Source organism: Rothia sp. HMSC067H10, from assembly GCF_001810635.1.
Taxonomy (GTDB): Bacteria; Actinomycetota; Actinomycetes; order Actinomycetales; family Micrococcaceae; genus Rothia; species Rothia dentocariosa.
The window spans coordinates 104316-192884 of the sequence record NZ_KV802288.1 but is presented as its reverse complement, the minus strand read 5'-3'; the positions used below and the strand labels follow the sequence as shown (position 1 = coordinate 192884).

General features: G+C 54.2%; 91 protein-coding genes and 2 pseudogenes. 42 read left to right on the top strand and 51 right to left on the bottom strand.

Annotated elements, in window-relative coordinates:
* Positions 1–115: 115 nt before the first annotated feature.
* Positions 116–514: a thiol-disulfide oxidoreductase DCC family protein gene (locus HMPREF2756_RS03390; protein WP_070618295.1), complete on the bottom strand. Its 399-nt coding sequence runs from the start codon at positions 512–514 to the stop codon at positions 116–118.
* 128 nt (positions 515–642) lie between these two features.
* On the opposite strand from HMPREF2756_RS03390, the gene HMPREF2756_RS03385 reads away from it, so the two are divergent.
* On the top strand, positions 643–1359 hold the full coding sequence (locus HMPREF2756_RS03385; RefSeq protein ID WP_070618292.1) for a metal-dependent transcriptional regulator: 717 nt from the start codon (positions 643–645) through the stop codon (positions 1357–1359).
* A gap of 117 nt (positions 1360–1476) precedes the next feature.
* Here the strand turns inward: HMPREF2756_RS03385 and HMPREF2756_RS03380 are convergent, their stop codons facing one another.
* The 6 genes from HMPREF2756_RS03380 to HMPREF2756_RS03355 form a co-directional block, all read right to left on the bottom strand.
* Positions 1477–2346, bottom strand: a complete 870-nt coding sequence (locus tag HMPREF2756_RS03380) for a metal ABC transporter permease (protein WP_070618289.1) — start codon at positions 2344–2346, stop codon at positions 1477–1479.
* A gap of 1 nt (position 2347) precedes the next feature.
* Positions 2348–3124, bottom strand: coding sequence for a metal ABC transporter ATP-binding protein (locus HMPREF2756_RS03375; protein ID WP_070618286.1), 777 nt, complete (start codon positions 3122–3124; stop codon positions 2348–2350).
* Between the two features lie 129 nt (positions 3125–3253).
* Positions 3254–4150 carry a metal ABC transporter substrate-binding protein gene (locus HMPREF2756_RS03370; RefSeq protein WP_004005789.1) on the bottom strand — a complete coding sequence of 299 codons (897 nt, stop codon included), beginning with the start codon at positions 4148–4150 and terminating at the stop codon, positions 3254–3256.
* A gap of 411 nt (positions 4151–4561) precedes the next feature.
* On the bottom strand, positions 4562–4768 hold the full coding sequence (locus tag HMPREF2756_RS03365) for a hypothetical protein (protein WP_004005790.1): 207 nt from the start codon (positions 4766–4768) through the stop codon (positions 4562–4564).
* Positions 4768–5187: a hypothetical protein gene (locus HMPREF2756_RS03360; RefSeq protein WP_048780214.1), complete on the bottom strand. Its 420-nt coding sequence runs from the start codon at positions 5185–5187 to the stop codon at positions 4768–4770. Before HMPREF2756_RS03360 ends, HMPREF2756_RS03365 begins: the two co-directional genes overlap by 1 nt.
* A gap of 224 nt (positions 5188–5411) precedes the next feature.
* Positions 5412–6215, bottom strand: a complete 804-nt coding sequence (locus tag HMPREF2756_RS03355) for an exodeoxyribonuclease III (protein WP_070618329.1) — start codon at positions 6213–6215, stop codon at positions 5412–5414.
* 138 nt (positions 6216–6353) lie between these two features.
* Between HMPREF2756_RS03355 and HMPREF2756_RS03350 the strand changes: the two genes are divergently transcribed.
* On the top strand, positions 6354–7595 hold the full coding sequence (locus HMPREF2756_RS03350; protein WP_070618284.1) for a Fic family protein: 1242 nt from the start codon (positions 6354–6356) through the stop codon (positions 7593–7595).
* Between the two features lie 94 nt (positions 7596–7689).
* Here HMPREF2756_RS03350 and HMPREF2756_RS03345 read toward each other — a convergent pair whose 3' ends face one another.
* The 6 genes and pseudogenes from HMPREF2756_RS03345 to HMPREF2756_RS03325 all read right to left on the bottom strand — a co-directional run bounded on the left by HMPREF2756_RS03345 (position 7690) and on the right by HMPREF2756_RS03325 (position 14845).
* Complete coding sequence (locus tag HMPREF2756_RS03345; protein ID WP_070618281.1) at positions 7690–8676, bottom strand: bile acid:sodium symporter family protein; 987 nt, start codon at positions 8674–8676, stop codon at positions 7690–7692.
* Positions 8677–8774: 98 nt separating this feature from the next.
* Complete coding sequence (locus HMPREF2756_RS03340; protein WP_246825816.1) at positions 8775–10370, bottom strand: M48 family metalloprotease; 1596 nt, start codon at positions 10368–10370, stop codon at positions 8775–8777.
* Between the two features lie 276 nt (positions 10371–10646).
* Positions 10647–10892: pseudogene (locus HMPREF2756_RS10940) on the bottom strand (transposase family protein); the annotation flags it as partial.
* 92 nt (positions 10893–10984) lie between these two features.
* On the bottom strand, positions 10985–11221 hold the full coding sequence (locus HMPREF2756_RS03335; RefSeq protein ID WP_004005799.1) for a hypothetical protein: 237 nt from the start codon (positions 11219–11221) through the stop codon (positions 10985–10987).
* A gap of 1260 nt (positions 11222–12481) precedes the next feature.
* Positions 12482–13615, bottom strand: a complete 1134-nt coding sequence (locus HMPREF2756_RS03330) for an acetate/propionate family kinase (RefSeq protein ID WP_070618323.1) — start codon at positions 13613–13615, stop codon at positions 12482–12484.
* Between the two features lie 138 nt (positions 13616–13753).
* Positions 13754–14845, bottom strand: coding sequence for a diacylglycerol/lipid kinase family protein (locus tag HMPREF2756_RS03325; protein ID WP_070618274.1), 1092 nt, complete (start codon positions 14843–14845; stop codon positions 13754–13756).
* A gap of 190 nt (positions 14846–15035) precedes the next feature.
* On the opposite strand from HMPREF2756_RS03325, the gene HMPREF2756_RS10935 reads away from it, so the two are divergent.
* Complete coding sequence (locus HMPREF2756_RS10935; protein ID WP_080972598.1) at positions 15036–15164, top strand: cell division protein FtsL; 129 nt, start codon at positions 15036–15038, stop codon at positions 15162–15164.
* 169 nt (positions 15165–15333) lie between these two features.
* On the opposite strand, the gene HMPREF2756_RS03320 is transcribed toward HMPREF2756_RS10935, so the two are convergent.
* Both HMPREF2756_RS03320 and HMPREF2756_RS03315 read right to left on the bottom strand, forming a co-directional pair.
* Complete coding sequence (locus tag HMPREF2756_RS03320; protein WP_070618272.1) at positions 15334–16116, bottom strand: ABC transporter permease; 783 nt, start codon at positions 16114–16116, stop codon at positions 15334–15336.
* Entirely contained in the window at positions 16106–17047 is a 942-nt protein-coding gene (locus HMPREF2756_RS03315; protein ID WP_070618269.1) for an ABC transporter ATP-binding protein, read from the bottom strand. Before HMPREF2756_RS03315 ends, HMPREF2756_RS03320 begins: the two co-directional genes overlap by 11 nt.
* A gap of 360 nt (positions 17048–17407) precedes the next feature.
* Between HMPREF2756_RS03315 and HMPREF2756_RS10930 the strand changes: the two genes are divergently transcribed.
* Complete coding sequence (locus tag HMPREF2756_RS10930; RefSeq protein ID WP_083301657.1) at positions 17408–17560, top strand: cell division protein FtsL; 153 nt, start codon at positions 17408–17410, stop codon at positions 17558–17560.
* Here HMPREF2756_RS10930 and serS read toward each other — a convergent pair.
* On the bottom strand, positions 17541–18845 hold the full coding sequence (serS, locus tag HMPREF2756_RS03310) for a serine--tRNA ligase (protein WP_070618266.1): 1305 nt from the start codon (positions 18843–18845) through the stop codon (positions 17541–17543). The genes HMPREF2756_RS10930 and serS overlap by 20 nt on opposite strands.
* Before the next feature lie 115 nt (positions 18846–18960).
* Positions 18961–19926, bottom strand: coding sequence for a prephenate dehydratase (gene pheA / locus HMPREF2756_RS03305; RefSeq protein ID WP_070618320.1), 966 nt, complete (start codon positions 19924–19926; stop codon positions 18961–18963).
* A 140-nt stretch (positions 19927–20066) separates the two neighbouring features.
* Here pheA and HMPREF2756_RS03300 point away from each other — a divergent pair, with 140 nt between their 5' ends.
* A complete protein-coding gene (locus HMPREF2756_RS03300; RefSeq protein ID WP_070618263.1) occupies positions 20067–20996 on the top strand; it encodes a hypothetical protein in 930 nt (309 codons plus the stop codon).
* Between the two features lie 139 nt (positions 20997–21135).
* On the opposite strand, the gene HMPREF2756_RS03295 is transcribed toward HMPREF2756_RS03300, so the two are convergent.
* Together HMPREF2756_RS03295 and HMPREF2756_RS03290 are read right to left on the bottom strand one after the other, a co-directional pair.
* Entirely contained in the window at positions 21136–21999 is an 864-nt protein-coding gene (locus HMPREF2756_RS03295; RefSeq protein ID WP_070618260.1) for a spermidine synthase, read from the bottom strand.
* A gap of 274 nt (positions 22000–22273) precedes the next feature.
* Entirely contained in the window at positions 22274–22594 is a 321-nt protein-coding gene (locus HMPREF2756_RS03290; RefSeq protein ID WP_013398021.1) for a thiamine-binding protein, read from the bottom strand.
* Positions 22595–22999: 405 nt separating this feature from the next.
* On the opposite strand from HMPREF2756_RS03290, the gene pta reads away from it, so the two are divergent.
* Entirely contained in the window at positions 23000–25093 is a 2094-nt protein-coding gene (gene pta / locus HMPREF2756_RS03285; RefSeq protein ID WP_070618257.1) for a phosphate acetyltransferase, read from the top strand.
* Between the two features lie 84 nt (positions 25094–25177).
* Positions 25178–28408, top strand: coding sequence for a DEAD/DEAH box helicase (locus HMPREF2756_RS03280; protein ID WP_070618254.1), 3231 nt, complete (start codon positions 25178–25180; stop codon positions 28406–28408).
* Positions 28409–28494: 86 nt separating this feature from the next.
* On the opposite strand, the gene HMPREF2756_RS03275 is transcribed toward HMPREF2756_RS03280, so the two are convergent.
* Positions 28495–28797 carry a nucleotidyltransferase family protein gene (locus HMPREF2756_RS03275; protein ID WP_048755342.1) on the bottom strand — a complete coding sequence of 101 codons (303 nt, stop codon included), beginning with the start codon at positions 28795–28797 and terminating at the stop codon, positions 28495–28497.
* Between the two features lie 68 nt (positions 28798–28865).
* Here HMPREF2756_RS03275 and HMPREF2756_RS03270 point away from each other — a divergent pair, with 68 nt between their 5' ends.
* The 8 genes from HMPREF2756_RS03270 (at position 28866) to HMPREF2756_RS11150 (ending at position 34790) form a co-directional block, all read left to right on the top strand.
* Positions 28866–29189 carry a metal-sensitive transcriptional regulator gene (locus HMPREF2756_RS03270; protein ID WP_141747812.1) on the top strand — a complete coding sequence of 108 codons (324 nt, stop codon included), beginning with the start codon at positions 28866–28868 and terminating at the stop codon, positions 29187–29189.
* A gap of 57 nt (positions 29190–29246) precedes the next feature.
* Positions 29247–29462, top strand: coding sequence for a heavy-metal-associated domain-containing protein (locus tag HMPREF2756_RS03265; RefSeq protein ID WP_004005811.1), 216 nt, complete (start codon positions 29247–29249; stop codon positions 29460–29462).
* Between the two features lie 2 nt (positions 29463–29464).
* The gene (locus HMPREF2756_RS03260; RefSeq protein WP_070618248.1) at positions 29465–29902 is read left to right on the top strand and encodes a hypothetical protein; all 438 of its coding nucleotides are present in this window, start codon (positions 29465–29467) and stop codon (positions 29900–29902) included.
* A 74-nt stretch (positions 29903–29976) separates the two neighbouring features.
* The gene (locus HMPREF2756_RS03255) at positions 29977–32376 is read left to right on the top strand and encodes a heavy metal translocating P-type ATPase (protein ID WP_070618245.1); all 2400 of its coding nucleotides are present in this window, start codon (positions 29977–29979) and stop codon (positions 32374–32376) included.
* A gap of 171 nt (positions 32377–32547) precedes the next feature.
* The gene (locus HMPREF2756_RS03250; protein ID WP_070618242.1) at positions 32548–33240 is read left to right on the top strand and encodes an O-methyltransferase; all 693 of its coding nucleotides are present in this window, start codon (positions 32548–32550) and stop codon (positions 33238–33240) included.
* A gap of 73 nt (positions 33241–33313) precedes the next feature.
* A complete protein-coding gene (locus HMPREF2756_RS03245; RefSeq protein ID WP_006888341.1) occupies positions 33314–33742 on the top strand; it encodes a DUF2703 domain-containing protein in 429 nt (142 codons plus the stop codon).
* 132 nt (positions 33743–33874) lie between these two features.
* Positions 33875–34534 (top strand): NAD(P)H-dependent oxidoreductase, encoded by a 660-nt coding sequence (locus HMPREF2756_RS03240; RefSeq protein WP_070618241.1) that lies wholly within the window; start codon positions 33875–33877, stop codon positions 34532–34534.
* Positions 34509–34790: a hypothetical protein gene (locus HMPREF2756_RS11150; protein ID WP_141747811.1), complete on the top strand. Its 282-nt coding sequence runs from the start codon at positions 34509–34511 to the stop codon at positions 34788–34790. Before HMPREF2756_RS03240 ends, HMPREF2756_RS11150 begins: the two co-directional genes overlap by 26 nt.
* Before the next feature lie 30 nt (positions 34791–34820).
* Here the strand turns inward: HMPREF2756_RS11150 and HMPREF2756_RS03235 are convergent, their stop codons facing one another.
* Entirely contained in the window at positions 34821–35081 is a 261-nt protein-coding gene (locus tag HMPREF2756_RS03235; protein WP_070618239.1) for a hypothetical protein, read from the bottom strand.
* A 194-nt stretch (positions 35082–35275) separates the two neighbouring features.
* On the opposite strand from HMPREF2756_RS03235, the gene HMPREF2756_RS03230 reads away from it, so the two are divergent.
* The 13 genes from HMPREF2756_RS03230 to HMPREF2756_RS03175 all read left to right on the top strand — a co-directional run bounded on the left by HMPREF2756_RS03230 (position 35276) and on the right by HMPREF2756_RS03175 (position 42297).
* Positions 35276–36004 (top strand): nitroreductase family protein, encoded by a 729-nt coding sequence (locus tag HMPREF2756_RS03230; protein ID WP_070618237.1) that lies wholly within the window; start codon positions 35276–35278, stop codon positions 36002–36004.
* Positions 36005–36036: 32 nt separating this feature from the next.
* Positions 36037–36609: a DJ-1/PfpI family protein gene (locus HMPREF2756_RS03225; protein ID WP_070618235.1), complete on the top strand. Its 573-nt coding sequence runs from the start codon at positions 36037–36039 to the stop codon at positions 36607–36609.
* A 54-nt stretch (positions 36610–36663) separates the two neighbouring features.
* Positions 36664–36813, top strand: coding sequence for a hypothetical protein (locus HMPREF2756_RS03220; protein WP_048778008.1), 150 nt, complete (start codon positions 36664–36666; stop codon positions 36811–36813).
* Between the two features lie 116 nt (positions 36814–36929).
* Entirely contained in the window at positions 36930–37364 is a 435-nt protein-coding gene (locus HMPREF2756_RS03215) for a hypothetical protein (protein ID WP_070618233.1), read from the top strand.
* A 479-nt stretch (positions 37365–37843) separates the two neighbouring features.
* A complete protein-coding gene (locus HMPREF2756_RS03210; RefSeq protein WP_041321620.1) occupies positions 37844–38101 on the top strand; it encodes a GlsB/YeaQ/YmgE family stress response membrane protein in 258 nt (85 codons plus the stop codon).
* A gap of 369 nt (positions 38102–38470) precedes the next feature.
* A complete protein-coding gene (locus HMPREF2756_RS03205) occupies positions 38471–38965 on the top strand; it encodes an Asp23/Gls24 family envelope stress response protein (RefSeq protein ID WP_048778076.1) in 495 nt (164 codons plus the stop codon).
* Between the two features lie 28 nt (positions 38966–38993).
* Positions 38994–39170 (top strand): hypothetical protein, encoded by a 177-nt coding sequence (locus HMPREF2756_RS11145; RefSeq protein WP_048778011.1) that lies wholly within the window; start codon positions 38994–38996, stop codon positions 39168–39170.
* On the top strand, positions 39170–39589 hold the full coding sequence (locus HMPREF2756_RS03200; protein ID WP_048778013.1) for an Asp23/Gls24 family envelope stress response protein: 420 nt from the start codon (positions 39170–39172) through the stop codon (positions 39587–39589). Before HMPREF2756_RS11145 ends, HMPREF2756_RS03200 begins: the two co-directional genes overlap by 1 nt.
* On the top strand, positions 39586–40134 hold the full coding sequence (locus HMPREF2756_RS03195) for a DUF6286 domain-containing protein (RefSeq protein ID WP_070618230.1): 549 nt from the start codon (positions 39586–39588) through the stop codon (positions 40132–40134). The genes HMPREF2756_RS03200 and HMPREF2756_RS03195 overlap by 4 nt, the downstream gene beginning before the upstream one ends.
* A gap of 13 nt (positions 40135–40147) precedes the next feature.
* Positions 40148–40786, top strand: coding sequence for a hypothetical protein (locus HMPREF2756_RS03190; protein ID WP_070618226.1), 639 nt, complete (start codon positions 40148–40150; stop codon positions 40784–40786).
* 2 nt (positions 40787–40788) lie between these two features.
* On the top strand, positions 40789–41436 hold the full coding sequence (locus HMPREF2756_RS03185; RefSeq protein ID WP_070618224.1) for an RNA polymerase sigma factor: 648 nt from the start codon (positions 40789–40791) through the stop codon (positions 41434–41436).
* Complete coding sequence (locus tag HMPREF2756_RS03180) at positions 41433–41969, top strand: hypothetical protein (protein ID WP_070618221.1); 537 nt, start codon at positions 41433–41435, stop codon at positions 41967–41969. The genes HMPREF2756_RS03185 and HMPREF2756_RS03180 overlap by 4 nt, the downstream gene beginning before the upstream one ends.
* Complete coding sequence (locus tag HMPREF2756_RS03175; RefSeq protein ID WP_070618218.1) at positions 41959–42297, top strand: transcriptional regulator; 339 nt, start codon at positions 41959–41961, stop codon at positions 42295–42297. Before HMPREF2756_RS03180 ends, HMPREF2756_RS03175 begins: the two co-directional genes overlap by 11 nt.
* A gap of 176 nt (positions 42298–42473) precedes the next feature.
* Here the strand turns inward: HMPREF2756_RS03175 and HMPREF2756_RS03170 are convergent, their stop codons facing one another.
* The 3 genes from HMPREF2756_RS03170 to HMPREF2756_RS03160 all read right to left on the bottom strand — a co-directional run bounded on the left by HMPREF2756_RS03170 (position 42474) and on the right by HMPREF2756_RS03160 (position 45846).
* Complete coding sequence (locus HMPREF2756_RS03170) at positions 42474–43976, bottom strand: MATE family efflux transporter (protein ID WP_070618215.1); 1503 nt, start codon at positions 43974–43976, stop codon at positions 42474–42476.
* A 190-nt stretch (positions 43977–44166) separates the two neighbouring features.
* Positions 44167–44556, bottom strand: coding sequence for an RNA-binding S4 domain-containing protein (locus tag HMPREF2756_RS03165; protein WP_371440700.1), 390 nt, complete (start codon positions 44554–44556; stop codon positions 44167–44169).
* Between the two features lie 84 nt (positions 44557–44640).
* Positions 44641–45846: an ABC transporter permease gene (locus HMPREF2756_RS03160; protein ID WP_070618212.1), complete on the bottom strand. Its 1206-nt coding sequence runs from the start codon at positions 45844–45846 to the stop codon at positions 44641–44643.
* Positions 45847–46014: 168 nt separating this feature from the next.
* Between HMPREF2756_RS03160 and HMPREF2756_RS03155 the strand changes: the two genes are divergently transcribed.
* Positions 46015–46611 carry a TetR/AcrR family transcriptional regulator gene (locus tag HMPREF2756_RS03155; RefSeq protein WP_013398047.1) on the top strand — a complete coding sequence of 199 codons (597 nt, stop codon included), beginning with the start codon at positions 46015–46017 and terminating at the stop codon, positions 46609–46611.
* Positions 46612–46736: 125 nt separating this feature from the next.
* Here HMPREF2756_RS03155 and HMPREF2756_RS03150 read toward each other — a convergent pair whose 3' ends face one another.
* The 3 genes from HMPREF2756_RS03150 to HMPREF2756_RS03140 all read right to left on the bottom strand — a co-directional run bounded on the left by HMPREF2756_RS03150 (position 46737) and on the right by HMPREF2756_RS03140 (position 50239).
* Positions 46737–47486 carry a DUF6891 domain-containing protein gene (locus HMPREF2756_RS03150; protein WP_070618209.1) on the bottom strand — a complete coding sequence of 250 codons (750 nt, stop codon included), beginning with the start codon at positions 47484–47486 and terminating at the stop codon, positions 46737–46739.
* Between the two features lie 180 nt (positions 47487–47666).
* Positions 47667–49328, bottom strand: coding sequence for a glycerophosphodiester phosphodiesterase (locus HMPREF2756_RS03145; protein WP_070618206.1), 1662 nt, complete (start codon positions 49326–49328; stop codon positions 47667–47669).
* Positions 49329–49726: 398 nt separating this feature from the next.
* Positions 49727–50239, bottom strand: coding sequence for a PTS sugar transporter subunit IIA (locus tag HMPREF2756_RS03140; protein ID WP_041321625.1), 513 nt, complete (start codon positions 50237–50239; stop codon positions 49727–49729).
* Between the two features lie 348 nt (positions 50240–50587).
* Between HMPREF2756_RS03140 and HMPREF2756_RS03135 the strand changes: the two genes are divergently transcribed.
* Positions 50588–51190 carry an arsenic metallochaperone ArsD family protein gene (locus HMPREF2756_RS03135; RefSeq protein WP_070618203.1) on the top strand — a complete coding sequence of 201 codons (603 nt, stop codon included), beginning with the start codon at positions 50588–50590 and terminating at the stop codon, positions 51188–51190.
* 113 nt (positions 51191–51303) lie between these two features.
* On the opposite strand, the gene HMPREF2756_RS03130 is transcribed toward HMPREF2756_RS03135, so the two are convergent.
* Entirely contained in the window at positions 51304–52023 is a 720-nt protein-coding gene (locus tag HMPREF2756_RS03130; RefSeq protein WP_246825818.1) for an alkaline shock response membrane anchor protein AmaP, read from the bottom strand.
* A gap of 15 nt (positions 52024–52038) precedes the next feature.
* The gene (locus HMPREF2756_RS03125) at positions 52039–52758 is read right to left on the bottom strand and encodes a hypothetical protein (RefSeq protein ID WP_246825815.1); all 720 of its coding nucleotides are present in this window, start codon (positions 52756–52758) and stop codon (positions 52039–52041) included.
* A 645-nt stretch (positions 52759–53403) separates the two neighbouring features.
* Here HMPREF2756_RS03125 and HMPREF2756_RS11565 point away from each other — a divergent pair.
* Both HMPREF2756_RS11565 and HMPREF2756_RS03115 read left to right on the top strand, forming a co-directional pair.
* Positions 53404–53529, top strand: coding sequence for a hypothetical protein (locus HMPREF2756_RS11565; protein WP_256370518.1), 126 nt, complete (start codon positions 53404–53406; stop codon positions 53527–53529).
* A gap of 330 nt (positions 53530–53859) precedes the next feature.
* Positions 53860–55083: a phospholipase D family protein gene (locus tag HMPREF2756_RS03115; RefSeq protein WP_070618191.1), complete on the top strand. Its 1224-nt coding sequence runs from the start codon at positions 53860–53862 to the stop codon at positions 55081–55083.
* Between the two features lie 51 nt (positions 55084–55134).
* Here HMPREF2756_RS03115 and HMPREF2756_RS03110 read toward each other — a convergent pair whose 3' ends face one another.
* The 3 genes from HMPREF2756_RS03110 to fbaA all read right to left on the bottom strand — a co-directional run bounded on the left by HMPREF2756_RS03110 (position 55135) and on the right by fbaA (position 58856).
* A complete protein-coding gene (locus tag HMPREF2756_RS03110; RefSeq protein WP_070618188.1) occupies positions 55135–55977 on the bottom strand; it encodes a DNA adenine methylase in 843 nt (280 codons plus the stop codon).
* Positions 55967–57217 carry a type II toxin-antitoxin system RelB/DinJ family antitoxin gene (locus HMPREF2756_RS03105; protein ID WP_083301656.1) on the bottom strand — a complete coding sequence of 417 codons (1251 nt, stop codon included), beginning with the start codon at positions 57215–57217 and terminating at the stop codon, positions 55967–55969. Before HMPREF2756_RS03105 ends, HMPREF2756_RS03110 begins: the two co-directional genes overlap by 11 nt.
* 613 nt (positions 57218–57830) lie before the next feature.
* Positions 57831–58856: a class II fructose-bisphosphate aldolase gene (fbaA, locus tag HMPREF2756_RS03100; RefSeq protein WP_004005841.1), complete on the bottom strand. Its 1026-nt coding sequence runs from the start codon at positions 58854–58856 to the stop codon at positions 57831–57833.
* A 207-nt stretch (positions 58857–59063) separates the two neighbouring features.
* On the opposite strand from fbaA, the gene HMPREF2756_RS03095 reads away from it, so the two are divergent.
* From HMPREF2756_RS03095 to HMPREF2756_RS03085, 3 genes are all read left to right on the top strand, one after another.
* Positions 59064–59369: a hypothetical protein gene (locus tag HMPREF2756_RS03095; RefSeq protein ID WP_070618184.1), complete on the top strand. Its 306-nt coding sequence runs from the start codon at positions 59064–59066 to the stop codon at positions 59367–59369.
* Positions 59370–59739: 370 nt separating this feature from the next.
* Positions 59740–61323: an amino acid permease gene (locus HMPREF2756_RS03090; RefSeq protein ID WP_048778039.1), complete on the top strand. Its 1584-nt coding sequence runs from the start codon at positions 59740–59742 to the stop codon at positions 61321–61323.
* 176 nt (positions 61324–61499) lie between these two features.
* On the top strand, positions 61500–62540 hold the full coding sequence (locus HMPREF2756_RS03085; RefSeq protein WP_070618181.1) for an ornithine cyclodeaminase: 1041 nt from the start codon (positions 61500–61502) through the stop codon (positions 62538–62540).
* A 106-nt stretch (positions 62541–62646) separates the two neighbouring features.
* Here HMPREF2756_RS03085 and HMPREF2756_RS03080 read toward each other — a convergent pair whose 3' ends face one another.
* The 6 genes from HMPREF2756_RS03080 to HMPREF2756_RS03055 form a co-directional block, all read right to left on the bottom strand.
* Positions 62647–63387: a TrmH family RNA methyltransferase gene (locus HMPREF2756_RS03080; protein ID WP_048778042.1), complete on the bottom strand. Its 741-nt coding sequence runs from the start codon at positions 63385–63387 to the stop codon at positions 62647–62649.
* 123 nt (positions 63388–63510) lie between these two features.
* A complete protein-coding gene (gene pyrE / locus HMPREF2756_RS03075; protein ID WP_070618178.1) occupies positions 63511–64092 on the bottom strand; it encodes an orotate phosphoribosyltransferase in 582 nt (193 codons plus the stop codon).
* A gap of 161 nt (positions 64093–64253) precedes the next feature.
* The gene (locus tag HMPREF2756_RS03070) at positions 64254–64964 is read right to left on the bottom strand and encodes a C4-dicarboxylate ABC transporter permease (protein WP_070618175.1); all 711 of its coding nucleotides are present in this window, start codon (positions 64962–64964) and stop codon (positions 64254–64256) included.
* 196 nt (positions 64965–65160) lie between these two features.
* On the bottom strand, positions 65161–65952 hold the full coding sequence (locus tag HMPREF2756_RS03065; protein ID WP_070618172.1) for an HAD hydrolase family protein: 792 nt from the start codon (positions 65950–65952) through the stop codon (positions 65161–65163).
* Positions 65949–67448 carry an anthranilate synthase component I family protein gene (locus tag HMPREF2756_RS03060; protein WP_070618169.1) on the bottom strand — a complete coding sequence of 500 codons (1500 nt, stop codon included), beginning with the start codon at positions 67446–67448 and terminating at the stop codon, positions 65949–65951. Before HMPREF2756_RS03060 ends, HMPREF2756_RS03065 begins: the two co-directional genes overlap by 4 nt.
* 177 nt (positions 67449–67625) lie before the next feature.
* Entirely contained in the window at positions 67626–67958 is a 333-nt protein-coding gene (locus tag HMPREF2756_RS03055) for a rhodanese-like domain-containing protein (protein ID WP_048753545.1), read from the bottom strand.
* 245 nt (positions 67959–68203) lie between these two features.
* Between HMPREF2756_RS03055 and HMPREF2756_RS03050 the strand changes: the two genes are divergently transcribed.
* Together HMPREF2756_RS03050 and HMPREF2756_RS03045 are read left to right on the top strand one after the other, a co-directional pair.
* Positions 68204–69658: a peptide MFS transporter gene (locus HMPREF2756_RS03050; protein WP_070618166.1), complete on the top strand. Its 1455-nt coding sequence runs from the start codon at positions 68204–68206 to the stop codon at positions 69656–69658.
* A gap of 263 nt (positions 69659–69921) precedes the next feature.
* The gene (locus tag HMPREF2756_RS03045; protein ID WP_070618164.1) at positions 69922–71403 is read left to right on the top strand and encodes a peptide MFS transporter; all 1482 of its coding nucleotides are present in this window, start codon (positions 69922–69924) and stop codon (positions 71401–71403) included.
* Positions 71404–71722: 319 nt separating this feature from the next.
* On the opposite strand, the gene HMPREF2756_RS03040 is transcribed toward HMPREF2756_RS03045, so the two are convergent.
* A complete protein-coding gene (locus HMPREF2756_RS03040) occupies positions 71723–71908 on the bottom strand; it encodes a hypothetical protein (RefSeq protein WP_070521488.1) in 186 nt (61 codons plus the stop codon).
* An 819-nt stretch (positions 71909–72727) separates the two neighbouring features.
* On the opposite strand from HMPREF2756_RS03040, the gene HMPREF2756_RS03035 reads away from it, so the two are divergent.
* The 3 genes from HMPREF2756_RS03035 to HMPREF2756_RS03025 all read left to right on the top strand — a co-directional run bounded on the left by HMPREF2756_RS03035 (position 72728) and on the right by HMPREF2756_RS03025 (position 75876).
* Positions 72728–73252, top strand: coding sequence for a DUF4242 domain-containing protein (locus HMPREF2756_RS03035; RefSeq protein ID WP_004005853.1), 525 nt, complete (start codon positions 72728–72730; stop codon positions 73250–73252).
* A gap of 35 nt (positions 73253–73287) precedes the next feature.
* Positions 73288–74370 carry an acyl-CoA dehydrogenase family protein gene (locus HMPREF2756_RS03030; protein ID WP_070618160.1) on the top strand — a complete coding sequence of 361 codons (1083 nt, stop codon included), beginning with the start codon at positions 73288–73290 and terminating at the stop codon, positions 74368–74370.
* A gap of 171 nt (positions 74371–74541) precedes the next feature.
* Entirely contained in the window at positions 74542–75876 is a 1335-nt protein-coding gene (locus HMPREF2756_RS03025; RefSeq protein ID WP_070618156.1) for a uracil-xanthine permease family protein, read from the top strand.
* 113 nt (positions 75877–75989) lie between these two features.
* Here the strand turns inward: HMPREF2756_RS03025 and HMPREF2756_RS03020 are convergent, their stop codons facing one another.
* A complete protein-coding gene (locus HMPREF2756_RS03020) occupies positions 75990–76532 on the bottom strand; it encodes an XRE family transcriptional regulator (RefSeq protein ID WP_070618153.1) in 543 nt (180 codons plus the stop codon).
* Positions 76533–76636: 104 nt separating this feature from the next.
* On the opposite strand from HMPREF2756_RS03020, the gene HMPREF2756_RS03015 reads away from it, so the two are divergent.
* A complete protein-coding gene (locus HMPREF2756_RS03015) occupies positions 76637–76831 on the top strand; it encodes a hypothetical protein (RefSeq protein WP_048778058.1) in 195 nt (64 codons plus the stop codon).
* A 165-nt stretch (positions 76832–76996) separates the two neighbouring features.
* Here the strand turns inward: HMPREF2756_RS03015 and HMPREF2756_RS03010 are convergent, their stop codons facing one another.
* The 7 genes from HMPREF2756_RS03010 to HMPREF2756_RS11320 all read right to left on the bottom strand — a co-directional run bounded on the left by HMPREF2756_RS03010 (position 76997) and on the right by HMPREF2756_RS11320 (position 83234).
* Complete coding sequence (locus HMPREF2756_RS03010) at positions 76997–78199, bottom strand: type II toxin-antitoxin system HipA family toxin (protein ID WP_070618150.1); 1203 nt, start codon at positions 78197–78199, stop codon at positions 76997–76999.
* A gap of 2 nt (positions 78200–78201) precedes the next feature.
* Positions 78202–78516 carry a helix-turn-helix domain-containing protein gene (locus tag HMPREF2756_RS03005; RefSeq protein ID WP_004005858.1) on the bottom strand — a complete coding sequence of 105 codons (315 nt, stop codon included), beginning with the start codon at positions 78514–78516 and terminating at the stop codon, positions 78202–78204.
* A 93-nt stretch (positions 78517–78609) separates the two neighbouring features.
* A complete protein-coding gene (locus HMPREF2756_RS03000; protein WP_070618147.1) occupies positions 78610–80106 on the bottom strand; it encodes an RNA-binding domain-containing protein in 1497 nt (498 codons plus the stop codon).
* A 410-nt stretch (positions 80107–80516) separates the two neighbouring features.
* Positions 80517–81362, bottom strand: coding sequence for an HAD-IIB family hydrolase (locus HMPREF2756_RS02995; RefSeq protein WP_070618144.1), 846 nt, complete (start codon positions 81360–81362; stop codon positions 80517–80519).
* A 14-nt stretch (positions 81363–81376) separates the two neighbouring features.
* Positions 81377–81955: a YbhB/YbcL family Raf kinase inhibitor-like protein gene (locus HMPREF2756_RS02990; RefSeq protein ID WP_080513858.1), complete on the bottom strand. Its 579-nt coding sequence runs from the start codon at positions 81953–81955 to the stop codon at positions 81377–81379.
* A gap of 32 nt (positions 81956–81987) precedes the next feature.
* Positions 81988–82923, bottom strand: a complete 936-nt coding sequence (locus HMPREF2756_RS02985) for a carbohydrate kinase family protein (protein WP_070618141.1) — start codon at positions 82921–82923, stop codon at positions 81988–81990.
* A gap of 131 nt (positions 82924–83054) precedes the next feature.
* Entirely contained in the window at positions 83055–83234 is a 180-nt protein-coding gene (locus HMPREF2756_RS11320) for a hypothetical protein (RefSeq protein ID WP_141747809.1), read from the bottom strand.
* Here HMPREF2756_RS11320 and HMPREF2756_RS02980 point away from each other — a divergent pair.
* A complete protein-coding gene (locus HMPREF2756_RS02980) occupies positions 83215–84657 on the top strand; it encodes a glyceraldehyde-3-phosphate dehydrogenase (protein ID WP_013398081.1) in 1443 nt (480 codons plus the stop codon). The two genes, HMPREF2756_RS11320 and HMPREF2756_RS02980, sit on opposite strands and share 20 nt — an antisense overlap.
* Positions 84658–84820: 163 nt before the next feature.
* Here the strand turns inward: HMPREF2756_RS02980 and HMPREF2756_RS02975 are convergent, their stop codons facing one another.
* From HMPREF2756_RS02975 to HMPREF2756_RS02965, 4 genes and pseudogenes are all read right to left on the bottom strand, one after another.
* Positions 84821–85609: a carboxymuconolactone decarboxylase family protein gene (locus HMPREF2756_RS02975; protein WP_070618137.1), complete on the bottom strand. Its 789-nt coding sequence runs from the start codon at positions 85607–85609 to the stop codon at positions 84821–84823.
* Between the two features lie 126 nt (positions 85610–85735).
* On the bottom strand, positions 85736–86320 hold the full coding sequence (locus HMPREF2756_RS02970) for an NAD(P)H-dependent oxidoreductase (RefSeq protein WP_070618134.1): 585 nt from the start codon (positions 86318–86320) through the stop codon (positions 85736–85738).
* 257 nt (positions 86321–86577) lie between these two features.
* Positions 86578–87000, bottom strand: a pseudogene (locus tag HMPREF2756_RS11595) (arylamine N-acetyltransferase).
* A 23-nt stretch (positions 87001–87023) separates the two neighbouring features.
* The gene (locus tag HMPREF2756_RS02965; RefSeq protein WP_141747807.1) at positions 87024–88136 is read right to left on the bottom strand and encodes an MFS transporter; all 1113 of its coding nucleotides are present in this window, start codon (positions 88134–88136) and stop codon (positions 87024–87026) included.
* Positions 88137–88569: the final 433 nt, after the last annotated feature.

Sequence of the window (88569 nt, the reverse complement as noted above, 5' to 3'; positions counted from 1 at the left end):
GGCACGCCCGGCGGTACTCGACCTGCTCAACCGGCTGGATGCGCCATCGCCTCCCGCCATATAAAAGTACTTCTCAAATGCTGACTACGGGGATACTCCGCGAAGAACTTACGTTTCAGGCCGGTTTTACCGCACACGAAGAGGTACACCCCAAGCGAGAGGTAAGGCGAGAAATCTCCGCCCGGTGCCCCGCAACCAAACGGTACGCTCGGTGCGCGACGGGCCGCATCGGCGGATTCAACAGGAGAACCCCGGCGGCACACAGGCACTTGCCGCGCAGCGTCGCATCCGGGCAGGTGCGCAGGGTCAGGGCGATCGCATCCGAACCGTAGATGATCTGCCCAGCATCGTTAATGAACGGCAAGGCGTGGGCGAAACGGCGCGCATCCACGCGGTACTGCACAAGATTTTCGGGCGTTCCAGGCAAAATACGCGCCCTCGGTTCGAGGCGACGCAGCAGATTCGCGCTCGCGGTGCAGAAACCACAGTCGGGGTCGTACAGAAGAACGCTCATGACCCCATCCTAACCGAGTACCCATCCACCCGCGAGCAGATAGCAATTCGTTATCTTTTCGTCGAAATACTATCTGCTCGCGGTAAGAAAAGGCACACCCGAACCCGAACTTCGGTAAACTTATCCTTATGCCCTTGTCAGAACTATCTGTGAGCACCCAGAACTACCTCAAAGCCATCTGGTCACTTGAAGAGTGGACGGAAGCTCCTGCGACCGCATCCGCCCTAGCCGAACGCATGGGGCTGCGGGTTTCTTCGGTCTCAGACGGGCTTAAACGACTTGCGGCGGCCGATCTGATCGATCATCAGCGCTACGGCGCCATCGAACTCACCCAGCTGGGGCGCACCTATGCGGTCGCCATGATCCGCCGCCACCGCCTGATCGAAACTTTCCTGGTGGAAACTCTGGGCTACACCTGGGACCGTGTGCATGACGAAGCCGAGGTGCTCGAACATGCGGTATCTGATTTCATGATTGAGCGTATCGACGCGATTCTGGACCACCCTACGCGTGATCCGCACGGCGACCCTATCCCGGATGCGTCCGGGCGTATCTCATTCCCACACACCGTTCCGCTTACCCAGTGCGAGCCCGGCGAGCGCGTAATTTTGGAGCGGATCACCGATTCCGACCCGAAGCTGCTGCGCTATCTGCAGGATCACGGTTTTGTTCCCGGCGCGCGTTTACTTCTTGAAGAGGGCGCCCCCTTTTCGGAGGCGGTTAACGTGCGGGTTCTCGCGCACGCCAATAATTCCGATGCGCCTGCCGCTCAAAACCCGAATTCGAGCGCTATACCCTTAGGAACCGCCGCGGCAGCTGGGCTTTTCGTCTCTCGCTCATCATAGCTTTGCCTCGGTAATTTTGCCTTGGGGCTCGGGGGCTCGGATGCCTTAGGCACATCGTGCGCGGCTGCGCCCGAGCCGCCGGGTGAACTCATGATCCCGCGCGAATCTGCCGCAAACCTAGTCTTCTGCCTGCTCTGCTGGGCGGCGTGCCGCGCGCATCCGCCCCAGAATCCCGTAGCGCGGGGCGAATATATACGCGGTCAAGAAAATAATGCCCTGGGTAACGACCACGGCACCGCCGGGGGAAATATCCAGATGGTAGCTACTATAAAGCCCCACGAGCGTACCCAGCACCGACACTCCGACCGAGACCGCGAGCATTGGCGTGAAACGGTCAGTGAGCAGACGCGCAGTTGATCCGGGAATCACAAGCATGGCGACTACGAGCACGACTCCTACGATCTGCAGCGCCACCACGCTCGTGAGCGCCAGCATCACCAGAAGCAGCGCGCCAAGAACCCTGGGGCGCAGCCCGATAGCGTGCGCGAACCCGCGGTCGAAGGCGTACAGAATAAAATCGCGGCGCTTAATAAGCAGGACACCCGCCACGATGACGGCGAGAATAGCTACCTGCCAGACATCCGGCCAGGATACGCCCAGCACGTTCCCGAAAAGAATATGGTTCAGGTCGGTGCTTGAGGGTGTCACTGAAACCAGTACGAGCCCGAGCGCAAAAAGAGTTGTGAAGACAATGCCGATAGCGGCGTCCTCACGCACGCGCCCGCTGCGCTGGACCGCGCCGATCAGGGTGACGGCAACGAGCGCGGCAATCACCGCTCCCACAGCAAAGGGGATGCCCGCAATATAGGCGAGCACCACGCCGGGCAGTACCGCGTGCGAGATCGCATCGCCCATGAGCGACCAGCCGAGCATCACGAGCCAGCAGGAAAGCAGCGCACAGACCACGGCGGCAATCACGGTAACGACCATGGCGCGCGTCATGAAGGGAAGGGTGAACGGTTCCACCAGGTAATCCAGAATGCTCATGCTATTCTCCCTTCTCACGCCGGGTCTGCTCGTCGGATGCGCCGCTATCGGCGCCCGCCTGAACCTGCATACCAAACGCCTGCACCAAATTTTCGGGGGCTAACACCGCCTGCGGGGTGTCGTGCATCAAAATCGTTTGACGCAGCAGCAGAGCATCGTCGGCAAAGGCTCGTAGAGACGCCAAGTCATGGGTTGAAACCAGCACGGTTGCACCCTCGCTGCGCATCTGCTTCAACACCTGAATAAGCATGGATTCTGACCTTTTATCCACTCCGGCGAAGGGCTCATCAAGTAATAGAAGTCGCGCGCCCTGCGCTATCGCCCGCGCCACGAATGCCCGCTTGCGCTGTCCGCCCGAGAGTGCCCCGATTTGACGATGCGCAAGCTCGGTCAGCTCTACGCGCTCTAGGGCGTGCTCGACCGCCTGCTTATCGGTGGCACGCAGCCGACGGGTGATGCCCAGCCCGCGGTACCGCCCCATCGCCACGACCTCACGCACCGAGACGGGAAAGCTCCAGTCTATTTCTTCGCTCTGCGGCACATAGCTGACAATGCCGTTTTTACGAGCAAGGTATGGTTCTTTGCCCGCGATCTCCACGGTTCCGGTATGCGCGGGAATAACACCCATAATGGCTTTGAAGAGGGTCGATTTTCCCGAACCGTTCATGCCGATCAGTCCGCATATACTCCCGGTACCAAGCTCGAAAGTAGTCTCGTACAGGGCGCGCACGGTTCCATAATGGACGCCCAAGTTTTCGACTCTCAGCAGTGTTTCCATAGGTTTTATACCCGACAAATTTCGTTCTCGTACTTCTTCTGAGCCCCGCTCGTCGTCCGTGACGGGGGGGCGTCCTCACTACACACCGGCGGGGCGCGGTATGCGGCAGCCTACTCCCCCGCCAAGCGGCTAGGATTGCTTGCCCGTCAGCCCCGCAACAATGGTGCGCGCATCGTGACGAATCATATCAAGATAGGTAGGGACCGGACCATTCGCCTCAGAGAGCGAATCGACATAAAGCACGCCGCCGAATTTGGCACCGGTCGCATCCACGACCTGACGCATGGGATCATCCGAGACGGTAGACTCACAGAATACGGCGGGCACCTGGTTCTCGCGCACAAAATCAATGGTCGAGCTTAGCTGCGAGGGGGTTGCCTGCTGTTCAGAGTTCACCGCCCAAATGTATTTTTCCTTGAGACCGGCATCCGCCGCCAAGTACGAGAAAGCACCTTCGCAGGTTACGAGCGCCCGCTGATTCTCGGGCAGAACGCTAACATCGCGCACCAGCTCATCCTGAACCTGCTGCAGCTGTTTCTTATAGTTTTCCCCATTGGTGCGGTAATCATCGGCATGGGCGGGGTCAAGCTTACTGAATTCGCGCACCATATTATCCACGTAAACCTGCACGTTCTTGGGGCTCATCCACGAATGCGGGTTGGGTTTGCCGGCATAAGCGTCCTCGGCAATATTGATCGGCTGCACCCCCTCGCTCACGGTGGCGTGCGGGGCGTTAGAATCCTGCACGAACTTGGTAAACCAGCTTTCCAGGTTCAGTCCGTTGTCGAGCACCAAATCAGCATCATGCGCCTTCTTAATATCGCTGGGAGTAGGTTCATACTCGTGAATCTCGGTTCCGGGCTTGGTCAGCGATTCGACATTCAGGTGATCACCCGCAACGTTTTTAGCGATATCCGCCAGCACGGTGAAGGTGGTGAGCACGGTCTTCTTTTCGTCTTGCTTCCCCGCCGAAGTACAGGCGCTGAGCAGAAGCACAAGGATACTGGCCAGAGCTATCCCCAGCATGAGAAAACGGCGCGGATGTGCGGTACTTACAGTGTTAGCGTTCGCACCGTGACGGTGCGCAGTGAATACGGTTGTCATGATTTCGCTTTCTTATGCTGCGGATGCATTACCCTGCTGACCTGTAGGAATCGCCTCCGACTCATTGAGGCTTCGTACCTAGATGTCGATCATCCTCGATAAACCGGTGCGAAACAGGATAATTTAACAATAGTTCGCCATGCCGAACTTTTCAACTGAGGCTATACGTTTTTAATCACACGCCCCGGCGAACCTTAGCTGAAGTATGGGGATTCAGGCTACGATTTAGCGAACCAAGATGCGAGTTTGCTGCCTGAACCTACGCACATAAAAATACCCGCACGATGCGCCCTTGAGCGGGCAATCGTGCGGGTCTACGTGTTCAGGGTTCCGCTAAATATGGAATTTCTGGTAGAACCAGCGGCGTATTGGGTTCATCGCCTGAATGCGCTCCAACTCGGCAATACGAGCCTTCATACCTGCAATGGCTTCTTTGGCTTCATTAATCGTGTGCTGCTTCTTATCCAGGTAATCCTGGTGCTCCTCGGGAGTAAACGACTTAACGTCGCGGCGCTCACCACGATAAAAAACGGTCGTCATTATTCCTCCCCTTCTTCTTGAACGTCCAGTGTATTCTCATTATCCAGATGAGTTACCCTGTTTTCAAGGTGCGCAGGGGTTTCAAATCTGGACGGCTCTTCATTTCCTTGCTCTAATCTCAAAAATTCTTCAGCAACCGCAGTGGCTATTTTGAGGTCATCAATTTCAAGCTCCGAGTCGCTGTAGTATTTCAAAATAACTTGCTGTGCCAGTGTGCGTTCAAGTTCCTTATCGCTATCCACATGCTCAACTGCCCATTGAATACGGTCGCGAAAATGGGTGCGCACCGCCTCCCGAGCACGTGCCTGGTTGGTTCTATAGGCAACCCTAATCGTAAAATATGCGGCACACACCGCGAGTAATCCTGAGGTATTACGGGCTACATCGCCCAGCACACCCCACGTTTCAGGACTTATCATTGTCACTCCCTAAATATCATTGCCTTCACCATAGCAGGGAGCGGTCGATGCATGTCGGCCTCTTCGTCACGGCCTCACAGGAGCATACGGTTCGCCCGTCAAAAAGTTTCGGTGCAGAATCCGGGGGGGGGAGAGACGGGTTACCCGGCCAGTTCTTCCCGCAGGGCGTTCGCCACAAATTCGGGCTGGAATACTTACTGACGGCAGAAAATAAGGTCTCGCCCCTAGTCAGCCAGCTCAATCACCACAGGGGTATGGTCGCTCGCGCCGTCCCCCTCGCGCTCTTCCCTATCGATCCAGGCGTTTTCCACACGGGCGGCGAGCGCCGGGGAGCACAGCTGAAAGTCGATGCGCATCCCCTCATTCTTCGAGAACCGCCCGGCCTGGTAGTCCCAGTAGGTGTACTCGCCCTGGGTGTAAGGGCGCACCGGATCGACGAGCCCTTCATCATTGAGCAGGGCATAGAACGCCTCGCGTTCTGGGGCGGAAACATGGGTGAGGTCGTTCTCCCGGAAAAAGTCGATATCCCACACGTCGGTATCTTCGGGTGCCACATTCCAGTCGCCGACGAGCGCGAACTGTGCGGCGGGGTCGGCGTGCAGCCAGCCGTTGACGTTGGTGCGCAGCTGGCGCATCCACTCCATTTTGTATGCCATGTGCGGGTCGGTGAGCCCGCGCCCATTAGGTACGTATAGGCTCCAGATGCGCACGCCGTTGCAGGTGGCACCGATGGCTCGCGCTTCAACTTCGACGGGGTCACCGGGTTTTCCGAAGGCGGGCTGGTTCGGGAAGGTTCGTTCGACGCTGTCTAGCCCCACTCGGGATGCGATTGCTACCCCATTCCACTGGTTCAGCCCGTAATGCGCCACCTCGTACCCCAGGAATTCAAAGAGCTCGAAGGGGAAGGTTTCGTCCTTAGTTTTGGTTTCCTGCAGGGCGAGCACATCGACTTCGGTTTTATCGAGCCAGTCCTCGATGCGGTCGGCGCGGGCGCGAATGGAGTTCACGTTCCAGGTAGCAATCTTCATGTACACCAGCTTACCGTGTGCGCCCTGCCACACACCTCCCATAGCTTATTGGAAAAATTGGCTATTTTTTCCAATAAGCCCCCGATTGCGTGTACTAAAATGGAAAAAACCGCTATTTTTTCCATTTAGGGACACTCTATGGCCTCGGCTAACGCATCACAACCTGCAAAATATCGCACTCTTAAGAGCATTTTTCACGAACGCGGACAAGCTGCTGCGCGCGCCGAACTCGACCGGCGCCTTGAAGGCTACTCCACCTACACTGCGGACTTTATGGTGGGTGATCATCAGCTCTTCTATGTTGCTACCACTGACATCGTTGATGCCCAGCAACGCATCCTACAACACGAACGTGACATTGACGCTCTTCTGCGTGTGCTCCCCTCCGCCGCATCCCAAAGTTACTTGACAGACCTTGCGATACGCGGCATCATCGCCACCGACGAAATAGAGGGCGTGCGTACCACCCGAAAAATCATTACGGATGCCCTGGCATCTGAGAACGCTGACGGCAAACGAGCTCGGGAGTTCGTGCGCCTGCTCGAAGCATTAGGTACCGCAGATAACATTCCCACCACACCCACAGCGGTTCGCGAAGTCTATGACCGGCTGCTTGAGGGGCAGCTCAGCACACAAGATAAGCCTGACGGCAAACTTTTCAGGGCTGAACCCGTCAGCATTCTGGATGGTTCCCATAAGCCCATACACCGAGGAGTGATGCCGGAAGAAGCCATCAAACATAACATTTCGGTAGCTCTGAAGCATGCCTCAGACCCTCGGGTTCCCGGGCTGTTCTCAGCGATCATCGCTCATTTTATGGTGGAATACACCCACCCCTTCTACGACGGTAACGGCAGGTTGGGGCGGTACCTTCTAAGTGTGCATCTGGCGCAGATTCTTAACCCACAAACGGTGCTTACCCTCTCGGCGATCCTCAACGCCGAAAAGAAGAAGTACTATAAGGCGTTTAGCGATGTTGAAAATCCGCTCAATTATGCCGAAGCAACTCCTTTTCTGCGCACGTTACTCACTATGCTGGAGCATGCGCAACAGGACGTTTTAGCAGAGCTCACCGCCCAGAAAAAAGCTCTGGATAAGCTCCGGCACCGGGTATCCGAACTTGAAGAAACGTACCCCAAAACCCACAAAATTCTCTTTCTGGTGGGACAGATGCACCTTTTCCATGATCCCGTTGGCGCGGATCTCAAAAATATCGCGCAGGTCTTGGAGAGTAGCGAAAAGACAGCACGCAGTTATCTGCGAGAGCTAGAGGAAATGGGTCTTGTGCACTCACGCAGGATACGGCGCGTTCTGCATTGGTCTCTCACGAATCAGGGCGCACAGCTTCTCGAATTACCGGCCCATATGTCGGATGAGTAGTGTCACCCCTCAAAGCGGGAGCAGTTTTTTCATTCGGGAGCACTTTAACTGCTCCCGAATGAAAAAACTGCTCCCGGAACTCCGCGGCTAAGGATCACATTTGTTCCGCACGCGCCCGACCGACCACATCCAAGGCGGCGTAGCGGGCGGAGAGCCACGTGCACATCATGAGCTGCACCTGGTGGAATACCATGAGCGGCAGCATCAGCAGCCCGAGCGAACCCGACCCGAAAATAATGATCGCCATGGGAAGACCCGCCGCCAGCGACTTTTTCGACCCGCAGAACTGAATTGTGATGCGGTCGGCCCTGTTGAACTTCAGCTGCGCCGCCAGCCAGTCGGTCAGCCACAGCATCAGGGCCACCATCAGAATTGTCACCACGATCAGCAGTACGATCTGCCACCAGGCAACGCGAGTCCAAATCCCCTGCACCACGGAGGCTGAAAACGCCGAGTACACAATCATCATGACCGAGAACTTATCGAGCCATTTTGTGGTGGGTTTCTTCGCAAACTCGCCCACCCAACGGCGCGTGAGCTGCCCCAGCACGAACGGCAAAAACAGCTGAATCGCAATGTCGAGAAAGACGCTTCCCGAAATTTCGATGTGGTCGCTGTGCATCAGGAGCATCGCCAGCAGCGGGGTAGCCACCACCCCCACAATGCTTGACAGCGATGCGCTCACAATAGCGCCCGCCACGTTGCCGCCCGCTATAGAAGTAAACGCGATGGATGCCTGCACGGTAGAGGGTACGAGCGTGAGGAAAAGAATCCCCAGGTACAGCCCGTCGCCGAGCACAAACCGCAAGGGAAAAAGCGCCATCCCGAAGAGCGGAAAAATCACGAAAGTACAGGTCAGGATGAGGGCGTGCAGCCGCCAGTGTTTAAGCCCTGCGATCGCTTCGGATGTGGAAAGGCGCGCACCGTAGAGGTAGAACAGAAGCGCAACCGCGAACTTGGTGCCGGTGCTGAACCAATCGGCGAAGGTACCGCGGGCTGGGATGAGGATTGCAAGAATAACCGCGCAGATGAGCATGACAATCAGCGCGTCGGGTCGTTTTTTCGTGAGTTTGGAGAGCACGTTCTTAATTAAAACGCGAGAAGCGGATTTTTGCCGAGAAGGTGAGAAAATACAACCTTTTCGGTAAAAATCTGCTTCTCGCGGTTGAAGGTCAGGGGCTAGTCAGAGGTGTTATTCCCCTGCTGTTCAGGCCGTTTTTGCTCGGGCTGCTGGTCATCAGCGGGCTTTATCGGTTGGTTCAGTGCCACGCCAGGTTCCGTGGCGTCCTCGGGAGGCCCGGAATGCGGCTGCTCAGGCTGCGGGGGTTGAGGCTGTCCCTGATTCGCTTGATCGGGTGCGGGCTGGTCAGCATCAAATTGCCCCGAACCGGACTGCCACGGCGGCGGCTGGTTCGGCATCGGCTGCCCGTATCCCGGCTGGCCAGGCGCTGGCTGCATCGGATAACCGTACCCTGGCGCATATCCCGGCACACCCTGGCTGGCGGCATACTGTTCCCAGCGGGCGGCGTAGGCGGCACGGGCCGCGCGAGCCTGCGCATCCTCCCATCCGGCAAAGAGCGTTCCCTGAATCTTGGGGGCATCCTGCGGGGCCGGATATGTCTTAACGGTGTTAAGGTTGTAGTCCTCCCACGCCGGCTTCTGCTCGTCCATGAACCCGGTTGCCTGAATCGGGTCAGGCCACTGGGCTGGCGGTTCTTGCGAAGGTATCAGGGAAGGAGGCGCACTCGGCGGGTTAAACCGCGGTCGCCAGAACAGACGCCCCGGCTCGTGTCGGTTGCGCAGCGCATGGGCGCGCCAGGTCAGTACCGGGTGGGTTGAGATAAGGTTGATAAGCCAAATCGCGAAGCCCTGGTCGTTCACGGCACGGTCGGCAAATTCGTCGAAATTCACCTGCTGATTCAGGTATTTACCGGCTGTGAGCACCTTGATCGCGCCGGGTCCGCCTTCGGGGCAGTACCGGTACCCAAAGTTATCGGCGGTGTATTCCTGTGCGCGTGAAAGAGCCTGCCCCACCACGGGAATCCGCATGAAGGTTTGCGTGAAGAGAAGGCGGAAGTACCCCACGTGACCGGCAGCGATATGCCCGACCTCATGCCCAATAATAAAGCGAAGCGCCTGAGGGTCACGGCTCTGACCGCCAACCTCGAAAAGGTCAGAGTTGATGGCAATAAACCGGCGGAAACCATGCCCGGAGGCAAAGGCGTTCAGCACACCATTACCGCTCACCACATAGGCATCGGGAACACGGCGCAAACCCGCCGCATAGGCGGCCTCGGCAACCATGGCGTAAGCCTCAGGAAACTGCGTCGGCGAAATACGAATGCCGCGCACGCGCTGCTGTGCGTAGAAGAGGGCACGGGCGATCAGGATAACCAGGGGTGCCAGAATCAGTAGCGTAATCGCTTGTTCCGCATAGTCGTTAAAGACGCGCTCCGCGTAGCTCATCGTCGAGTATCGAGACGATGACGTCCATTCCAGTTCGTTATACCGGTCACGGCTTACGATCGTCTCAATAAAGAAGATGAGCAGCCCCAAGTACACAGCAAGGGTTACCGCATAGGCCGCCACCAGCCAGGGAATCTCGCCGGGGTGGCGCAGGGCGTTGAGCATCTTATGGGGTATTAACGATTGGTATCCCCAAAATTTCGGTTGGGGAAGCGGGCTCTGCGGGGTCTGCCGCTTATCCTCGGGCAGCCACCCCTGGCTCACGTCATTCGGCAGTGGAGGTTCAGCACCGGGCGTATGCTGACTCATGCGGTCTCCAAATCTCTCTAAGTACGTACTAGTTCAACTCTACCGCGTATGCCCTTTGATGCGGTGAATACACGCATACTAAATCCGGGAGCGGAGATTTGCAGCGGGAGCGGGGAACACGCTCCCGCTGCAAATCTCCGCTCCCGGAATCCTCTGTGGTGTTTCTCAAGGGGAATCCAAGCAACTATTTCGTGAGGGTTATTCATTTGGGTGGTTTTGTATCCAGAAAAACAGTGCCCGCACCACCGAGAACACTCTCCGGTACGAGGTGAGGGGTCAGCGGAAGATACTAGAGAGTACCCGCCAACACTTGAAGTGTGCGATCACGCGTTCGATGACGACCCGGTGGTGATTGATGTGCCGGTTCAGGTGTTTCTCATCGTCGGTGAGTTCTCCGCCGGGTAGTGTCTTCACCGGGGTGATCAGGTCTAGTCCTTGGTAGCCCTTATCGGCCAGAGTATCGTGCGGGTCTAAGAATCTGTCCAATCCGTGCCACCGGTACGCAAACGTGTCGTGGTGTGCCCCGGGTACGGGGTCGGTTTTGGTATTTCACCATCATACGTGGACAAGAGGTTAGGCGGTTGGGGTGTTACACCCCTAATGAATAACCCTCCTTAATCCTCCTTTGACCTATTGGCGTTACGTATAGTCTCGTGCGCTCGTGAGCTATCGGAGTTTTTACTGAAGAGAGCCCAGATAAGCGAAATGAGGCCGATTACTGCGAATACGAGACCGACTTTCGCGGGGTCTACTACACCCCATGAAATATTCTGCATGGTTAGCCAGGCTACTCCGCCTACGAGAATTGAGATGATGCTCCAGAAAATTTCTTTCGATTTTTCGGTTTTCATGATGCCTACCTTCCTTATGAAAAAGCTTTCATTCTTAAATATAGGGGTAAGGAAAACATTTGTATATTGTCCGTTTGTAGGAACGTCTACATCCGAACGGAGGAGCTGACCATTCCTATCTCAGAGATAACCTCTTCAGTTAGGGGCTGAATTGCGTTTTGCCATTCAACCACGTTTGCTGTAGTGGGCAGGTCTCCCCGTAGTGGATGTGAACTAGCATGCCCAGCAACCCACCACTTTTTGAATCCGTTAGCTCGTTTGGTCTGGGGGGTCGACTGGAATCTTTTGATCACTACCCTTAACACCGATTGGGCAGGTGAACGGAAGTCCTGGATTTCCGACGAAGGCTCCGTGTATGTCTCTCCCCTAGAATTTACACCTCGTATTCCTTACACAAAATCCTGATAATGTTTTCGCTATAAATAATTTACACACCGCAGGCAAAGAAAATATAAATATTACTGCACCTAGCAAGTATTTACCCGTCCACTATTTTTATCATAAAGAAAAAGGATGCCGTCATGAAAAAATCACGACGGCATCCAAACTATACACATAAAACACCCTATACACATGTGTACAGTTCTAGCACGGATTTAGAAGGCACCAATCCCTATAAGATACCTTCGTGTGCAACGAGTCCCTTCAAGAACCTGAAGGCTTACAGAAAGCTCAAACCCCTGTTATTCCGCGGAATTATACTCATGAAACGTACAAGGTTTCATGGGAGGAACATACCGCGAGGGTTTTTCACACCGGAGGCCGCGAACATACATGCCCAAAGTCCTGCGACCCCAATTTTCTGCACCTCGTTGTATATGTCATCTAAGTGAGTGATAGATGTGATATACCTGTGCCAGCTTTGATACAAAGAATGCCAGCATTTCCCCACACAACCACGAATAGAGAATGCACACTATTCTTTGTATCTATTAGTTCATCCGCACAAAGCATTCTGAACTAAAACAACTATAGCAAATTTTATGATTTTAAGTAATTTAAATAATAAATAAAATAATGCGTCAAATATTATTTAGATATAAAGTTCAACATTTCCTCGCCTTACGCTTACTCTTGATGCCCTGCCCCTAGAGTTTTTGTCGCCCAAAGCCGCGTCTGTGCCTTCGTGCCAGCCTTGTGCCCGGCACCCTCCCGCCCATGCTAAAAGGCTCTTGAGCGTGAATAAAGCACGGAAAATCTCGCTTATTCACAGTCAAGAGCCTTTAGCATCCCCGAAGGGAAGAAACGGAAACTACGGTGCTACGCGACGAGCTCCTCGGTAGCCTCGGCGATCGCCTTCTCCTCGTTGGTGGGGATGACAAACACGGCGATGCTCGAATCCTCGGTCGAGATCAGGCGCGGTTCGGGGGAACGCTTCATATTCTCTTCCTCGTTGTAGCGAATACCCAACGGCGCCAGGCGGTCCAACACCAGCTTGCGGAAGTCACCGGAGTTCTCGCCAATACCCGCGGTGAAAATAAGCGCCTGCGCGCCACCAACCACCAGGTTGTAGCCGCCGATGTACTTCATCAGGCGGTATGCGGTCATATCCAGCGCCAACTGTGCACGCTCATCACCCGACTGCGCAGACTCCACCACCTTACGCATATCGTTGGAACCCGCCAGCGCCAGCAGGCCGGACTCCTTGTTGAGAATGGTATCCAGGCGTTCCGCGTCGATCTCGGGGTCGCGGGTGAGAATCGTGGTCAGCGCAGAGGGGTCAATATCGCCCGAACGGGTACCCATCACTAGGCCAGCCAGCGGGGTGTAGCCCATCGACGTATCCACGGACTTTCCGCCCTTCACGGCAGTCACGGATGCGCCATTGCCCAGGTGCGCCACCACACCGTTAAATTCGTCGCGGTCAATACCGAGCATATCTGCGGCAACATGAGAGACGTATTCGTGGCTGGTGCCGTGGAAGCCGTAGCGGCGAATACTGTACTTATCAGCCAGGTCATAAGGAATAGCGTAACGCCAGGCGTGCTCGGGCATGGTCGAGTGGAATGCGGTATCGAACACGGCAACCTGCGGCAAATCTGGCCACGTGTGGAAGGCAGCACGCATACCCTTCACATGCGCTGGGTTGTGCAGAGGCGCAAGCGGTGAGAGCGCATCGATCTCGTCGATCACCTGCTCGTTGAGCAGCACGGGGTGGGTAAACTTCTCGGCACCCTGCACCACGCGGTGGCCGATAGCCTGCAGCTGACGACCGTGCAGCACGCCTTCGAGCTTCTCAGCCATCATGTGCAGAGCGACTTCGTGGTCGGGAACGTCAGTGCCGATATTTTCGATGAGCCCTGAGGTAATCATTTGCTCGGATTCAGGCGCAGAGGTGTCGCGCACCTGGTATTTGAGGGATGAGGAACCCGCGTTCACAACGAGGATAAGCATGAACTTCTCTTCTTTCTTGAAACAAACTTTCATCTCATTTTCGCACTAAAAAGGTGTTTAAAGCGAGATAACCGGTGAAGACACCACATCAAAGAAGGTTAAGCCACATAAACACAGGCGCTCGGGCGGGTCGAGGTTCTAGGTTGTGAGCGCATCCGGGTGCACATTCACGCTGAGGGCACTCGGCACGATGCGCGCCTGCAGCCTGATCGCCGAGGGTGCTAAATCGCCGTCGACTTCAATAGGCTGGGCACCCGAAAGCATGTCCAGCGAGACCCGATGCCCCACATAATGGCGCATCACCGGCAGCGAGATGCGCGATGAACCGGGCAGAGCGCGGCGAACCACTTTTGCGGTCAGAAGACCCCATTCCAGGATGGTGCGCGGCGATACGATGATCACTTCGAGGTTGCCGTCATTAACCTCGGTAATATCGGTCAGCTGCAGTCCTCCCTGCAGCCGACCGCAATTGGCGATGAGCACCGAACGCGCACGTGCTTCGAAAGGTTCATCGTCGTCGAGCTGTATTCTGACCTTGTGGGAGTGCCCGAAGATATGGTTCAGCCCGCTGTGCACATAGGCTAACCAGCCGATACGCGCTTTAAGGTCCTCGTTGGCGTCGTTCATGACGAGCGCATCGAATCCTGCGCCGCTCATCACGTAGAACATGTGGTTGGTAACGTCGCCTTCCGCTGATTCGGCGCTCATGTCGATAGCATCGACCATCTGGTGTGTTCCGTTGAGCGCAATGTTAATGCAGGCGGCTACATCGGTGATGGGCAAGCGCAGGTTGCGTGCCAGCAGGTTGCCTGTCCCTAGCGGAATAATACCGAGCGTGACATCTTTGCCCCGGCTCCTGGCTTCTTGAATGGCGGCGGCGACCGCGCGCACGGTTCCGTCCCCACCGACCGCAAGCAGGGTATCGACGCCCCGGTCGATCAGGTCAAGAGCAGCCTGGGTGCCGGGTTCGTCGATGAGGGTGGTACTCGCGAGGGCAGGTTTCCAGCCGTTGGCGACCACGGTACGTTCCAGAATATTAACTACTGCATGGGTGCTCGACTTGCTGGGGTTATACACAATACCGACGTGCCGCTCTTGAGCGACGGGCAGGGTACTCCAGATTCCGAGGGGCGTAACGATGCGCTGCGCATGCTTGCGAACACGACGAGCAACCGCCGTGAGAGTCGCTGCCGCGGCGGATGCACCAACAAGGTTCCGAAAAAGGGACATATCTTTAGAGTACCGGATGCAGCGATATTGGGTTCGCCAACACTGACGAAAAGCGCAGGTTTTAGAGAATCACCCAAATACTTGTCGGGCAAAGGTAATACTGCCCTCTTCCCGGCGTACGCACGCGCCACGCATATCAAAGTGAAATCCCTGCGCGTTGATTCTTGGGGCGGAGAGGGGTGGGAAGGTCATGACGTTCTTCGAACTCATGGAAACAGCCCAAGCAATCCTGGTAAGTCTCATCCTTACCGATGGATCAGCTCAGGCTGTTTCATACACCGTTGATGCGCTTAAGGTTATCGTTCGTAACCTGAAGTAACATCACCCCACGGAGGAAACCTAGTCGTGACTGCGTCTAGGTTCCCTCACTTTCGTGAGGATCCTCAACTGTGTTTACCATAATGCAGTTACTGATATGCTAGCACACCGGCTTTGCCACCGTACTTCCGTCGTTGGTGGGTTCCCCCGCACGATTGAGAGGGCAGGAACTAGACCCTGTGTGTATCCTTACTCAAGCACCAGGCTGCACCCGCCACAAAAATCACCAGCCACGCCACCAGGTTCACCAAAGCCCAAGGATCCCATTCCACCCCCACAGGCAAACGAGCCAAAACACCTAACCCGTACGACGGCAGCCAATGCGCAATATCCTGAAGCGCCTGAGGAAAAAAGGACAGCGGAACAAACAACCCACCAAGCATAGAGAACACAGAGATAATAAGATTAATAAGCGTTTGCGCACTATCAGCGGACATAAAATAGCCCACAAAAATACCAAACGCAGCAAAAGCAGAACTGCCAGCAATAATAATGAGCGACGACTGCACCGCCTGCCACGCATCCAAAGGCATACCCGTCACAAACCCCAGAACCATCATCACCACAACAGCGATAGCACCCAGCAACATAGACGAGATCACCTTCGTAATAACGTACCCTAAAGGCCGGAACGGCGTCAGCGCAAGGGCACGAGACCACCCCTGGACACGCTCAATCGGAATAGCAGCACCGGCAGACGAGCTAGAGACAATAGCAGCATAGGCGCTGATCCCGATCATATAGTAGGTCCCAGTATTCACCGACCCTTCCAGGCTGTCGCGCTGCGGGTAGGCGATCATAAAGAAGAACATAACAGGAAGTAAAATGGACAGGAAAAAGACCCGCAAGTTACGGAACTTCCTGCGCAGCTCCAGCAGAACAACAGTGCTATTAATCCACACAGGACGCACTTGAGGAAGACTCGCCGCCTGGGCACTAGTGTTATTTGGCATTCTTGCGCTCTCCTTCAGAATCGGTCTCGGTCAGTAACACAAACGCATCATCTAAGGAAGACGATGTGATCTCCAGGTTCTTAGCGAACCCATCAGCAAGCAGATGCGAAGCAACAACATCCGCATCAGCAGCAGAGATTTCCAAGCGAATACCGTGCAACGATACTGCACTCACACCATCAAGAGCACGAAGCTCCGCAAGACGCTCCTCAACCTGCTCAGACGTCCACGCATCATTGACCGTCGCACGCAAAGTAGAACCCCGCGCATACGACCTGATCTCAGCAGGAGTCCCATCCGCTACCACATGCCCCTGATTAATGACCACCACACGATCAGCAAACTCATCAACCTCAGCCAAATAATGAGTCGCAAACAAAACAGCACGCTGATGATCCCCCGACTGAGTCACCGACGCCCAAAAATCACGGCGACCCTGCACATCCATACCAGCCGTGGGCTCATCAAGAATCAAAAAATCCGGATCAGTCAACAACGCAATAGCAAAACGAAGACGCTGCTTCTGCCCACCAGAACATTTCTGCACAAGCGTCTTAGCATTACCCTCAAGCCCGGCCTGAGCCAGAACAGCAGAAACATTCTTAAGCTTGCCATACAAAGACGCCATATACTGCACAGTCTCTTTAACCGTCAAATCAGGAAGCAAACCACCATCCTGCTGCACAGCAGCAACACGCCCCGCCTTAACAGCACGCTGCGGAGTCGTCCCAAAAACCTCAACCGACCCAGCATACGGTTTAGTCAAACCCAAAATAATATCAACCGCAGTACTTTTCCCCGCACCATTCGGCCCTAAAAGAGCAACAATCTCACCAGGATTAACCGTCAGATCAAGACCATGCAAAACAGTAGTACTACCAAATTTCTGAACAACATCACGCATCACCACCGGAGGCGAAGAATGCACCATCAACAGTTCCTTTCAAGAGTAATTAAAGGCTGAATACATCTGTGTCATCACATATGAATACACACAAAGGTAGTTACACCCATAAAAGAATTATTACTTTTACTGCTGAAGAGGTGAATGAACAGAAATAGAAATAATGTGTAGAAGTCTCAGATGCGTACTTAAACACATACCAACAATACACCCAATATCATTCTATATGAACCCTGTTAAGTGAATGTGCAGACCGTATTTTCGAGCTTCTGCTTATATTTGTTGGGTAAAGTTAATACTGCCCTCTTCCCGGGGTACGCCGCAGCACATCCATTTCAGTAAATCCCTGCGGTCGACTCTTGGGGCAGAGGGGAGGTGAGTAGAGCCATGACGTTCTTCGAACTCATGGAAACAGCCCAAGCAATCCTGGTAAGTCTCATCCTTACCGATGGACCAGCTCAGGCTGTTTTGCATGCTCTTGATGCTCTCAAGGTTGTTATCCGCAACCTGCTACTCAAACCTACGACACGACCGGAATAACCTCAGCGCCACCCATATACGGGCGCAGTGCTTCAGGGATACGCACCGAACCGTCGGGCTGCTGGTGTGTCTCCAGAATCGCCACAACCCAACGGGTAGTCGCCAAGGTGCCGTTGAGGGTTGCGACCGCACGAGTGCGCCCCTTACGCACATTGCCCGCATCGTCCACGGTGTCTGCGGTACGTTCGCGTATGTTCAGGCGGCGTGCCTGGTAGGTGGTGCAGTTCGAGGTCGAGGTCAGCTCGCGGTAGGTGCCCTGAGTGGGAACCCACGCCTCACAGTCGAACTTGCGTGCGGCAGAGGTGCCCAGGTCCCCTGCGGCGGTATCAATCACGCGATACGCAAGGCCGCATTTTTGCAGCATTTCTTCTTCAAGGGCGCGCATCTGCTCGTGTATTTCTTCCGCCTGCTCCACCTGGCAGTAGACGAACATTTCGGCCTTGTTGAACTGGTGCACGCGAATGATACCGCGGGTGTCTTTACCGGCGGCACCGGCTTCACGGCGGTAGCAGGATGACCAGCCCAAGTACTTCTTGGGCCCGTCGCTAAGGTCGAGTATTTCGTCCATATGGTAGCCCGCAAGCGCCACCTCCGAGGTACCGACCAGGTACAGGTCGTCACGTTCGAGGCGGTATATTTCGTCGTCGTGCTTGACGTTGAACCCGGTTCCGTTCATAATTTCGGGGCGCACGAGGGTGGGGGTTGTCATCATGGTGAAGCCGTTGGCTGTTGCCAGATCGAGCGCCATCCACATGAGCGCCTGCTCCAGACGGGCAACCTGCCCTTTGAGGAAGTAGAAGCGCGAACCGGAGACCTTGGCGCCGCGCGCCATGTCGATGCCGCCGACGAGTTCGCCTATTTCCAGGTGGTCGCGCGGTTCAAAACCTTCTGCGGCGAAATCGCGGGGGGTGCCGACTTCTTTGAGCACCACAAAGTCGTCTTCGCCGCCGGTGGGTACACCGTCGATAATCAGGTTTTCGATGGAGCTTAGCAGCTCTTCATATTCGGCGGTTTTCGCCTCAGATGCCGCTTTCGCATTTGCTACGTGGGCGGCGAGCTCTTTCGCCTGCGCTACGAGGGCGGGTTTCTCTTCCTTGGGTGCCTTCGCCACCTGTTTACCGAAGGCGTTCTGTTCGGCGCGCAGGTTCTCGTAGGTGCCGATCGAGGCGCGGCGTGCGGCATCCGCCTCAAGAATACGGTCTACGTGGGCTTCGTCTTTGCCGCGTGCCCGCTGGGAGGCGCGGAAAATCTCGGGGTTTTCGCGGAGGAGGTTAATATCAATCACATATCAATAGTACCCAGTCGCCCCCAGCCGTAAAAAGAGCCTTTATGCGAATAAAGCGGGATTCCCAACGCTTTATTCGCATAAAGGCTCTTTTTATACGGTCGCGGGGGGCGGTTTAGCGTTTCAGATGCGCCGGTCGCCCACCCGGGAAGAGCGATTCCACCCATGCGTGGGCAGCATCGAACGAGTTCTCGGAGTGGATGCGCGGCGCAACGGTGGGCTGCCGGTCGGCACGCGGATATGATCCCAGGTATTTAATGCCGGGCGCTATGCGGTGCAGACCGCGCAGGGCATCGCGCATTCGAGCCTCATAAATATGCCCGTCTGCGTCCACGCTGAACATATAGGATCCCATCTGCCTGCCGGTGGGGCGCGATTCGATGCGGGAAAGGTTAACGCCGCGCGAAGCAAACTGTTCGAGCAGTTCCAGGAGCGCACCCGAACGGTTTTCGGGAGTGCCCTCTCGATTTTCGGGCAGAGGGATCGTGAGCGTCGTCTTATCGGCGCCGGTAGGCTCTGGCATATCCGCGGTGCTGCTGATAAGCACAAACCGGGTGACGGCGTTTTTGTTATCGCCAATGTCCTCGGCAAGCACATGCAGGTCGGGGTGGGTTGCCAAAAGCGCGGGCGAACAAATCGCGGCATCATACGCGCAGGAAGGGTCAAGCAGACCCACGGCTGCTGCCGCAGTAGAGGAACCGGGCAGGTACTCGGCGGTGGGGATGGCCGCATCCGCCCATTGCCGCACCTGGGCCCAGGCGTGCGAGTGGGTTGAAACGGTTTTAATATCTTCCAAAGCGAGTGAACGCGCCGCGACCAGCACGAACCTGATAGGTACCAGAACTTCGCGGATAATGCGCATTCCCTCGGAAGCCGCGATCGCATCAAGAGTAGCGCTCACCCCGCCTTCGACCGAGTTCTCAATGGGCACCATGGCGGCATCCACGTCGCCACTGCGAAGACGTTCGAGCGCGTTGGGCACGCTGGTGGCGGGAATGCGTTCGGCACCGACCGCGCCGGGCACGGAAAGCAGGGCGGATTCGGTGAAGGTGCCTGAGGGTCCAAGGTAGGTGTATCGCATGGGTTCAATCTTAGCGCGAGGTGGGTTCGGCACCGCCACAAGCTCGCAGGATGAGACGTTATTTAACACAAGGTTGAGCTCTATGACGCATATCGTCTTCGTGCGCTGAGTGGTGTTCATGTCGTGCCATACTTGAGGATATGTCACCCAACTTCACGCTTCTTGATCAGCTTTATACCCAGGAAAGGCTGCTTAATTCCGGGTATACCCGCACCACGATGCGGCGTAAACTACGCACAAAAGAGCTGATCAGCGTGCTTCAAGGGGTGTATATTGCCGCATCGGTCTGGGATTCTTTTACGCCTTCTCTTCAGGTTTTGGCGCGCCACACCGCGCTGGCGCTGCGTGATTCTACATGCGTGTTTTGCCTGTCTTCGGCGGCGTTTTTGTACGGTCTGCCGCTTCTGCATGTGCCGCAGAATTTGCATGTGCTTGCCGGATATTCGGCGCGAGGGGCGGAGTCGGACGGCGTTCTGGAGCATACAAGCAATGAAGCCTCAGTACAGGTGACGGTCTTACGCCCGAATTTTCGGGTTACTGAGCTCTCGCAGACCCTCCTGGATTGTGCCCGCACACTTCCCGTTCTTGAAGGATGCGCCCTTGTCGATGCCGCGCTGCATCGCCGAATGCTTGCCCCCGAAGAGATTTTGCCGCGTTTGCAGGCGAGCCAAAATTCGGCGGCCACCCATATTGCCACGCATGCGGATGCGCGCAGCAGCTCACTTCTGGAAAGCGTTGCGCGTCTGCAGCTGGTTGAGATGGGTCTTCCTGCGCCCGTGCATCGGCTGGATTTTGAGGCATATCTGTTGAGGGCTTCGGATGCGCATACTTCGAACCGAGCCTCGGACTATGCGGGTGTGTACCGCATGTTACGCACCCGGCAGGCGAGTTTCGTGTGGCTCGAACAGCGGGTGGGTCTTGCAATGGTGGCTTCCGATGTCGCGATTCCTCACGCGGATGCACCCACCCCCGAAGGTTGGCATATGGTTCAGGTTCGGTGGGAAGATTTTTATCCTTCGTCGCGGGTGCTTCGCGAGAAACTGCATCCTTATTTTCCGCAGCTTGGGTAAGTGCTTTTGGGTACATAAAATATATTCTGATATAGGAATATAAGGTATTTGACTAGTATAAATAAAAAAATTTATCACCAATATATGCCATATTCCCGATCAGGCATATAGCAGGTGCTAGGGGCTAAGTAAACACGGTTTATGCACCCTTCCGGGCGAAGGCTCGAACCTTCTCAGTATCCCAATACTGGGCAGGTACTCCCCCACCCATGAGGACACGAGAAATAGACGCCGCCTCGGCGCTTCCAAGCTGCGGAAGCGGAACATGTGAACCCGCCAGAATAATATTTCCGCGCCGCCTTCCTTTGAGCATTGCGGAATCGGCCACAATACTCACGTATTCAAATACCTCAAGCAAGGCGGCGGCTTCGGCGCGGGCGGCATTAAGCGTGCGGTCATCGCCGCAGTTGAGAATATACAGCCCACCGGGCCCCAGAGAGTTATCAACCGTCCGCACGAAATCCACACCCGTAAGTTCCACCGGAGTTTTATCTACCGCGAACACATCGCGAATAACTACATCGCGCGATGCCGGTGCAAACGAGCGAGTGACGGTGCCTGCATCACCCACCCGAATTTTTACGCGCGGCGACTTAGGAATATCAAACCAGTCACGCACATGTTCGGCCAGCTTGGCATCAAGCTCCACAACGGTATTGCGTGAATTTGGGTATACGTCCGCGCAATAGCGCGCTAGAGAACACGCCCCGCCGCCCAGATGGGTGATACGCAGTTTTTCGGGATTAAGATGAGTCTGAATATGCGAGTCGAGAACCGCAACAATCCAGCGCATGTACTCAAAATCGAGCATGCGCGGCTGCCCCACTATTACATGCGAAGACTGCACACCGTTGATGAGCAGAAGCCAACCATCAGAGTGGTAACCATCGGGCACAAGCTCAGCCTCACCGGTCGAAATGGGGTACACACCGGCAACCGCACCTGTTTTGTGCGGATGCTCGGCACGACGCGAGGCAGCGTTGCGGTTTTTCTTTTTCGCCATGCACATAAGCCTACGCTAGGTTCGGGCAGCAGGCAGGAATTCGAGTCCTAAACTATGAACCTGCCTGTCGCTGCCCAAGCTACCGGGTCAGCCGTATATGCCGCATCTGGAATACAGTTGAGTGTTCCTGCGGCACACGTATTTCAACGGCTAGGAGTACCTTCACAAGGACTGTAAGCACCGCCCGTTACGCACGCATAGAGCATCGCCACGATAGCCGTTAATTCTATATGCCGCATACAACATATAGCCTTGTCAAGCCAGTATTCCGAGCTTATTTACCAGATTCCATCTGATCTATAGCCGCATTGAGACGCTGCACCTTACCCTCAATTTCGCCATGATCGTGACCGGGGCGAATATCGGCCTTGACCACCAGTGAGACGCGCGGGGCACGTTTCGTCACCGCCTCGGTAGCGCGTTTAATAACATCCATGCACTCGTCCCAGTCGCCTTCAATCGTGGTGAACATGGGTCCGGTTTGATGCGGCAGACCGGAAGAACGAACGATAGATACGGCCTCGGCAACCGCATCGTGAACAGAACCGTCGGCGGAACCCCCGCCCGTAGGAGCTACAGAAAATGCAAACAACATATTTCAATCGTAGGTTCTCACACGAAAAATCTACAGAGGGCCGATACACACCCTGGGGACTTTCGCTGACAGTACAAGAATTTTGCATGATCCTGCATGAAAGCGACGTTTGATAGGGCGAGATATTTGATTGTGTGTTTAGTGCATGAAAACATGCTTTTCGCCACAAAATATTTCCCAAACCCCACCTAAAACCATATTAACTGCGAAAATACGCACCAAAACACACCATAGTGCAGTCTTCAATCCCCCTCGCACCGCGACAAAAGGTTTGCCCGACTCTCAACCCCGATAAGATAGAAAGGACAAGACAAACTCGACGAGAGTCGCCGCATCCGGCGCATCCAACGTACGTACCGGATTGTTAGCGCGCCCCCGCCGAACGTTCAACGCCAAAGGAGCACTATGACCACCGGCATTTATCTCTCGGCGATGACCCAGGACTCAGGCAAATCCCTGATCGCCCTGGGCCTCGCAGATTCCCTTGTGAAGCGCGCCGATCGAGTAGGCTTTTTCCGCCCCATTTTCAAGGGCGAAACTGCCGGCGATGACCCCATGATTCGCCTGATGAAAGAGCACTTTAACCTCTCTGATGAACAGGTGGGCGGCGCAGTATCGCTCACCGAGGCACTAGAGTTCATTGCGGAGGGCAACACCGAAGAAATTTCGGCTCGCGCGGTTTCCGCCTATGAAGAAATTGCCGCCCACAGCGATGTTGTGATCGTGGACGGCATATACCTGACCGCCCAGAACGCACTCGCCGTCGAGTTCGATCTCAACGCCCAGGTGTCCCGCGATTTAGGCCTGCCCGTGATCGCTATCGTGGGTGCGAACGAGGCATCCCTCGAAGAGGCAACCAACGCCGTAGAGGTTGCACGTTCCGAGCTTAAGGCAGCCAAGGTTGATCTGTTCTCGATTATCGTCAACCGTGCCGACCCCGAGCTGCGTGAGAGCATTGAGAAGAACGTTAAGCTGGGCGAGCATAAGTTCCCCGTCTACGTTCTGCCCGAAATCGCAGACTTGGGTAAGCCTACCATCGCAGAGGTCGTCTCCGCCCTCAAACTCGACGGTTCGCACCTGTCGCAGGAAGATCTTGGCCGTGACATTAACGAGATCAAGATTGCCGCAATGACCGTCTCAAACTTCCTCAACCAGTTTGCCGACGGCGACTTTGTGATCGTTCCCGGCGACCGCGCCGATGTTGTGGCCGCGACCCTCGCATCCGCGCTTTCGCCCACGTTCCCGGCGCCTTCGGGTATGCTGCTCACAGGCGGACTCAACAGCCTGCCCGGCAATAACACCGCTGTGGGCAGCCTGCTTGAAAGCGCGCCTTTCCCGGTACTATCGACCGACCGCGACACCTTTAAGTCGGCGCGCGCTGTTTCCCGCGTGCACGGCAGCGTGATTAACGGCCAGGCCCGCAAGCTTGCGAGCGCGTTCGGCGGCTGGGATGAATACGTGAACCAGGAAGAGCTGCTTTCACGCCTTGAGCTTGAGCGCCCGGCTTCGATGACCCCGCTGCGGTTCCTGCACAACCTGATTGAGACCGCTCGTGCTAACCGCCGTTCCGTGGTTCTGCCTGAGGGCTATGATGTGCGTATTCTGCGTGCAGCCGAGATGATTGCGCGCCGCGATTTCTGTGACCTGATTCTGCTGGGCAACCCGGATAAGATTTCGGAAATCTGCCAGGCTGAGGGTATTAACCTGCCTGCCTCGATTCGTATTATCGACATTGCGAATAACGAATACAGTGAGGATTTTGCGGCGACTTATGCTGAGCTGCGTGCGCACAAGGGCATGACTATTGAGGGTGCGCGTGAACGCATGAGCGACCCCTCATATTTCGGTACGATGCTGGTTTACAAGGGTCTTGCGGATGGCATGGTCTCGGGCGCTATCAATACGACCGCGAACACGATTCGCCCCTCGCTGGAGTTCATTAAGACCCGCCCGGGCACCAAGATTGTGTCTTCGGTGTTCCTGATGCTCATGGAAGACCGCGTGCTGGTGTACGGCGACTGTGCCGTGAACCCGAACCCGAATGCCGAGCAGCTGGCGGATATTGCGAAGGCTTCCGCCGAGACTGCGCGCCAGTTCGGGGTTGACCCGAAGGTGGCTATGCTCTCGTACTCGACCGGTACCTCCGGCTCTGGTGCGGATGTGGATGTGGTGCGTGAGGCAACCGAGATTGTGCGCGCCTCTAACCCGGATTTCGCGGTGGAGGGCCCGATTCAGTACGATGCGGCCTCGAACATGTCGATTGCTTCAACCAAGATGCCCGACAGCCAGGTGGCGGGCCAGGCGACCGTGTTCATTTTCCCCGACCTGAACACCGGCAACAACACCTACAAGGCTGTGCAGCAGTCTTCGGGTGCCCCCGCCGTTGGCCCTGTGCTGCAGGGTCTGCGCAAGCCCGTGAACGACCTTTCACGCGGTACCACCGTTGAGGACATCATCAACACGGTGGCGATCACCGCCATCCAGGCGCAGGGTATGTAAGGGTGTAAAGCTCTTATGCTGGCTAGGGACGCTCGGTACCGACCGGGCGTCCCTTTTGGCGTTTAAGGCTGCTACGCTACTGCTATGAACACAACTAACGGCATTCTCCCCCTGGGACTTTACGAGCATCTTAAGAGCACCTCCCTCATAAACTCCCCTATCCCTGAGGGCGCGCGATGGCAGGAAGAAACCCTCACGGGGAAGGATCACAACATCCCTGAACTACTAGCTCAGTTCTTTTCTACCCAGCTAATCCCCGCCCTTGAAGGCATCAAAAGCCCGTCAGAGCAGGTTGATCTGGTGAACCGCATGCTGGCGCTACTGCCGCAAGGCACCTCTGCGCAGGATAATTCCCTGCTAACCGATCCTAAAAATAATGTTATTCAGCTTCGTGAACTCACTCTGACGGAAGATACAACCAAGCGTCCAGATATCCCATTGAGCGATGTTGCTCTGATGACTAATACGTCTAAGGATTTGAATCTCAATACTGAAATTCAGAAAGAGCTAGAAAGCGCAGACCGGGTAGACTTGCTCTGCTCTTTCTTGAAAATGTCTGGAGTTAATAGTCTGAGTCAGCAGCTGAGGGCTATTAAAGAACGCGGCATTCCTTTCCGTATCATTACCACCACCTACATGGGTGCAACCGATCGAAAAGCGGTTGATAAGCTGGTCGAGGAATATGGTGCTGATGTGAGAATTAGTTATCAGGGCGACAGCACGCGCCTGCACGCCAAGGCCTGGCTTTTTCACCGTAACACCGGCATGTCTACCGGCTATGTGGGCAGCTCAAACCTGTCGAGTGCCGCCCTCACTGATGGTCTCGAGTGGAATGTGCGCATCTCCAGCCCGATTACCCCCGGACTGATCCGCCAGTTTGAGGGGCTTTTTGAAAGCTACTGGATGAGTGGTGACTTCACCACCTATACGAGCACCGAGGAGGAGAAACAGACCCTCGACACCGCCCTAGCCAAGGCCGACATTACCGGCCGCAAGAGCAAGGGTCTAGAGCACAACATCAATTCCTCCTTGCTGGATGTACACCCCTTCCCCCATCAGGAACGCATGCTTGAAGAGATTGCGAATGCTCGCGCCAACGGGCGGCATTGCAACCTTGCGGTAGCCGCCACCGGTACCGGCAAGACCGTTTTCTCAGCCTTGGATTACAGGCGTCTCTGCGAGCAGGCTGGCGAGAACCTGAAGCTACTTTTTATTGCTCACCGTAAGGAAATTCTCGACCAGGCACGCCGCACCTTTGGCGACGTGATGCATAAGGGTAATTTTGGTGAGCTCCTGACTAGCGGCAAAAAGCCCGAATACAATAAGGCTGTTTTTGCGACGATTCAAACGCTATCGGGTGCCGCACTCGAAAACTATGCACCAGACTATTTTGACGTCATCATTATGGACGAATGCCACCACGTTCATGCTTCAAGTTGGGACAGGGTTTTCAGCTACTTTGAACCCCGCGAGTTTATTGGCCTAACGGCGACTCCTGAGCGAGAAGACGGGGTCAACATCGCGGAGAAGTACTTTAGTGGCTATGTTGCCACCTCCATCCGCCTGTGGGATGCGCTGGAAGATAATCTTCTCGTACCCTTCCAGTACTTTGGCATTGATGACGGAACGGACCTTAGCAACGTCTCTGTGCGAGGCGGCAGGTACGACGATGAAGCTCTCGAAAACCTGTACACCAAGGGGGAGGCTGAACGCCGACTGCGTATCATCATCCGTGAGCTCAAGGAGAAGGTAGACAATCCCTCCCGCATGAAGGCCCTCGGTTTCTGTGTGAGCATTAAGCACGCTGAGTACATGGCCCAGAAATTCAACGAAGTAGACATTCCCGCAGCTCACCTCGTGGGGACTGATTCTTCTGATCACCGCACCGAGATCATGAAGAACCTTATGGATGATAACCACGAACTCACCACCATTTTTACCGTTGACCTGTTCAATGAAGGCATCGACATTCCGAACATCGACACTCTTCTCATGCTGCGCCCTACCCAGTCGCTTACCCTCTTCACACAGCAGCTGGGGCGCGGTCTGCGCCGCTCACCGCAGAAGTCAGTGCTGACCGTGCTCGATTTTGTAGGGCATCAGAATAAGAAGTTCATGATTCACCAGAAGTACCGCGCCTTCGCTCGGAATGGTGTTCTGACGGTGCAGGACGTTGAAAATCCCACACTACCTTCCGGCTGCTATTTCTCTCTGGATGAAATGACTCAGGACCAGGTTATTAAGAAAATTCGTGAATCCCTCGCCCCCACACAGAATGTCCTCGTCGAAAAGGTCAAAGATTACCTGGAAGAGACCCAGCAGTCATCTTCAGATATTGATGCTCGCCCCACCGTCATTGACTTCCTTGACCACTATGGGATGGAGCCTCAGCACATTTACGGACGACCCAAGATAAAGCTCTCCCTTCCGGGTGTCACCGAATCCGTAGTAATAACCTGGACGAGCCTTCAGGCCGCCACTGGACTGCGTTCCGACCTGGAAACGCTCTTCAATGATGCGGTGTCCGTCGAGGTAAATAAACGCATTAGGGCCCTTTCCCATGTGCACGATCCTTTCCGCATCAAGGCTTACATGGAGCTTCTGAACACTGGCATCCTGGAGCAGGACATGAGTGATGAGCAGAAGCGTTACGCGTGGATGCTTCTGTTCTCTATCTGGCCCAAGGCTAAGTGGGAAGGCTCCAAAGAGAAGTTCAGTCTCGATAAGGGTCTGGATGCTCTGCGTGCACGCCGCTGCATGCTCCGTGAGGTAGAGAGCCTTTGGCAGCGCAACTCTGTTCTGGACACCACCTCCCCCCTGCCCCTCTTTGAGGGTGAAGGTATTCCGTTGCGCACCCACGCCTACTACTCCCGCGAGGAACTTTTCGCTGGCCTAGCTGGCCAGGAAGAGAACTTCAAAGTTCCCGGCAGCGTGGTGAGCGGAGTCGTACCCTTTGGCTCCTCGAACACCACCGCGCTACTGGTTACCCTGGAGAAATCCGAGAAGCATTTCTCACCGGCCACTATGTATAAAGATTATGCGATTAGCACTTCCGAGTTCGCGTGGGATTCGCAGAGCGCAACAGCCCCTGAAAGCCCGATGGGTCAGCTCTTCCAGCATCATGAGGAGCAGGGTCGGCGCATTGTGCTCTTTGCACGCCAGGCCAGGGAAAATGCCTTGGGTTCTAGCCCCTACATGTGCTTGGGGACCGTAAAGTACCTTTCTCATGAGGGTTCCAAGCCGATGCATATTCGCTGGTCTTTGGACCGCCCTATGCCCGCAGCGATGTTCCAGATTGCGAAAATTGCCTCGTAGTTTTAGAACCACAGAGTTGGTACGGATTGGGGGCGCAGGCTATTAATTCACATCAAGCGCCATGATGATGTAAGGGTCTGGAACTTTCACAACGGCAGCTCCATCAAGTCGGGTTCGATGTAAGGGCGAAAAACAGGCTTAATAGAGGTCAGTACGTCGACCGGGTACCCTGTAATCTGCTCAAGCTCCTCAGATAACCGCAACAATACGCCGTAATCTGGGGAGTCTTTCATCTCTATCAAAAAATCAAGATCACTGGCGGGGGTAAGCTCGCCGCGTGCCGCGCTGCCGAATAGGTGCGCTTTAACCACCCCATACTTCCGCAGGGTATTGAGCACCGTTTGCTCGTGCGGAAGCGTATAGACCGATTGAGGGTGTGGTGCACGCATAAAGCCAATATATCAAATCACTTTCACCACCTCTTGAGATATACCCCCATAGGGTATACACTGGATCTATGACAAACCGTGATTCCTCAGCACAGCCACACGGGTACACCCCAAACAAGGAGGCGCATTTGAAGCGCCTGCGCCGCATCGAAGGGCAAGTGCGCGGTATCGCCCGCATGGTCGAGGAAGACAAGTACTGTATTGATGTGCTTACTCAGGTCGCGGCGGTTTCCAAAGCGCTTCACGCAGTCTCACTCAACCTGCTCGAAGAACATATGGGTCATTGCGTCACCAACGCCGCAATTGAATCCGAACGTACAGGTGATGCGATGATCGTTGATGAGAAAATCAAAGAGGCAACCGCCGCCATATCCCGCATGATGCGCAGCTGACACGCGGGCGGCGCATCCACAAGTTTTGTAATTCCAAAAATTCTGGAAGGAAACATCATGGCAATCACCACCGTCAAAGCAACCGGCCTCACCTGCAACCACTGCGCCATGAGCGTGAGTGAAGAAGTCGGCGAAGTTCCGGGCGTCACCGGCGTGAACGTAGACGTGGTCAAAGACGGCGTTTCGACCGTCACCATCGAGCACGAAGGCACCCTCAATACGCAAGCCGTAGCGGATGCCATCGTCGAAGCTGGCTTCACTCCCGCCGTCTAATCATGGCGTATTCTCCGCAGTACCAGGCAATGGCGGTCGGGGCAGTGCGCGCACTCGTAGGCACCGAGAACATTCACCTGACCGAGGCGATTTCCCGCGTGGCACGGCAGATGGGGCTCGACCCTGATCTGCTGGATGCGTGGGTGCGCGACTCCACCCCCTATACGGCGCGCGAGGATCAGCGCGGGCTGAAACGGCGGGGCGCATCGCGTATACATTCCTCACAGGATCATGCGGCGAATACCCCCGCAGACGGCACCGGCGATAATCTGCATCCCGGTGTGCACGGCACCGCATACGACGCCCTCGCTCAACGCCGCACATTCAGGCGTGCTGCCGTCACGCGGGTTCGCGGGGTGAACGATCGAGGCCCGAAACTAACCGGGCAGCGACCGCGCAGCAACCGTGCCGATGGACTGCCGGACGAAGGCGAAGTATAGATCAGGGCGGACTGCGGCAGGCAAAGCCCGAAGACAGCACAGCATCGTGAGCATTAAGAACAGAGGCGAAGAACATGGGTAACTCAACTCAAACAGCATCCACCACAACTGAGAACGAGCGTTCTCTTTTCGATTCCTCGGCTAATGGCGGGCAGACGCGCATTATCCACCTGGATGTTCAGGGCATGACGTGCGCATCCTGCGTGGGCCGCGTGGAACGCAAACTCCGCAAAATTCCGGGGGTTGATCCCGCCGTGAACCTGCCGCTGGAGTCTGCGCGCGTGATCGTTCCCGCCGATATTACCGATGAGCAGATCATTGAAACGGTCAATAACGCCGGGTATACGGCATCGCTCAAAACCGAGGTTCGCGATGCAGAGTCCGAAGAGAGGACCAACGCGCGCAGCGGGGGCTTGGGGTGGCGCATCGTTGTGGCGTTGTTGCTGAGTGTGCCGATTTTCTTGATTTCAATGTTCCCCACGTTCCAGTTCCCGCACTGGGGCTGGGTGCTTGCGCTTATCACGCTGCCGGTTGCAGTCTATAGCGCCGAGCCGTTTCACCGCGCCGCTCTCACGAACGCACGCCACTTCAGCAGCACGATGGACACGCTGGTTTCTCTCGGCGTGATTGTCGCCTACCTGTATTCACTCGCGCAGCTGTTCATGAACCCCGGGCTGACCGAGCATGTTCACCCCATGCAGGGGGGCATTCTCGGCATGTTCTTGAGCGGTAACCATGCGCCACTGTATTTTGATTCGGCGTCGATGGTGACTTTATTCCTGCTGATCGGGCGGGCAGTTGAGCACCGCACACGAACCCGCTCTTCCGAGGCTCTGCGCACCCTGCTGAGCTTGGGAGCACGCACCGCGACCCTGCTTCGCACCGACAAGCGGGGAACCACGCGCGAGGTGCAGATTCCGGTCGAGGATCTCCTTCCGGGAGACGAATTTCTGGTGCGCCCGGGTGAAAAAATCGCCACTGACGGCACGGTTATTGCAGGGTCTTCCGCCGTGGACGCCTCCCTGCTGACCGGCGAATCGGTGCCCGTCGAGGTTTCGGCGGGCGATGCGGTCACCGGCGCAACCCTGAACACCTCCGGGTCGCTGACGGTGCGCGCAACCCGCGTGGGGTCTGAGACGACGCTCGCGAAAATGGGTGAGCTGGTTGCCGCCGCCCAAGAAACGAAGGCACCCATCGCGCGCCTTGCCGACCGTGTTTCTGCGATTTTCGTGCCAATAATTCTGGTGATTTCGCTCCTGACCCTTATCGGGTGGCTGGTTGTATCGCACGATGTGCCGCGTGCGTTCAATGCGGCGGTTTCGGTGCTGGTGATCGCCTGTCCCTGCGCGCTCGGTCTGGCAACCCCCACGGCACTGCTGGCGGGCACCGGACGCGGCTCGCAGCTGGGCATACTGATTCGCAACGCGCAGGTGCTGGAAACTACGTATGCGGTGAACCGCATCGTGCTGGATAAAACCGGGACCGTCACCGAGGGCACAATGCGCGTGGCGCGCTTTGGAACCTTCGACGATTTCACCGACGTCACGGCCGACAACGCCTCTTCAAAGAGCGAACGTTCTGTATCTATTCTGAGCGATGCCGCAGCTGTGGAGGCGCTGAGCGAGCATCCAATAGCCCATGCTATTGCGCGTTTTGCGACAGAAAACTATGGAGCATTTCTCGGTACCGTTGAGAATTTTGAGGGTGTGCCCGGAGGTGTGCGCGGCGAGCTCGTGCGCACTCGGGACGAGGGGAAGTCCCGCTGCCTGGTGCTGGTGGGCACCCCCGAATACCTGCTGCAGGCAGGCGTTGCTCTCACCGAGAAGCAGCATCAGATGCTTGAGCAAACGCGCTCGGAAGGGCTGACCACTGTGGTTGTGGCTCGCGCGATCGGCACGAAGGACCCGCAGCCTGTGGGGCTCATCGCGCTGGCAGACTCCCCCAAGCCCGAGTCGGCGCAGGCCATCACCGAGCTTCATGAACTGGGCTTAGAGCCCGTACTGCTGACCGGTGATGCCCCCGAGGTTGCCCAGGCTATCGCATCCAGCGTGGGGATTAATCCGGAGAACGTTTATGCGGGGGTCACGCCCGAACGTAAATCCGAAGTTATCGCGCAGCTTCAGGATGAAGGCTACCGGGTGGCGATGGTTGGCGACGGCGTGAACGATGCGCCCGCCCTGGCCCGCGCGGACCTGGGCATGGCAATGGGCTCGGGCACGGATGTTGCGGTACAGGCGGCGGATATTGTGCTGATGCGCTCGGATATGCGCGCGATCCCCACGTCGCTGCGGCTTTCGCGGGCGACTTTGCGCACCATTAAGTCGAATCTGTTCTGGGCGTTCGCATACAACACTATCGCGGTGCCGGTCGCGGCGGCGGGGCTGCTGAACCCGATGATTGCGGGCGCGGCCATGGCGTTCAGTTCGGTGTTTGTGGTGCTCAATTCGATGCGCCTCACCCGATTTGAGCGGTAGCTCGGTTTGCGGCGGCGAGCTTCGGCTTCTGTGCGTCTTCGCGCAAACCCCTTGTACTCCCCTGCTGACGCTGGCATGATAAGAGGAATCACATGACCGCACTATTTTCAGGGGTATACCTCTGAATTTTGTGGTGCAGGTAATACGCGCCGAAGCATCCGGGAGATTCACATGCCCAAATTAACCCCGCAAATGTTCACATTCCTCAACGACCCACCGGTCGAAGACACACTCTATGACCTCTACGACGCCACGCTCAAGCAGGGCAAGCGCATGTTCATACATTTTCTGCCGAAAATCCACCAGATTTTAGGCAGGGGGATTGATTGGGAGACCGAGAACGAAGATTTTTATACCGATAAATACATCCCCATAACCCCGCAGCAGGGAGAGTTTCTGTATATGCAGGCGCTGGCGAGCGGCGCGCGGAATATCGTTGAGTTTGGTACGTCCTACGGTATCTCGACGCTGTATCTTGCCGCCGCCGCAAAACGCAATGGCGGGCGCGTAATCACCTGCGAATATGTGCCTCATAAGGCTGAGGCCGCGCGGAAAAATTTCGAGCGGGCGGGGCTTGCGGACTATATCGAGCTGCGCGAAGGCGATGCGCTAAAGACCCTGCAAGACCTGGATTTCAGCCCCGATTTTGTACTTCTCGACGGGTGGCCTGACCTGGTGCATCCCGTCTTTCAGCTTTTGGAGCCGCATCTTGCCGACCGCGCCGTGATTGCCGTAGACGATGTTGAAGGATTTGGTCCGTCTATGGAAGATTACCTCGACTATGTGCGCACCCCCGCCAACGGATACGTCTCAGTAACCATGCACCCGAGCAAAGCCCTGGAATACACCGTAAAAGTGGCGTAAACACTGGCGTGCCCACGCCCCATCTCATCACAACCAAATAGATTATAGTTTCAAAAAGGAAAGGTAGTCCCTGATGAAAACTTTACCTATTATCTGGCAGCACCTTGTCAATGCCGAAAAACAAACCTGCTCACGGTGCGGTACAACAGGTGAGGAGCTGCGCAAGGCTTTACAGGTATTGGAAGCTGAGCTCTTGCCTCAGGGTATTCAGCCTCATCTGGAAATCCGTACAATGAGTGAAGAAGAATTCTTGACTCATCCTGAGGAATCCAATCGTATCTGGATTATGGGTGTACCCCTGGAAGATCTAGTGGGTGGGATACAGGGAAGCAGCACCTGCGACGATGTGTGCCACGGTGAACAGTGCCGAACCGTCGAGTCCCAGGGGAAAACATATGATGCAGTTCCAGCCTCTCTGATTGTGCAGGCCGCTCACCGGGCTCTTTCACCCGAAAAACCAGCTGAAGATCGGCGGCGGTTTGTCCAAACGATATGTTGTTAGCCGTAGGAGCACATCTAAAGCACGCTTTGGGCAACGCAGTCAATCACGCTGTGCGAAAAAACCGGCGGGAGGCGCATCCCTGCTCGATATACTAAATTCCGTCATAAAAACCCAGCACAGAAAAGGAAAACCATGATTCTCACTCGTGAACAAGCAATTGAAATTTTCAAGCGTCGCGTTTCTACCCGCTCCTACGACCCCGCCCGTACAATCAGCGACAAAGACTTTAACACAATCCTTGAGTTCGGCCGCCTCTCCCCCAGCTCGGTTGGTTCTGAGCCGTGGAAATTCCTGGTGATACAGAATAAAGAGCTGCGCGAGAAGCTTAAGCCTATCGCCTGGGGTATGGTAAACACGCTCGATGACGCCAGCCATGTGGTGATTATTGTGGCGAAGAAGAACGCCCGCTACGATTCCGATTTCCTGCTGCAAGCGCTAGCGAAGCGCAATCTTCCCGAAGACCAGATGCAGATGGCGCTGGATATGTACAAAAACTTCCAGGTGCACGATATGAAGATCGCCGACGACGAGCGTGCCCTTTTCGAGTGGACTAGGAAGAACACTTATATTGCGCTAGGGAATATGCTCACGGGCGCAGCAATGCTCGGCATCGATTCCTGCCCCGTTGAAGGCATGGACTACGATGCGGTCACCCAGCTCCTCACCGAGGAAGGGCTCCTCGACCCCGAGGATTACGGCGTATCCGTTGCCGCGACCTTCGGCTACCGCTCGCGCGAGATCGACCCGAAGCCGCGCAAACCGCTTGATGAGCTCGTTGTGTGGGCCAAGTAGTCTGCTCTCCCTGAGTTCCCGCGCGGGACTCTTATCTGGGGGTCGGGTTCAGGTACTTAGCAGCCTGCCCGACCCCCTAATTTACCCGGTTTCTGCACTCACTGGGCGTACCTATGCGCTGGCGCTTCACTTGTGGAATGAGTCGGTGCTACGTTCCGTGCCGCTGGTGCCTGAACACGGAATTTCCCCGCTAACCCCACTTTTGGGGCAGGTTTTCGATGCGCACACGGTCACCGAGAACTGGTTCGCCGGGTAGCTTCCCGCCCGATCTCTTCGTACCGGCCAGCTATTCTTCGCGGTGCTCCCGGTATTTATCGTGTGCCGTGCGACCAAGATTCTTTCCGGTTTTTGTGGCGATTTTGCGTTCCGCTTTATGGGCGGCGCGTTGGGAGGCATCGCCCGAATCCCGCATAATACCCTTGAGAATAACGGCACCGATAGCCACGAACGCGATAACAACAACTGCAAGCACAACGGGGAGTATCCAGCCGGGCGCATCAGCCTGTTCGTTGAGGGTATCGTGGGCGAGAATGTTCAGAAGTATCACGGAGCCTCCTCGTTCTTATACTGCGCTTGCTTCTTTCCACTATAAAACCTGTGCTCACAAGGCGCTTTATACGGCATCGCGTTCGCTTAAATATCCAAAATTATGCGTGAATTTCGCGCCCGCGAACGATAGTCTTAAAGGTAAGGACTAGTTTTATATGCCTTCGGAACGCCGCCGTGGAAAGGAGTCGCATAATGTCCCTGCTAGATTTGCTGAACCGCCGCCGTTCGGTGCGCCACTACGACGAGAACCAGCCCATTGATGCCGATGTTGTCAAAGAGTGTTTGCGGGCGGCTCAGCTGGCGCCCACAAGTTCAAATATGCAGCTGTACGAGCTCTACCACGTGACTGATCCCGCCGTCCTGAATAAACTCGCCGCAGCGTGCATGCACCAGCAGGCCGCCAAGACCGCGCAGCAGATGGTGGTATTCGTGACCCGCCAGGATTTGTACCGCCGCCGCGCGAAAGCCGCGCTGGAGTTTGAGCGCGGCAATGTTGAGCGTAACAGTCCGGCTGAGAAGCAGAGAGACCGCATCAAGAATTGGGAAATGTACTACACCAAGGCTATGCCGCTCGTGTACGCGCGCTGCTTTGGTCTGCTGGGCGCATCCCGCGCGGCAATGGCGAATTGTGCGGGCCTATTCGTTCCGATGATGCGTGAGGTTTCGGAGCACGATTATCGCGTGGTTGTGCACAAGAGCTGCGGCCTGGTGGCGCAGACGTTTATGCTCGCGATGACCGAGGCGGGGTACGACACCTGCCCGATGGAGGGCTTCGACAGCCACCGCGTGAAGAAGCTCCTCAACCTGCCGCGCAATGTCGAGATTAACATGGTAGTCGCCTGCGGTATCCGCAAACCCGGCCACGGCATCTGGGGCGAGCGCTTCCGCCTGCCCTTCGACGAGGTTTACCGTAGGGTTTAGGGACTAGTGAGCTGAGGTTACGAGGAGTTCCCATGAAAACACTTGCTGTCGTCATTCTGGATAAATTCGCCGACTGGGAGCCTGCCCTGCTTGCCGCCGGTCTGCAGAGCATCATCGGCGGGTACACAGTGCGGGGGGCGTCCGTCGATCGAGAAGTGAAAACCTCTATGGGAGGGTTGCGTGTGGAACCCGATATGACAACTCCCGAGATTCCCACGGCTGCGGATGCGGTCATCGTCATCGGTGCGGAAGGCTCGTGGCGCACCCTGCCCGCCGAAGATTCCCAGCAGCTCGCCTCAATCCTCGGTGATTTCAAGGATGCGGGCAAACCGGTTGGTGGTATCTGCGACGGCGCATATTTCTTGGCTTCTGCTGGCCTGCTCGATGGACGCAGGCACACCGCCAATGGCTTTGAGGACATCAAGGATTTGCCTGCCTACACGAACCCGCATCAGTACGTGAACACCACGCGCGAGGCGGTGCGCGATAAGAACCTGGTGACCGCCAGCGGGATGGGATTCGTTGATTTCACCTTCGAGGTGCTGCATGCTCTCGGTGATATTCCTGACGCCGCCATTGAGCAGTTTAACCAGATGCTGCGATAACTGCCGGGCTCATCTCAACTAGTATATTCACTCCATACAGAATACGGAGGGCGCATGAAACATTCACACGATTCCGCCCCTGACGACTGGTCTTGGCTTGATGAGTTGGGGGAGCTGGGCCCGAGTTTTATTGAGGCGATCCAGCAGCTACATGCCGCTCCGATCTACTATCAGATCCCGGAACGAGCACACGGTGACATATAGCGGTTCCGATTATTTGCACGCCTTCATTCAGTAAATAATGCGCCTTTGGGTATATTACGTATGTTTCGAGGGTACTTTATAAGGATTTTCATGGTCCCTCATGAAAGGTGAAGAATATGGATTTTCAGTTTGAGGCCCCGCCCCAGCTGGAGCTCGGACAGCCTATCGGTTACTACCGCGAACAATTTAATAAAGAACTTCATGATTCTTCATCCCCCGGGTGCGAGCGCTTTATGGGTCGCGTTACTCTGGGCAACGCCGAACGTGTGGTGGATCTTGGATTGGCTGAGGGGAAGGTTGTTCTGTTCTCCCTGCAAATCCTGGATGGTGACACCCTCGACGGCGTGAGTCTGGGGCTTTCACCGCGTGAATTTCACGAAAAAATGCGCATCGAGAGGCACGACAGTTCTATTTTCTCCGAGCGCCTGATTTTCTTCGAGGATTTCCTCACCCTCGGATACGAAGGTATAAACATCGAATTTATCGAGTGGTGGGATCGCGGATACTGGGATGACTATTCTTTCTTTGAGGAGGCATACCCGGACGAATAATTGACGGGAGCTTTAAGGCTCGCTATGTCTTAATCCACATGTTCGAGGCTGCGCGGCAGTCGAAGGTGGATGCCCGTAGAAGACTCCAAGTTGAAACCTATGTAAGAATGCGGTAAATTCCAAAGCGTGTAACGACGTCAAAGATAATCGGATAAAGTACGCTTTTCCTTTTATCTCCGCACCTCAAGAGCCGGGAATCAAGAACCCGCCAACAGGTATGTGATGTAAAAAACTTACAAAACGTGTGAGGATTTGCGCGCTCATGGCGTCTTCATATCAGCGCCGTAGGCTTGAGAGACGACGGCAGGCGATAAAAGCTCCGTCGAATCACGCAATATGTGACAGTAAAGACAGCTGATATCTCGGCTGCTGCTGAACTTTCGGGCGGAACCTCACCGGTCTGCGCATTTAAGACCCCATATCATAATCCGTTTAGGCGCTTCCGCGCCATGGCGGATATTCACAAAGGAAGAACCATTATGCTTGGACTCATCGGAATGATCATTGCTGGCGCTATCATCGGCGCTCTGGCTCGCCTCATCATGCGAGGTCACCAGAACATCTCGGCACTGTGGACCGTTATCTTAGGTGCTGTCGGCGCATTCGTTGGCGGAGGAATCGCGAGCTTCTTTGGCGTTGCTGATACCGCTGGTATCGACTGGATTCGCTGGATCCTCTCCATTATCGCCGCCATTGTCGCAATCTCCATATACCTAAGCGTAACCAAAAAGAACTAATAGCCTATATTCTCGCGTCGCTTCAGCATCGCAGGAACAAAGCCAAGCGGGGTATGCAGAAACTATTCCCAGCTTCCGCATACCCCGCTTTGGCGCATATAAGGACTATTAGCACAATAGGCAGCTGAGTCGAGCAGACATGGGCAACAGTTGTGTTTGTACACACTCATCAACGCAAAGTGATAAATACCACCATTTTGATGTGTGAGGAATTCAGTGCCTCAAGCGTCTTTATAGTAGCGTCGCAATCGACCGCAAAAACGGATAAAGGGCGTGGTTAGCGCCCGAATTCCTCAGCCGTCGATGCGTGCCGCAAATATCAAACATCATAATCCGCGTAGCGGAGAAAACACACGAAATGAGGCTCCCATGAGCGAAAACTCGATTCCCCAAACCGGTCAGCAGCGTGAGCGCGAAAACAACCGTGAAAACAACAAGGAGACCCAGCATAACAAGGCTAATCGCGGTCCCCTACAGACTTCACACGGTGTAACCACCATTGAAGAGAACGTTGTTGCCAAAATCGCTGGTATAGCAACCCGCGAAGTTCCCGGCGTGTACGATATGGGTAATGCCGTACGCCGCGCCTTCAGTGCCGTGACTGACCGCATCCCCAACGCCCAAACCAATGTTGCTGGCGGTATTAGCGTCCAGAAGGGCGAGACTCAGGCAGCCGTAGATGTTACCATCGTGGTCGAATATGGAGTCTCCATTGTGGAAGTAGCCAATGCTATCCGCCGCAACGTTATCGAGCAGATTGAGGGAACCACGGGTCTAGAGGTAGTAGAGGTTAATATCGACGTCACCGACGTTCACCTGCCCGATGACGATTCCAATTCCGCTGACTCTGCGGATCTCAAGTAATCCAACGCCCCCGATCTGAGGATCTTTTATGAAGACAACACACCTGGCCCTCTTGGTGGGCCTATTCCTGGGAACAATTCTTGCTTTCGGTTCCTTCGCCGACTTCATCCTGGTGGCACTGTGCGGCCTGGCTGGAACGGTGGTGGGTTTTTACCTGGAGGGCCGGGTCGATGTCCAAAGCATCCTTAATCGATGGAGGAAGTAATGACGGAGACCAACACACAGTCCGCTGCTGTCAGTGCTGAGGGCTCTCACAAAGAGAGCCCCTGGCAGGGGCAGCGCGGCGTCACCGTCATTCCCGCCCAGGTTGTTGCGCAGATCGCGGCTCAAGCCGCTTACGAGAGCGCAAATGTGGGCTCGAATGCCGGAGGACTACTCGGGATAGGGGCACGTCGAAATTTCCATTCACGCCCCGAGGCAAAGTGTGATCTCTACGGTCAGGTTGCTGTCCTTCACTTAGATCTCGGCCTTACCTTCCCTACAGCATTGGTTTCAACCCTGCAACAGTTGCGTGAGCATGTGAGCCAGCGCGTCGAGCACCTAACCGGACTGAGGGTTGAGAAGATCAACATTGAGGTCTCCTGGCTCAATCCGAACAACCAGGTAAGGAAGGCTCTGCGATGAAAACTCCCGTACAAAACCTCATCCAGCGCCCGTCACGGAGCTTGCCCGTCATTGCCCTGGCGTTACTACTCCTCATCGTAGGAGGGCTGGGAATCTGGGCGTTGGGAAACCGTCTCCTAAACGGAGTATGGCCGGATGGAACGTCCTCAGCAGTCAGCGGGCTCGGCTCCACTATCATCGGGGCACCAGCGATAATCGCAGTAGCCTGTATTGTGACCGTATGCAGTCTGTTCATGATTATCCTAGCTCTGTGGCCGGGAGTTCCTGAACGCACTGAGGTTCTTGCAGATAACATACCCGGTCAGACAGCTATTTCACGTCGTGACCTAGCAAGGCTCGTGCAAACCCATGTTGAGCGGGTCGATGGTGTTCACAGCACCAGGGTTCGAGTCCGTCGAACTCGCGTGAATGTGATTGTGTTCAGCGTTCTGGACGACCTCGAACCTGTGCGTCAGGCCGCACAGAAAGCAGCTGAACAGGCTATACAGACCTTGAAACCCGTCGGAACCGCACACAGCCGAGTGCGTATCCAGCACACGAGCTGAAAGAGAGAAAACCATGCGTTCGGTATCTGGAATTCTCAATAGGATAGTCCTTGCGGTAAGCGGTTTGCTCATCGCGGTGATAGCCCTCTGGCTTATGGCTTCCGGCATGGGTGTGGGCCAGTCATGGCCCGCGCTTAGCTCGGTTCTCGCCAAAGCTGATACCCGGGTCGATACCTGGGTCGGACCCCAGGCACACTGGCTGTTGCCAGCCGCCGTTATTGGGTCGGTTCTTCTTCTCGCGATTGGCTTAGTCCTGCTCATTAAGCAGGTGCCCCGTAAGGCTGCTGCGTCCCCCTTGCGCCTGACAGGCTCCGACGGCACGCTGCTGGCCACAGTCAGCCCCGATGTCATATCACAAGCACTGTCTGAGCGAGCCGAAGACGTTCCTGGGGTTCAGCGGTGCTCAGTATGGGTCACCGGTTCACCCAGCAACCTGTGGGTGCAGGCAACCGTCACCGTAGCAGAGAACAGCGAGGTTGCATGGACCGTGAGCGAGCTCAGGAACCGACTTGACCAAGACGTTAGTTCCTCTCTGGGAAAGCATGCTCGTCAGATCGACGTACTGCTGCGCCTAGAACAAGCCACCAAACCCCAGAGTGCAACCCACACTGTGACAGGAAAACACTCATTAGAGAGCGGCGGTTCTAATTAACCATGACTGATGAAAAGCGCAGTAATGCGGGGCAGTCCACCGGTCCGCCCACCAAGCATGTTCCTCACCCGAACGCTGCGTCTCAGGGTAAAGACAGGTACTTGGTGCTGCGAGCCCAGGACGGTGACATCGACGCCTTCGGAAAGCTCGTCGAACGTTATCAGGGGCGTCTGTTTCGCACCGCCTACATGATTGTGCGCAACCGCCATGACAGTGAGGACATCGTCCAAGAGACCCTTGTTCAGGCGTGGCGGAGTCTTCATCTGCTTCGGGATCCTGATGCGTTCCGAGGCTGGCTCATGCGTATCTGCACTAATAAGGCCACCAGCACTATTCGTCAACTTCAGCGCCGAGCCACTGACCCTTACGATTCAGAGGGTCTTGAGAGCGCGACCGTCCTACCTAACACCACGTCGACAGCGACCGAGGATCCGGCGCAGTCCAGTGAGGTAAACGCCCAGATAGAAGCATTAGCCAAGCTGTTGGCATCCGCTCCTGAAGAGTTGCGTATCGTCTGGGTGCTTCGAGAGGTTGATGATATGTCCTACGAGGAGATATCTCAAACTCTGAATCTAACCGAATCCACAGTCCGGGGGAGGCTGGCACGCGCCCGCTCCCTCGTCATGCGCCATATGAAGGAGTGGGAATGAGTTCCACCACCCGCATCCCACACGCAGAACCACAGTCCACACAGTCGGCTCAGTCTTATGAGCTTGACGAAGCCTCCACACGGGAGTACCTGCGTCTAATCGCTTCACTCCACAAGACTTGGGACACATTGGAAGCACAGTCGAGCGCATCGGTGATGCCTCAGCGCCATATTATGGATGCTGTCATCGCCGAAACCCGACATGGTGCTCAGGTAGAGATGCCGCCGACCGGCTTAGGACCATATAGCATGTCCGAATTCTCCCTGCGCGCCCTAGTGCGACGCAGTGTAGACTCCGTACCCGGAGCTCATGCACTAAAGTCTTCCTTTAAGCATGACCCAGCACCCGAAGGTCAGCGGGAGTTGGGAATACCGAATACAATTTTCTGCCGTATCTCCGCACAAGCTACAACCAGTAGCCTCTCCCAACTTGCTCAACAGGTCCGTGATGCGGTACGCCAGGCGTGTTATGAGAACCTAGAATTGTCCCCAACCGTCAATATTCACATTGAGGATCTGCACGATGACGACTAACCTCTCAGCAGCCAAATTGACTCATGTGGTCACGGCCGTTCCCGGAGTGCGCGGCATTGAACCGGGAGTCGGCTCCACGCTGAAAGCCATCGGCAGCCATATGAGCGGCGACCCTGCGGCCGCCCGATTCGGAATCATCATTGAGTCGGGCGAGAAGGTCATTATCGAGATTGGAATCGATGGCTCTCGTAAGGTCAAAGAAATTGTCCGAGATGTTCAAGAGGCGGTTCTGCGCTCATCGTCGCAAGCAAATCGAGAGGGCGGTACTTCGGAGTCAGGTTCTAAGTCTCAGCCTCATGTAATGGTGCGAATAAAGTCCCTTTTCTAGCGATGCGTATCGCAGAACCCTATCCGTTTCAGGAGAACACATACCGCTAAGGTATAGTCCTTTCGCACATAGATGCCGTGGAGTTACTAGTCGAGCCTCAACGCGATGCGTGAGCTAGAAGATCGCGAAAAACACTTATCCTCAGCACTTGAAATCTGGTAACCCCGGAAAAAAAATTAAGCTTTAATCCACACGTCCGAGGCGGCGCGGCGGCCAAAGATGAACGCCCGCACGCCCTGGTACCACAGGATGTACGCCGCCCACAGCCCCAGGTACCCCACCGTGGTGCTCAGCAGACCGCCGGAAACCGCCCAGTAGATCCCGAAAATGACGGGCGCATAAACAACCAGCATCACAAATGAGCCAATTGCCAGGTATTTCACGTCCTGAGCACCCATGAGGATACCATCAAGGACGAATACATATGCGGCTATCGGCTGCCCCACGCCAATCACGAGGGTAGCCCACGCGAAGAGGGTGGCGACGGGCGCATCCTGCGTGAAAATCCAGTTTCCGAAGAAACCGATCACGGGTGCAACAACGCCGGTGACAACCCCGTACACCAGACTCATACGCACCAGGCGATTCTTGAGCTCACGCACTTTCGCACGCCCGGATTCAGCCGTCAGATCGCGTTCCCCAAGTTCCTTGCCCAGCAGCGCCTGCGCCGCTATTGCAAGGGAATCCAGAGCGAAGAGCAACAGGTTGAACACGCTCATACCCAGTTGATATGCCGCCGTCTGCTCGTCGCCCAGGCGAGCCACCACAAATACGGTAGACAGCAGCGCCAGGCGCATCGAGAGGGTGCGCAGCATTAGCCAGGACCCGAGGGATAGCACGCCGCGCATCCCCGCAATATCGGGTCGCCAGGTCACGCCCTGCGGGCGCATCTTAAGATGAATAAATATACCGAGTGCGAGCGCCATGCCCCACTGCGTGAGCGATGTGCCCGTCGCCGAACCGGCCACGCCCCAGCCGACCGGGTATATCAGCACCCAGTTCAGCGCCACATTCACCACGGTGCCCACGCCCGCAACTTTGAGCGGGGTCACGGTGTCTTGCAGCCCGCGCAGGGTACCCATGAGCGCCAGAATCATCATCATGGGCGGAATGCCCCACAGCGAATGGTGCAGGTAGTCACGCGCATAACCGATGGTTGCGTCGTTCGCGCCCATGCCGCGCAGCGCAGGGTCGGCAAAGATATAACCCACTCCCATAATGAGCAGGCCGAGCCCAAGCGCAACCCACACGCCGTCCACGCCGATGCGGTAGGCGTGTGTCAACCGATGCGCCCCGAACGCGCGCGCAACCGCCGGGGTCACCGAGTATGCGAGGAAGTTCATGAGTCCCACCACGGTTGTGATGAGGGTTGCCGCAATGCTCATGCCCGCCAGGGTTTCGGTGCCCAGCTGCCCCACGAGTGCGGAATCGGCGAGCACGAACAGCGGCTCGGCGATCAGTGCACCGAAGGCGGGTACGGCGAGCGCCAGAATACGCCTGTTGAGCGATTTTTCGGGTTGGGTTTTCCCGGATTCCGCGCCGCCTTCCCCCAGGTGAAGGGGGATGCTGCCGGTGCGCGGGGTCGCATCCAGCAGGTTTTGGGGTTCGTGCGTGCTGGCGGTGCCGTCGGCTGTGTTCGCGGCGCCTGATGTGTTGGGTTCTGAGGCCTTGTTGCTCATAGGTACAGCCTACTCCCGCAAAGATGGCACGTCAGCGATGCGTTTATCTGTCTCACGCTATGACCGCTTCTTATTCCGCGAGCAGGTGGTTTTGGTACGAACAGATAGGAAAAACTCACCTGTTCGGCCAAATCCTACCTGCTCGCGGGTATTAACGACGCCCGCGGGGTGAGAGAAAGCGGAACTGGGTTTAGCCTTTTCGCCCCCGCAGCTCGTCTAGGGCACGGCGTTCTTTCTTGGTGGGTCGCCCGGTGCCGCGTTCGCGTTTGGCGACCGACGGCATCGACAGGTGCGCGGGGCGCGGTCCCGAGAGGTCTTCGTAACAGGTGACGGCGATCGGCGCGCCCACCCGTTTGGTGATGAGTTTTTCGACCTTAAACACCCGCTCCCAGCCGGGGTAGCGCACCCGCACGATGTCGCCTCGTTTGAGTTTTTGTGAGGGTTTTGCGGATGCATCGTTCACGCGCACGTGCCCGCCTTTGCATTCGTCGGCTGCGAGTGCGCGGGTTTTGAAGATGCGCACCGACCACAGCCAGACGTCGATGCGGGCGCTGGTGATCTCTTCGCTCATACTTCCCATTCTAGGAATCTCCCCCATGCGGCGCGAGCAGATAGTATTTTCAAAATACTATCTGCTCGCGGATCTACTTGGGGGCGGAAGTCGCTATGTGTTTGCCGTTTTCCAGGGAATCTCCACGGTGTCCGGCGAGTCCGCATTCTGCTCGGTCTTCGCGCGAACGCTCGCGGTATCATCCTCTGCGCTCATGTGAGTTGCTCGGCGTTCCTTCCACGCCCATCCGATCGCCCCGGCGAGAAGGCCAAACCCTGCCCAACCCAACAGCACAGCCCATTGCAGGGAGTTTGAGGCATCCGGGAAGTAGGCGATATTCCGCAGCAACGTATTGGATGCACCCGGCACCATCAGCTGTCCGAAAGTGCCCCAGGGTGCGGGGATAAACTGCCACGGCATGTTTGCCCCGGAGAGCGGGTTGCCGATGAACATGGAGATCACGGCGCCAAGACCGATACCGACGGCGTCGGCAAACAACGCGGACATTCCGATCATGAAGGAGGCCGTCGCAAAGACGGTCACGCCGAAGGTCGCCCAAAGCGCCCCGAAATCGCCGGGAACAAACCCGAACCAGGTTCCTAGAATAAGGGTCATGAAGAGTCCGCCGATAACCCCGTAGAGCCCAGCGGTCACGAAGCGGCGCAAGGTTCCTTTGATGAGGGAGATGCTGAGGATCCCACCGAGCATACCGCCCATCACAAGCGGGAATGCGGCAACCGCCAGGCCCATACCGTTGGGATCACCCTCGCCGAGCGGCACAACCGCGGTGGTCTTAACCTGTGCCTGCTGCAGTTTTTCCTGCTCGGTTTTCAGCTGTTCGAGCTGCTGGGCAGCAATAGCCCCCTGTTCACCGCCCGCCTGTACGGCCTGCTGCAGCGCCTGAGTTTTGGCTGCGGTGGCTTTCTGCTGTACCTGAGCGTTCATCTGCTGGGCTACGCCGGTGAGCATCTGGTTTGCGGATGCGTTTGCGGCGGGCGCGGTCATGACCTCGGGCGCCGCACCTTCGGTGAAGACGATCGCGCCGTAGGTTTCACGTTCTTTGATCTGCCGTTCGGCGTCTTCACGCGAGGATGCCTGTTTGAACTCGAAGGTTTCGATTCCTCGATCTTTGAGTCCTTGCTCGAATTGGCTGACGGCTGCTTCCGGTCCCGCGATGGAGACGGGTAGGTTCGTCTCCATGGCTTTAGTGGGCCACGTGAAGGCGAGAATCACGATGCTGACGATGACGGATGCCAGCGTGGCGATGGCGATAACTTTACGCCAGGATGAGGGCGTAATCGCCTCCGGTGTGCGTGCCATGAAACTCTCCAAACAAAATAGATGTTTTGTTTATTAACACCTAAGACTCTACTCTGCATAAAGACCAGATGCAAACACAATAATCATTTTGTTTATAATCTCACAACAGAGAATAAACATTCTATTTTTATCTAGCGCAAACTCCTCGGAAAGGTATAGTCTTAAGGCATGCCACGTCTGACCGAAGCCACTAAACAGGCACGTCGACGCCAAATTATCGACGCCGCCTTCACGTGTTTTACCGCCAAGGGGTACACCCATACCTCCATGACGGACATCATCAGAGAATCCGGACTTTCCTCGGGTTCCATTTACTCGCACTTCAGCGGCAAAGGCGACATTCTTTACGCCACTGTTCAACAGCGTATCGATATGATCGCCGCAGCTTACGGGGAACTCAAAGACCCCTCCCCACGCGATATTATGCGCATGATCTTCGCCACCTCAACCGTCGAAGCGAACTTCACCTCGATGCTGCGCATCCGTTTGGAATCGTTTACCGTTCCCGAGGTGCAAGAATCCACCAACACGCTTTTTACCACTCTGCACGACATCGTTGCCCAATCGCTCATCCCCTGGGGCCAGCGGTATCTTGAGGCAGAGAATAAACGCAAACCTTCTGCTGACGAACTTCAAGCCTTCGTCAGCGACACAGCGGATGCGCTCATCCTCACTTTCCAGGGGTTTATGGTGCGCTCAACCCTGTCCCCCTCGACCGACCGTGAGCACCTTTTCCAGATTGCGCTGAGCCTGCTGCCCGAATAACCTCCCCGCGAGCACCGGTAAGAAAATACAAAAAAGCTAGAGGGGCGCATCCCGTATAACATACAGGATGCGCCCCTCAACTCACGCGCGACTCCTCCGGCGGACCGCACGCACGGTTTTATAGCTTACGGAATCTCGTAGACCTCAACGTTATCGAGGCGCGGGCGGGTATCGTAGCTGCCGTTCCAGGTCACCTTAACGCCGTAACGTTCCAGCGTGGGGATCACGGTATCAAGCATCAACGCGAGTGATAGTTCCTCATGTTTGCGGGTGACGGCCGCGCGCTGTTCATCGCTGAGTTTCTTCCATGCCTCTTCATCGGAGGGGTACGCCTCAAACGAGCCGAAGCCAATGTAGGTGCTCCCGCTTTCCGCCAGGTTCTCGGCATCCTGCTGGTGATAGTAGATATAGCCCTTCCATCGGTCAGAGCCCTCACGCTCATCCCAGATTTCGGCGCTGGCGCAGGTTCCGCAGCACGAAAATTTACCGCGCGCAAGCACGCCGTGCGCCTCCAAATCAGCGAAAGCCGCAGCCAAGTTGCCAGAATCACCCGTAACACCCAAACGCTCGGCGAGCGCACGGCGCTCCCTCACGACTTTCTGCGCGTATTGTTCAATATCGTGGTAGAAGTCGCCTTTGACCTGCGATTCGCCTAGAAATTCTTCGAGGCAGTCGTTGAGGTAATCCGCATATTCGCTGGCGTCCTCGCCGATGAGGAGCAGGAGCATGATTGCATCTTCAAAGTCTTCTCGTGCTTCTTCGGGCAGTTCCCAGGACGTGGGAACGGGTGGAGTGAGTTGCCATTTAAACCATGCGTCCCGAGCTTCGGGGCTCACAGTCGTTACAGCTTTTTTATCGGTGAATGAAGTTGTCATGCCCCTAGAGTAGCACCTAGATCAGCATCGCCTTAACCCCGCCCGAATTGCTACGGTAACCTGTACCTGACGTCAAACAGTTTTTGTGCACTGCCCAACTTCTTCTTGGCGAACCCGCGGCGGCTTATCCACACAATTTTCTCGGGTGGATAAGCCGCCCTGGCAGCCTGGTTCAAAGGCTTATGCCCATGACTCACGGGCAAGTGCGCGGGTGAGCACGAGCGGACCGCCGGTTGCATTGCCGTGATAGCGGCCGAAATGCACGTAGGGACCGCGGTAGGCGGCATCATGAATCTGCGCGGAATACTGGCCGTTAATCACAAAGTAGAAGTACTTGCCCTTCACCACAATTTTGCCTTCGATGCTCTCGTTGGGCTTGATAGGCTTTTTCAAACTCATGGTGTGCAGAACCTTACCTTCGCGAGACGCACCCGGCCCGCCGTCAAGACGAATCAGCTGTGCAAGATCGCCCGTCCGGTATTTGCCGTGCTCGTCCCGAACCTTCGCGCCGGGGCGAAGAGCGAGCACATAGCAGCCGTCCTCGGATGCGCCCCGGAACTTCCCGGCGATACCGAGCGGACCGTCGTGGCTGCGACCGAACGCCATGTACCCGTAATTCCAGGTAGTTGTGGGCAGTTTCTTATCCCAGTGCATAGCGAATTCGAGGGTGTACTGTTCCCTGTCAGTGGCAGCAGCGAGCGGCCCCAGCAGCAAGGATTCGTCGTAATTCTGTTGGTGCACGATTGCCCCGCGGGTGAAGTCGGGGTAATCCTGGGCGTTGGTGATGCTGGAGGGCAGCATGCCGTGCTCCCGACGGCCGCTTTCAACGTTGATCGTGGCCTGTTTTTTCCACCCGCACACCCAGGACGGGTCGGGGCTCATAAACCCGCGCACGCCCAGGCTCTTGTAGTGTTCGTAGGTGCTTCGGCGGTGCACCTCCCAAACAATCACGGGCTTGCCGAAGCCGACAATGGCACGCACCTTATCATCCGCCATGGAACCGTACCCGGGGCCGCGCACGGATTCAAAGTAGGGCACGCCGAGCACATCCACGTTGTTGGATCCCGCCAGCTGACGGATTCCTTCAAGGCTGTCGTTGGCGTCGAAGTAGCACCAGGTCTGGCAGCCCGCAGCTTTCGCTTGGGTCAGATACTTTGAGTTGGGGTTGAAACCGCCGTGGCCGTCGCGGTACATCTTGATCACCACACGATGCGCCAGCCCGCGTTCTTTGATAGCTTTCAGCAGATGGACCTGTGCGCGCCAGTCTTTTGCTTCGATGAAGAGGGGAAGGCGCTTGCCGGTGGGGGCGTTGTTGATTGCATCCACAGCCTCTTCAAAGGTGGGAATCTGCTCCAGCGGTGTACCTTCACCGAGGGTCTTGCGCATATTGACGTAAACGCCGCGCAGTTTTTGCAGGGTAAGATCACGTACTTTGCGATTAAGTCCGGTAACGCGCATCAGCGATTCATCATGAATGCAAACGGGAATATTATCAGCCGTGGTTCGCAAAGAAATTTCGATAGCATCGGCATTTCTTGCAGTTTGAGTATATGCGTATGCGGTATGTTCGGGATTAATATCGCCCGAACCACGGTGTGCTACAAAGAATTCTTTTTGTCTAAGAAAGGTCCAGGCGGCATGTTCCGGGTCAAATTCAATATCTTCGTCGAGGATAGGCTGCTGTTCATCATTGACAGGCTGTTCCTTCTCGCCGGGAAGACTTCCTTGAATTCTCGCCTCTGCTGCGGATGCGCCCACCACGGGCATCATAGCGGCGGCAGCGCCAAGCGTGGTGGCGCCAAGAACGGTACGTCGGTTGAGTTTCTGCGAAGAAAGGCTCATGGGTATGAACTCCCAAATATTATATGTTGCTGAGTGAATGAATAGGCGGACACATCAAAAAATATTTTCTTGACGCGTCACATAAATAGCATAACTATTTTTTACCTGTAAATCACTTTTGCTTGAGCGAGAAAATTTATCTTTGTCAAGTATTTTCCCACGCCTATTTCTTCGAGACAATATCTTTTGCCCGTTAAAAAGTTTTTGTTAAAAAATATGGTTCCACCGAAAATCGGTGAAACCATATGAGAAAGCCTCTTTCGTAAGGTCTGTGCGTCGGCACCTGCGGCACAAGACCTCACATAAAGCGAGGCTGCTAAAGCGGGTATCGTGCCAGACAGAGCGAGAAAACCGGCGCCTTCCGCCCTGTCGAAGCATCACAAGGCTCTACGCGTCTTCTACTTCTTGGTCGCTTCCGCCACGTGATCGCCCGCGTTGACGGTACGGCGCTCCTCGGAGTCCTTCACAATATTGAATTTGGGGGTGTTGGTCACCATCACCATCGTCTCCTTGGAGGGAATACGATCCTTAATGGCCTCCCAATCAACCTCAATAATGGGGGCACCCGCCTCAACCTTATCGCCAACCTTAGCGTGCGAGGTAAAGCCTTCGCCATTGAGATCTACAGTATCGATACCGATATGCACCAGCACCTCGCCGCCGTTATCGGTGCGCAGCATAAAGGCATGCATGGTGTCTTGAATCAAGGCGATCGTACCTGCCGCAGGGGCAACGATCATATTCGATGTAGGGTTAACGGCGTAACCATCCCCCATGACACCCTGCGAAAATACGGGGTCAGAAACTTCAGACAGCGGAAGGTACTCCCCCGTCACCGGTGCCACATAAATATCAGCGGTTGCGGTCGATTCCGTCGGTGCCGCTGCTTTTTTCTTCCCGAAACCAAACATAAGATCTCCTTTGATGTAGTAAACACCCGAAAGATGTCGTTTGTGTAACGACACAGGCAAATACATGTATTTGCCCTATAGAATACCGTACTCGTCAGGTTTTTGTTACTGTGTCCACCACAGGTCGAGGGATTTTGAAAAAATATTCCCAGCCTGCATAATATGCCGAATTTCCAGAGTATATTTCATGATGCAGTCGCTCAATCAGGCGGCAGACACAGCACTAGAGCTCCGGAGGATTTCGCTGATCGCTCAGTATTTTTGTAAGCCCTCCCTGCATCAGGTAAACACGAGTACACTTAGAGCATATTGAAGGCTTGAACCCTAACGACGAGAAAGTGTTCCCGTATGAGTGAGCAAACCGAAGAACTAACCGGCACCATCCTTGAGGTTTTCATTCCGGGTCCGGGCGAGAACCCTGAGGACCCTAACGATATGGAACGAACCCTCTTTTTGGGCGCTGCGCAGGAAGCACTCGATTCGGGGGTAGATATTGAGGTTTACTCAACCGATAGTTACCCTTCAGCATTCGAAGAATGCGAACCCGTCGCCGAGCAGATTGCGATGAGCGGTGCCGACGTTCTACCGATTATGCTCGTCAACGGCGAGGTCAAAGTTTCGTTTATGTACCCGACCGCCGAGCAGATTACGCGCTTCTCTAAAGCCCACAAGGTCAAAAAGCCGAAGGTGAATGCGGCTGCAGCGGCATGCGGTCCGAGCGGTTCTTCCGGCTTCACTCCCATTCCCGATTTAGCGCCCGGTGCTCTGCGCGAACCCGCCGGTTTCGCGGCTACCCTCGCCGGTAAAAAGCCCCAGGTGGTAGGCGGTCCTGATATTGGTAACCGCGTGAACCTCATGGGCGGCGACACCGGTGACGGCATTCCCTCTGAGGGTTCAGTCGCCACCAAATCCGGCGGATGCGGATGTGGTGGCTGCGGGTGCGGCGGCTAAAGCGCGCATTCCCGCACTAGTAGTTCCCTCCCCGAATGTTTATATGCGAGTGCCCCGGACTCCTTGATAAAGAGTCTGGGGCACTCTCATATGTTTTCACAACTGGCTACCGGCTACATTAGAGGATCCGGCGGATTCTGAGTCTGTGCATGCTGAGATTGTGCGGTTTGCGCTTGTGCTCCCTGACTCCAAACCCTACTATTCGTCCGGCGGCGTGAATATTCTTGACTCACCATGACGATAAAGACGATGCAGAGAGCTACGTCTATGAAATATAGGACCCAGTAGAGGTACGCCAAGCCATTGGCGTATTGGAAGAAGTCGTCCATATGGGTGATCACATCAATTAGCGTTGCTATTTCTAGAGTTTGAAGGATCAGACCAATAATATTGATGCTCAGAATAAATCCCAGAGCTTTAGACCTGAGATAGAAGATACCGGCGAGTATTTGAAGGCCATAATATGCCAGAAATGCACATGTCAATGCTAAGTGCAGAAAATCTTCTGCATCCCAATACTCGAATCCATACTTAGCCATAAACTCCACATAGTTATATAGACCCCACACAGACGTCCCCAGGCTCACTATCATGAATGCGATACGCACCCCGTACAGCCAACGGAACGGAAATTTGGGGTCTGCCGTCGTCACGGCTATGGGCGCTTCCGTTGGTTTCGCGGCACCCAGGTATGCATCCTGCCCCGGTACCGTCGAAGCCTGCTCGTCGGAAGACTGCGACGCCGCCCAGGGTTTTACCGCATCCTGCGGGTTCTGTTCGGCAGAGTTTTTTCTCGATGATTGCTCGCTCATAAATTCAAAACTATCATGCATATCGTTCACATCCCACTATTTTTCTGCTTCTTCGTTACTGAGGCTGTTGTTTGAACTTTCCTTACTATCGAGGTTTGTGATATTTAGGGGTCGGGCGGCAGGTTTAGTTTTTGCCGTCTCTGAACCCATCATTTTCACGAAAACAATGCTCATCCCAAGGTCAAAAAGAACCATAAGACACCCAAAGGGGTTATCGTATGCGACGGTAATCAGGGTCATTACGAAAGAGAATACAAGACCATAGTTATTCACCTTTTCAACCCAGGGGTAATCTTTGTGCCGTATAAATTTTGCGCAGGCGCGGGTCTGTACGGCCGTAATATATACTGCATAAGGAATCATCAGAAACCCAAGAATCGCTATATGGGATAATGGCCGTTCAACCGATAACAGATTTACAGAAGTTTCTTCGCGATATGAAGTTGAATACCGCGCCATAAAGTTTATCCACGAATAAGCTATAACTACTATCGGAATATACGCCAGAGCTATACGAAGAACATAGAATATCTTGAGATTCTCAAGCCCTAAGGGTTTTGCCGCAGAGACTTCCACTGAATCGTGCGCCTTCTCTGGCGATTTTGCGGGACTTCCTGAACTTGTGGGTTTTTCCAGCTTTTCGGCATCATTTTCCGGCTCTCCACTAGGGCGGATCACGATTTCCTCATCCCCCAGCTGGCCGTAAAGTGCCGTATACGCAGGAAGTTCATTATCTGCCGAGGCGCTATCGACCATACCCGACCAAGGAACCTTGCGGCTGCTTTGAGCGGCAGGCGCATCGTGAGCGGAATTTTGGGGTGAAAAATCATGATCTGTACTCATATTTTTACCCTATGATTACACCCTGGATATTCTATGAAAACCCCCTGAACATTCTCAATGAATATATTCCTTACATATTTCCTCATACTAAAAATGCTCTTTATTCCAATAAAACGGGTTTGAGTTTTACTTACTTGGAAGTTGTCTCGTAGCCAAAAGATAAGCCCACAGACGACCAAGAACACCCTAAGGATAAGAAGCTCAGGGGTCAGCAACAACACTTCACCCGAGCAATCACACGACGCTCCACCACCGCCCAGTGGTGGTTAATCTGGCGGTTAACCTCTTTCTCATTCTTGGTGAGATTCTCACGCGGTGGTTTCATAGACAAGCTGATCAGTTCTAGTCTTGATATTCCTTATTTACCAAAATATCCTTCGGAGTCACAAACCTATCCAAATCGTGATACTGGTACGCAGACACATCGTGAAGAGCCCTAATAACAGGGTCTGTCATTATGAATGGTTGCCATAACCTGGTGTAGTGTGCCAGTTATAAGTGGTATCAAGGGTATCTCTATGATGACAGTTCCGAAAGAGTTCGCAGGGTTTCTGTTCTGTGGGTATCACCAGGTTGCAGATTTGTCAGTACCACCTTTTCGATCATGGTGATGGTGGCATTGTCAGTGGCTTGGGATACCCCGAAGTATTCGGCGAGGGTTTCTTCGGTATGGTTTTAGCGTAGGTATAACGGGGCGGCTTTTAGCCCCTGGGCGAGAGCAAACCTGTAGGGATTAGTATTCAGGTATCCCAGGTCTAGGATATGACTGAGCAAGATTAAGATGGTAGCGAATTGTGTGGTGGTCAGTCCAGTGGTACGGTGAAAAGGTAGAATGCTCTACCTACGCATGTGATTGGTATTTGGTTCGTTTCTTTCACTATCATACATATACGAGGTATAAGAGCCGTTACTATTTCGTGCGCGTTCAGGAATAAGAGCTACCCCTGATGCGTAATCCCCAATTATGTGTGGGAGCAGAACATCCTTATATGATCTATAGTTTAGGAGACCAAGTTGGAACTTTTCAATCAACCCTTTTCCGGGACGATGGGTGAAAAACTAATATCGTTATTGAATTCAGAAAAATACACTGATTTGACCATTATTGTTGCATTTGCAAAAGAATCCGGTGTGCTCAGAATAAAGGATGCACTCGACGAGTTTCGATTAGCTAAAGGACGTGTGACCGCGTATGTCGGAATTGATTTAGACGGCACATCTTACGAAGCATTAACTACACTAAATCAGTCTGTGGATTCCCTGAATATTATTCACTCAGAAACCTCACAAACTTTCCATCCTAAAATATTCAATTTTGTAAACGACAAAGATATTCTAACTATTGTTGGGTCGCACAACCTTACAGCAGGTGGACTTTGGACTAATTTCGAGAGCTCATTTATTGCTGCAGCGGATTTAACTCAAATGGACGGCAAAAAACTTCAACAAAGCATTGATGACTATGTAAATGAGCTTAAAATTCTTGGTAATTCGTTCAAGCACGTTAAAGACCAGGGTTTCATCGAAGAACTACTAAAAGATGGTTATATATCACAAGAAGTCCTACAAAAAATAAATCGGAAGGAAGCACGGCAGAACCAGCCCAAGCTGCAACCTAAGTTTGGCGCAGGAAAGCATATTGCACTACCCCAGAAGCCATCCACTCGGAATCCGATTCAGACTCCTTCACAACAGGAGAAAAATACAGCGATTTTAACTACACCTACTTTACAGATTAGCGATCATACCCTTTGGTATTCAACACAGAAATTAACTGGTGGGTCGGGTAACCAAATTGATTTATCCATACAATCAAAATTGGTTTCTGGCGATCCGTCGGGAACCCCATATGACAGGAACAAAGCAGGGTATATGTGTGGAACCGTTGAATTTTTTGGAGTAAATCCGTCTCAAATCTCCCAGACAAAAAATATTACAATTCATTATCAAGGTGATGATTATAAAGGGAATACTATAAAATTTCCATCCAACCAACATAGTAATCGCACCTGGAGGTTGCAACTCGAAGGTATTAACGCGTCCGGGAAAAATTTAAAATCTCTCTACGGAAACAACAGTCTAAAATTTAAGATTATTACCTTTACTAAACTTGATACAGATTATTATTCTTTGGCCGTGTTTCCTGGAAGTGAGTTGGATAATTTCAAAAACAATTCCGATTTATGTGGATATAATGGCCTCAACTCAAATTCTCGTTATATCGGTATAATATACTGATGCCCTATAGAAGTATCTATCCTGATCGCCTCAGCCTCTCTGATTCACTGGTTAGAAGAAACGGTTGATCCATTCTTGGTGTTTTCCTACACGACTACCATTGATACCACCTTTAGCTCCACCAAAGACCAAGCGAGTTGCATTTTCGGATAACTGCTTACCTTCAGAAACAAATAGCTTTGTTTTATGAATATTAGTAAAACGCTCCGTAAAATTATCAATATCAAACTCGAAAGCGTAACCAGTGGTGTTGTTATACGGTGGGTCAATATAAACTACCGAGTCATCAGGAATCTCCCAGTCCAAAGTCGTCAGGATATTGGCCTTTTCGCATGTTAGCCCTTTCATCTGTTTTGCTAGCATAATCACTCGCCTTCGCAGTTCATCGGGTGATGGCTGCATCGGATTCGCAGGACTACGACGCACACTAGTAGGTGTAGGTTCCCAATAATCACGGAAGAAAGCATTGACCCATTTGCTTCCGCTTTCTTCTCGCCAAATTTGTTTTCCACCAAATGAGGCCGATTGGAGGATAGGATAAAGTTCAGCCTCATGCGACCCCACAGGTTGAGCAACAAGATCTAGCATATACGATTTTACCCGGCGTTTATCAGAAGGTATTTCTAATAGAAAATTGTCAAAAACCTGTATGTCAAATGTACCAGTACCGATAGCCCTCCAGAAAACTGCCCAAGAGCTTATATCCAGCATGACGATACGAGAAGGATCAATACCTCTATTGACTAGCTCAATAGAGATAGCACCTGAACCACAGCAAAAATCGTAGAACAATGATTTAGCGGAGCCTGCTTCTATAAGCTCTTCTACAATCTGAGGAGCAACACGCTGCTTGCCTCCCTGATAGGCGCAAGGTACTCGAAGTTTATTTTTCATTTTTCCGATTCTGAATAAGAATACGCGCATAAGTTCTACGCCCGTTGAGGATAGTTACTCCACCGCGGTCTTCTGGATGTTGCTCATATCCGACTGTTTGCAGAGTGGAGAATTCAACATTGGTTCGTGCGTTACCGTTGGCGAGCATTAGAATCTCGAACTGGTCAGGACTGTACTTATCAAGAAAAGTGATAGGAACACCCATGATTCCTTTGTAGTTAGCGGGGATATTAGCTGTCCGTCCAACTTCGATAGCATTATAGTTATCATAAGCAGGATTTGCTACCGGATCATACTCTTGAGTGAGTGGCAGCGGTTTGTGCAGTATTCCGCTATCAATGTTTGTGAACCATCGGACTCCTTTGACCCGAATGAAACAGCGCCCTTGTTCATCTACGCCACAACTCGCTGCATTGAGAGGGTAATTGTTAGGGACATAGAACTTCCTGTCACCTGAACGGATGGATCGTCCATACCAGATTTTATTATCGCGGAATAGCGGAAAAATCTCTTTGGTCGTTGCGGCGTTCATATTACCTAACACAATAAAATCCTTGTTGTGGCGGTATAGTTGGCTTATATACTCCCGAAAAAGGCTGAACGGCGGGTTCGTTACTACTATATCTACTTCTTCAAGCAGTTCTTCGCATTCAAAAGATCGGAAGTCTCCGTTACCAGATAAAACTTCCAAAGTATTTCCTTTAGCCTTAAAAATACCATTTAGATCTAGGGAACCATCAGGTCGAACTAGATCAATACCTGGTACCTCAGTTACTGTAGCTTTATATGCTGGGAGAGTGGAAGGTAAAGGATCTTCCTGCTTTCCAAGAGATGACCCCGAATATGAAGTAGAAATAAGCGAAGCAAGCCCCAGCTCATTGAAATTAAGAACGAAGTAGCGGAAAAACGCAGACTCAAAAGAGTCACCGCAATTACAAAGAACGGTTTTCCCCTTGAATTGCTTTACATAGTATTGCATTTCTTTCGCTACGTCTTCGTATTGGGTATAGAACTCGTCTTTTCGTGCTAGAGAAGCGCTGTTTAGAGTGGAATTTCCAGTAGCTGGTACTTCTGGAGATTCAACTTTCATCTCAAAAGGTAGACCTTGTTCACGAATCGTTGCTTTCAGAAAAGTGTTGATAGCCGAAGACATGCTAATCCCAAGAGCCTCAAAGATGCTCGTTGCCTGTTCTTTAAGGTTCGGGTCAAGACGGATCGTCGTGGTAGCAGTTGCGTTCATTTCACAGCCCCTTTATTTATCTCTGAAATACAATGTAACACATTGTATTTCAGAGATAAATAAAGGGGCTCCTTCCATAATCTTGAGAGAGTTCTCTTTCAGCGCACCAGAAGAGTAGAATAATCGATCATGTAGGCACGATCTGAAGAGCCATTCTCAAAGAGCACTGAGTTGTGGAATGGTTCAAAACAGGATACAGTGTGGTATCCATCGCTTTTCGGTTGAGACTACCTGCCCTATAAGTGTGCTTGATTTTTCGCAATTGAGAGGTTCTTTGTGGCAAACTGGTCTTGCTGGAAAACCGACGAAAACGTTCTACAGTTTTGGGGCCAAGAAGGAAATCATCCCCCCCTCCCCCCCCCGTAAAGAAGCTCACCACGCTTGCGGTCAAGTGCAGGTTCTGTTCGACAAAGTTTTCTCTCGATGATTGCTCACTCATAAATATAAAACTACCATGCACACCGTTCACGACGGCGACTATTTTCGCCGGATTCGCCCTGAGAGCCTCTCGAACACATACTAAAAAGGCTCTTTATTCCAATAAAGCGGCGAATAATACGCTTTATTGGAATAAAGAGCCTTTTTACGCCGGGGCAAACCGGCTAAGCATTACCTACTTGTTCAGCGAGTTGCCTGCCGAGCCGAGCTGCTGGCAAGCCTCAACCACGCGAGCTGCCATGCCCTCTTCAGCCTTAGCGCCCCATACGCGGGGGTCGTATGCCTTCTTGTTGCCGACCTCGCCGTCAACCTTGAGCACGCCGTCATAGTTGGTGAACATGTGACCGGCGACCGGGCGGGTGAAGGCGTACTGGGTATCGGTATCGATGTTCATCTTGATCACGCCGTAGGAAACCGCATCCGCGATCTCCTGAGCGGTCGAACCGGAACCACCGTGGAACACGAGCGAGAACGGCTTCTCCTTACCGTACTTAGCGCCGATCTCGTCCTGAATCTGCTTGAGCAGTTCGGGGCGCAGGTGCACGTTACCGGGCTTGTACACGCCGTGCACGTTACCGAAGGTCAGCGCCGCAATGTAGCGGCCCTTCTCGCCCAGACCCAGAGCCTCAACGGTCTTCACCGCGTCATCAACGGTGGTGTACAGGGAGTCGTCAATAGCGCCTTCAACGCCGTCTTCCTCGCCGCCGACGGCACCAATCTCAACCTCAAGCACAATCTTTGCCTTGTTGGTGCGCTCCAGAAGCTCAGCCGCAATCTTGAGGTTCTCATCAAGATCAATAGCGGAACCATCCCACATATGAGAGTTAAAGATGGGGTCTTCGCCGCGCGCCACAGCCTTTTCAGACTCGGCGAGCAGGGGAAGAACAAAGCCATCCAGCTTGTCCTTGGGGCAGTGGTCAGTGTGCAGCGCGATGTTCACGTCGTACTGTTTGGCGATCTCACGAGCGTATGCCGCGAATGCCAGGGAACCAGCGACCATATCCTTCTTCGATGCTCCCGACCAGTACGCTGCGCCACCAGTGGATGCCTGAACAATACCGTCAGAACCAGCCTCAGCGAAACCGCGAAGAGCGGCGTTGAGGGTCTGCGATGAGGTGACGTTTACTGCCGGGTAGGCGAAGCCTTTTGCTTTCGCATTCTCCAGCATCTCTGCGTAGACTTCGGGGGTTGCAATAGCCATGCTGACTCCTTGACTAGGGTGCGGGAAAACGTAAATTCCCGTGGTTTTGTTGGCGCGTCTGAACGCCATCTACAGAGACTATTTTACCAAGGGGGTTAGGGTTTTCTGTAGACTGAAAGTGCCGGTTTTTCGGCTTATTTCGGGCTTTGATGAGGCATTTTAGCCCGTATTTGAGAGTCATTGTCATCATAATGAGGGGAACGCCGAATGGGTGAAAATAACCCTAAGAATGCACGGTTGACACACCTGCAAGAACGCCGCACGGCGATTCAAGCCCGCATGGATGCACACGTCATTGGAGGCGGACCCGTCGCCAAATCCCTCGCCCTCATTGAACGGATGCGCGCCGAAGGTGCCACCGACCTTGAGATCGATACCGCTCTCGCCAAGAAGAAGCTCCCCTCGGTCATCGAGGTGGGTCGCAAATCCGCGCTTCACTTACCCGGCTGGTGGCTGCTGACCCGCCGCAAGAAGCGCCTCGACCGAAAGATTCACGCACTGGGCGGCGGCTAAACCCACGACAAGCGAGCGCCGTCTCCTCGTATCCTGTACACCCTGCCTGTATACATACACGCATTTTTTCTGTGAGCCAGGGATAATTTTATGTTCCCTGCTATAGCAGGGAATAAACTGTATTTATTAAATTTCAATAACAATTTTCGGAATATTCCCGGCATCACAGCAGTACGTACATTATGCGTTGACGCGCATATTATCGGGGTGTGCTCCCCGTAACATTCTTATACTTGGTCTGCTATAGTCTTAAAAAACTCCATGCGGCTTCCGGGATTTACTATATATCCGCATGGAACAACACCGTATTGTGGCGCCTGAGAAGGTACACCATCGTTCCCGCTGGGCGCTGCAGGTCATAAGGAAAAATATGAGTCTCGATTCACCTAAAAAACCTATGACGCGACCAGACCACGAAGACGCCTTCGCTCATGAGCAGGAAGGCCTGCACAAGGGGCTAGGCGCTCGACAACTTCAAATGATTGCGATCGGTTCCGCTATCGGTACCGGTCTATTCTTGGGGACAGGCGGGCGTCTCGAAAAGGCCGGCCCTATGCTTGCAATCATTTTTGCCGTCTGCGGGTTCTTCGGCTATCTGATCCTGCGCGCACTGGGCGAGCTGATCCTGCACCGCCCCTCCTCTGGCTCGTTCGTTTCGTACACCCGTGAATTCTACGGCGAAAAGGCGGCGTTCGTCTCCGGCTGGCTGTACTGGCTCAACTGGGCCATGACAGCGGTGGCGGATGCGACCGCAATTGCTATCTACATCTCCTGGTTTGGGCGATATAACCAATTCTTTGCCGACCTACCACAATGGCTCACCGCCTTCATCGTGGTGATTGTGACCGTGTCCCTGAACCTGGTCTCGGTTAAGCTCTTCGGCGAGCTGGAGTTCTGGTTTGCACTCATCAAGATTCTGGCACTGCTGACTTTCATGGCGGTTGGTATTTGGTACCTCATCTTCGGACAGCCCATCAACGGCGTGCAGCCCGGTATTCCGCTGATTATGTCACATGATGGGCTCTTCCCGCAGGGTGTTCTTCCGGCGTTAATTGTTGTGCAGGGCGTTGTGTTCGCATACGCCGGTATCGAACTGGTGGGCACCACCTCCGGCGAAACAAAGGACGTCAAGAAGATTATTCCGCGCGCTATCAACGCTGTGGTGTGGCGCATTGCCATCTTCTACGTGGGCGCCGTAGTGCTGCTGTGCCTGCTCATGCCGTACACCGTCTACAGCGATGACGAGTCGCCCTTCGTGACCTTTTTCGACAATATTGGCGTGACCGCCAGTGCCCCAATCATGCAGCTGGTCGTGATTACCGCCGCCGCATCGTCGCTGAACGCGGGTCTGTATTCGACTGGTCGTATTCTGCATTCGATGGGTGTTGCCGGGTCTGCGCCGAAGTTCGCAACTAAGGTTTCTAAGTCCGGCGTTCCGGTGGCGGGTATTCTGCTGACCGGCGTGGTGGGACTTTTCGGTGTAGTCCTGAATTTCATTGTTCCCGAACAGGCGTTTGAGGTCGTCCTTAATATTGCGGCCTTCGGTACAATGGCATCCTGGGTTGCCATTTCGCTCTCGCACCAGAAGTTCCTCAAGCTGGCCAAGGAAGGAAAGTACACACGTCCCGAGTACCGTGCTCCCGGCGGGCGCTTTGCCGACTGGTCGGTTCTGACTTTCATGGCTATTGTTATTGTGCTGATGGCACTCGACTACCCCGTGGGCACATGGACTCTTATCTCGCTTCTTTTCGTGATTCCGCTGCTCATTGTTGGTTGGTTTGTGGTGCGTGATCGCGTGAATGAGATTGCGCGTGTTCGGGAGGGCTTCACGGGCACTGTTCCGGTGATTGCGGCTCCTCCGATGGCGCGTAAGCTCTCGAATGAGGGCGTGTACAAGAATTACTTCACGGAACTTGCCGAACACGACGATGATTCGGATGAGGATCGGAAGTAGTTTTTTACACACATTATTTTCCGGATATTGCACACACTACGCTGAGCATAATGTCATGCATATTTTCAGCGTATTCCGGGGAATATTATATACATCACAGTAATAATCTATACATTTGACCGCTGATATACTGGTTCAGTATTTCATGTCAGCCTCTCACGACTAAGGAGATTATCGTGACCGACCACAGGGTTGAATTTGTTGATGTTGCATCCATGGCACAGTGGGTTCAGCGTGACGGCGTTGGGAATATTATTGCCGGTATGGTGAATTTCTTGGAAGAAGATTTCAAGAAATGGCAGAGCTTCGATAAGATTCCGCGCGTGGCATCCCACACCCCCTTCGGCGTGATTGAGTTAATGCCGACCTCAGATAACATCATCTATTCCTTCAAGTACGTGAACGGGCACCCCTCGAACCCTGCACGCGGGTACCAGACCGTGACCGCGTTCGGTCTGCTGGCTGATGTGGATAACGGATACCCCGTTTTCCTTGCGGAGATGACCCTGCTGACCGCCCTTCGTACTGCCGCTGTTTCTGCCATGGTGGCTAAACATCTAGCACGCAAGGATTCGCGGAAGATGGCGATGATCGGCACCGGTTCACAGTCTGAATTCCAGGCCCTTGGGATGCGCGCCGTCCTCGGCATCGAAGATCTTGCGGTGTACGATGTTGATCCTGCCGCTATCGAGAAGTTCCGCCGTAATCTGGAGCCGCTGGGGTTCAGGATTCATGCCGCATCCAGCGTGGACGAGGCCGTTGCAGATGCCGATATTATTACCACCTGCACCGCCGATAAGCAGCAGGCAAAGGTGCTTCTAAATTCGCAGGTGAAGCCCGGTGTACATCTGAATGCTATTGGAGGCGATTGCCCTGGCAAGACCGAGCTGGAGAGCGAGATTTTGGATCGTTCGACCGTGTTCGTGGAGTTCCCGCCGCAGACCCGCATCGAGGGTGAAATTCAGCAGAAGGATCCGGATTTCCCCGTGGTGGAGTTCTGGAAGGTGCTGACTGGCGAGGAACCCGGGCGCGTCTCGGATGAGCAGATTACTCTCTTCGATTCGGTGGGCTTTGCGATCGCCGACTTCTCGGGTCTGCGCTATGCACGCGAGGCAACCCGGGGTACCGATCTGCAGCAGTTCATTGACCTGGTGGCGAACCCGGACGATCCGAAGGATCTTTTCTCGCTCGTGAACGTGAACGTTCCGGTGGGCTAGGGGTTCACTCCCCTACACAACACCGCGAGCAGGTGGTTTTTGGTTCGAGCAGGGAGGATTTTCCTACCTTTTCGGCAAAATCCTACCTGCTCGCGGTGTATTTGCTTTAAGGTTTCTGTCCGAAAATGTGGCGGCGCACCCAGGCGTGCATCGCGATCCCGGCGGCGGTTGCCGCGTTCATCGAGCGGGTTGAACCGAATTGTTCGATCGAGAGCGTATCGCGTGCGGCGGCGTGAATTTCCTCCGACAACCCTGGGCCTTCCTGCCCAAAGACCAGCACACAGTTCTTCGGCAGATCATAGGTTTCAAGCGGCACCGAATCCGGGAAAATATCGATGCCGATAATGTCCAGCCCCTCGCCCTGCGCCCACGCCACAAAGTCCTCAATCGTGGGGTGATGCCGCACATGCTGATACCGGTCGGTCACCATCGCACCGCGTCGGTTCCAGCGTTTCTTACCAATAATGTGCACTTCCTTCGCCAAAAAGGCGTTCGCGGTGCGCACCACGGTACCGATATTCAGATCGTGCTGCCAGTTCTCGATTGCGACGTGAAAATCATGGCGGCGCGTGTCAAGGTCGGCGATAATCGCCTCCATGCTCCAGTAACGGTACTTATCCACCACATTGCGACGGTCGCCCTCACGCAGAAGCTGTTCATCCCAATGGTCGCCCTCGGGCCACTCGCCCTCCCAGGGGCCGACTCCAACCTCAAACCGGGGCGTTCCGAAAGCCTCGCTTTCGGGGTACTCCCGCGGTATATTCTGCGGTTCTGCAGATTCGTTCACGCGGGAACCCTGCCCGGAATCTGAGGGCTCAAGGGGTGTCTGATGGCTTGGGGAACTCATGGTTTCTTTCTGATGGCGCGTACATATAGTGCCGGATGCGCGGCGAAGGAATCTGGCGGGCGGGCGGTGCGGCAATGCCCGCACGCCGCTAACTGCCAGCACGCGCGGGCACCTATAAAGCCCCTAGTCGAGCCCTAAATCATCCTTGGAGTAGGCGTAGAAGCAGGGAACCCCGGCAACCTCTTCGATATGTTCTTTCGCCCCGGTTGCACGGTCTACGATGACGGCGACGGCGACGACCTCGGCACCCGCTGTGCGCAGTGCATCCACGGCGGTTAACGCGGACCCGCCGGTGGTGGAAGTATCTTCAACAGCAACCACGCGGCGACCCTCAACGCTGGGCCCCTCAACCTGGCGACCCATGCCGTAGGACTTTTGTGCCTTACGCACCACAAACGAATCGATAGCGCGGTCCTGATCGCCCGCCGCGCGCATAATTGCGGAACCAACCGGGTCGGCGCCCATCGTCAGACCCCCGGCGGCCTCAAATTCGATGCCGTTACGATCGAGCAGATCGAGCATCACCTGACCGACCAGGCGCGACGCTTCGTGATGCAGGGTGATACGGCGCAAGTCGACGTAGTAGTCGGCTTCTTTCCCGGAGGCAAGAGTCACTTTACCGCGCACCACGGCAAGCTCGGAGATGAGCTGGCGCAAACGTTCGCGGGCTTCTTCGATGGTCAGGGTTTCGGAAAGTTTAGTCATATTTCAAGTTTAGCGGGTTACCCCGGGCACGGGCTGGCGGTGGGTGTCCAGGGCTATGCCTTAGGTGCCTTAGGGGTGCGTCCCGGCTCTCTGCCGCGTAAAAAAGGCTCTTTATTCACATAAAGAGCCTTTTTAACACCTACTGCCCCTAAATATGCAGGTTAGTTCTGGTACGGCGCCTGGGGCTGAACGGGCTGCGACTGTACGACTGTGGGCTGAGCCATCGGATTCTGTGCCAGACGGTACGCCTTGGAGTCACGCATAAACCTGTTGGTCCCAGGCAGCCACAAGAAAACAATCAGGGCAACGTTAGCGATAAACAACACCACGTAGATCACAATGAGTGTGGAAAGGGAAGACGTAAAACCGGGCGCGAGCGATGACCTCTCTTCATTCATGCCGCTCAAAGCCGCCGATGTGATAAACGTGTGCAAAACAATACCGGCAAGAGCCAAAACAGCAATAACGGTCATGACGATACGCGACCAGTTGTATCCTCGGTAGATGAAAACACCGAACAGGATGTACAGAATAATGCTGAGGAACAGCGGAAGAGAAATAAAGGACACAAACGATTCTAGAGTATTGTAGTTTCTGAGTGACTGCCCGCCATTCATCGCAGCCACAGTCTGCAGAGAGCTCATGGCAGACCTCATGGTACCGAACTCAACGAGGCGTAAGAGCGCGCACGCCAGACTGACTATAAAAGCGGTCATAGCCAACGCCGTAATTTTGGGGCGAGTGGCTGGTATTGAAGCTGCAGCGGCGTAAGCTGTCGGTGCGGGCTGCATCATAGGCTGCTGATAAGAAGTTTGCTGAACAGACGGGGAATTCTGCGGTTTTTCTTGACCGGACGTAATGTTTTCACTCATCGGTGATGCTCCTTCAAATATTGTGTGCGGAAAGATGGCTTTGTGAAACCACCTCTAGAGCATAGCCGAAATTAGGGTGGATAAGGGTATTCTGCGATGGTTCGTCGGATTTCAGATGCACCAAACATGCCGCATCAAAAGAGCCTTGATAGTGAATAAAGCATTAAAAACTGCTTGATATAAATAAAGAGCCTTTTTACAAGGCGGACGAGGAAGCGAGGGTGTGGATGGCGGCGGCGACCGCATCCGGATGCGGGTCCACCGTCAGATCTGCGAGCGGCAGCAAGGATTCATGCGAGCCCACCGCGACCGCATACTGAGCACCCTCAAGCAGCCCTACATCGTTCACATCGTTGCCAAACGCGATATAAGGATCGGGTTTTTCGCCCGGACGCGCGCCAAGCGCCTGCGGAAGAGCCGAAACTTTATGCACTCCCCCGGGTGCCAAGTCAATACTCGTGGTGGCATCCTGGTGCTTAGTCACATGCAGGTTTAGGCTCGCAATAGTCTCTTCAAGCTCGGCGTAAAGATGCGGATTATTGATGTCAAGCAGAATTATTTTGACAGGATTCTCCAGGTCTTTCAAAGAAACTAGGCGGTCCGTTCCCTCGGGGTTTAGCCGCTCCACGAGCACATGCCCATCGGGCAAATCAAAGGCGTAAGAGTCCAGGGAATCCGCAATATAGTGCAGTCCATGACGTTCGATAAGGTCCCGAATTTTCGCATAACTATGCGCATCCAGGTGTTCCCGCGCCCGCAGCTGCCCGTCCCGATACAGCAGCGAACCGTTCGCGCCGATCAGCGCCAGCCCGCTATGCGTGCGCACATCCTCAGAGAGCATGGGCAGAATATCGCGCACCGGTCGGGCGGAGGCAAAAACTATGCGGTGTCCCGCCCGCAGCAGCGCATAGATTTCGCGCTCAATGGCGGGCTCAATCACCATGCCGTTAAAGCTGGTGGTGCCGTCAATATCGAAGACAAAATTCATAATATTCCTGGGCTTTCCCGGTCGGTCGCGGCGACGCTCTGCTTACTCACACCCTTTTCAACGATGTGCCCCACACTCGGTGGAAGCGCCGCGCGTAGTTTCGTCAGCATTTCTTCGTACTCGGCGTTCGGGTCTGAATCGGCGACAATCGCGCCGCCGGCGGCGAGGGTTATAAGCCCGTTATCGTGTGCAACCAAGGTGCGTATGACAATAGAGAGATTTGCGCCGCCATCCATCGAGAAGAATCCGAGAGCACCCGAGTATACGCCGCGGGGGCGCGCCTCTAGATCCTCAATAATATTCATTGTTGAGGGCTTGGGTGCGCCGGTCATAGATCCGCCAGGGAAGCACGCCGCACTGGCATGCACCGCGGAAATTTCGGGTTTAAGACGCGCAGTGACGGTAGAAACAAGCTGATGCACCGTTGCATAACTTTCCACGCTCATGAGTACAGGAACCTGCACGCTCGCGGGGTCACTCACCGTCGAGAGGTCGTTGCGCAAAAGATCGACGATCATCAGGTTCTCGGCACGGGTTTTCGCATCGTGTTGCAGCCAGTGAGCCGCGGCGGCGTCATCCTGAGGATTCGCACCGCGCGGGCATGTCCCTTTAATCGGCTTCGTTTCGGCGTTTCCGTGCGTATCAACCATCAGAAAACGCTCAGGAGACGAAGAAAGCACAGAGAAATCGCCGCACCGCAAATAGGCGGCATAGGGCGCGGGATTGTGCTTACGCTGAGTGCGGTACAGCTCAAAAAGCTGATCTGGCGTGAGAGGATGTTCTACCCGCGCGGTACTTTCGGCACTCAGGCACACCTCATAACTATTCCCCTCGTAAATATGCCATTGTGCGCGCTCAATATCTGCGCAATAGCTTTCACAATCCGGGGCTTCAAAAAGCAGATGCTCCACGTGCTGACTCAATGGATTATCGCCGTCATGTGCGTTATCACCCGGTATCTCACGCCAAGAATCCCGCGCCAATTCGCGCAAACGCGGCTCAATTTTCTTAAGCCAGGGTTCATCGCCAAGCAGCCACGCGCGGCGGGTTTCATGTTCATAGGTCAGGTACCGCACGGCGGGCATCCAGAGAGAATCCGGGGTTTGCGCCGTGTGCCGGGGCGTGTATCCGATGCGCCCGGGGTGCAGGGCGGCGCGCGCCTCATACCCGAAATAACCCACGTAACCACCGCGCAAGCCTTCGGGCAACTCGGCAATATTGTCGGGCTCAGGCACGCTGGCAAGCGCAGTATCGAGAGCATCCCAAGGTGTCGGGTTTGTTGCCTCACGTGCGTTTTCGATGCGCAGCACAGCCGCCCAATGCGGGACGACACCCACATACGAGACGCGAGACATAGGCGATTCTTCTCGTGCGGAATCAAGCCAATAGGCGTACCGAGCACCCGCAGCGATCACGGGGTATGCAGCCTCGGGCATGATCGCAAAGTCGAGGGCGCGCACGTGCAGCGTTGGGTATTGATCGGGCTGAAGAATCACGTTTCCTATTGTAGAGTGCATTGCCGTCGGTCTTGAGCAGTGTGGCTTCGACCCGAATACAAAGGATGCGGCACCAGCAGCCATTTCGGGGGCTGGGGTGCCGCATCTTTATATGTCGTTTTGGCTATATACACTAGTCAAACTGTATATATTCCAAAGATTTAAGGTATAGCGCAATTAGTGAACGACGGCAGGTTCCTGCCCGTTTTCGCTTTCCATGGGCAGCTTTGCGGTGAACCAAGCACTTGTTCCGCCAGCAATATTTTTCGCCTGGTATCCGTTCTGGCGCAGGTATTCAGCCGCACGGTTTGAACGCCCGCCACCGTGGCAGATCACATAGAATTCTTCATCTTTGCTGGGTAGTTCTGAAAGTCGCTCGGTCAGCGTTCCTAGGGTGATGTGCTGGGCACCAGCAACGTGGCCGCCTTCCCATTCGTAGTCTTCGCGCACATCAATAATCTTGGCACCGGCAGGAACATCGGCAGGGGTTACCTGGGGTACGTTATTCATGGGATTCTCCTCTATAGTCTCGTGAGATACATTATCAACTCTACAAAATTTTGAGGTCATAAGGCACACGCGCGTGCACGCAATACACCCCAGCCCCACCATTCGATATGAGATTTCATGCAGAGTAAATACGGAATTTATGCCTAATTTCTGCACAAGCTTCTGTATACATATGCACTTCACAGGTATACACTGAGGAAATATAACCTAGAACACTTCCGGTTTGTGTATTCTTGGGAGGCTTTATGGTAGCCACGCAACCAGCGGCACAGAAGCCGCGAACATTCTTTGGGCATCCGCCGATGCTCGCCAATCTTTTCACCGTGGAAATGTGGGAACGGTTCTCATTCTACGGTATGCAGGTTCTTGCCCTCTATTACCTGTACTACTCTATCGAAGACGGCGGATTAGGGATACCAAAAGAAGCAGCCACTGGCGCTATGGGAGCGTACGGTGCAACTGTTTACCTCATGGCGATCCTCGGCGGTATTTTGGGCGACCGCGTCCTAGGGCCCGAACGTACCCTCTTTTATTCCGCTATCGGTATTATGGCGGGGCACATTGTTCTTGCGGTCATGCCCGGTGCCGCTGGCGTGATTACCGGTCTGCTTCTGGTCGCGATCGGTTCGGGCTGTCTCAAAAGCAGCGCATCGGTTCTGGTCGGCTCGCTCTACAGCAAAGACGACCCCAAACGCGAAGCGGGATTCACGCTTTTCTATATCGGCATCAACATCGGCGCGCTTTTAGGCCCGGCACTAACCGGCTGGGGATGGGGATGGCTAGGCTTCCACTTCGGCTTCGGAATTGCGGCTATCGGCATGGCGGCCGGACTCCTCCAGTATGCGCTCACCCGCAAGAATCTGCCCGAATCGGTGCACGAGGTAACCGTTCCGTTCACCCCAGGTCAGAACGGTATTTTAGCCGGTATTCTGGCGGGTGTAGCTCTCATAACATTCCTGTTGGTCATGATGGGCTGGATGACTACAGGCAACCTCGCCACGTGGGTGGTAAGCGCGGTCGGCATCGGGGCCATAGCTCTTTTCATACAGCTGCTCACCGCCAAGAACGTGACCAGCAACGAACGCTCGCGGGTGTGGGCGTTCATTCCCCTCTGGATTGCCAACGCTATTTTCTGGGCGCTCTACCAGCAGCAGTTCACGGTCATTCCCATCTATTCTGAGGAGCGACTCGACTGGCATATTCTGGGCATGGACCTTCCTCCAACCCTCGTCAATTCTCTTGCCCCTATTTTCGTGATTCTTCTGGGGTCGGGGTTCGCCGCCATGTGGACGAAACTGGGCGATCGGCAGCCGCGCACAACCACCAAGTTCTCACTCGCGCTCGTGATTATCGGCCCGGCATACTGGGTTTTCCTCACGCAGGTGGGTGTCTCTCGCGTGGCGGTCTACTGGATGGTTATCATCATGTTCATCTTCACTGTTGCCGAGCTTACGATTTCGCCCACGGGCATGGCGCTGACCACTAGGCTTGCGCCCGAAGCCTATAAGGTGAACATGATGGCGCTTTACTGGACCTCGCTGGCGATGGGTACCGCATTCGCGGGCTGGTGCGCACAGTTCTACAGCCAAGACACTGAGGCTTCCTACTTTATGTGGGTGGGTGCCGTCTCGGTTGTTGCCGGCATTGTCCTCTTTCTCTGCCGTGCGCCCATCCAGAAACTTATGCGCGATGTGAAGTAGCGGGTTTGCTGCTCCGACCCCTTATAAACGAACACGTGCCTTGATGTGAATAAAATGTTGGTTTTATTCACATCAAGGCACTTTTTATGTCGGCGACACACGCCCAGTTTGAGGATTTTCCCACGATATTTCATACAGCATCTCTCACTATTTTTGTTTAACTCTGGAAAATTTTTTGTATACCTATACATTGATATGGGTATATACTAGGGAGAATATAATCCAGAACACTCAGATTACAGTTTGGTCCTTAGGAGAAATATATGTCAGCCATAACGCCCGCCCCGGAAGTGAAGCCTTCCACCGGCGGCTCTTTCTTTGGGCATCCAAAGATGCTTGCAAACCTCTTCACCGTAGAAATGTGGGAAAGATTTTCGTTCTACGGCATGCAGGTTCTCATGCTCTATTACCTGTACTACGGCATTACCGAAGGCGGTTTGGGTTTAGATAAATCGGCGGCAACCGGCGTTATTGGCGCATACGGCGCGATTGTGTACCTCATGGCGATTCTTGGCGGCATCTTTGGTGACCGCATTCTAGGCCCCGAGCGTGCTCTGTTCTACTCCGCCATCGGTATTATGGCGGGTCATATAGCTCTCGCATTCGTACCGGGAGTTCCCGGTGTGGTAATTGGCCTGCTCCTCGTTGCTATTGGTTCGGGCGGGCTCAAGAGTAACGCCTCGGTTCTAGTTGGTTCGCTCTACACCAAAGAAGACACCAAACGCGATGCCGGATTTACCATTTTCTACATCGGTGTAAATATTGGTGCGCTCTTGGGCCCAGCACTGACCGGATGGGGATGGGAAGCTTTCAAGGGCACAACTTTTGGGTTCCACATTGGCTTCGGACTTGCGGCACTCGGCATGGCGGCAGGCCTCATTCAGTATGCGCTCACTCGCAAGAACCTGCCCAAATCGGTGCACGAAGTCACCCTGCCGTTTACCACACGCCAAAAAGGTATTTTTGCTGGGATTCTCGCGATTTTCGCCGCGTTAGTAGCAATAATGGTGGTGCTGGGGATCATGACCCCGACCAACCTCAAAGACTGGGTTCTGGCTGCTATTACCGTTGCGGCCGTCGGGCTTTTCATCCAACTGCTCACCGCCAAGAACGTAACCAGCGACGAACGCTCGCGGGTATGGGCATTCATTCCCCTCTGGATTGCCAACGCCGTGTTTTGGGGCCTATACCAACAGCAATTCACCGTCATGGCTGTCTACTCGGATGAACGGTTGAATTGGAATATCTTAGGCATACAATTCCCACCGACCCTGGTGAACTCCATTAATCCCATCTTCATTATTATTCTGGGCATAGGATTTGCCACGATGTGGACGAAACTGGGCGAAAAACAGCCTTTCACAACCACTAAGTTCTCAATCGCTCTCGTGGTGATCGGCCTTGCGTTCTGGATCTTCCTCGCCCAGGCGGGTGTGCAGAGCGTAAATGTCGGCTGGATTGTACTGATCCTCTTCGTATGCACTATCGCCGAACTTACAATCTCGCCCGTGGGCACCTCGCTCACGACCAAGCTCGCGCCCGAAGCCTATAAGGTGAACATGATGGCACTCTACTGGACGTCCGTTGCGATGGGAACTGTGCTTTCCGGCTGGTTTGCACAGTTCTACAGTTTCGAGACCGAAGTTCCGTACTTCAGCTGGATGGGTGTGCTCTCCATCGTGACCGGCATCGCGCTGTTCCTGTGGCGCAGACCTGTGCAAAAACTCATGCGTGGGGTGAAATAGTGAGACCTATTTTCAAAATATATATCACATTCAACAACACGCCTACTTAATAGAATAGTTTTCTAAAGAATTTTCATGCGTTGATATTTTAGAAAGGGTTGCTTTTGCCTCTCCGAATACCAGGAGACAAAAGCAACCCTAATTACACCCCTGCAACTCAGTAAAAACTCTACATATTTCAGAAAGCGATACATAGCCCACACCATATTATGTAAACAAGAATCGTCTTTCCGCTATACAACCGGTATTCTTACATAAAAGATTTCAAAAATACCTAAACATTAAGAGTTGCATACTGTTGATTAGGGAATGTTCTACTTTAGAGAGAGCATGTGCGTGGACCATACAGCCAATTTGCAAGAGCACAACCAAGCTGTGCAGCCTTCGACCCATCCTTCAGGGGTTCTGCTGAATCGTACTTGGCATGTGCTGGCGCACCACCAAAAAGACTCAAAGCCATAGCCAGAGCCGTTGCACCAGTCCCAACCTTGGCAAACTTACTCATTTCGAATCAGCTCCTTTGTGAATTTAATCCACTAGAATTGCGCCACCTAGAAAATAAAGATAACACTACCACGCTAAATAATTCTAAAATCAATGTCAAGACTAAAGCATATTTCCTACACTCATAGGTTTATATATTCACCAACACCATAGGCTAGACATTTGATATTTTTTAAAATTCATCGAAACACAAGCTGCTGCAATAATAAAATATATACACTGCAAACTCTAGACACCCATGCTCGAACTAAAGTATTTAAATAAACAGTTATAGAATATTTCCTATTTCTGATTATAATTAGATAAAGGTACTCTGAACTAGATGCACCGCCCGGCACACGCCGCGAATGCGTCGCCAAAATTTGGGGAAGTTACGGGCAATTAATGAGAATTTGGAACTCTATTTTCTCAATAAGGGAAGCTACTACACGCTATTCAGCCAGTATAGATACATAGATACGGGTCAGAATAAGCCTCTCGTCAGCAGATCTGACAAAACACGTATTTTCACTAGTCAGATAGTAAATAGAGACATTCTACGCTACCAAAAGTCAGGTTTTGCTCGCTGCGCATCATCTCCTGTGACTTCTGAAACCCGCCCCGAACATTAGACGCCGTATAAATATTCCCGTCACCGCTGTAACATGACGTTTTGTGTCTCCGCATTACTTCATGTGACGGGTGAAGGGTTCTTAAATCTTCGTTTTAGGACTCATAGCGAAAAACATTATGCGCCGCGCCCGCGACCGGTTTAGGGTATATGCCAGACCCGCCGCACAGGCAGGTAGAAGACAACGTTCTATCTAAGGAGAAAACAGACATGGCACTGTACCTGATCGAGCTGACCCCAGCAACCGCATCCAAGGACGAGGCAACCGCACTCATCGAAACCGTTTCCAACTCCCTGAGCGAAGGCGCGGAGCTCATCGAAACCCAGGTTTCCGCCGATCACAAGCTGATCTTCGCCATCATTGAGTCAGAAAACACCGCGTTCGCACCCGCCCTCACTGCGGCTATTGGCGAGCGCGCATCCGTGGTTGGCCCCGACGAGGTTCGCTTGGTGGGCGCAGAACTCGACGACATCAAGAAGCTCAAGAAAGATGCAGACTACCTGGTTGAGTGGGATATTCCCGCCGAAATCACGATGGAGCAGTACCTAACCCGCAAGAAGGCGAACGCGCCCAAGTACGCCGAGGTGCCCGAGGTTTCCTTCCTGCGCACCTATGTGCGTGAGGATACCGCTAAGTGCCTGTGCTTCTACGACGCCCCCGATGAGGATGCGGTACTTCGCGCCCGCAAAGCCGTGAGCACCCCCATCGACCGCCTCTTCAAGCTACACGCATAAGCACACCTGCACATTGCATATAGGAGCTCTCTACCATGTCTGAATTCACTCTTGAACCCCTTGAGGATTATCCTCAGCGCGAGCGAGTGCTTGCGCTTGCCGCCGAACACGCAGATGCCGTCGATGCCGGTGAGCGTTCCCCGTTTGAGAATCTGCGCGAGATTGCGAAGGATGGTCTGCTGACTCTGGGGCGCACCGGGTCTTTGCTTCCGCAGGTTTCGGTTGCTTTTGACCTTGCTTCGCAGGATGCGACAACCGGGTTCTCGCTGTGGGCACATCGTTCTACGATTGCGTTCTTTGATGCGGTGAACCGTGAGCTGCCCGAGGGCTTGGCTGAGGCCACGACGAGCGGTACAAGCGCGATGGCGGCGGCATATAAGGAGGCTTCGGGGCTTGCGCCGATCAAGGTTTTGGGCACTTTGGTAGAGGGCGGTGTGAAGCTCAACGGCACGGTGTCGTGGGCTTCTAACCTGTACCCGGGCGGTGTGATTGTGCTGCCGGTAGCTGTGCAGAATGCGCAGGAGGGGCATCCGAACCGGTATATTGTGACGGTTCGCCAGGATGTCCCGGGGTTGAAGGTTGTATATCACCGTAACCTGCTGGCGCTCAACGGAACCGAGTCTGGCACGATCATTTTTGAGGATGTTTTTGTGCCGACCGAGGATATTCTGACCGATAATTTTGAGGGTTTCCTTAGCGATGTGACCGCGCCGTTCTTGCTGGTGCAGTCCGCGTTCTGCTTGGGTCTTGCCGCCGGTGCGCTGGTGGAGGCTTCGAAGCATCTTGAGGCTTCGCAGGGTATTTTCAGTTCTGAGTTCCCGCTGATTGTGGGCGAGTACGAGAGCTTGCGCGATGAGCTGGTGCGTTTGGCGCGTGAGCCGCAGCGTGCCGATCGTCGCGATTTGTTGAGCCTGCGTCTGGGTGTTTCGCATCTGGCAACGATTGCTACGCATTTTGAGCTGCAGGTTGTTGGAGGCGCCGGTTACGTTGCTTCCTCGCCGACCGCGCGGCGTTTGCGTGAGGCTTCGTTCCTACCGGTACAGTCGCCGACTGAGGGGCATCTGCGTTTCGAGCTCTCGAAGTACGACCACTTAGAGGATTTGCAGGCGGCGCTGTAGCGGCAACCTGCCACCGCCTCCCCCAACCCTAAAAAGGCTCTTTATTTGAATAAAGCGGTGAAAAACACTCTTTATTCAAATAAAGAGCCTTTTTACAATGCGCACACCAGGCTCAACAGGTGTAGAATTACTGGGAATTTTGTCCTCACTTTCACCTGGAGATCGCATCCCATGAGCACACAGAAATCCGGTTTCGGCTGGCGTCTGCATGGCGACGGCAGAAGTATTAAACCCGGCTCGGTCGTGGCGCCGAGCGAACGCCTCGCTTGGCCTATTACGATCGGCATCGGCGCCCAGCATGTGGTGGCGATGTTCGGCGCAACTTTCCTGGTGCCGCTGCTGACCGGGTTCCCACCCGCAACCACGCTGTTCTTCTCGGGCCTGGGCACCGTTTTGTTCCTGCTCATCACACGCGGGCGTGTGCCTTCGTATCTGGGCTCTTCCTTTGCGTTTATCGCGCCCCTGGCGGCGGCAACAAACCAGCACGGCCCGGCGGGTGCGCTCGGCGGCATCGTCATGGCGGGTCTGTCGCTCTTCCTGGTGGGCGTTATTGTGCAGTTTGCGGGTACCGGCTGGCTGACGAAGCTCATGCCGCCCGTGGTGACCGGCGCGATCGTGGCGCTCATCGGCTTCAACCTGGCACCGAGTGCGAAAGCAAACTTCATGAAGGCGCCCATCACCGCACTCGTAACCCTTATCTCGATTATCCTGATTTCGGTGCTGTTCAAGGGTATTATTGGTCGCCTCTCGATTCTGTTGGGCGTGATTATCGGGTATGTGACTGCGGTTGTGCGCGGCGAGGTAGACTTCTCGACCATCGAAAAGACCGTGCAGCAGCAGGGCATTATCGGACTGCCGCATTTTCAGAGCCCCGAGTTCCACTGGGAGCTTGCCGGGCTGTTTATTCCCGTGATTCTGGTGCTGGTTGCCGAGAATATTGGGCACGTGAAGTCGGTGGCGCTCATGACGGGCGAGAACCTGGATGAGTACTCGGGTCGCGCGCTCATGGCAGACGGTTTAGCGACCACCGTCGCCGGTTTTGGCGGCGGTTCCGGTACAACCACCTACGCCGAGAATATCGGTGTTATGGCGGCAACCAAGGTGTATTCGACGGCGGCATACTGGGTGGCTGCGATTTTCGCGATCGCTCTCTCGCTTTTCCCGGCGTTTGGCGCTGCGATTGCGACCGTTCCGGCGGGTGTTCTTGGAGGTGCCGCAACCGTGCTCTACGGCATGATCGGGATGCTCGGCGTGCGTATTTGGAGCGAGAACCGCGTGGACTTCTCAAACCAGATTAACTTGACGACCGCCGCTGTGGCGCTGATTGTGGGCATCGCAGATTACACCTGGGAATTCTCGGGCTTGTCGTTCGCCGGTATTGCACTCGGCACGGCGGCGACCTTGATTGTGTTCCACCTGATGACGTTCATCGCCAAATACACCAGGGCGGCGGGCGATCCGCTGGAACCCTTCACTGACAGGGACCACGACGAGCTGGGGCACTAACTGCTGGGCTTGCCCACAATCCCTTGAGTTCCGGGAGCATTTTCTTCATTCGGGAGCGGTTAAAGTGCTCCCGAATGAAGAAAACGCTCCCGCTTTTGTCCCATCAAGAAATATCAGTAGTTTGCCCTCCGGTTAGCAGCATCCTGAACTGCACATGCCAGCACAAATTTGAAGTTATCTTCGGAATCCTTCATGTACTCAGCTGCGGGGCGATCATCGTAGAATTTTGACGGACGAGCAAGCCAAAAAGCTACACCCCACTCGGTAAGGCCGCTATCTAACAATATTTTAATAACCTGCCGAACCTGCGGATCCACTGCCCCGTCTTTGAACTGAAAAACCGGATATCCGTTACGTCCCGCTTTGTTTTTGAGGCGCAGAATATTGTTCTTGCGCACCCTATCGTTGAGGGCCTGCAGACTGATGCCGCCAAGGTATTCGCGGGTGCTGCGGCTGTCTTTCACCTTGCTGATATATTTCCCAGACCCCCGCGCACCCTTGCGCACTTCAACCGTATGCGAGAGCGCATTCGAGAGCTCCTGCATAGACTCGGCAGTGGGAGTGATTTCACCCCGATCGATCTGTTCACGGATGCGCCGCTCAGTATCTTGCAGAACACCTGTGATGAACTCTTCGGTCGCTAAACTCTTAGGCATGATGCACTCCTTCCCTTGTACACACCACCCCATCAGCTTTATATGGCTTTATAAAGCTGATAGGTGCAAGAATTCTTGCACTCGGTGATGTTAGAGTGGGAAAGATGAAGACGAAATCGAACTACCTCATGGTCTTTCTAATTATCACCTTCGGCGTGGATGTGCTGGATCGGCACATGAAAATCGAATATATAACGGTTCCAATAATCCTCATCATCATGCTGATCGTTTTTGTTCAAATTATTTACTATTCCTTCTTTAAAAGGATTGACGCGGAAGATAATCAGCAAAACCGCTAGATGCGACGGGTCAGCTCTTGGGCATTGATAAATGCGCACTGGTAGATAACTTATAGTTATATATAAATATCAAATATACTTAATAATTAAACGTATCTTCACTGGACTATATTTGTATTTTTATCGCTAAATAACTCTCTGAAATACACCACTTATTATAAACTTCTAATCCCTCAGTTCCCGCACTGCTTGTGTTGCACGCTCAAAACGTGGGCGCATCACAGAGGCGCTGGGCGCATCCACCCCATAGCCGCGAGCGCGTTCCGGGACACGTTCCAGCAGAGGAGCTACGGTTCGCAGCCAGCCGTGCGCATCCTGCTCAGATACTCCAAAAAGAGAAAGCGAATCTTTAGAGACAAGCGCAGAAGGTTCATATGAGGGCTCGCCGAAGAGAGCCAGCTGATGGGTATCACCGTCAGGGGTTGGATTCATATCGAAACACGGGGCTATTTCCCATTCACGCCCAAACCGCAAAAACCCGTGGTTACGCAAATGGTCGTCGGTATTCCCCACAAGCACCCCAAGCATAGCGCGCTTCCACAGCTGCTCGGTATCTGCGCCTTCTTCTCGGGCGTATTCCACCACATCGACCCAGTCCCCGCCATCGCCGTCGGACGCTTCCAGTGCCGTCATCGCAGAAATATAGGGGATGCGCTGCCGACTGTCCTGCAGGCGGTCAAAACGACGCGCCACATAGATATGCCGATCTTCACCATTAATATCGGTAATTTTCAGCAGGCGCGCTTGCGGCACGATAATACCCAGATCGGCGCCCAGGCGGTTGAGAGTGTACTCCCACCCCATGAGATCCCACTCATCACCCACAGGCTTAGGAAACTTTGCGAGCCACAACTCGCCGTTGATCAGCACATTTGCCTTTGGGCGAGCGCCGCCAAGCGAGCCGGTAGCACGGAAAAGGCGACGCGCCTGAATATCATCTACAGCAGACGGATCAAGCTCTATAGCATCCGCTGTCGTCAGCAGTTCGGGCAAATCCAGCTCATGGGGTATACCCGTACCATCGGAGCTTAACGGGGTATCGTCTATCCAATATCGTAAAGACCCCTGCCGCCCGGCATCATCTACCCCCAGAAGATAGTCGAACTCACTGAGCGAGGTGCGTTTTCGTGCACGCTGCAAGAGTTTACGTCCCCACCTGTCAGGGACAGAATCGCTCAGCCCGCCCAACCCATCAAGGGGCTGTGCGCCAGCAACAAGAGGGAGCGATGGGGCAAGAGCGTAGGCGGCAGGGTTCGCTAGATATGCTGCATCGTAGTGAAATACTCCGGTTCCACGGTTGATGAAAAGACGACCAGCGATTACCTCACGGTCGCCTGCCACTGTCGTAACCTGCACTGTTTCACTCATAGTTACCAGCCCATTTCGCTTTTGGGGATGCGCACCGACTTGGGTAGTTTTTCGCTGGCACGCAGGCGGCCGACATCCGTGAGATACGGATCGGTAGCGGTGACGACCGCATCCAGCATGCCGAGCACCCGCAGCACACGGAAAAGCACGTCGGTACGCACCGATTCGCCCTGCTCAATGCGCCGCAGGGTCACGGTCGTAATGTCTGCACGTTCCGCAACCATCTGCGCAGTTAGACCCATCAGTTTGCGTTGGATGCGCAGCTGCTCGCCTATCGTCCGCGCGGCTCGGCGCACTTTGGTGGGAATATACGCCATAATCTTTATACCCTTATATAGAAAGAACTCTTTCCACTATAGCAGGTAATAGAAATAATTATTTTTGTTTGAGCCTTGGACTGATTTCTGAAATTACACACTCTTATAAACGGTGCTCCGGCTCCCCTGCCCACCTTCACGAGCCGCATAACCTCGAGCAATAAGCTTGTTCAAGGTGTACCTTACCTGCGCTTTATTCAAGGTTGAATACTCAGGCGGCAAGTGCTTATGGAGATCCTCAATATTCAGCGGATGCGGTGTATCACGCAACACAGCTAGAATCGCTTCTTCACGGTCTTGAGGGGCAGGCTCCACAGTATGTTGCTGAGAACCCACACGTTCTTCACCTTCGGATACCGCCTCACGACTCAGAATAGCCGTAAATTTAGTGGATCCATCCATGAAGCGTATAGGCTTCAGCCCAGCCGCGCGTACGGCTTCCTGCGCTGTCGGAATACCGCTGCCTTCCCCTTCAATCACCCGATATCCTTGGCTCGGTACCCGCAAAGCGGTACAGATCTCGTACAGTAGCGGGTTTACACGGGAATGCGTACCATATTTTTGCAGATCTTCATCCGTAATACCCCACAGACCACCGGGGTTTACAACCCGTACCTCATGGGGAAGAATACGAATCTGCACTTCATGCGTGGACGTATTGGGGTTGAGGCTTCGATGAACCAGGGCATTAGCGACAATCTCACGCAAAGCAACCGCAGGAATTTCTTCTCCATCAATGAGATGTCCATTTTCCAGCTGACGTACGGGCCTGCGCAGATTCCGTTCAAGCCAGAGAAGAGTTTCTTGGAGCATAAAAGGAATAGGTCCATCTGCCTCGAATTTGTCAAGGTTACGCACCTTACCTTCAGGGTCCACCACTACACCGGTTACTTTGAGTGAGGGGAGGAACCGTTGTGGATAATCCCCCATAGCGTAGAGTCCGGCAAGCGTCAGATTCTCACTATCCCCCAGAGCTATCACTCGTTTTCGTTTGAGAACCTGCTCACTATCAAGGGCGCTAGTAATCCTTGCGGAAGTTCGGCGTACAGAACTCACATATGAGTCTGTAAGCTCATGATCAAGATCTTCGAATGATGTGTATTCTACTGGCTCTGCGTCATAGTTGCGACGCTCCCGCTGGGAGAGCATAAGCGTTACCTCATACTCATCCATCAAATGGTCACCATCACCCACCCGAATATAGTAATCCTTGCCAATGCGGGCCGGACGCTGGGATGCAGGAAGACCTGGAATTTCCATCACAAGAATGTCGTGGCCCTTATATTCAACCCGGTAGAATGTGCACGTATTTGGGGGTACGAGCTGCTTACGGAGTTTACTCGCAACAGTTTTTTCTAGCCGATCGATGTCATAGACACCTACAGGTTTAAAGTTCTCTTTTTCTGCAACACCGCAGATAATGGTTCCCCCACCATGAATATTTGAAAAACTGCACAGAGTGTCGTCTAGGCTCTTAGGGTAACCCTCGTGAGCCTTTTTCACTTCGATGCGGTGGGTGTCACCACCATAACACCGAAGGTCAAGCAGGGTATTTTCTAGGCGTTCGGGGGTCCAATCATAGGTGCTCATCTAAAAATTATATCCCTCATCCAAAAAAAATTTAGATGAGCAGAAGAAAATTTAGATGAGGATTTAGATCTGCACACTATGACAAAATCCCTTGAAATACTAGGGTTACCAGGTGCTTTTCCGGTGGGTGAAGGGGTCAGAATTATACGTCCTCATCTCAAAAATTGTGCTTCTCATCCAAAAAAATACGTCCCTCATCCAAAAATTTTGAGATGAGGGAGCAAAATTTAGATGAGGATTTGGATGAGGCCGCACAACATCGGGTGCACCTGCGAAGGGACATCACCCACCACCGACTCACTCAAGATCCACTAAAAAGGCTCTTTATTTGAATAAAGCGTATTTTTCGCCGCTTTATTCAAATAAAGAGCCTTTTTAGACGGGGGGGGATCCACAGGCTACACAGAACCTTACACCGAATCCCACACAGCTTCCTCGGCACTCCCGGAGTGCCCCTCAAGCAGGTTCTCAATCACCTGCGCCACCCCATCCTCGCCGAAGGGCGGGCAGGTGCGCCCCACCTTCTTAATCAGTGCAGGCTCGCCGGATGCCATCGCATACCCGCGACCTGCCCAGCACAGCATTTCGGCATCGTTAGGCATATCGCCAAAAGCCATCACCTCATGCGCCTCAATACCGTGTCTTGCGGCAAATTGGGCGAGAGTGCGCCCCTTATTCACGGTCTTCGAGCCCATCTCGATCAGCGGCTCGCCCACAACCCCGCGCGTAACCGACACCAGCTCACCCACGGTCTGCACTACACGCACCTGCAGGATATCGGGGTCCATACCAGGCACCCGAACCAGATATTTAATGATTGGAGTATCGCCGAGCGCCACGAATGCCTCCGCTATAGAGGATTCAACCACGCGAGCGCCCTCAAGCACGTCTCCCCCGTCGTGCGGACCCTGAATGTAGACGGTATCTACGGTTTCGAGGGTGTAGGTGACCTCGGGGAATATCGGCTCAAGCCGAGTATGGGCACGCTCGATCACGGCGGGTTCGGCGCCGTTAACCGCCTCTACTTCGTTGGCGCCCAGATGATACACCACGGCACCGTTCGAGCAAATGGCGTAGGAGTCAAAATCGGTTTGTTCCCGCAGCGGGGTAAGCCAACGGCTCGGGCGCCCGGTCACGAACACGATGTCGATGCCCGCCGCACGCGCCGCCTCTAGGGCGTGCAGGGTGCGGGGGTGAAAACGAAAATCAGGCCCGATGAGCGTGCCGTCCAGATCGCTGGCGATGAGCTTAATCATGCGAGAATAAGCGCCTACTCCGCCGGTTCTGCGTAGGTGACGGTCAGGAAGGCGCGCGCGATGCCGTGGAAGAAGAGGTTGAAGTTCACGACGGCAGGTGAGGTGTTTTCGTCTACCTCAAGTTCGGGTACGTCCACGGCAGTCACGCAGAATATGTAGCGGTGCGGCCCGTGCCCTGCTGGAGGCGCCGCACCCACGAATCCGGGGGTCCCGGCGTCGTTGCGATGCGCTATCGCCCCGGCGGGGAGCGCCGCGCCACCCTGACCGCCGACGATAGCGCCCGCGTTGGTCTCAAGCGCGGTGACCGATGCGGGGATGTTTGATACGGTCCAGTGCCAGAACCCGCTGGGGGTGGGCGCATCCGGGTCGTAGCAGGTGACAACGAAGGATTTGGTCTCTTCGGGGAATCCCGACCAGCTCAGCTGCGGAGACTGATCCTGCCCGCCGGGCACGCCGAAGAGCGCCGAGAGCATGGCGGTGGGCGCGGCGGCGCCGTTTTCAAGGTCGGTGGAGGTCAGGTTGAAGAGCGGCAGGTCGGGTAGCCCGGCGTAGGGTTCACGCGGCAGGGGTGCGGTGCCGAGGTTGTTAGTCACGGTAGTCCTCCTCGTTTGGTTGGGTGGCTGACTTAGCCGTTGAGCACGGCGTTAAGTTCTTCGCGGGTGGGCGGGTTCGCGCCGGAACGCGAGACAGTAATTCCCGCCGCCGTTGCGGAAAATCGTAGCAGATTTTGAATATCTTCGCGGGTGAGTGCGGCAAGTTTGCTGCGTGCTTGAGCACCGCTGATGCCTCTGTCGAGGAGCGCGGCGATCAGCGCCGCCATGAGCGAATCGCCCGCTCCTACAGTATCTGCAACCTCCACACGATAGGCCGGTTCTTCAATCCCGTTGGGGTATGCACGGGTGTAGGCGATCGACCCGCCTTCACCGCGGGTTATCACCATCAGCTCTACGCCGAGGTCGAGCCAGGCATGCGCGGTTTCTGCAAGGGAACGGTCAGGATATAGCCACATCAGGTCTTCGTCACTTGCCTTCACCACCGACGCGAGCGCAGCAAATTTTTCTGCCCAGCCCCGGGCGAGGGCACGGTCGCTAATAATGGTGGGGCGGCAGTTTGGGTCGTAGCTGATGAGAGCGCTTTCGCGTGCTGCCGTGAGCGCTTGAGCAACCACATGGGCGCCCGGTTCGAGCATCGCCCCGATAGAGCCGGTGTGCAGCGCTTCGCAGCTGGGGGCTAGGGCTAGAATGTCGTCGGCGTAGCTGTCGAGGCTCCAGTCGATATCGAATTCGTAGCGTGCCGCGCCGTCTTCCCCGATATACGCCTGCGCGGTTGAGGTTCGTGCGGCGCGCGGTTCGAAGGGTACCTGCACTTTGGATGCGCTCAGGTGCGCGGCGATGCTGGCGCCGTGTTCGTCGGTTCCGTAGTGGCCGATAAACCGGGTCTTGTGTCCTAGCCGCGCGGCGCCGACGGCGACGTTGAGGGGAGATCCGCCGGGGTAGGCGTGCATGGGGGCGTCGTTGCTGTGGACGACGTCTACGAGTGCTTCACCGATGACAGTTAACATGTCTCAATTCTACTCAAGGTTGCCGCGCGGCGGAGTGTGTTTCTGTGTGTTATCCCCGTTGTTTTCGCTTCTTGTGTGAGGGGTTGTGTGGGCTTTATTGGCTTCGGGCGTAGTGCATTGTGCAAAGCGTGCTAGATTTCACAGATTCGGCGGCGTGAGGGAATAAAACCGTTCGCCGCAGAGGTTAGACTTAAAGCAGAGTCGGTTGCGTGCTGCCCGATAAGCTGGGCGGGCGCATCGGCACGAACAACAAATTCCGACGAAGACGTCCATTGAGGAAGAAGGTCAAGAGTGACGACTCCCGAAAACACTCACGAGCAGTGGATTGCCCGCGAAACCCAGGCTGAGGAGATGATTCCCCTCATCGGTAAGCTAAACCGCGAGAACGGTGTAGTTCTTAATATTCACGGTCGCAGCCTGGTCAATAAGTCCGTTATTCAGCTGTTGCGCCTGCATGATGGCGCCGCGAAGGTTGATGGAACCCCGCTGAACCCCGAGCATACGCTAGAGCTGGTTCAGGCACTTTTTGACCTTAACCTTGGTCCCTGCTCGATCAACATTGCGGCTCTGCATCGCCAGCATGTTGATGCGGGTTCTCCCGACTTCTCGATGTGGCTGCCCGAGCAGGTTGGCGCATCGGTTGGCAAGAAGGGCGAGACCGTTAAGCAGCAGGATGTGGTGCTCTACGGTTTCGGGCGTATTGGCCGTCTGCTGGCGCGTATTCTGCTGGAGCGTTCCTCATCGCTGGGGGCAAACCTGCGTCTGCGTGCGGTGGTGGTGCGTAAGAACACCGAGAACGATCTTGAGAAGCGTGCTTCTTTGCTGGCACGCGATTCGGTGCACGGTCCGTTCAAGGGCACTATTAAGGTAGATGCTGAGAACGACACTATTATTGCTAACGGTCTGCCGGTGCGTTTTATCTACTCGTCAGATCCGACCACTGTGGATTACACCGAGTACGGTATTGAGGATGCGCTTCTGGTCGATAACACCGGCCGCTGGCGCGATGTTCCGGGGCTGACCCAGCACCTTGAGCGCCCCGGTATTTCCCGCGTTCTGCTGACCGCTCCCGGTAAGGGCGATATGAAGAATATTGTCTTCGGCGTGAACGATAGCATCATTACCGACGACGATAAGATTCTTTCGGCGGCATCCTGCACGACCAACGCGATTACCCCCGCACTGAAGGTTCTTGATGACGTGTACGGTGTGGAACGGGGTCACGTGGAGACCGTGCACGCTTTCACGAATGACCAGAACCTGATCGATAACTTCCACAAGGGTGATCGTCGCGGCCGTTCAGCGGTGCTGAACATGGTGATTACCGAAACCGGCGCGGCACGTGCTGTTTCTAAGGCACTCCCCCAGTTGGAGGGCAAGCTGACCGGTAACGCTATTCGCGTTCCCACCCCGGACGTTTCGATGGCTATCCTGAACGTGAAGCTGGCTAAGCCCGCCGGTTCTAAGGATGAGCTGAACGAGGTCTTCCGCCAGGTTGCCCTCAACGGTGAGCTTCGCCGCCAGATCGGTTACTCCGATTCCCATGAGGCCGTCTCCACTGACTTTGTGGGTTCGCGCAACGCGGGTGTCGTGGATGCGCTTGCCACCGTCGTCAGCGATGACTCGGCAATCCTGTACGTCTGGTACGACAATGAGTTCGGTTACTCCTGCCAGGTGGTGCGCGTGCTGGAACGCATGGCTGGCGAAGAGGCACCGTCATACCCTACAAAATAGGGTTTGAGTAGTATATATAGCCATTCGGCTATATAACTTGATAAGAATATACGGGTGGTTCCCTGACATATTTTCAGGGAATCACCCGTATATTTTTTATGTGCCGCCCTGCGAACAGAGCTACCTTTAAACCCCTGGTTTCACCACTTCGTGCGCATCGTCATTATGCATTATTCTCTGCTAATACTTGCCGTAAACTTGCGATAGCATTTAGGGCGGCAGGGAATCCTGCATAGACCGCTATCTGAATCATCAGTTCCACAAGTTCGTCTTGAGTGCCGCCTACGTTCAAAAAGCCGTTGATATGAACATGCAGCTGAGGCACGCACGTTCCCAAAGCGCTACACGCAGATACAGAGACCAGTTCACGCTCCCATAGGCTCAACCCAGGCCGAGAATAAACATCGCCAAATGAGTACTCGACAATGTAGCGGCCTAAATCCGGCGCAATATCTTGAAGCGATTTAACTACAGCTTCGCCACCAGCTCCATCTACACGCTCAAGATACGAAGAACCTACCTCGAAACGCTTGGCAGGCTCGGTGCTATGCGTATCTAAGTTCACGTCAATACCGCGTTCGGTGAAAACCTTACGAGCAACAGAGACGGCATTTAATGCAGCGGGGAAACCAGCGTATATAGTCACATGGATAAAAGTCTCGATAATCTGCTCAGGAGAACAGCCCACATTGAGGGCACCATTAATGTGGAATTCCAGCTGCGGAGCTGCATTCCCAAGTGCGGCCAAAGCAGATATGGTGATGAGCTGGCGGGACTGATCGGATAAACCTTCCCGATCAAAAACATCCGCATACCCAAACTCCACGACAAACCGTTCTAAGTCAGGCGAAAAAGAAGCTAAGCTATCAAGAATAGATCCATGAGGGTTCTGCTCTACCCGAGCAAGTACCTCTTTCCCACGCAGATAACGTTCATTGTTTTCAGCAGCCATAATCTTAACTACCTTCCTGGTGATGACATGATGCGATAGAGAAATCTGCATCCGATTCTATGCGGTCAGCTTTCACGTGATGCCGTCTGCTCAGACATGCTTATGAAGGCATGCAGATTTAAACCCTTACGCCCGACCGAAGACCTCGTTGAGGTGGGCAGTATAGTCAGCGAGATACTGTTCGACCTGCGGATTTTTAATCACATCATTGCAAATAAAGGTGGGTAATTGGGTAGTCCCCAAGAACTCATTGGCTTTATGAAAGTGCATATAGAGGGCATCTACCCCGAGTCCCTCGAAGAAATCGCCCTCCCGGATAAAAGCTTCGCGAGGCGCGTTCCACGTCAGCGACAGCATATGCCGCCGCCCCTGAAGAAGACCGCCCGTACCGTATCCTTCAGTGGGGTTGGCGCTGCTGCGACCATCATTAGCGTACAGGGTGCCCGCGCCGGTGGTAAACACCTCGTCCATATATTTTTTCACGGTCCACGGCTCGTGCATCCACCAACCGGGCATCTGCCAGATGACCGCATCCATCCACTGGAATTTTTCTACTTCCTGGTGAATATCGTACCCGTCGTCAATCACAGTTTCTCGCACATGATGACCGAGCGCCGATAACGTATCACGGGCTGTTTGATGCAGGGTGTGGTTCAGGCGACCCGCCGAGTGTCCAAATGCTTTACCGCCGTCGATCAAAAGAATATTCACTGTAATTCACTCCTTAAACTCAGCACCACGAGAATGGCTGGTCGTATTCCAACCGCTTGTTTCACAGTACAGGGCTGCTGCGCTGTGAATCAGCCCGTTTCTTGACATGAAACGGACTTTATTCCGGTCTGTTGTCAGTACATGTAACAGATAGGCGGTATTCCAACCCCGGGCAGGGTACAGAATACCGCCGTATATACGCTATAGCAAGAGACCTTAAAATTACCGCTTACGGTAAATAACCCCGCGATGGCCTTCTAGGTCGAGACGGCGCTGCGGCTGACGGTCAAAAGTGTACAGCATCCACTCCGTCTATGCATGCACTGACGATATATCGCCCGTCGTGCGGTGTGATGAGGCAGTCGCCGTGGGCGTTGCTCTGCATACTCTGGTCTTCTAGGCGGGGTGCTGGGGCACAGTCCGCCGAAACCCGCATCAACAATCCACGTCCGGTTATCGAACATTACCTCAAGCAGCATATATGTGCGTGCACCGTATTCATCTGGTTTAGATCCTTAAACGTGACCGGTGAGCGGACGGGCGGGGTAGCCCAGGAGCATGAGCGCATCCAGCAGGAGTAGATTGAGTTCGTAACAGTAGCCCCCGCGCCGTTGCAGCACGAGTTTATAAAAGATACTGTCACTATCATGTGACACAGACTGACCCAGCGCGATGCTCAAGGTATATGCACATTTAGGCGTCTTTAGGTTCTTTTCGTCACCAGGAACAAGGACCCGCTGAGCGTAACCAGTATTGAAATAAGGAGGATGAGAATATGTGAGATATTCCAGATGCCTCCGATACCGTAGAGCAGCATTCCGAGGGGAACCGCCACTGAAGAGACAATACTGTCTATATTGGCGAACGACTGCAGTTCATCCTGCTCTAAAGAGGTTTGCACCTTCACATCCCATGACACCGCAGCGGCGGATAAGGTCAAAGATGCGGCAAAGGTGCACATGAAGATCACGATAATCTGCGTTCCGTACCCGTACAGATAGACTTGAAGACCCAAGAGAACGGCGGTAGCCATAGCAAGGTAACGCCAGGAGACTTTCTTCCAAACGCCCATCAGGGTGCTTGCCGAACCCGTTATAGAGCCCAAAGCAAGGGAGGTTGCAACAGCAGCCCAGGATTCCTCATTCAAACGTGAAATCATCTGATGCGGGCCTTCAGCACCCGAAAACCCTAGAGTCAAAGAGATTAACGACCACGCAGCTATTCCCGCTACTATCCAGCGGGGAAAACTAACTTTTGCCAGGGAGGAAGCACCGAAAGAAGACTCATGATCGTTGACAGATGTTGACCCGTTTTGCCCTGCAGCCTTCATGAGGAATATGAGTAAAAATATTCCGACCATAAAGGTTGCAGAGTCAATGAATAAGATAACGGGAAACCCGTAGACAATATATATGAAGGTGGATACTGCGGGAGCTAAAATTCCAAAAGCATCCGTGAAAAAATTACTAAAAGCATTGAAGCTCGTAAGAATATCTTCGGCAACAAGTGCAGGAGTTAGCGTATACCTGGAAGGAACAAAGAAAGAAGTTCCAAATCCGTATATGCATGATGAAATACACAGAGACAGTATGGAATTGTAGCCAGCTATGACCCAAATTCCAAGAATGAACTGTGCTAAGAACCTGATAACATCTGCGTATATCATGGTCCTGATAAGGGGGAATATATTACCGTACCTGCGGTACAGCACTGACCCGAAAAGACGTGCACCCCAAAGGCTCAATAGAACTGCAGTAAAGCCGTATCCGCTATTCTCAAGCTCAACGGCAGAGAGTGCAAAAGCAATCGGTATCATCGAATCACCAAGAGTTGAAATAACTATTGATGATAAGAAAATTGCCTCATGCTTACTATATTTAGCTATTTTCAACACAAGCAATGTCTTTCTTGATATAAAATTTTAAAATAATGGGTTTTCGTCATAAGAAAACCCGCTGCATTATTCAAAAACATAAAATCCACGATACGTTTCATGGCAACCTCCTCTAGAGTGATGCAGATCTATAATCTGCGTTGTAGATATATACTACATACACCGTCTCAGAACGTGCAAACGCTTACGCAGAGTTGAAATACCTCCACCCTGCGCGCAATATATCCCAGACATAAATACGCAACGAAGATAATATCCAGGAATACATACCCGAGTTTTATACAAATAAAGGGCGGTATTTCGTGCTATATATCAAGCACGGAATACCGCCGTATATACGCTATAGCAAGAGACC

Excerpts from the sequence above, each read along its gene's own strand:
- HMPREF2756_RS03325 (WP_070618274.1), bottom strand. The coding sequence starts at position 14,845 with ATGTCCCTTTTTCGGAACCTTGTTGGTGCATCCGCCGCGGCAGCGACT.
- HMPREF2756_RS03070 (WP_070618175.1), bottom strand. The coding sequence starts at position 64,964 with ATGAGTGAAAACATTACGTCCGGTCAAGAAAAACCGCAGAATTCCCCG.
- HMPREF2756_RS03360 (WP_048780214.1), bottom strand. The coding sequence starts at position 5,187 with ATGATAAGTCCTGAAACGTGGGGTGTGCTGGGCGATGTAGCCCGTAAT.
- HMPREF2756_RS03315 (WP_070618269.1), bottom strand. The coding sequence starts at position 17,047 with ATGGTGCATTCTTCGCCTCCGGTGGTGATGCGTGATGTTGTTCAGAAA.
- HMPREF2756_RS03195 (WP_070618230.1), top strand. The coding sequence starts at position 39,586 with ATGAAAACTCCCGTACAAAACCTCATCCAGCGCCCGTCACGGAGCTTG.
- HMPREF2756_RS02995 (WP_070618144.1), bottom strand. The coding sequence starts at position 81,362 with ATGATTAAGCTCATCGCCAGCGATCTGGACGGCACGCTCATCGGGCCT.
- pyrE (WP_070618178.1), bottom strand. The coding sequence starts at position 64,092 with ATGACTAAACTTTCCGAAACCCTGACCATCGAAGAAGCCCGCGAACGT.
- HMPREF2756_RS03165 (WP_371440700.1), bottom strand. The coding sequence starts at position 44,556 with ATGGGAAGTATGAGCGAAGAGATCACCAGCGCCCGCATCGACGTCTGG.
- HMPREF2756_RS03250 (WP_070618242.1), top strand. The coding sequence starts at position 32,548 with ATGCCCAAATTAACCCCGCAAATGTTCACATTCCTCAACGACCCACCG.
- HMPREF2756_RS03140 (WP_041321625.1), bottom strand. The coding sequence starts at position 50,239 with ATGTTTGGTTTCGGGAAGAAAAAAGCAGCGGCACCGACGGAATCGACC.
- HMPREF2756_RS03035 (WP_004005853.1), top strand. The coding sequence starts at position 72,728 with ATGGCACTGTACCTGATCGAGCTGACCCCAGCAACCGCATCCAAGGAC.
- HMPREF2756_RS03335 (WP_004005799.1), bottom strand. The coding sequence starts at position 11,221 with ATGAAAACCGAAAAATCGAAAGAAATTTTCTGGAGCATCATCTCAATT.
- HMPREF2756_RS11150 (WP_141747811.1), top strand. The coding sequence starts at position 34,509 with ATGAGCTCGTTGTGTGGGCCAAGTAGTCTGCTCTCCCTGAGTTCCCGC.
- HMPREF2756_RS03275 (WP_048755342.1), bottom strand. The coding sequence starts at position 28,797 with ATGCGTGCACCACACCCTCAATCGGTCTATACGCTTCCGCACGAGCAA.
- HMPREF2756_RS03045 (WP_070618164.1), top strand. The coding sequence starts at position 69,922 with ATGTCAGCCATAACGCCCGCCCCGGAAGTGAAGCCTTCCACCGGCGGC.
- HMPREF2756_RS02965 (WP_141747807.1), bottom strand. The coding sequence starts at position 88,136 with ATGATACCGATTGCTTTTGCACTCTCTGCCGTTGAGCTTGAGAATAGC.
- HMPREF2756_RS03350 (WP_070618284.1), top strand. The coding sequence starts at position 6,354 with ATGGCCTCGGCTAACGCATCACAACCTGCAAAATATCGCACTCTTAAG.
- HMPREF2756_RS03240 (WP_070618241.1), top strand. The coding sequence starts at position 33,875 with ATGATTCTCACTCGTGAACAAGCAATTGAAATTTTCAAGCGTCGCGTT.
- HMPREF2756_RS03265 (WP_004005811.1), top strand. The coding sequence starts at position 29,247 with ATGGCAATCACCACCGTCAAAGCAACCGGCCTCACCTGCAACCACTGC.
- HMPREF2756_RS03385 (WP_070618292.1), top strand. The coding sequence starts at position 643 with ATGCCCTTGTCAGAACTATCTGTGAGCACCCAGAACTACCTCAAAGCC.
- HMPREF2756_RS03290 (WP_013398021.1), bottom strand. The coding sequence starts at position 22,594 with ATGTTGTTTGCATTTTCTGTAGCTCCTACGGGCGGGGGTTCCGCCGAC.
- HMPREF2756_RS03000 (WP_070618147.1), bottom strand. The coding sequence starts at position 80,106 with ATGAGCACCTATGATTGGACCCCCGAACGCCTAGAAAATACCCTGCTT.
- HMPREF2756_RS03375 (WP_070618286.1), bottom strand. The coding sequence starts at position 3,124 with ATGGAAACACTGCTGAGAGTCGAAAACTTGGGCGTCCATTATGGAACC.
- HMPREF2756_RS03125 (WP_246825815.1), bottom strand. The coding sequence starts at position 52,758 with ATGGTCGATAGCGCCTCGGCAGATAATGAACTTCCTGCGTATACGGCA.
- HMPREF2756_RS03220 (WP_048778008.1), top strand. The coding sequence starts at position 36,664 with ATGAAACATTCACACGATTCCGCCCCTGACGACTGGTCTTGGCTTGAT.
- HMPREF2756_RS03040 (WP_070521488.1), bottom strand. The coding sequence starts at position 71,908 with ATGAGTAAGTTTGCCAAGGTTGGGACTGGTGCAACGGCTCTGGCTATG.
- HMPREF2756_RS03080 (WP_048778042.1), bottom strand. The coding sequence starts at position 63,387 with ATGAGTTCCCCAAGCCATCAGACACCCCTTGAGCCCTCAGATTCCGGG.
- HMPREF2756_RS03340 (WP_246825816.1), bottom strand. The coding sequence starts at position 10,370 with ATGAGTCAGCATACGCCCGGTGCTGAACCTCCACTGCCGAATGACGTG.
- HMPREF2756_RS03230 (WP_070618237.1), top strand. The coding sequence starts at position 35,276 with ATGTCCCTGCTAGATTTGCTGAACCGCCGCCGTTCGGTGCGCCACTAC.
- HMPREF2756_RS03190 (WP_070618226.1), top strand. The coding sequence starts at position 40,148 with ATGCGTTCGGTATCTGGAATTCTCAATAGGATAGTCCTTGCGGTAAGC.
- HMPREF2756_RS03180 (WP_070618221.1), top strand. The coding sequence starts at position 41,433 with ATGAGTTCCACCACCCGCATCCCACACGCAGAACCACAGTCCACACAG.
- HMPREF2756_RS03210 (WP_041321620.1), top strand. The coding sequence starts at position 37,844 with ATGCTTGGACTCATCGGAATGATCATTGCTGGCGCTATCATCGGCGCT.
- HMPREF2756_RS03185 (WP_070618224.1), top strand. The coding sequence starts at position 40,789 with ATGACTGATGAAAAGCGCAGTAATGCGGGGCAGTCCACCGGTCCGCCC.
- pheA (WP_070618320.1), bottom strand. The coding sequence starts at position 19,926 with ATGCGATACACCTACCTTGGACCCTCAGGCACCTTCACCGAATCCGCC.
- pta (WP_070618257.1), top strand. The coding sequence starts at position 23,000 with ATGACCACCGGCATTTATCTCTCGGCGATGACCCAGGACTCAGGCAAA.
- HMPREF2756_RS03390 (WP_070618295.1), bottom strand. The coding sequence starts at position 514 with ATGAGCGTTCTTCTGTACGACCCCGACTGTGGTTTCTGCACCGCGAGC.
- HMPREF2756_RS03105 (WP_083301656.1), bottom strand. The coding sequence starts at position 57,217 with ATGAACGCAACTGCTACCACGACGATCCGTCTTGACCCGAACCTTAAA.
- HMPREF2756_RS03095 (WP_070618184.1), top strand. The coding sequence starts at position 59,064 with ATGGGTGAAAATAACCCTAAGAATGCACGGTTGACACACCTGCAAGAA.
- HMPREF2756_RS03020 (WP_070618153.1), bottom strand. The coding sequence starts at position 76,532 with ATGCCTAAGAGTTTAGCGACCGAAGAGTTCATCACAGGTGTTCTGCAA.
- HMPREF2756_RS03005 (WP_004005858.1), bottom strand. The coding sequence starts at position 78,516 with ATGGCGTATATTCCCACCAAAGTGCGCCGAGCCGCGCGGACGATAGGC.
- HMPREF2756_RS02975 (WP_070618137.1), bottom strand. The coding sequence starts at position 85,609 with ATGGCTGCTGAAAACAATGAACGTTATCTGCGTGGGAAAGAGGTACTT.
- HMPREF2756_RS03205 (WP_048778076.1), top strand. The coding sequence starts at position 38,471 with ATGAGCGAAAACTCGATTCCCCAAACCGGTCAGCAGCGTGAGCGCGAA.
- HMPREF2756_RS03015 (WP_048778058.1), top strand. The coding sequence starts at position 76,637 with ATGAAGACGAAATCGAACTACCTCATGGTCTTTCTAATTATCACCTTC.
- HMPREF2756_RS03110 (WP_070618188.1), bottom strand. The coding sequence starts at position 55,977 with ATGAAAAATAAACTTCGAGTACCTTGCGCCTATCAGGGAGGCAAGCAG.
- HMPREF2756_RS03025 (WP_070618156.1), top strand. The coding sequence starts at position 74,542 with ATGAGCACACAGAAATCCGGTTTCGGCTGGCGTCTGCATGGCGACGGC.
- HMPREF2756_RS03050 (WP_070618166.1), top strand. The coding sequence starts at position 68,204 with ATGGTAGCCACGCAACCAGCGGCACAGAAGCCGCGAACATTCTTTGGG.
- HMPREF2756_RS03010 (WP_070618150.1), bottom strand. The coding sequence starts at position 78,199 with ATGAGTGAAACAGTGCAGGTTACGACAGTGGCAGGCGACCGTGAGGTA.
- HMPREF2756_RS11145 (WP_048778011.1), top strand. The coding sequence starts at position 38,994 with ATGAAGACAACACACCTGGCCCTCTTGGTGGGCCTATTCCTGGGAACA.
- HMPREF2756_RS03355 (WP_070618329.1), bottom strand. The coding sequence starts at position 6,215 with ATGAAGATTGCTACCTGGAACGTGAACTCCATTCGCGCCCGCGCCGAC.
- HMPREF2756_RS03130 (WP_246825818.1), bottom strand. The coding sequence starts at position 52,023 with ATGCATGATAGTTTTGAATTTATGAGCGAGCAATCATCGAGAAAAAAC.
- HMPREF2756_RS03175 (WP_070618218.1), top strand. The coding sequence starts at position 41,959 with ATGACGACTAACCTCTCAGCAGCCAAATTGACTCATGTGGTCACGGCC.
- HMPREF2756_RS03030 (WP_070618160.1), top strand. The coding sequence starts at position 73,288 with ATGTCTGAATTCACTCTTGAACCCCTTGAGGATTATCCTCAGCGCGAG.
- HMPREF2756_RS03365 (WP_004005790.1), bottom strand. The coding sequence starts at position 4,768 with ATGACGACCGTTTTTTATCGTGGTGAGCGCCGCGACGTTAAGTCGTTT.
- HMPREF2756_RS03330 (WP_070618323.1), bottom strand. The coding sequence starts at position 13,615 with ATGCTTATCCTCGTTGTGAACGCGGGTTCCTCATCCCTCAAATACCAG.
- HMPREF2756_RS03155 (WP_013398047.1), top strand. The coding sequence starts at position 46,015 with ATGCCACGTCTGACCGAAGCCACTAAACAGGCACGTCGACGCCAAATT.
- HMPREF2756_RS03380 (WP_070618289.1), bottom strand. The coding sequence starts at position 2,346 with ATGAGCATTCTGGATTACCTGGTGGAACCGTTCACCCTTCCCTTCATG.
- HMPREF2756_RS03150 (WP_070618209.1), bottom strand. The coding sequence starts at position 47,486 with ATGACAACTTCATTCACCGATAAAAAAGCTGTAACGACTGTGAGCCCC.
- HMPREF2756_RS03090 (WP_048778039.1), top strand. The coding sequence starts at position 59,740 with ATGAGTCTCGATTCACCTAAAAAACCTATGACGCGACCAGACCACGAA.
- HMPREF2756_RS03300 (WP_070618263.1), top strand. The coding sequence starts at position 20,067 with ATGTCACCCAACTTCACGCTTCTTGATCAGCTTTATACCCAGGAAAGG.
- HMPREF2756_RS03255 (WP_070618245.1), top strand. The coding sequence starts at position 29,977 with ATGGGTAACTCAACTCAAACAGCATCCACCACAACTGAGAACGAGCGT.
- HMPREF2756_RS03320 (WP_070618272.1), bottom strand. The coding sequence starts at position 16,116 with ATGCCAAATAACACTAGTGCCCAGGCGGCGAGTCTTCCTCAAGTGCGT.
- HMPREF2756_RS03135 (WP_070618203.1), top strand. The coding sequence starts at position 50,588 with ATGAGTGAGCAAACCGAAGAACTAACCGGCACCATCCTTGAGGTTTTC.
- HMPREF2756_RS03370 (WP_004005789.1), bottom strand. The coding sequence starts at position 4,150 with ATGCTGGGGATAGCTCTGGCCAGTATCCTTGTGCTTCTGCTCAGCGCC.
- HMPREF2756_RS03145 (WP_070618206.1), bottom strand. The coding sequence starts at position 49,328 with ATGAGCCTTTCTTCGCAGAAACTCAACCGACGTACCGTTCTTGGCGCC.
- HMPREF2756_RS03295 (WP_070618260.1), bottom strand. The coding sequence starts at position 21,999 with ATGGCGAAAAAGAAAAACCGCAACGCTGCCTCGCGTCGTGCCGAGCAT.
- HMPREF2756_RS10930 (WP_083301657.1), top strand. The coding sequence starts at position 17,408 with ATGACGTTCTTCGAACTCATGGAAACAGCCCAAGCAATCCTGGTAAGT.
- HMPREF2756_RS03280 (WP_070618254.1), top strand. The coding sequence starts at position 25,178 with ATGAACACAACTAACGGCATTCTCCCCCTGGGACTTTACGAGCATCTT.
- HMPREF2756_RS03270 (WP_141747812.1), top strand. The coding sequence starts at position 28,866 with ATGACAAACCGTGATTCCTCAGCACAGCCACACGGGTACACCCCAAAC.
- HMPREF2756_RS03260 (WP_070618248.1), top strand. The coding sequence starts at position 29,465 with ATGGCGTATTCTCCGCAGTACCAGGCAATGGCGGTCGGGGCAGTGCGC.
- HMPREF2756_RS03215 (WP_070618233.1), top strand. The coding sequence starts at position 36,930 with ATGGATTTTCAGTTTGAGGCCCCGCCCCAGCTGGAGCTCGGACAGCCT.
- HMPREF2756_RS02985 (WP_070618141.1), bottom strand. The coding sequence starts at position 82,923 with ATGTTAACTGTCATCGGTGAAGCACTCGTAGACGTCGTCCACAGCAAC.
- HMPREF2756_RS03170 (WP_070618215.1), bottom strand. The coding sequence starts at position 43,976 with ATGAGCAACAAGGCCTCAGAACCCAACACATCAGGCGCCGCGAACACA.
- HMPREF2756_RS10935 (WP_080972598.1), top strand. The coding sequence starts at position 15,036 with ATGACGTTCTTCGAACTCATGGAAACAGCCCAAGCAATCCTGGTAAGT.
- fbaA (WP_004005841.1), bottom strand. The coding sequence starts at position 58,856 with ATGGCTATTGCAACCCCCGAAGTCTACGCAGAGATGCTGGAGAATGCG.
- HMPREF2756_RS03055 (WP_048753545.1), bottom strand. The coding sequence starts at position 67,958 with ATGAATAACGTACCCCAGGTAACCCCTGCCGATGTTCCTGCCGGTGCC.
- HMPREF2756_RS03245 (WP_006888341.1), top strand. The coding sequence starts at position 33,314 with ATGAAAACTTTACCTATTATCTGGCAGCACCTTGTCAATGCCGAAAAA.
- HMPREF2756_RS03200 (WP_048778013.1), top strand. The coding sequence starts at position 39,170 with ATGACGGAGACCAACACACAGTCCGCTGCTGTCAGTGCTGAGGGCTCT.
- HMPREF2756_RS03225 (WP_070618235.1), top strand. The coding sequence starts at position 36,037 with ATGAAAACACTTGCTGTCGTCATTCTGGATAAATTCGCCGACTGGGAG.
- HMPREF2756_RS03160 (WP_070618212.1), bottom strand. The coding sequence starts at position 45,846 with ATGGCACGCACACCGGAGGCGATTACGCCCTCATCCTGGCGTAAAGTT.
- HMPREF2756_RS03065 (WP_070618172.1), bottom strand. The coding sequence starts at position 65,952 with ATGAATTTTGTCTTCGATATTGACGGCACCACCAGCTTTAACGGCATG.